Source organism: Singulisphaera rosea, assembly GCF_054877945.1.
Genome location: NZ_JBTYIP020000007.1, coordinates 172,387 through 287,729, shown reverse-complemented (window position 1 = coordinate 287,729; position 115,343 = coordinate 172,387). Strand labels below are relative to the sequence as shown.

85 protein-coding genes and 1 pseudogene (2 of these 86 only partly in view) are annotated in these 115,343 nt (G+C 64.2%); 39 read left to right on the top strand and 47 right to left on the bottom strand.

All coding sequences use genetic code 11. The annotated features are described in order from the left end of the window. Positions 1-911, bottom strand: partial view of a DUF1501 domain-containing protein gene (locus tag ACYOEI_RS15530; protein WP_462850425.1) — the 5' portion only. Its footprint begins 463 nt before the window's first position; only the first 911 of its 1,374 coding nucleotides appear in the window; the start codon lies at positions 909-911; the stop codon falls past the left edge of the window. Positions 912-1,217: 306 nt separating this feature from the next. On the opposite strand from ACYOEI_RS15530, the gene ACYOEI_RS15525 reads away from it, so the two are divergent. The 6 genes from ACYOEI_RS15525 to ACYOEI_RS15500 all read left to right on the top strand — a co-directional run bounded on the left by ACYOEI_RS15525 (position 1,218) and on the right by ACYOEI_RS15500 (position 7,578). After that, positions 1,218-1,601: a hypothetical protein gene (locus ACYOEI_RS15525; protein WP_462850424.1), complete on the top strand. Its 384-nt coding sequence runs from the start codon at positions 1,218-1,220 to the stop codon at positions 1,599-1,601. A 142-nt stretch (positions 1,602-1,743) separates the two neighbouring features. Further along, positions 1,744-3,114 carry an efflux RND transporter periplasmic adaptor subunit gene (locus ACYOEI_RS15520; RefSeq protein ID WP_462850423.1) on the top strand — a complete coding sequence of 457 codons (1,371 nt, stop codon included), beginning with the start codon at positions 1,744-1,746 and terminating at the stop codon, positions 3,112-3,114. Between the two features lie 167 nt (positions 3,115-3,281). Next, on the top strand, positions 3,282-3,605 hold the full coding sequence (locus ACYOEI_RS15515) for a DUF6793 family protein (protein WP_462850422.1): 324 nt from the start codon (positions 3,282-3,284) through the stop codon (positions 3,603-3,605). A gap of 348 nt (positions 3,606-3,953) precedes the next feature. Next, positions 3,954-5,240, top strand: a complete 1,287-nt coding sequence (locus tag ACYOEI_RS15510; protein WP_462850421.1) for a glucose-1-phosphate adenylyltransferase — start codon at positions 3,954-3,956, stop codon at positions 5,238-5,240. Between the two features lie 358 nt (positions 5,241-5,598). Further along, entirely contained in the window at positions 5,599-6,492 is an 894-nt protein-coding gene (locus ACYOEI_RS15505) for a serine/threonine protein kinase (RefSeq protein ID WP_462850420.1), read from the top strand. 75 nt (positions 6,493-6,567) lie between these two features. After that, the gene (locus tag ACYOEI_RS15500) at positions 6,568-7,578 is read left to right on the top strand and encodes an acetyl-CoA carboxylase carboxyltransferase subunit alpha (protein ID WP_462850476.1); all 1,011 of its coding nucleotides are present in this window, start codon (positions 6,568-6,570) and stop codon (positions 7,576-7,578) included. 107 nt (positions 7,579-7,685) lie between these two features. Here ACYOEI_RS15500 and ACYOEI_RS15495 read toward each other — a convergent pair whose 3' ends face one another. From ACYOEI_RS15495 to ACYOEI_RS15485, 3 genes are all read right to left on the bottom strand, one after another. Then, positions 7,686-9,770 (bottom strand): S46 family peptidase, encoded by a 2,085-nt coding sequence (locus tag ACYOEI_RS15495; RefSeq protein WP_462850419.1) that lies wholly within the window; start codon positions 9,768-9,770, stop codon positions 7,686-7,688. A 50-nt stretch (positions 9,771-9,820) separates the two neighbouring features. Then, positions 9,821-12,055 carry an OPT family oligopeptide transporter gene (locus ACYOEI_RS15490; protein ID WP_462850418.1) on the bottom strand — a complete coding sequence of 745 codons (2,235 nt, stop codon included), beginning with the start codon at positions 12,053-12,055 and terminating at the stop codon, positions 9,821-9,823. Between the two features lie 120 nt (positions 12,056-12,175). Further along, on the bottom strand, positions 12,176-12,796 hold the full coding sequence (locus ACYOEI_RS15485; RefSeq protein WP_462850417.1) for an adenylate kinase family protein: 621 nt from the start codon (positions 12,794-12,796) through the stop codon (positions 12,176-12,178). Here ACYOEI_RS15485 and ACYOEI_RS15480 point away from each other — a divergent pair. Then, entirely contained in the window at positions 12,769-13,572 is an 804-nt protein-coding gene (locus tag ACYOEI_RS15480) for a histidine phosphatase family protein (protein ID WP_462850416.1), read from the top strand. The two genes, ACYOEI_RS15485 and ACYOEI_RS15480, sit on opposite strands and share 28 nt — an antisense overlap. Positions 13,573-13,670: 98 nt before the next feature. Here the strand turns inward: ACYOEI_RS15480 and ACYOEI_RS15475 are convergent, their stop codons facing one another. From ACYOEI_RS15475 to aroF, 7 genes are all read right to left on the bottom strand, one after another. Continuing rightward, the gene (locus ACYOEI_RS15475) at positions 13,671-15,959 is read right to left on the bottom strand and encodes an FtsK/SpoIIIE family DNA translocase (protein WP_462850415.1); all 2,289 of its coding nucleotides are present in this window, start codon (positions 15,957-15,959) and stop codon (positions 13,671-13,673) included. A 167-nt stretch (positions 15,960-16,126) separates the two neighbouring features. Next, positions 16,127-16,396, bottom strand: a complete 270-nt coding sequence (locus ACYOEI_RS15470; RefSeq protein WP_462850414.1) for a DNA-directed RNA polymerase subunit omega — start codon at positions 16,394-16,396, stop codon at positions 16,127-16,129. A gap of 7 nt (positions 16,397-16,403) precedes the next feature. After that, the gene (gene gmk, locus ACYOEI_RS15465) at positions 16,404-16,988 is read right to left on the bottom strand and encodes a guanylate kinase (protein WP_462850413.1); all 585 of its coding nucleotides are present in this window, start codon (positions 16,986-16,988) and stop codon (positions 16,404-16,406) included. Between the two features lie 95 nt (positions 16,989-17,083). Further along, the gene (locus ACYOEI_RS15460) at positions 17,084-17,962 is read right to left on the bottom strand and encodes a YicC/YloC family endoribonuclease (protein ID WP_462850412.1); all 879 of its coding nucleotides are present in this window, start codon (positions 17,960-17,962) and stop codon (positions 17,084-17,086) included. A 155-nt stretch (positions 17,963-18,117) separates the two neighbouring features. After that, the gene (gene secG / locus ACYOEI_RS15455; protein ID WP_462850411.1) at positions 18,118-18,573 is read right to left on the bottom strand and encodes a preprotein translocase subunit SecG; all 456 of its coding nucleotides are present in this window, start codon (positions 18,571-18,573) and stop codon (positions 18,118-18,120) included. Positions 18,574-18,670: 97 nt separating this feature from the next. After that, positions 18,671-19,453, bottom strand: a complete 783-nt coding sequence (tpiA, locus tag ACYOEI_RS15450; protein WP_462850410.1) for a triose-phosphate isomerase — start codon at positions 19,451-19,453, stop codon at positions 18,671-18,673. Next, positions 19,453-20,490, bottom strand: coding sequence for a 3-deoxy-7-phosphoheptulonate synthase (aroF, locus tag ACYOEI_RS15445; RefSeq protein ID WP_462850409.1), 1,038 nt, complete (start codon positions 20,488-20,490; stop codon positions 19,453-19,455). Before aroF ends, tpiA begins: the two co-directional genes overlap by 1 nt. Positions 20,491-21,148: 658 nt before the next feature. Between aroF and ACYOEI_RS15440 the strand changes: the two genes are divergently transcribed. Genes ACYOEI_RS15440 through ACYOEI_RS15430 form a run of 3 tightly spaced genes read left to right on the top strand, consistent with a single transcriptional unit; the run spans position 21,149 to position 29,847 of the window. After that, the gene (locus ACYOEI_RS15440) at positions 21,149-22,489 is read left to right on the top strand and encodes an efflux RND transporter periplasmic adaptor subunit (RefSeq protein ID WP_462850408.1); all 1,341 of its coding nucleotides are present in this window, start codon (positions 21,149-21,151) and stop codon (positions 22,487-22,489) included. 15 nt (positions 22,490-22,504) lie between these two features. Beyond that, positions 22,505-26,461: an efflux RND transporter permease subunit gene (locus ACYOEI_RS15435; RefSeq protein WP_462850407.1), complete on the top strand. Its 3,957-nt coding sequence runs from the start codon at positions 22,505-22,507 to the stop codon at positions 26,459-26,461. Between the two features lie 20 nt (positions 26,462-26,481). Next, positions 26,482-29,847, top strand: coding sequence for an efflux RND transporter permease subunit (locus ACYOEI_RS15430; protein WP_462850406.1), 3,366 nt, complete (start codon positions 26,482-26,484; stop codon positions 29,845-29,847). Positions 29,848-30,073: 226 nt separating this feature from the next. On the opposite strand, the gene pheA is transcribed toward ACYOEI_RS15430, so the two are convergent. After that, positions 30,074-31,204: a prephenate dehydratase gene (pheA, locus tag ACYOEI_RS15425; RefSeq protein ID WP_462850404.1), complete on the bottom strand. Its 1,131-nt coding sequence runs from the start codon at positions 31,202-31,204 to the stop codon at positions 30,074-30,076. A 577-nt stretch (positions 31,205-31,781) separates the two neighbouring features. Here pheA and dnaK point away from each other — a divergent pair. The 3 genes from dnaK (at position 31,782) to clpB (ending at position 37,228) form a co-directional block, all read left to right on the top strand. After that, positions 31,782-33,713, top strand: coding sequence for a molecular chaperone DnaK (gene dnaK, locus ACYOEI_RS15420; RefSeq protein ID WP_462850403.1), 1,932 nt, complete (start codon positions 31,782-31,784; stop codon positions 33,711-33,713). Between the two features lie 156 nt (positions 33,714-33,869). Then, the gene (locus tag ACYOEI_RS15415; RefSeq protein WP_462850402.1) at positions 33,870-34,277 is read left to right on the top strand and encodes a hypothetical protein; all 408 of its coding nucleotides are present in this window, start codon (positions 33,870-33,872) and stop codon (positions 34,275-34,277) included. Positions 34,278-34,582: 305 nt separating this feature from the next. Continuing rightward, complete coding sequence (gene clpB / locus ACYOEI_RS15410; RefSeq protein ID WP_462850401.1) at positions 34,583-37,228, top strand: ATP-dependent chaperone ClpB; 2,646 nt, start codon at positions 34,583-34,585, stop codon at positions 37,226-37,228. Positions 37,229-37,380: 152 nt separating this feature from the next. On the opposite strand, the gene ACYOEI_RS15405 is transcribed toward clpB, so the two are convergent. The 5 genes from ACYOEI_RS15405 to ACYOEI_RS15385 all read right to left on the bottom strand — a co-directional run bounded on the left by ACYOEI_RS15405 (position 37,381) and on the right by ACYOEI_RS15385 (position 42,929). Further along, positions 37,381-37,818, bottom strand: coding sequence for a hypothetical protein (locus ACYOEI_RS15405; RefSeq protein WP_462850400.1), 438 nt, complete (start codon positions 37,816-37,818; stop codon positions 37,381-37,383). A 309-nt stretch (positions 37,819-38,127) separates the two neighbouring features. Beyond that, on the bottom strand, positions 38,128-39,876 hold the full coding sequence (locus ACYOEI_RS15400) for a TolB-like translocation protein (protein ID WP_462850399.1): 1,749 nt from the start codon (positions 39,874-39,876) through the stop codon (positions 38,128-38,130). Between the two features lie 333 nt (positions 39,877-40,209). Further along, positions 40,210-41,307, bottom strand: a complete 1,098-nt coding sequence (locus tag ACYOEI_RS15395) for a DUF1559 family PulG-like putative transporter (RefSeq protein ID WP_462850398.1) — start codon at positions 41,305-41,307, stop codon at positions 40,210-40,212. A gap of 68 nt (positions 41,308-41,375) precedes the next feature. Further along, positions 41,376-41,759, bottom strand: coding sequence for a hypothetical protein (locus ACYOEI_RS15390; RefSeq protein WP_462850397.1), 384 nt, complete (start codon positions 41,757-41,759; stop codon positions 41,376-41,378). 228 nt (positions 41,760-41,987) lie between these two features. Continuing rightward, the gene (locus ACYOEI_RS15385) at positions 41,988-42,929 is read right to left on the bottom strand and encodes an alkaline phosphatase family protein (RefSeq protein WP_462850396.1); all 942 of its coding nucleotides are present in this window, start codon (positions 42,927-42,929) and stop codon (positions 41,988-41,990) included. 578 nt (positions 42,930-43,507) lie between these two features. Here ACYOEI_RS15385 and ACYOEI_RS15380 point away from each other — a divergent pair. Continuing rightward, on the top strand, positions 43,508-44,677 hold the full coding sequence (locus ACYOEI_RS15380; protein WP_462850395.1) for a GntR family transcriptional regulator: 1,170 nt from the start codon (positions 43,508-43,510) through the stop codon (positions 44,675-44,677). Positions 44,678-44,701: 24 nt separating this feature from the next. Here ACYOEI_RS15380 and ACYOEI_RS15375 read toward each other — a convergent pair whose 3' ends face one another. Both ACYOEI_RS15375 and ACYOEI_RS15370 read right to left on the bottom strand, forming a co-directional pair. Continuing rightward, positions 44,702-46,132, bottom strand: a complete 1,431-nt coding sequence (locus ACYOEI_RS15375; RefSeq protein ID WP_462850394.1) for a sigma-54-dependent transcriptional regulator — start codon at positions 46,130-46,132, stop codon at positions 44,702-44,704. A 269-nt stretch (positions 46,133-46,401) separates the two neighbouring features. Next, complete coding sequence (locus ACYOEI_RS15370; protein WP_462850393.1) at positions 46,402-47,511, bottom strand: alpha/beta hydrolase; 1,110 nt, start codon at positions 47,509-47,511, stop codon at positions 46,402-46,404. A 437-nt stretch (positions 47,512-47,948) separates the two neighbouring features. On the opposite strand from ACYOEI_RS15370, the gene ACYOEI_RS15365 reads away from it, so the two are divergent. Together ACYOEI_RS15365 and ACYOEI_RS15360 are read left to right on the top strand one after the other, a co-directional pair. Then, positions 47,949-49,922, top strand: a complete 1,974-nt coding sequence (locus ACYOEI_RS15365; protein ID WP_462850392.1) for a redoxin domain-containing protein — start codon at positions 47,949-47,951, stop codon at positions 49,920-49,922. A 238-nt stretch (positions 49,923-50,160) separates the two neighbouring features. Continuing rightward, positions 50,161-51,030 (top strand): aminotransferase class IV, encoded by an 870-nt coding sequence (locus ACYOEI_RS15360; RefSeq protein ID WP_462850391.1) that lies wholly within the window; start codon positions 50,161-50,163, stop codon positions 51,028-51,030. 791 nt (positions 51,031-51,821) lie between these two features. Here the strand turns inward: ACYOEI_RS15360 and ACYOEI_RS15355 are convergent. Together ACYOEI_RS15355 and ACYOEI_RS15350 are read right to left on the bottom strand one after the other, a co-directional pair. Beyond that, complete coding sequence (locus tag ACYOEI_RS15355; protein WP_462850390.1) at positions 51,822-52,895, bottom strand: ABC transporter permease; 1,074 nt, start codon at positions 52,893-52,895, stop codon at positions 51,822-51,824. A 96-nt stretch (positions 52,896-52,991) separates the two neighbouring features. Beyond that, complete coding sequence (locus ACYOEI_RS15350; RefSeq protein WP_462850389.1) at positions 52,992-53,996, bottom strand: ABC transporter ATP-binding protein; 1,005 nt, start codon at positions 53,994-53,996, stop codon at positions 52,992-52,994. 428 nt (positions 53,997-54,424) lie between these two features. Here ACYOEI_RS15350 and ACYOEI_RS15345 point away from each other — a divergent pair, with 428 nt between their 5' ends. Together ACYOEI_RS15345 and ACYOEI_RS15340 are read left to right on the top strand one after the other, a co-directional pair. Further along, positions 54,425-55,684 (top strand): ExeA family protein, encoded by a 1,260-nt coding sequence (locus tag ACYOEI_RS15345; RefSeq protein WP_462850388.1) that lies wholly within the window; start codon positions 54,425-54,427, stop codon positions 55,682-55,684. A 549-nt stretch (positions 55,685-56,233) separates the two neighbouring features. Further along, positions 56,234-57,001: a polyprenol monophosphomannose synthase gene (locus ACYOEI_RS15340; RefSeq protein ID WP_462850387.1), complete on the top strand. Its 768-nt coding sequence runs from the start codon at positions 56,234-56,236 to the stop codon at positions 56,999-57,001. Between the two features lie 217 nt (positions 57,002-57,218). Here the strand turns inward: ACYOEI_RS15340 and ACYOEI_RS15335 are convergent, their stop codons facing one another. The 3 genes from ACYOEI_RS15335 to ACYOEI_RS15325 form a co-directional block, all read right to left on the bottom strand. Next, positions 57,219-57,515, bottom strand: a complete 297-nt coding sequence (locus ACYOEI_RS15335) for a hypothetical protein (protein ID WP_462850386.1) — start codon at positions 57,513-57,515, stop codon at positions 57,219-57,221. Positions 57,516-57,571: 56 nt separating this feature from the next. Beyond that, positions 57,572-57,931 carry a hypothetical protein gene (locus ACYOEI_RS15330; protein ID WP_462850385.1) on the bottom strand — a complete coding sequence of 120 codons (360 nt, stop codon included), beginning with the start codon at positions 57,929-57,931 and terminating at the stop codon, positions 57,572-57,574. Between the two features lie 353 nt (positions 57,932-58,284). Further along, on the bottom strand, positions 58,285-61,428 hold the full coding sequence (locus ACYOEI_RS15325; protein ID WP_462850384.1) for an amidohydrolase family protein: 3,144 nt from the start codon (positions 61,426-61,428) through the stop codon (positions 58,285-58,287). Between the two features lie 478 nt (positions 61,429-61,906). Here ACYOEI_RS15325 and ACYOEI_RS15320 point away from each other — a divergent pair, with 478 nt between their 5' ends. Together ACYOEI_RS15320 and ACYOEI_RS15315 are read left to right on the top strand one after the other, a co-directional pair. Next, positions 61,907-63,610: a GMC oxidoreductase gene (locus tag ACYOEI_RS15320; RefSeq protein WP_462850383.1), complete on the top strand. Its 1,704-nt coding sequence runs from the start codon at positions 61,907-61,909 to the stop codon at positions 63,608-63,610. A 10-nt stretch (positions 63,611-63,620) separates the two neighbouring features. Beyond that, on the top strand, positions 63,621-63,941 hold the full coding sequence (locus ACYOEI_RS15315; protein ID WP_462850382.1) for a Rieske (2Fe-2S) protein: 321 nt from the start codon (positions 63,621-63,623) through the stop codon (positions 63,939-63,941). A 48-nt stretch (positions 63,942-63,989) separates the two neighbouring features. Here ACYOEI_RS15315 and ACYOEI_RS15310 read toward each other — a convergent pair whose 3' ends face one another. The 4 genes from ACYOEI_RS15310 to ACYOEI_RS15295 form a co-directional block, all read right to left on the bottom strand. Next, positions 63,990-66,368 (bottom strand): efflux RND transporter permease subunit, encoded by a 2,379-nt coding sequence (locus tag ACYOEI_RS15310; RefSeq protein ID WP_462850381.1) that lies wholly within the window; start codon positions 66,366-66,368, stop codon positions 63,990-63,992. A gap of 272 nt (positions 66,369-66,640) precedes the next feature. Then, entirely contained in the window at positions 66,641-68,116 is a 1,476-nt protein-coding gene (locus tag ACYOEI_RS15305; protein WP_462850380.1) for an Nramp family divalent metal transporter, read from the bottom strand. A 280-nt stretch (positions 68,117-68,396) separates the two neighbouring features. Beyond that, positions 68,397-69,644, bottom strand: coding sequence for a glycosyltransferase (locus ACYOEI_RS15300; RefSeq protein WP_462850379.1), 1,248 nt, complete (start codon positions 69,642-69,644; stop codon positions 68,397-68,399). Positions 69,645-69,912: 268 nt separating this feature from the next. Continuing rightward, on the bottom strand, positions 69,913-70,578 hold the full coding sequence (locus ACYOEI_RS15295) for an alpha/beta hydrolase family protein (protein WP_462850378.1): 666 nt from the start codon (positions 70,576-70,578) through the stop codon (positions 69,913-69,915). Between the two features lie 201 nt (positions 70,579-70,779). Here ACYOEI_RS15295 and ACYOEI_RS15290 point away from each other — a divergent pair, with 201 nt between their 5' ends. Further along, entirely contained in the window at positions 70,780-71,310 is a 531-nt protein-coding gene (locus tag ACYOEI_RS15290; RefSeq protein ID WP_462850377.1) for an HD domain-containing protein, read from the top strand. 32 nt (positions 71,311-71,342) lie between these two features. Here ACYOEI_RS15290 and ACYOEI_RS15285 read toward each other — a convergent pair whose 3' ends face one another. The 5 genes from ACYOEI_RS15285 to ACYOEI_RS15265 all read right to left on the bottom strand — a co-directional run bounded on the left by ACYOEI_RS15285 (position 71,343) and on the right by ACYOEI_RS15265 (position 77,607). After that, positions 71,343-71,984 (bottom strand): hypothetical protein, encoded by a 642-nt coding sequence (locus ACYOEI_RS15285; protein ID WP_462850376.1) that lies wholly within the window; start codon positions 71,982-71,984, stop codon positions 71,343-71,345. Positions 71,985-72,047: 63 nt separating this feature from the next. Continuing rightward, positions 72,048-72,338 carry a hypothetical protein gene (locus ACYOEI_RS15280; protein ID WP_462850375.1) on the bottom strand — a complete coding sequence of 97 codons (291 nt, stop codon included), beginning with the start codon at positions 72,336-72,338 and terminating at the stop codon, positions 72,048-72,050. Continuing rightward, entirely contained in the window at positions 72,335-73,327 is a 993-nt protein-coding gene (locus tag ACYOEI_RS15275) for a DUF72 domain-containing protein (protein ID WP_462850374.1), read from the bottom strand. The genes ACYOEI_RS15280 and ACYOEI_RS15275 overlap by 4 nt, the downstream gene beginning before the upstream one ends. Before the next feature lie 240 nt (positions 73,328-73,567). Continuing rightward, on the bottom strand, positions 73,568-74,941 hold the full coding sequence (locus ACYOEI_RS15270) for a DUF1501 domain-containing protein (RefSeq protein ID WP_462850373.1): 1,374 nt from the start codon (positions 74,939-74,941) through the stop codon (positions 73,568-73,570). Positions 74,942-75,012: 71 nt separating this feature from the next. Continuing rightward, positions 75,013-77,607: a PSD1 and planctomycete cytochrome C domain-containing protein gene (locus ACYOEI_RS15265; protein WP_462850372.1), complete on the bottom strand. Its 2,595-nt coding sequence runs from the start codon at positions 77,605-77,607 to the stop codon at positions 75,013-75,015. A gap of 418 nt (positions 77,608-78,025) precedes the next feature. Between ACYOEI_RS15265 and ACYOEI_RS15260 the strand changes: the two genes are divergently transcribed. The 9 genes from ACYOEI_RS15260 to ACYOEI_RS15220 all read left to right on the top strand — a co-directional run bounded on the left by ACYOEI_RS15260 (position 78,026) and on the right by ACYOEI_RS15220 (position 88,803). Continuing rightward, positions 78,026-78,292, top strand: coding sequence for a YezD family protein (locus ACYOEI_RS15260; RefSeq protein ID WP_462850371.1), 267 nt, complete (start codon positions 78,026-78,028; stop codon positions 78,290-78,292). 220 nt (positions 78,293-78,512) lie between these two features. Beyond that, complete coding sequence (locus ACYOEI_RS15255; protein WP_462850370.1) at positions 78,513-79,535, top strand: DUF1559 family PulG-like putative transporter; 1,023 nt, start codon at positions 78,513-78,515, stop codon at positions 79,533-79,535. A 193-nt stretch (positions 79,536-79,728) separates the two neighbouring features. Further along, on the top strand, positions 79,729-81,168 hold the full coding sequence (locus ACYOEI_RS15250) for an arylsulfatase B (RefSeq protein ID WP_462850369.1): 1,440 nt from the start codon (positions 79,729-79,731) through the stop codon (positions 81,166-81,168). Between the two features lie 108 nt (positions 81,169-81,276). Further along, entirely contained in the window at positions 81,277-82,449 is a 1,173-nt protein-coding gene (locus tag ACYOEI_RS15245) for a formylglycine-generating enzyme family protein (RefSeq protein WP_462850368.1), read from the top strand. A 153-nt stretch (positions 82,450-82,602) separates the two neighbouring features. Next, a complete protein-coding gene (locus ACYOEI_RS15240; protein WP_462850367.1) occupies positions 82,603-83,022 on the top strand; it encodes a hypothetical protein in 420 nt (139 codons plus the stop codon). Between the two features lie 369 nt (positions 83,023-83,391). Next, the gene (locus ACYOEI_RS15235; protein WP_462850366.1) at positions 83,392-84,852 is read left to right on the top strand and encodes an FAD-binding oxidoreductase; all 1,461 of its coding nucleotides are present in this window, start codon (positions 83,392-83,394) and stop codon (positions 84,850-84,852) included. Between the two features lie 208 nt (positions 84,853-85,060). Next, positions 85,061-86,029: a hypothetical protein gene (locus ACYOEI_RS15230; protein ID WP_462850365.1), complete on the top strand. Its 969-nt coding sequence runs from the start codon at positions 85,061-85,063 to the stop codon at positions 86,027-86,029. Then, positions 86,026-87,279 (top strand): FAD-binding oxidoreductase, encoded by a 1,254-nt coding sequence (locus ACYOEI_RS15225; protein WP_462850364.1) that lies wholly within the window; start codon positions 86,026-86,028, stop codon positions 87,277-87,279. Before ACYOEI_RS15230 ends, ACYOEI_RS15225 begins: the two co-directional genes overlap by 4 nt. 156 nt (positions 87,280-87,435) lie before the next feature. Continuing rightward, complete coding sequence (locus ACYOEI_RS15220; protein WP_462850363.1) at positions 87,436-88,803, top strand: (Fe-S)-binding protein; 1,368 nt, start codon at positions 87,436-87,438, stop codon at positions 88,801-88,803. A 93-nt stretch (positions 88,804-88,896) separates the two neighbouring features. On the opposite strand, the gene ACYOEI_RS15215 is transcribed toward ACYOEI_RS15220, so the two are convergent. From ACYOEI_RS15215 to upp, 4 genes are all read right to left on the bottom strand, one after another. After that, a complete protein-coding gene (locus ACYOEI_RS15215) occupies positions 88,897-89,754 on the bottom strand; it encodes a purine-nucleoside phosphorylase (protein ID WP_462850362.1) in 858 nt (285 codons plus the stop codon). Then, positions 89,751-91,031, bottom strand: coding sequence for a NupC/NupG family nucleoside CNT transporter (locus tag ACYOEI_RS15210; RefSeq protein WP_462850361.1), 1,281 nt, complete (start codon positions 91,029-91,031; stop codon positions 89,751-89,753). The genes ACYOEI_RS15215 and ACYOEI_RS15210 overlap by 4 nt, the downstream gene beginning before the upstream one ends. A gap of 412 nt (positions 91,032-91,443) precedes the next feature. Then, positions 91,444-92,748, bottom strand: a complete 1,305-nt coding sequence (locus tag ACYOEI_RS15205; protein ID WP_462850360.1) for a thymidine phosphorylase — start codon at positions 92,746-92,748, stop codon at positions 91,444-91,446. A 111-nt stretch (positions 92,749-92,859) separates the two neighbouring features. Continuing rightward, complete coding sequence (upp, locus tag ACYOEI_RS15200) at positions 92,860-93,492, bottom strand: uracil phosphoribosyltransferase (protein WP_462850359.1); 633 nt, start codon at positions 93,490-93,492, stop codon at positions 92,860-92,862. A 277-nt stretch (positions 93,493-93,769) separates the two neighbouring features. Here upp and ACYOEI_RS15195 point away from each other — a divergent pair, with 277 nt between their 5' ends. From ACYOEI_RS15195 to ACYOEI_RS15185, 3 genes are all read left to right on the top strand, one after another. Continuing rightward, the gene (locus ACYOEI_RS15195; RefSeq protein ID WP_462850358.1) at positions 93,770-94,648 is read left to right on the top strand and encodes an MBL fold metallo-hydrolase; all 879 of its coding nucleotides are present in this window, start codon (positions 93,770-93,772) and stop codon (positions 94,646-94,648) included. A 27-nt stretch (positions 94,649-94,675) separates the two neighbouring features. After that, positions 94,676-95,380, top strand: coding sequence for a UDP-2,3-diacylglucosamine diphosphatase (locus ACYOEI_RS15190; protein ID WP_462850357.1), 705 nt, complete (start codon positions 94,676-94,678; stop codon positions 95,378-95,380). Between the two features lie 100 nt (positions 95,381-95,480). Continuing rightward, positions 95,481-96,119, top strand: a complete 639-nt coding sequence (locus tag ACYOEI_RS15185) for a PHP-associated domain-containing protein (protein ID WP_462850356.1) — start codon at positions 95,481-95,483, stop codon at positions 96,117-96,119. 25 nt (positions 96,120-96,144) lie between these two features. Here the strand turns inward: ACYOEI_RS15185 and ACYOEI_RS15180 are convergent, their stop codons facing one another. The 9 genes from ACYOEI_RS15180 to fdhD form a co-directional block, all read right to left on the bottom strand. Further along, the gene (locus ACYOEI_RS15180) at positions 96,145-97,359 is read right to left on the bottom strand and encodes a rhomboid family intramembrane serine protease (RefSeq protein ID WP_462850355.1); all 1,215 of its coding nucleotides are present in this window, start codon (positions 97,357-97,359) and stop codon (positions 96,145-96,147) included. Between the two features lie 17 nt (positions 97,360-97,376). Further along, the gene (locus ACYOEI_RS15175) at positions 97,377-97,955 is read right to left on the bottom strand and encodes a DUF1802 family protein (protein ID WP_462850354.1); all 579 of its coding nucleotides are present in this window, start codon (positions 97,953-97,955) and stop codon (positions 97,377-97,379) included. Next, positions 97,952-98,950 carry an NAD(P)H-dependent glycerol-3-phosphate dehydrogenase gene (locus ACYOEI_RS15170; protein ID WP_462850353.1) on the bottom strand — a complete coding sequence of 333 codons (999 nt, stop codon included), beginning with the start codon at positions 98,948-98,950 and terminating at the stop codon, positions 97,952-97,954. The genes ACYOEI_RS15175 and ACYOEI_RS15170 overlap by 4 nt, the downstream gene beginning before the upstream one ends. Positions 98,951-99,230: 280 nt before the next feature. Then, the gene (locus tag ACYOEI_RS15165) at positions 99,231-100,103 is read right to left on the bottom strand and encodes a ThuA domain-containing protein (protein WP_462850352.1); all 873 of its coding nucleotides are present in this window, start codon (positions 100,101-100,103) and stop codon (positions 99,231-99,233) included. 186 nt (positions 100,104-100,289) lie between these two features. After that, positions 100,290-101,465: a glycosyltransferase family 4 protein gene (locus ACYOEI_RS15160; protein ID WP_462850351.1), complete on the bottom strand. Its 1,176-nt coding sequence runs from the start codon at positions 101,463-101,465 to the stop codon at positions 100,290-100,292. Positions 101,466-101,566: 101 nt separating this feature from the next. After that, entirely contained in the window at positions 101,567-102,256 is a 690-nt protein-coding gene (locus ACYOEI_RS15155; RefSeq protein ID WP_462850350.1) for an HAD family hydrolase, read from the bottom strand. Positions 102,257-102,656: 400 nt separating this feature from the next. Next, complete coding sequence (locus ACYOEI_RS15150) at positions 102,657-104,756, bottom strand: hypothetical protein (protein ID WP_462850349.1); 2,100 nt, start codon at positions 104,754-104,756, stop codon at positions 102,657-102,659. 517 nt (positions 104,757-105,273) lie between these two features. Next, entirely contained in the window at positions 105,274-105,654 is a 381-nt protein-coding gene (locus ACYOEI_RS15145) for a DUF7009 family protein (protein WP_462850348.1), read from the bottom strand. 9 nt (positions 105,655-105,663) lie between these two features. After that, the gene (fdhD, locus tag ACYOEI_RS15140) at positions 105,664-106,515 is read right to left on the bottom strand and encodes a formate dehydrogenase accessory sulfurtransferase FdhD (RefSeq protein WP_462850347.1); all 852 of its coding nucleotides are present in this window, start codon (positions 106,513-106,515) and stop codon (positions 105,664-105,666) included. Positions 106,516-107,222: 707 nt separating this feature from the next. On the opposite strand from fdhD, the gene ACYOEI_RS15135 reads away from it, so the two are divergent. From ACYOEI_RS15135 to ACYOEI_RS15120, 4 genes are all read left to right on the top strand, one after another. Beyond that, the gene (locus tag ACYOEI_RS15135; protein ID WP_462850346.1) at positions 107,223-109,085 is read left to right on the top strand and encodes a CRTAC1 family protein; all 1,863 of its coding nucleotides are present in this window, start codon (positions 107,223-107,225) and stop codon (positions 109,083-109,085) included. A 94-nt stretch (positions 109,086-109,179) separates the two neighbouring features. Beyond that, complete coding sequence (locus ACYOEI_RS15130) at positions 109,180-110,400, top strand: tetratricopeptide repeat protein (protein WP_462850345.1); 1,221 nt, start codon at positions 109,180-109,182, stop codon at positions 110,398-110,400. A gap of 167 nt (positions 110,401-110,567) precedes the next feature. Beyond that, the gene (locus ACYOEI_RS15125; protein WP_462850344.1) at positions 110,568-111,494 is read left to right on the top strand and encodes a glycosyltransferase; all 927 of its coding nucleotides are present in this window, start codon (positions 110,568-110,570) and stop codon (positions 111,492-111,494) included. After that, on the top strand, positions 111,487-112,410 hold the full coding sequence (locus ACYOEI_RS15120) for a glycosyltransferase (RefSeq protein WP_462850343.1): 924 nt from the start codon (positions 111,487-111,489) through the stop codon (positions 112,408-112,410). The genes ACYOEI_RS15125 and ACYOEI_RS15120 overlap by 8 nt, the downstream gene beginning before the upstream one ends. 259 nt (positions 112,411-112,669) lie before the next feature. On the opposite strand, the pseudogene ACYOEI_RS15115 reads toward ACYOEI_RS15120, so the two are convergent. Beyond that, positions 112,670-113,062 (bottom strand): annotated as a pseudogene (locus tag ACYOEI_RS15115) (class I SAM-dependent methyltransferase); the annotation flags it as partial. 455 nt (positions 113,063-113,517) lie between these two features. On the opposite strand from ACYOEI_RS15115, the gene ACYOEI_RS15110 reads away from it, so the two are divergent. Together ACYOEI_RS15110 and ACYOEI_RS15105 are read left to right on the top strand one after the other, a co-directional pair. After that, a complete protein-coding gene (locus ACYOEI_RS15110; RefSeq protein ID WP_462850342.1) occupies positions 113,518-114,255 on the top strand; it encodes a hypothetical protein in 738 nt (245 codons plus the stop codon). Between the two features lie 155 nt (positions 114,256-114,410). Next, a protein-coding gene (locus ACYOEI_RS15105) for a PVC-type heme-binding CxxCH protein (protein WP_462850341.1) crosses the window boundary here: on the top strand, positions 114,411-115,343 show its 5' portion. 2,058 nt of this gene lie beyond the right edge of the window; the window shows 933 of its 2,991 coding nt (coding positions 1-933); its start codon is at positions 114,411-114,413; its stop codon lies off the right edge, out of view.

Genomic DNA, 115,343 nt, shown 5'->3' with positions numbered 1-115,343 from the left:
TTCACGGTCACGAAGCGCACGCCACGTTCGATCAGGCGTCGAGCGAGGAGGCAGCTCTGGCCGAATCGGGTCCGGCCGTAACGGTCGCGGAGGGCGTCGGGCTCGGCCTTGAGCTCGAAGGCCTCGCGTGCGGCCGGGCTCGACATCAGCTTGAAAGCGCCCTCGAAGTTCGCGTCCAGGAGCCTGGCGTCGGCCGACTGCTCGAACGCCGCGACCGACCCGTCAATCGCCGCCCGGAGCGAGCGACGACGCGCCTCGCGGACCGAGGTGACGTATTCGGGGGGGAGCAGGTCGGGGATCTTGAACGCCTTGTCGTTCGGGTCGGCGTTCAGGATGAAGGGGTCGTAGGTCTTGCCGAGATAACCGGCCGAGTGGCCGTGCGGCAGGTTGCCCCCGGTCGGGCCGATCGGCTTGGGGAGCAGGACGTTGGGGGGCATGTCGCCCTTCGCCCCTTCGAGTTTCGCCACCGTGCAGCCGTAGTGGGGGTGTTCGATACCCCCGGTAAAGAGTCGACCGGTCTGCATCATTTGATGCCCGGTGTCGTGGACGGCCGCGGCGGTGTGGTAGACCGACCGGACGAGCGCGACGCGATCCATCATCCTTGAAAGTCGAGGGAAGATCTCGCTCACCTGGATCCCCGCGACATTCGTCTCGATCGGGCGGAACGGCCCCCGGATTTCTTCGGGAGCGTCGGGCTTCATGTCCCAGGTATCGAGCTGCGAAGGGCCGCCGACGAGGAAGAGCAGGATGCAGTTCATCTCCCGGCCCTTGGCCACGGCCCCCTGGGCTTCGAGGGCACCCATCGTGGGCAGGCCGAGTCCGAGCGCGGCGAGAGAACCCGCGTGCAGGAAGTCACGACGAGTCAGGCCATCGCAGAAATGGACCGGCTTGGCGGCATCAATGCGAAACATGCGCGTGACCTCGGTAGGGACGTGCCACAGGCGGGTTGAACTTCGTTCACAGCCATGCTAACCGGCACGATTGGCGGGGTCAAATCTCGATCGCAACTCGATTTCTTCCCGTCACAACCTCCTAATTGATACGTCGTTGGAAGGGAAGGACTCGGAGTGCCGTTGTCAAGTGCGGAATCGTATGAGATTCCGAAAATCCGTTTAAGAATTCTCTGCACAAAGGGGTAAGGCATGGCGTACGATAGAGCGGTATCGCCAACCGATGTTGCGTCTTCCCGCACACAGTCAAATCCGGATTGATCGATCGTGGGCCGATTTCCCATCTCGCGCCATCCACTGGCTTACGCACTGGTCATGCTGATGGCATGGCCCTGGGGGCCGTTGCTCCTCGCGTGGGAAGCCTCCGTGGAATCGTCGGCCGAGCAGGGGACTTTTGTCGGAGGCCTGCTGGGTCGCCAGCTCCGTAACACCACCCGGCTGGAACGGATTGGCCCCGCGGCCCTCATCGTCCTCTCGCAGGGCGTCGATGAGGAAGAGGGGGACGACGATGGCTCAGGACTCGTCGAATCGGGCCTGAGTCTGCTGGGTTTCCCGCCTTCGGCGACGGCGATCGTCTTCCATCACGCCTACCCCCCCCGGATCGACGAATTTCCCCCCCCGGTCACGCACCTCTGCCGATTGCGGTGTTGAATAGCACCTCGCGTCTCCCGTCGCATGCGAGACTTTCCGGCCATCGAGCTCGTCGACTCGGCCCGTGAAATGCTATTCATCCGTCATCCATACTCTTGATGTCCTTCGCCGCGAGGCGAAGTTGGAGGGGGAGACTCCGATCATGCTCTGGAAATTGACGCTGGCAATCGTCGCGATCGCGGGGATGGGGGGGGCGGCCTACTTCGGCGGGATCTCGAAAGCCAAGGTCCTGGACGCCGTCCACTACGTGGAGAAGTCGGTCTCTTCGCTCGAACCGCACTCGCCCAACCACGAAGAAGCCCCGGTCCCGGTCCGTGTCAAGGAACAAACCACCTGGGACGGGCTGGTCCACCTGACCGCGGACGAGCAGGCCGCCATCGGCCTCCAGGTCGCCAAGGTCGAGGCGCAGACGAAGCCGATCGTCCTCGAGGTTCAGGGACGCACCGCCTATGACCCCGACACCTTGACGAAAATCCGCCCTCGATTCGACACCCTGGTCGAGAAGGTCTACGCGACCCTCGGGGAGAAGATCAAGAAGGGAGATCCTCTTGTGGAGCTGCACAGCACCGAGCTGGCCTCGGCCAAGAGCGACTTCCAGAGCAAGTACGTCCAGTGGCGGCACGACAAGAATCTGCTCGACGTCCGACAGGGGCTCGTGACCACGGGGGCCATCCCGAAGCAGGTTTGGGTCGACACGCAGAACGACGAGAAGAAGAGCCGACTCGACTACACGCTCGCGATGGACAAGCTGAAGATCTTGAAGGTCCCTGAAGAGGAAATCGCCCCCCTCCTCGAGCCGCTCGGAGACTCGGCCCCCGACTCGGACCACTACGGCAATGTCAACGACAAGGCCAAGATGACCTTGGTGTCGCCCGCGGACGGCATCGTGATCGAGCGTGAGGTCGTCCCGCAGAACTACTATGAGACCTCGAGCGTCTTGATGGTCATCGCCCCGCTCGACCACCTTTGGGTGAACGTCAACGTTTACGAGCTCGACCAGGACAAGGTGAAGGTCGGTCAGACGATGGAAATCCAGTTCCCGTTCCTCCAGGAAAAGGTGCGCGGGACCGTCCAGTTCGTGGCTAGCGAGGTTTCCAAGGACACTCACGCGGTCAAGGTCCGGGCCTCGATCCCGAATCCCGACGGACGCCTCAAATCCGAGATGATCGTGAGGGCGATGCTCGACATCCCACCTTCTCCGGGCCAGACCACAATCCCTCGACAAGCGATGGTTTCCGCAAGCGGCAACGAGTTCGTGTTCGTGAGGAAGCCCGCTCGCCGGAGGAACGAGGCGAACGAGAAGGACGAGAAAGGCGCCAAGGACGAAAAGAGCGATAAGTCGGTCGATCGGTTCGAGAAGCGTCGGATCGTGGTTGCGCAGGAGCGGCACGACCATGTCGTCGTCGCCCGAGGGTTGGCCCCCGGCGAAGAGGTCGTCGCGAAGGGGAGTCTGATCGTGGCACAGCTCTTCGAGGATGCCCAGACCGTGGCCAGCGGGATGGCCGCGGAGTGACACTTCGCCGACCCCGCGCACCCCTGGCGTAAAACCCGGTCGACCACCGACCAGGGATTTGACCAAGGTGTGCGGCGGGTGTACGATCGCGAAGGACTGCCCGCATTCCATGTCGCGGGATACGCATCGGCCCCTGGCTCTCACACATCACAGGAAGGGGTTCGGCTATGCCACTGTACGAGGTGGAAACGACGTCTCATATCATGATCGCGTGCGTCGACGATGAGCAGGCGGCGCGGGGCTTCGCCCAATCCAACTACCCAAGCGAGGAGGTCCTGAGGATCAGCCATCGCCCGCGTGACGCCTGGGTCATCTCGAAGAACCTGCTCGGCCTGACGAACAGCGGTGACCCTTGCGTGACGGCACGCGACTGCCTGGCGAAGGCCCAGGGCGACAAGCTGCACGCCGTCCGGCTCTACATGCAGCAGACCGGCTCCGACCTCGACGGCGCCCGCCGGGTCATCGAGTCCAACATGGCCCTTGGTTGGTGACAGGCCGAGGATCCTTCACCGCGTTCGCACCCACCGGGCCGGGCTTCTGACCGGCCCCTGTCCGCCTGGTCGTAACCCTCGGGGCCGACGCTCGAGACCTCGTCACGCTCGATTGCCGCCCTCCAGGGTGGTCGGGAACGTTCGTTTCCGGCCCGACCCGGCGGGAGGACCTCTCCTCGGCCCGAATTCCTCTGCGCCCCTTCGGGAGCGTGCCCTCCCATCCCGTCGCTCCGTTCGATACTTTCAATGGTATCGCGATTGCGACCGATGAGACTCTGTGCTCGAGTCGGGCGTCGACGCAACCGCCGGATTCGGTGGCCCATTTCCAAAGCGGTCGGGGGAATCTCAATGGTCCGGGTGATCTGTTTAATCCTGGGGGGTGGTCGCGGGACTCGTCTCTACCCTCTCACCAAGTCCAGGAGCAAGCCCGCCGTTCCGATCGCGGGGAAATACCGTCTGATCGACATCCCGATTTCCAACTGCATTCATTCCGGACTCAGCCAGATCTACGTCCTCACGCAGTTCAACTCCGTTAGCCTCCATCGTCATATTACGAACACGTACAAGTTCGACCCGTTTGGCGGGGGATTCGTTGAGATCCTCGCCGCGCAGCAGACGATGCTGCACGAGAGTTGGTATCAGGGGACGGCCGACGCCGTGCGGCGCAACATCCCTTACTTCACGGAAACCCGTTACGACCTCGTCCTGATCCTCTCCGGCGACCAACTCTACCGGATGAACTTCCAGGACATGATCCGGACGCATCTCGAGACCAAGGCCGAAGCGACAATCGCTGCCCTTCCGGTCGCCGAGGAGGAGGCGAAGGCCTGCGGGATCATGAGGATCGACACCACGGGCCGGGTCATCGACTTCGAGGAAAAGCCGAAGACCCCAGAGAAGCTCGCCCGAGTCTGGACGTCGCCCGACTGGATGGAGCGGCTCGGGATCCAGGCGGCGAACCGACCCTATCTCGCCAGCATGGGAATTTACCTGTTCAACCGTGCAACACTTGTCCAGATGCTCTCGGGCGGGAGTGCGGCGGATTTCGGCAAAGAGGTCTTCCCTCAGGTCATCGAAGGGCATCGCGTCCAGGCCCACCTCTTCGACGGCTACTGGGAGGATATCGGGACCATCGGCGCCTTCCATAAGGCCAACATCGACTTGACCCGAGACGAGCCCCCGTTCGACTTCACCTACGGCGACCATCCGATCTTCACCCGGCCCCGTTATCTCCCGTGCTCGAGACTTTCGGGCGTGACCGTCACCAACAGCTTGATCTCGGACGGTTGCGTGATCGGCCGGGGCTCGGTGATCGAGAACTCGGTGATCGGGGTCCGGGCTCAGATCGGCGAGAACGTCACGCTCCGCAACGCCTACATCATGGGCGCCGACAACTACGAACAGCGGAAGCACCTGGAGGAGAACGTCCGACTGAACCGGCCTTCCATCGGGATCGGGGCGGACTCGGTGATCGAGGACGCGATCATCGATAAGAATGCGAGGATCGGTCGAGGGGTGCGGATTTGTAGCGAGTCGCGACGAGGCCCCGACGAGGATGGGCCCAACTATGTCATCCGCGACCAGGTCGTTGTGATCCCGAAATACACGGTCCTGCCGGATCGTTCCGTGATCTGAGTGCCGCCCGGCCGGCTCGAACGCCGCCGAAATCGTGTCGGTCTCGATTGAGAGCCTCTCTTTCGGGGTCGCCGGGTATTTCTCAGTGTCCTTAAAATGGTCCCGAGTTGGCATCAGGCTTGCAAACGTAGGGATTCTCACGCGTCTTCGACGTCACGACGCGATGGTTCGACACGTAGTCAGTTAAGGCAGGTTGCGCCCCGCGCGAGTCTCCGAACGAATGCCGACTTGTCCGACTGCCGACCCAATTTGCCGAGGCGGTCGGCGGTTGGTAAGATGAATGGGTTGGGCGACTCCTTTACGCGGGGCGGCGGGACATCTCCTGCCGACGAAACGGACCCGAGCGGAAGGATGACCAGTGTCGGCAGAAACGAACATCGTTGGTGACGAAAGGATTGGAGGCTTCCGATACGTTCGGACCCTCCATCCCGGCGCCACGTCGGTCGTGATGGAAGTCATCCAGGACTCGACGGGGAAGCGGTTCGCGTTGAAACAACTCCAGTCGAGCCGCTCGGTGGAGGCTTCCGAACGCCGCTTGTTCGAGTTCGAGGCGAAGCTGGGGATGCAACTTCGGCACCCGAACTTGATCCGGGTCCACGAATACTTCCGGCACTCGACCCAGCCGTACTTCGTGATGGACCTGTTCCCGGCCTATCACCTGAAGCTGCCGATCGCCCGGCCGTCGGTCTATCCGATGCCCTATACGCAGTTGCATCGGATCATCACGCAGGCGGCTTCGGCCCTCATGTATATGAACGAGAAAGGCTGGATCCATCGCGACGTCAAGCCCGAGAATATCCTCGTCAACAAGTCGGGCGAGGTCCGGGTCATCGACTACGCGCTCGCGATGAAGCCGTTTTCGGGCCTCAAGAAGCTCCTCGGCGTTAAGTCGCCCCGGCAGGGGACGCCGAGCTACATGTCGCCGGAACAGATCCTCCGGCAACCCCCCGAGCCTTGCTCCGATATTTACAGTTTCGGGATCACCTGCTATGAATTGGCGTGCGGACGGCCGCCGTTCCGCGCCAACTCGACGACCGAGTTGCTTCGCAAGCACCTGAATGAACGGCCGATTCCGCTCGTGGCGCACAACAAGTCGGTCACGCCGGAATACAACGACCTTATCCTGAGCATGCTCCACAAGCGTCCGGCGGATCGTCTGCCGAGTTTTCAGGAGTTCCTGAGCCGATTGGGGCGAACTCGCATCTTCAAGGATGACCCTAGCCCGGTGGCCCATCACGGGGCTGCGTTCTGACATAAGCCGGCTGGCGCCCGCGCCCCGGCCGAATTCGAGCGGATGACAGCAAGGACCCTCCCGCCCATGGCCAGCCTGAGTGAGCCCCCTCTCCCTTTCGAAGAGCCGATTTTCGAGATGGAATCGCGCCTCGGCGAGATGGAGGCGAATTACGCCAAGAACCGCGCCGGTGTCGATTCCACGGCGATCGCCGAGCAGATCCGGAGGCTCCGCCGGGAGCTGGCCAACCTCAAGCGGACGATCTACGCCAACCTCAGCCCCTGGAACACGGTCCAGGTCTCGCGCCGAAAGAGCCGGCCGCAGACCCGCGACTACATCGACCTCATCTTCGACCAGTTCGTCGAGCTCCACGGCGACCGGGCCATGGGCGATGACCATGCGATCGTCACCGGCCTGGCCCACCTCGGCGACGACAAGGTCATGTTCGTCGGCCACCAGAAGGGGAAAGACCTCGCCGAGCGGACCGCCTGCAACTTCGGATGTGCCCATCCGGAGGGCTACCGGAAAGCGCTCATCAAGATGAAGATGGCGGCCAAGTTCGGGCTCCCCATCATCACCTTCATCGATACGCCGGGGGCTTATCCCGGGATCGCCGCCGAGGAGCGTGGACAGGCCGCGATCATCGCCGAAAATCTGATGGCGATGAGCCAGCTCGAGACCCCGATCGTCTGCGTCGTCATCGGAGAAGGGGGATCCGGCGGCGCCCTGGGAATCGGCGTCGGCGACCGCCTTGCCATGCTCGAGCACGCTTATTACTCGGTCATCAGCCCGGAAGGGTGTGCCACGATCCTCTGGAAGTCGAACGACCACGCGGCCCGAGCCGCCGAAGCACTCAAGATGACGAGTCGCGACTTGCTCCGGATGCAGATCATCGATGATGTCATCCCCGAGCCGCTGGCTGGGGCTAACCGCGACCATCGCGAGGCCGCCTCCAACCTCAAGTCGTGGCTGCTCCGCTCGCTCCGAGAGCTGTCTGATCTGCCGAAGGACGAGCTCCTCCAGAGGCGATACGACAAGTTCCGCAAGATCGGCGTCTTCATTGAAGGGGGAGAACCCCTCAACGGGCAGGCCGACGCTCCGCATTGAGTCGTGTCCCTACCGACGCGCTCCTTCGAAGTCGTGACGCCCGCCGAGGATCGTAGGTCCTCGGCGGGCGTTGTCGTCATTTTTCCAAGGGACGGTTTCGAGCCGAATCAGTGGCCGGTGAGTTCCTTCACCAACCCATCGGCGTGGTAGACCGAGCGGAGGGCCTCGACGATCCCCCTCGAGTCGACCGACACGGCGCGGGCGACTCGGTCATCGTAGGCGAAATCGAGGACGAGTGACTCGATGTTGCCGTCGAAGATCAGGCCGACCACTTCATTGTTTCGGTTGACGACAGGACTGCCGGAATTTCCCCCGATGATGTCGGCCGTCGAGACGAAGTTCAGCGGCGTCTTCAGTCGGAGCCGGCCGTCCTTGCGGGCCTCGTGCCAGCTCGTCGGGAGCTCGTAGGGGGGCGTGTTCCCATGAGTCTCGGCGTGCCGGAACGCCCCTTCGATGTGGGTGTAGGGGGGGATCAGCTTGCCCTCGTTCTCGTACCCCTTGACGGTCCCGAATGCCAGACGAAGCGTGAAGGTCGCGTCGGGGTAGACCGACGCCCCTTGCGCCTCGAATGTTGCCTTGGCGATCAGGGCGTACTGGGCGGAGAGGATCCCTTCGACGTCATCCTCGAATCGCTTGCGAACCGCCCGAGCGTCCGCATCGACGACGAGCGCGAGCTTGATCATCGGGTCGTCGAGCTTGGCGAGCTCGTCGACCCCGAGTTCTGCGAGCTTGCGGCGAGTCGAAACGTCGGCAAGCTTACAACCCTTGACCAACGCCTCAGCCGCCGTCTCCGGCGTCCGGCCGCGGAGAACCCGCTCGACGAGGGGGTCGGCGGGATCCGTCTCGGCCTTCCAGAAGGCCAGCGCGTGGGCGAGCTTCGCCGACTCGAAGTCCTCGTAGATGGGCGCCTCGGAGAACAAGGCCAGCTTGAAGGAATCGAGCGCCGAGTCTCTGAATTCTCGGAGCCGCTCGGGGTTGGGCTTCGTCTTCTCTTCGGCGAGTCGGACGAGGCTCCGAGCGACCTGGAAAAGCTCGGAGTCGATCGCAAACCCTCGTTCGAGGAAGTTGTAACGCTTGGAAATCGCCGCGGAGACCTTCTGTGCCTCGGCGATCTTGTCCCAGGCCGCCCCGTACGCGGCCTTCGACTTCGGATCGGCCTGGACTCGGTCGCGAAGCGTTTTCTCCGCCTCGGCCTTGCGGCCCATCAGGTCCTTGTCCTTAAGCCCCTTGAGGCCCCCTTCGCGGGCCTTCCTCGAGTTCTGGTAACCGAAGAGCTCGTCCTTCGCCCTCCTGGCCTGCTCCGGCCCCTTCTTGCTGTATTCGAGAAGGAAGGCTTCACGATCGTGAAGAACCTTGAGGACGAACGGGAACGATGTGTCGCGGAGGTATTCGAGGTGGGCGACCGTATTCAGCCGGCTGGTCCGGCCGGGATGCCCGGCGACGAAGACCAATTCGCCGTCCTTGCTCCCGTCGGCACTCCATTTCAGGTAGTGCTTGGGGCGAGCCGGCTTGTCGTTCTCGTAGGCGCGGAAGAAGCAGACGTCGAGGTCGTAGCGGGGGAATTCGAAGTTGTCGGGATCTCCGCCGAAGAAGGCGATGTCGAACTCGGGGGCGAAGACGAGTCGGACGTCGGTGTATTTCTTGTACGTGTAGAGCGCGTACTGGCCGCCCTGATAGAGGGTGACGACGTCGCTGCGGAGCCCGGTCTTCTCGAACGACTCCTTCTCGATCGTGGACATCGCCTTGCGCTTGGCGATCCCCGCCGCCGCGTCATCGCTGCCCGGCTCGACGGCCCCGAGCACGCGTGCCGAGACGTCCTCGATGCCGACCAGGACGTTCAACTCGAGGTCGGGCGCCTTGATCTCGTCGGCGTAAGACTTCGCGAGGAACCCGTCGTGGTGATAGTCCTTCTGGGATGTGCTGATCTTTTGAAGCATGTCGGCGCCGACGTGGTGGTTGGTCATCACCAGACCGTCCGACGACACGAACGAGCCCGAACCACCGCTATTGAATCGCACCGCCGAGGCCCGCAGTTGCTCGACCCAGGCGTCGGTCGGCTCGAACTGATAGGTCTGCTTGAGATGCGCCTTGGGTAGGTTATTGAAAACCCACATTCCCTCGTCGGCGAGCACAGTCCCTCCCAGCCCGATGAGGGCGAGCACGGCGAACGCGGCGTTCCGTCGGTGTGACATCGTGGAGCAGTCTCCGTATCAGGGCTCGCGTTGATTGATCCGTCGAGTGCTTACAGGTTCTCTTCCTTGGCTTCGACTTGCGTCGCGGCGGCCGGGTCATCGCTCTTGAGAATGACGCCGAGTCCGACCAGGGCGAGGGCCAACGCCATGGATCCGAAGGCCGTCAGGGATGGCCAAACGCTCTCGTTCCAGGACGAGGGAAACCTGGCAGAGAGGTCGAGCAACGTGGGGGCGCCGGGGATGATCTGCACGATCGCGATCAGGATCCCTGCGATGGTCCCGCCCGCAATGTAACCGCTGGAGAGGAGGACGGCCGGGCTCGAGTCGGAATCGGCGTTGGAACCTTTCCTGAGCTTGTCCACAGCGGCGTGCAGCAAACCTCCCAGGAACACCGGCATCGAGGTCGCGAGCGGGAGGTACACCCCAACCGCGAAGGCCAAGGCTGGCACGCCCGCGAGATGCATCAGGATGGCGATGAAGACCCCGATCAGGACCAGATCCCAGGGCAACTTCCGGGTCATGATCCCGTCGATGATCAGTGCCATCAGGGTTGCTTTCGGCGCGTCGTACTTCACGACCGATGAACCGTCGTCTCGCTTATTCACGCGGCCGTTGATGGCGGGATCGACGAGGAACTGCGCCTGGCCGGAATCGTCGACCAGGTACTTGCCGGGCTGGGCGCCCTGGATCGGATTCACGACCCGCCAGACGTGATAGGGCCTGCCTTCATGCGTGGTCGTTTCGGTGAGCGTCGAGACGTCGGCACGGACGGTCGGGAGGTACTCGGCTTTGCTTGTGATGACCGTGCTCGCGTTGTTCAGCACCAGGAGCGTGGCCCCGATGACGATGGCTGAGGTCAAGGCTCCGATCAGGATCGCGAGCTGTTGAAACTTCGGCGTGGCCCCGATGAGGAAGCCCGTCTTGAGATCCTGGGACGTCGTCCCGCCGTTGGACGCGGCGATGCAGACGATCCCGGCGATCGACAACGCGGCGAGCCGGTGTTCCGGCCCAACCCAGCCCATCAAGACGAAGAAGAAACAGGTCAGCAGGAGGGTCGCGACCGTCATCCCCGAGATCGGGTTCGAGGACGACCCGATCTCGCCCGTGAGTCGCGAGCTGACGGTCACGAAGAGGAAGCCAAAGAGGACGATCATGACCGCGCCCGCGATCTGGACCGGCAAGTTGCTCGGCATGAGCTTGGACATCGTGATCGCCGCGACGAGCGCCAGGGAACCGACGCCGACGAACCAGAGCGGGAGGTCGGATTCGGTGCGTCGCGAGGAGTTGCCTCCCCCCGTCGAAGACAGGTCGCGGATGCCGGAGCGGATCGACGATAGGATCAGTGGCAGGGCCTGCAAGAGGCTGATAATGCCCCCCGTCGCGACGGCCCCGGCCCCGATGTAGAGGACGTAGGCGTTCCGGATCTCCGAAGGCGACATCTTCGAGATCAACTTGGTCCCCGGGAACACCGGACTGGTCGCGGCGCCCCCGAAGAAGGCGGTCTCGGGTGTTAGTACGAAGGCCGCCATCAGCCCCCCCGCGACCATCACGCTCGAGATGCGGAAGCCGATGATGTAGCCGACCCCCAGGAGCGCCGGGGATGCGTCGAGCGAGAGGAACGCCCCTTTGAACCCGTGGAGGGCCTTCGTCGGGTATTGCTGCCAGAGCTTCATGGCTTCCATCAGAGACTGATAGAAGAACGCCAGGCCGAATCCGGCGAAGACGGTCTTTGCACTGGAGCCACCCTGCTCGCCGACGATCAGGACCTGGGCGCAGGCGGTCCCTTCTGGATACGGCAGCTCGCCGTGTTGTTTGACGACGAAGGCTCGACGGAGCGGGATCATCATCAGGATGCCGAGGAGGCCGCCGAGGCAGGCGACCAGCATCACGCGAGTTAACTCCATGTCGTAGCCGAGGATCATCAGGGCGGGCATCGTGACGCCGACGCCGAAGGCGATCGATTCTCCGGCCGACCCGGTCGTCTGGACGATGTTGTTCTCGAGGATCGTCGCGTGCCGAGTGCCGAGCATCTTCGACAGCGCGCGGAAGACCGTGATCGAGAGTACGGCCACCGGGATCGAGGCCGACACGGTCAGCCCGACCCGGAGCACGAGGTAGAGCGACGAGGCCCCGAAGATGATCCCGAGGATCACTCCGAGGAGCACCGCCGACCATGTCATCTCGGGAATGTTGCTACCGTCGGGCACGTACGGGGTGAATTCCGACGTCTTCGACGCAGGGCCTCCGCCCGAGCCTTCGGCCAAGGTGGGATGCTGGACCGCCATCTCGATCGTCTCCCTGAGGATGCTGTCGGCGTCAGTTCATGGGTGGAGGAGAGATGAGGATCCACCGCGGCGGGGTGTGTACCTCGGGGCAGACCCGCCCCCGGCGGCCGGCTCGAGGCATCAGCGACGGACGCCCTGCCAGGTCTTTTGGATCTCCGCCATCCGGTTGATGATGTCGCGGAGGACCTCGATGGGCGACTGCCCCGCGTCGACGTCGAACACGACGTCCGGGGGGTAGAAGCTCAAGGTCTTGAACGTCTCATCATGGTACGTGTTCAGCCGGCGGCGGATCACTTCCTCGTTCATATCGTCGAGGCGGTTCTCACGCAATGCGCGGGATTTGAGGCGTTCGCTCGCCTTGACCGCGTCGTTGATCTTCAGGTGGAAGATCTGGATCACGTCGAGGATGCTGTCGAGCCGCTCGGCCTGGGCGTAGTTGCGGGGCAGGCCGTCGAGGATGAGCGTGTGCTGGTTCGGGAGCAGGAACTCCTGCATCTCGAGGATCTTGATATGTCGTTCCCAGATCCGCACGGTGAGGTCGTCCGGGACGAGGTTCCCGGTCGACGTGTAACGCTCGATCTCCTTGCCAAACTGGCCGTACTTGGGGATCTTGCGGAAGACGTCGCCCATGGAGACGTGGACAAGGTCGGGCAACTGGCCGAGCACAGCTCCCTGCGTCCCCTTGCCGCTCCCCGGCATCCCGAAGAGGAGGATTGTCCGATATTTCAACGCGTCGGCCATCAGAACTCCTCAATCAACACCGCCAGGGGGGGAGCCTGGCCGATGGGGCGCCCAGGCGAATTCAGACCACCATCATGGGCGTAGTCGAGCCCATCGGCAATCCGAATTGCCCGGAAACGCGCGAGAACGTGCGCCCCGGTGCGAATGACACTATCAACCTTGAGGGCAAGACATTGCGAGAAACCCGCGTCCTCCTCCTCCGACACGCCGAGACCGCGGCCCCCGACTGCTTCCATGGCGCCGAGTCCGACATCGGCCTGGGCGAGGCCGGATTGGGCCAGGCCTCGGCCGTTGCGCAACGCCTGGCCCCGATCCAACCCGCTGCGGTCTATTCGTCGGGAATGCGACGCGCCAGGCAGACCGCCGAGCCGATCGGGCTCGCCTGCGGGGTCTCGCCCGAGGTGATCGAGACGCTCCACGAGCGGCGGATGGGCCCGCTCAGTGGTGTCCGAAAGGACGAAGGCTGGGACATCTACGTCGAGGCGATGACGCATTGGAAGGCAGGGGATCTCCGATTCACCCACGAGGGGGGCGAATCGTTCGAGGAGATGTCGACTCGCGTGGTCCCGTCGTTTCTCGAGCTGGCGAAACGGCACGAGGGAGAGACGATCGTGGTCGTGGCACACGGCGTGGTCATTCGCGTCCTGCTCACCTCGATCCTCGACGATCTCGGGCCGCACGACTTCGACCGAATCGGGATCGAGTTCGTCGCGGTGAATGACTTGCGGTGGGACGGGACGCATTGGCGATCGGCCGGGGTCCTGCCGGTTTCATGAATCGACGACCGGCCTCGCGAGGGATCCGTGGACCCGCGGCCCCTTGATCTTTGGTCAGGGGCCGCGGGCCTCGTCGAGTGACTTCGTTTGGAGCTCGATCAGGCGACGCTCGCCTTATTGTTGCTGCCGTTCTTCATGGCTTCCCACTCGTCCCACGAGTAGAGGACCTCTCGGGCGGAGCCGCTCTTGAATTCGCCGACGATGCCGTCCTCGGCCATGAAGTCGATGAGACGAGCGGCGCGGCCGTAACCGATCCCGAGGGCGCGCTGGAGGAGGGAGCACGAGCCTCGCCCTTCGCGGACGATGACCTCGATCGCCGGCTCGTAGAGCTCGTCGCGCTCCTTGAGCGCCGCACCGCGATCCTTGCCCGCCGGGCCGCTGCCGACCTGGAGCTGGACGAGCTCCTTGCTGAACTCGGCCGGGTACTGCTCGAGGTAGTGGCAGACGCGGTTGACCTCCATGTCCGAGACATACGTCCCCTGGGCCCGGACGATGTGCGACGTCCCCGGGAAGAGGAAGAGCATGTCGCCGTGGCCGAGGAGCTTGTCGGCACCCATCTCGTCCAGGACGACGCGCGAGTCGCCTCGGCTCGCGACCTGGAACGCGATCCGCGCCGGGAGGTTTCCCTTGATCAGACCCGTGATGACGTCGACGGTCGGCTTCTGGGTCGCGACGATCAGGTGCATCCCGACCGCCCGGGCCTTCTGGGCCAGCCGGACGATGTGCGACTCGACCTCCTTCGCGGCGGTCATCATCAGGTCCGCCATCTCGTCGGCGATGATCACGATGTAGGGCATGTACGTCGGGATCCTCGCCTGTTCCTCCTCGTCCTCGGGTCTCAGTCGCGTGTAGATCTCTTCGGGTGTCAACTGGTTGTACGTCTGGATGTTGCGGACCCCCGCCCGGGCGAGATACCCGTAGCGCTCGTCCATCTTGTCGCACGCCCAGGCGAGCAGCGACTCCGCCTTCTTCATGTCGGTGACGACCGGGTGCATCAGGTGGGGGATGCGCTTGAACTGAGAGAGCTCGACCATCTTGGGGTCGATCAAGATCAGCTTGACCTCGTCGGGCCGCTTGGTCATCAAGATCGAGAGGATCATCGCGTTCAAGCAGACCGACTTACCGGTACCCGTCCGACCGGCGATCAGCAGGTGGGGCATGTCGGCCAGGTCGAAGGTGAGGGGAACGCCCTTGACGTCCTTGCCGAGGAAGAGCGGGATCTTGAGCTTATCCGTACGTCCGTCGTTCGCCCTGGCGACCTCACCCAACTTCACCATGGTCCGACGCTCGTTCGGGACCTCGATCCCGACGGTCGTCTTTCCCGGGATCGGAGCGACGATGCGGACGCTCGGCACGGCCAGGGCACGGGCCAGGTCGTCGGCGAGTCCGACGATCCGCGAGACCCTCAAGCCCGCTTCGAGCTCGATCTCGAACTGGGTGATCACCGGCCCCGTGTCCATCTGGACGACCCGAACCTGGTGACCGAACTCGAGCAAGGTCTGCTCGAGGAGCAAGGCCCGGGAGAGGAGCTTGGCCTCGTGCTCCTGGACCGCGATCTCCGGAGCCGGTTCGAGGAGTTCCAGTGGCGGGAGTTGAAATCCTCCGCCGGCGGGGATCGGCGGGAGTGTGAACGAGGAGGCCGCCGGCTTCGCGGCCGCTTGTGCCGGAGTCAACCCCCGCGGAGCGGCCTCCCCTGTGGACACGCCGAGGGCTGTGCGAACGAGAGCCGGTCGAGGATTGATCGGCGGGGGAAGTCCCGGGGTCGATTCGACGCCGAAGTGCGAGGTCATCAACTGAGTCGATGGGGAGACCTCTCCAAGCCCGGCGGCTGCGCGACGTCCGCCGTTGGGGAGCAAGACGTGCATCAACTCCTGGACGGGCCAGAGCACGAGGGCATCGTAGCAGAGCGAGGCCCCCACGACCCCGGTTGAGAGCAGGATGAGGAGCATGCCCCAGGGTCCGAAGTGGCCCTCGAGGAATGCGATCGTGATCGCGCCGAGATAGCCGCCGGCACCCACCGGGTGCGACGGCTCCAATCCGGGGAGCCCTTTCTGGATCAGGGCGGACGCCACGACGATCAGCAGGAGGAGGCCGATCAGTCGCGTCGACACCTCGGGCACGCGACGACGGCGGAAGGACAGGATGTCGATCGCGACGGCGGCCAGCAAGACGAGGTAGGACGCCCAGCCGGCGGTCGCGAACAGGAGGTGCGCCAACCCCGCACCCACCGGCCCGCACGGGTTGCTGGGCGGGCTGATGGCCGGCTCGGAGGCGAGGCCCGGCGCATCGGCCGGGTTGTAGTGGGCCAGGCTGAGTGCGAGGAAGAGCGACGCGAGCAGGAGAAACGACGCCGGGCCGTTCCGCGCCAGTCGCTGTCGGTCAAGCATAGTAATCCCTCGGCGCGAACTGAAGTCTCAGGCTCGGGCGATTCTGGCCACCCAAGGCCCGGCCGGCGCCCGAAGAGCGCCGGGATCGACAACTTCAGATCGGCCGGGCCGCACCGGCGGCTTTCGCAATCCTGGCCCGTGATCGTGCGGCCCCGGGACGGACCCGACTATTCTGAGGGCTGGGTAAGATCCACGGTCCCGCCCTCTTCCTCCTCCTCGGTCGGCTCGCTGGTCTGGAGGTTGCCCGTCAGATCAAGAAATATTTTGTCTTGCATGATCTCCTGGATGACGATCGTCATCTTGTCGGTGCCTCGGAGGTCGACGAGGGGGCGTGCACCTTGGTTCAGGGCGATCATCCGCTTCTGGATCAGGGTCGAGAGCTTGAAGCGACCGCCGACCTTGTTGACGATCAATTCTTCTTTGAGTTCTTCGAGCATCGAGGGATCATCCTCCGCAGCCATGTCGGTTCAGAAGGGCGACCAGGTCGTCGACGGCCCGGTCGAGGTCGAGGTTCAGGATTTGGTGGTCGTAGAGGCCGGCCTGCTCGAATTCCCAACGTGCGTTGGTCAGCCGCCGGGCGATCGTCGCTTCGTCGTCGGTGGCGCGGGAGCGGAGCCGCGACTCGAGGATCTCGAAACTGGGGACGTTCACGAAGACGAGCACGGCCGACGGGACCCGCTCGCGGACGAGCAAGGCCCCTTGCACGTCGATCTCGAGGAGCACGCACTCGCCGCGTTCCAGCGATTCTCGAACGGGGCCCGCCGGTGTCCCATAGAAGTTGCCATGAACCTCGGCGTCCTCGAGAAACCGGCCGTGGGCACGCTGCTGTTCGAAGGCTTCGCGAGTGAGGAAGAAGTATTCCCGCCCCTCGACCTCGCCCGTTCGCGCCTTACGGGTCGTCGCCGAGATCGAGAGTCGTGCCCGGACCCCAGGATGCTCGAGCGCCCGGCGGACGAGCGTACTCTTGCCCGATCCCGAGGCTCCCGAGACCACCATGAGCCTACCGGCCAAGTCCGCCCAATCGTTCATGGACCTCTCGATCGATCACGCCTCGAAGCCGTCCCGCTCGTACAACACGCACGAACAGATCCACAGTGGTTCCAATTATCACTGTGGTCGAATGTTCATTCAACGTTCTGGATCAGCTCGCGGATCTTCTCGAGCAGGCCCTTGATCTCGACCACGGAGCGGCTGATTTCGACGTCGTTCGCCTTCGAGCCGATCGTGTTGGTCTCGCGGCCCATCTCCTGGACGACGAACTCGAGCTTCCGCCCGGAGCTCTCGACTTCGTGGATGACGTCGATGTACTGGGCGAGGTGGGCACGGAGCCGGACGATCTCCTCGGAGATGTCGGCACGCTCGGCGAGGATGGCGACCTCGCGAAGCAGGTCGGCAGGCTGGATCGTGACTCCCTGGCCCTCGACCAGCGATTGCACTCGTTCGGTGAGTCGCTTCTGATACGAGGCCACCACGTCCGGGCCACGCTCGGCGATCCGGCTCAGGTGCGTCGCGACCCCTTTCCCGAGGACGAGCAGTTCTTCGGCCATGATACGGCCTTCTTCGGCCCGCACGGCCTGGAGCTTACCCAAGGCCTCACTGACGACCCTCGCAAGGGTGGGCCAATCGTCCTTCGGGTCGTCGGTCGAAGGTTTCCTCTCCTCGACCACACCGGGGAGGACCAGGAGCGACCCGACCGCGACGGGGCCCGCCCCCTCGCCTGCGAGGCTCGCAAGCTGATTTCGATAACTTTCTAAGGCGACCAGATTCAGGCGATAGTCCTCGGCACGACGGGGACGATCGACTCGAAGAGCAAGCTGGACGGTGCCACGGCGGACCGACTCGCGGACGATCCGTTCCAGCTCCGGTTCGAGCGCACCGTAGGGCTCGCTAATCTTGGCGTTCAGCTTGAGGTGGCGGTTGTTCACCGTCCTGACCTCGACGCTGACGAGCCAACGCTCTTCCTGGAGCCGGGCTTCACCGAATCCGGTCATGCTCAGCAGCACGGAGACCTCATGGCAGGGGCAAAATCGAGGTGGGAAGGTCAGGCCACTCACACAAGCAGGACGGGCCTCAACCCAAATCGGGAGGCCCGTCCTCAGTTCGAATCCGGCTTCCTCGAGGGAAGACCTCGGGAAGACTCGGTCGGTCTCAATGCCCGTTACTTGGCGGGCGGGATGGCGGGGACATCCGTCGGGGCCGCCGGGCTCGAGCTCGGGATCTTGGCCGCGGGAGCCGGAGTTGTCGACGGGGCGGGGACGACTGGGGGCGGCATGGTGGAGCTGGCGTCCTTGCTCGCCTTGCCACCGACGGTACCCGTGATGTCCTTCGAGACCTTGGTGGTCGCCGGTGACGTGCTATTGTCCCAGGCCGAGTCGGCTCCGCGGTTGGCGATGATGACGAGGATCATGCAGAGGAAGTACCAGAAGCCCGCCACGCACATGGTTACCTTCGTGAAGACGTCGCCGGCCTTCGTCCCGAAGGCGCTCGACCCGCCGACACCACCGAAGGCCCCGGCGAGTCCGCCCCCCTTGCCGCGCTGGATGAGGACCAGGCAGATCAGGAAGAGCGAGGTCAGGACCAACAACGAGCTCAGGATACCACTGAGGATTCCCACGGCCGAAGTCCTTAAGCCTAGTGTTTAGAGTCCGGCGAGGATGGGGTGGCCATCCTCGCGTCTGCCGGGAAAACCCGGCGGTTGCCTTGGGTTTCCGTCAATCCTTGCCCTTGGCCGTGACGTCCACGGCGGCCTTGATGATCCCGAGGAAATCGGCCGCCTTGAGGCTGGCACCGCCGACCAGGGCCCCGTCGATGTCGGGTGCCCCGAGGAGCTGGGCCGCGTTGTCGGGCTTGACGCTCCCCCCGTATTGGACGACGACCCGGGCCGCGGTCGCTTCGCCGAACTTGCTGGTGAGCCAGTCGCGAATGTACTCGTGGACCGCCTGGGCCTGTTCAGGGGTCGCAGTCAAGCCGGTCCCGATCGCCCAGACCGGTTCGTACGCGAGCACGACGCCGGCCATCTGCTCGGGGGAAAGCCCTGCGAGCGAGCCGGTCAACTGCCCGACGACGACGTCATTCGTCTGATCTGCCTGGCGTTCCTCGAGGGTTTCCCCGATGCAAACGATGGGGATGAGGCCGACACCGATGGCGCTGTGAAGCTTGGCGTTGACCTGGGCATCCGTCTCGCCGAGGCCGTGCCTCCGCTCGCTGTGCCCGAGGACGACGTGGGTGCAGCCGGCGTCCTGGAGCATCGCCCCCGAGACGTCGCCGGTGTAAGCCCCGTCCGCCTTCCAGTGCATGTTCTGCGCACCGAGGCCGATCGGCGAGCCCGCGAGGACGGCGTCGACCTGGTAGAGGAAGGGAGCCGGGGGGCAAACGGCGACCCGAACCTCGGTCGTGGTCCCGACGCCCGCCTTGACGGCCTCGGCCAATGCCACGGCCGCTTCGGCCGTGGGGGGATTCATCTTCCAGTTGCCCGCGATGAACAGGGGACGCATCAAACAGTCACTCCACCACAGACGTCGATCGTCTTGCCCAGCACTTCGGCGAGTTGCCGGAGTTGATCCATGAGCTGGGCATATTGCACGGGCAGGAGCGCCTGCGGTCCGTCCGAGAGGGCCTTCTCGGGGCACGAGTGGACCTCGATATGCACGCCGTCGGCCCCCGCGGCAACTCCCGCCCGGGACATCGCCGGGATCAGGTCGGGCCGACCGGTCGCGTGACTCGGGTCGACGATGATCGGCAAGTGGCTGAGACCCTTCGCGTTGGGGACGATCGAGAGGTCGAGAGTGTTCCGCGTCGAGTCCTCGAAGGTCCGCACGCCACGCTCGCAGAGGATCACTTCGCGATTGCCCTGCGCGAGGACGTACTCGGCCGACATCAACAAGTCCTTGACCGTCGCGCTCATCCCCCGCTTGAGCAGGACGGGGGTCTTGGTCTTGCCGACTTCCTTGAGCAGGTCGAAGTTTTGCATGTTCCGCGCACCGATCTGGAAGATGTCGGTGTAGCGGACGACGAGGTCGACCTGGCGCGGGTCCATGACCTCGGTGACCACGGGCATCCCGAATCGTTCGCCGGTTGCCTTGAGCATCTTGAGCCCGTCTTCGCCGAGCCCCTGGAAGCTGTAGGGCGAGGTCCTCGGCTTGAAGGCACCGCCGCGAAGGACATTCGCCCCGGCGTCGCGGACCTTCTCCGCGATCTCGACCAGCCTCTCTTCACTCTCGATGGCACACGGGCCCGCGATCATCATCAGGTGGCCGCCGCCCACCTTGACGCCCTTGATGTCGAAAACCGAGTCGTCAGGATGAAACTCGCGGCTCGCGAGCTTGTACGCCTTGAGGATCGGGACCACCTGCTCGACGCCCGCGATCGCTTGCAAAGGCTCGGCCTGGAGCTTGTCCTCGTCCCCAATCACGCCGATGATCGTCCGGGAGACCCCCTGGCTCAGATGTGGGGTAAATCCCAACGCTTCGATCCGCTCGAGGACGTGCTGGATGACATCCGGGGTCGGATTCGGCTTCAGAACGATGATCATCGTCAGTACTCGGGGTTCCCAAGTCGGCACGCCCGGCCTGACTCCTCCCGAACGTCGGAGGGCGACCGTTCTCCATTGGGCGAACGTAAGAGTGTAATGATCGCGGGATTCCGAGGGAAGTCGAATCCGCCATGGCTCCAAATTTCCCAACCCCGACCCGTGGAGTGCTCCCCAGGTTTACCTAACGTCGCGGCCGAGCACCGAAGTGACTCCATCCAATTTTTTTCGGGAGACTTCAAACCCACGAAATGACGTACACGCCACGTTTTCGGACGATTATCAATAATGTTCTCGAAGATTTAAGAAATTCGTCCATAAGGACTTGGGACTCTGCCTCGGCACTCGCGAATTGCCCGGGGCGGGAGTTCCGCTACAATGGTTAAGGAATTCCATACCTTGCCGGGCGACGTTGCTAGATCGCCCTCCTCGTCGATCGTGCTTTCAAAAAATATCAAGCCGTCCCCCCCCGACGGAATCGCCTAGCTCTAGATGTCGGGAGGGATCGCGACCGGGCCCGAGAGGCCCAATTGTCCGGTATCGTCCCGAGGGCCCTCGCGGGCGATCGAACGTCCGCCGGGTCGGTCCGCGCCCCTTTTTGAGATTCGGTCGGAATCATCCCCACATTGCTTGATCTTTGGTCGGAGGTCCCGGGAACTCGATGCGGACACATCTTCTCTTGACCATGTTCGCCGCGGCGGGGGTCGTCCTTTCGGGCTGTGGCCAAGACGAGCCGGTGATCCCCCCGACGAAACCGCCGACGGTCGTCGTCAGCGCCCCCATCACCGATGAGATCACCGACTTCGAGGAGTTCACGGGCCGGACGGACGCGATCTTCTCGGTCGACGTCCGCGCCCGGGTCACCGGCTACCTCGACAAGGTCCAATTCAAGGACGGCGACGAGGTCAAGGAAGGTGATTTGCTCTTCGAGATCGACCCGAGGCCGTATGCGGCCGACCTCGCCCGCAACGAGTCGAACATCCTCCAGGGCATCGCTCGGCTGAATCGGCTCGACGCCGACCTTCGTCGCGTGAAGAACTTGTACAGCAAGGGGGGCGTGAGCCGCGAGGAATTCGACCGCGTCACCGGCGACCGCGCCGAGGCCGAGGCGGCCGTCGGCATCGCGAAGGCGAACCACGACCTCGCCAAGCTCAACGTCACCTTCACGAGGATCACGGCCCCGATCTCGGGCCGCCTCAGTCGACGACTCATCGACCCCGGGAACCTGGTCAAGGCCGACGATACGATTCTGACGTCGATCGTCTCGCAGGACCCGATCTATGTTTATTTCGACATGGACGAGCGGACGATGCTCAAGATACGCCGACTGATCCGCGAGGGTAAGGTCAAGTCGATCCGCGAGGCCCAGGTCCCCGTCCTGATCGGCCTCTCCGACGAGGATGGCTATCCCCACAAGGGTGAGATCAACTTCAGCGACAACAAGATCGACCCCAACACGGGCACGCTCCGGGTCCGCGGCATCATCGCGAATCCGCTCGCCCGCGAAGGGGCGACCGTCCGGGTGCTCTCGCCGGGCCTCTTCGCCAAGGTCCACCTCCCGATCGGCAGCCCCCACAAGGAGATCCTCGTCCCCGAGGAAGCGATCGGGACCGATCAGGGGCGCAAGTATCTCTTTGTCGTCAAAGACGAGAAGAGGAAGCCCGCCAAGCCCAAGGACGCGAAGTCCGAGAAGGGGGAGACGGGGCACGCGGCGAAGGAGGCCCCCGTCGCTGTGGCGACGAGCGAGAAGGCCGAAAAGGGCGAGCCCAAGAAGGCGGATGACGGGATCGACCACGTCGTCGTCGACCGGACGGTGACGGTGGGGGTCTCGCACAACGGCTATCGCGTCGTCACCAAGGGACTCGACGTCAACGAACTGGTGATCGTCAGCGGACAACAGCGCGTCCGGCCCGGGGCGAAGGTCGAACCTCGCCTGAAGGCGGATCCGTCACAGACCCCCGGCAAGACGGCATCCCTGCCTGGCCAAGTACGCCCCCTCTAACCGGGAGAGTCGGCCTTGATCTCTCGCTTCTTCATCGACCGGCCCATCTTCGCCTCGGTGCTCTCGATCGTCATCACCCTCGCCGGGGGGATCGCGCTGTTCGCCCTGCCGATCGCGCTGTATCCGCCGGTCTCGCCGCCGACCGTCCAGGTCGACTGCACCTACCCGGGTGCCAGCGCCCAGGTCGTCGCCGAGACGGTCGCGGTGCCGATCGAGCAGCAGGTCAACGGCGTCGAGAACATGATGTACATGTCGTCGCAGTGCACGAACGACGGCGCGTACAACCTGACCGTCACGTTCAAGCACGGCGTCAACCTGAACATGGCCCAGGTCCTGGTCCAGAACCGGGTCAGCCTGGCATTGCCGAACTTGCCCGACGTGCTCAAGCAGACCGGCGTGACGACGAGGAAGAAGGCCCCCGACATTCTCCTTGCCATTGCGCTTAACTCGCCGGGCGCGAAGCGTGACCAACTCTATCTGAGCAACTACGCGCTTCTACACATCAAGGATGAGCTGGCCCGGATCCCCGGCGTCAGCGACATCAACATGATGGGCCAGCGCGATTACAGCATGCGCATCTGGGTCGACCCGGATCAGCTCGCGTCGAGGAACATGACGGCGAGCGACGTGGTCGAGGCCCTCCGCTCCCAAAACATGCAGATCGCCACCGGACAGATCGGCCAGCCGCCGACCGCGTCCGGGCAGAAGATCCAGATCACGCTCAGCACGCTCGGTCGCCTCACGGAAGTCGAGCAATTCGAGAACGTGATCGTCCGTGCCACCCCCGAAGGAAGGCTGGTCCGGATCAAGGACGTCGCCAGGGTCGAGCTCGGGGCCAAGAACCAGGACATCTCGGGGCGCGTCAATGGCAACCCGACCGTGAGCCTCGCGATCTTCCAACTCCCCGACGCCAACGCGCTCGACGTCGCCGTCGCGGTCAAGCAGAAGATGAAGGAACTCGCCGCCGACTTCCCCGACGGCGTCGGCTTCGAAATCCGCTACGACACGACGCCGTTCATTCAGGAGTCGATCGACGAGGTCTTGAAGACTCTCTTCGAAGCGGTGGTGCTGGTCGCCATCGTCGTCCTCGTTTTCCTCCAGAGTTGGCGGTCGGCGATCATTCCGCTCGTCGCCGTGCCGGTGGCGATCGTGGGGACCCTCGCCGTCATGGCGGCGATGGGCTTCAGCCTCAATAACCTCACGCTCTTCGGCCTGGTGCTCTCGATCGGGATCGTGGTCGACGACGCGATCGTCGTGGTCGAGGCGGTCGAGCACCATATCGAACACGGGATGTCCCCGAGAGACGCCACGATCAAAGCGATGGACGAGGTCTCGGGCCCCGTCATCGCGATCGGCCTGGTGCTGACAGCGGTATTCGTGCCCTGTGCGTTCATCAGCGGGATCGTCGGTCAGTTCTTCAGACAATTCGCGCTGACGATCGCCACCTCCACGATCATCTCGGCGTTCAACTCGCTGACGCTCAGCCCCGCGCTCGCGGCGAAGCTGTTGAAGCCGAAAACCCAGGGCACTTCCGACGCATTGCCGCGTCCGGCAATCGCCGCGTTTGGAGGTTGGCTAGGCTGGGCCCACTTGACTCCTTGGGTTCTGGCCAAGGTCGGTCGTGGAGACATTCCCACTTGGTGGGCTATTGCGCTCGGCTCGACGATTGTTGGGATCTTTGCGGGATGGCTGGTCTCCCGAATCCTGAACTGGCTACTGTCGGGCTTTTTCTGGCTCTTCAACGCCGGGTTCCGCCACGCGACCAACGCGTATACAAAGCTGGTTGCAGGGATGCTCCGCGTGAGCATGCTGGTGTGCCTCGGGTACGGAGCCCTGCTCTACCTGACCTACTGGGATTTCAATCACACGCCTAAGGGATTCATCCCGTCGCAGGACATGGGATATCTCCTGGTCAACGTCCAGCTTCCCGACTCCGCGTCGCAAGAGCGGACGATGACCGTCATGAACCGGTTGGAGCAGATCGCCCACCAGGTCCCTGGCGTGAAGCATACCCAGGCGACTTCGGGGATGTCGCTCCTCCTGAGTGCGAACGGCTCGAACTTCGGCTCGATGTTCGTGATGCTCGACGGGTTCGAGCATCGTCGGACGCCGGATTTGACCAGTGACAGCATCGCCAAGAAGCTTCGCGAACGGTTCGACAAGGAAGTGCCCGAGGCGATGCTCACCGTGCTCGGTCCCCCGCCAGTCCGCGGCGTCGGCCGCGCGGGCGGGTTCAAATTCATGGTCGAGGACCGGGGCGACAACAAGCCCCAGACCTTGCAGGGACAGACCGAGAACCTCGTCGACCGGGCGAAGGCCATGAAGGTCGAGGCGACCGACGAGACTCCTTGGGACTCCCTGGTCGCGCTCTTCAACAAAGGCCCCAAGAAGGAAACGAAGCCCGGAGGCGGTCAGCGCCCGGCGTTCGTCGGCCTCACGTCGGTCTTTCGGGCGAATGTCCCATCTTTATATGTTGATGTGAATCGTCGTGAATGCATGGCGAAGGACGTCCAGTTGAAGGACTTCTTCGACACCTTGCGGATCTACCTGGGTTCGCTCTACGTCAACGACTTCAACCGGTTCGGCCGGACCTGGCAGGTTGTGGTCCAGGCCGATTCCAAGTTCCGCCACCGGATCGAAGATGCGAAACGGCTCAAGGTGCGCAACGCCCAGGGGACGATGGTGCCGGTGGCGGCACTTGCCGATATCCAGGAGGTCACCGGGCCGCTCGTCCTGACGCGCTATAACATGTATCCGGCCGCACCGATCAACGGGTCGGCCGCGCCGGGGGTCAGCTCGGGTACTGGCATCACGTTGATGGAGAAGCTGTCGAAGACGGAGCTTCTTAAGTCCATGACTTACGAATGGACCGAGCTGGCCTACCTCGAGCTCCAGGCGGGCAACACCGCCATGGTGATCTTCGGCTTCGCCGTCGTCATGGTGTTCCTCGTGCTCGCCGCGCAGTACGAGAGCTGGTCGCTCCCGATGGCGATCATCCTCGTCGTGCCGATGTGCCTCCTGAGCGCGATCATCGGGGTGCGGTACGTCAAGGCTGATATCAACATCTTTACACAGATTGGTTTCGTCGTGCTGGTGGGGCTCGCGAGCAAGAACGCGATCCTCATCGTCGAATTCGCGAAGATGTTGAAGGACAAGGGGGAGACGCCTCGCCAGGCGGCCCTCGACGCCTGCCGTCTCCGGCTCAGGCCGATCATCATGACCTCGTTGGCGTTCATCCTCGGGGTCGTGCCCCTGATGACCTCGACGGGCGCAGGGGCCGAGATGAGGCGGACGCTGGGCCTGACGGTCTTCAGCGGTATGCTTGGGGTCACCCTGTTCGGGATCGTTTTCACCCCGGTGTTTTTCCTCGTCATCGAGACCTTGGGCGAGTCGCACCTGTTCCACTGGCCGCTGCTTCGTCGCACGAGCAACGCGATCCTGTGGGTGCTCTCGTTCCGATTCCTACGGCGCCTGGTCCGTCGGCCGAAGCCCGTCCTGGTGTCGACATCCGCCCCACTGGAAATCCTCCCCGGACAGAAAAGTGCCAAGCCCTTCTTCGAGGAATTGCCCTCCCCGAAGCCCGTTTATTCCAACGGCTCGCACCACGAGAACGGCGTGGATTCGCACGCGAACGGGCTGGCTAACGGCAACGGCCATGCTCATTCCAGCGGCCACTCCTGTGCGAACGGCCATGCCGATTCCGACGAGACCTCGACGCACTCCAACGGCCACACTCCCGCGAACGGCCATTCGTCTCCCGCGAACGGGTTGACGTCCCATGCGAACGAGTCGGCGAAAGTGGCCAATGGGACGACGTCCGCGGAGAACGGCACGGCCCGCGATCCCCTCGAGGTTCACTCAGCCTCGAACGGGTCGCACCCCCTCGGCAACGGCACTCCTTCCGACTCGAACGGCACTCCACCCTCCTCGAATGGTCCCGTGACGCCCACCCTCCCCCCGTCGGGCCACTGACTTGGAGTTGAGCCAAGCTTATGTCGCGATTCTTCATCGACCGACCGATCTTCGCCGCGGTGCTCTCCATCGTGATCACCCTGGCGGGGGGGATCGCCGTCTTCACACTACCGATCGCGCAATACCCGGAGATCACGCCGCCCACGGTGGAGGTCTCCGCGTATTACCCGGGCGCCAATGCCCAGGTCGTCGCCGACACCGTGGCCGCTCCCATCGAGCAGCAGGTCAACGGCGTCGAGAACATGATGTACATGTCGTCGCAATGCACCAACGACGGCAACTACAAGCTGACCATCACGTTCCGGCTCGGCGTCGACCTGAATATGGCCCAGGTCCTGGTGCAGAACCGTGAGTCTTTGGCCGAGCCGATCCTGCCGGATCTGGTCAAGCGCCGAGGGGTGACGGTCAAGAAGAAGTCACCCAGCATCTTGATGATCGTCAACCTGTTCTCGCCGGACGATAGTCGCGACAACCTGTACTTGAGCAACTACGCGACGATTCAGCTCCGCGACGAGCTCGCTCGTTTGCCGGGCGTCGGCGACATCACCTACCTCGGCCAGCGCGACTACAGCATGCGGGTCTGGCTCGACCCCGGGAAGATGTCGTTTCGCGGCCTGACCTCGAGCGACGTCGTCCGGACGATCGAGCAGCAGAACGCCCAGGTCGCCGCAGGCCAGATTGGGCAGCCGCCCGTGCCCACGGGCCAGGTCTTCCAGTACACAATGAGTACCCTGGGCCGGCTCATCGACGCGGACCAGTTCGCGGATATGATCCTCAAGACCGACAACCAGGGGCGAATTGTCCGGCTCAAGGACGTTGCACGCATCGAGCTCGGTGCCCAGGCCTACGACCAGACTTGTACCTTGGATGGCAAGCCATCGGTGGCCCTCTCCATCTACCAACGTCCGGGTTCGAACGCGCTCGAGACCGCCGCCCTCGTCGAACGGAAGATGGACGAGCTCAAGGCCCGGTTCCCGGAAGGCCTCGACTACTCGATCGTCTACGACACCACGCCGTTCATCCGAGAGTCCGTCAGCGAGGTGTTCAACACCCTTCGAGACGCGATCATCCTTGTCGCGATCGTGGTCCTCGTCTTCCTCCAGAACTGGCGGGCGGCGATCATCCCGCTGATCGCGGTCCCCGTGGCGATCATCGGCACCTTCGCGGTGATGGCGGCGATGGGGTTCTCGCTCAATAATCTCTCACTCTTCGGCCTGGTGCTCGCGATCGGGATCGTGGTCGATGACGCGATCGTCGTGGTCGAGGCGGTCGAACATCATATCGAACACGGGATGTCACCGAGAGACGCCACCGTGCAGGCCATGGACGAGGTGTCAGGTCCGGTCATCGCGATCGGCCTGGTGCTGACGGCGGTGTTCGTGCCTTGTGCGTTCATCAGCGGGATCGTCGGCCAGTTCTTTAGACAATTCGCGCTGACGATCGCGACGTCGACGGTCATCTCGGCGTTCAACTCGTTGACGCTCAGCCCGGCCCTCTCGGCCCTCCTCCTCCGCTCACGTTCGCAAGGGGGCGGCGAGGCCTTGCCGAGGCCGGCATTCGCACTCGCCGGGATGTGGGTTGGGTGGGAATACTTGACCCCGTATCTCGCCAAGCTGATGGGCCCTTCGGCCGGGGCTGCGCTCGGGCTTGGCATCGATCCGTCGATGTATCCGGCGATCGCCGCGACTTTGGTCGGTGCGCTCGGCGGCTGGATCGTCGGGTGGCCTATCAATAAGGTGCTAATCGCGTTCTTCCGCCTGTTCAACGCGGGGTTCACGATCGCGACGAACGCGTATACCCGCGTCGTCGGGATGCTCTTGCGAGTCAGCCTGATCGTCCTGGTGGCCTACGGTGGGTTGCTTTACCTCACGTACTACGGGTTTGCCCACACGCCGACGGGCTTCATCCCGACGCAGGATAAGGGGTACCTCCTCGTCAACGTCCAGATGCCCGACTCCACCTCGCTGGAACAGACCCAGAAGGTCATGCGGCGGATCGAGGAGATCTCGAGGAAGGTCAAGGGGGTCAGCCACACCGTCGCGATCGCGGGCCAGTCGATCCTCCTGAATGCCAATGCGCCGAACTTCGGTGCGATGTACGTCATGCTCGAGGAGTTCCACCACCGGAACGCCCCCGGCCTTTCCGGGGATGAGATCGCCGCCAAGCTCAATTCCGCCTATCAGGAAGAGATCGAGGACGGCCTGATCAACATCTTTGGCGCACCTCCCGTCGATGGCCTCGGCACGGCCGGCGGCTTCAAGGCGATCGTCGAGGATCGCGGCGACTCAGGCTCGGAGGTCCTCCAGTCGGTCGCGGATCGCGTCGTGACCAATGGAAACGACACGCGAGGACTCCAGGGACTTTTCACGAGCTTCCGAGCGAACACCCCCTGGCTCTTTCTCGATATCGACCGCACGAAGGTCGAGACTTCGGGAGTGTCGATGGGTGAGGTCTTCAACACGCTCCAGGTCTACCTCGGGTCGCTGTACGTCAACGACTTCAACCGGTTCGGCCGGACTTGGCAGGTCAACGTCCAGGGCGACTCGAACTTCCGGAAGCAGATCGAGGACCTCAAGCAACTGAAGATCCGCAACCGAGCCGGCGGGATGGTTCCGCTCGGGACCATGGCCAGCATCAAAGACCGGAGCGGCCCGGTGCTGCTGATGCGCTACAACATGTACCCGTCTGCGGCGATCAACGGGACGCCCGGCCCGGGCGTCAGCTCCGGCCAGGCGATCGGCCTGATGTCGGGTGTGACCAGGGACGAGCTTCCGAACTCGATGCGATCCGAATGGACGGAGCTCGCGCTCCTGCAACTCGAGACGGGGAACACCGCGATGCTGGTGTTCTTGCTCGCGGTCATCCTCGTGTTCCTGGTGCTCGCGGCACAATACGAGAGCTGGTCCTTGCCGTTCTCGGTCATCCTCGTCGTCCCGATGTGCTTGCTCTGCTCGGTCGCGGGCGTCCTCTACGCGAAGATGGATATCAACATCTTCACGCAGGTCGGTTTCATCGTGCTCGTCGGCCTCGCGTGCAAGAACGCGATCCTCATCGTCGAGTTCGCGAAGGCCCGCCGCGAGGCGGGCGTCCCCCGACGACAGGCGACGCTCGAGGCGTGCCAGCTCCGACTCCGCCCGATCATGATGACCTCACTCGCGTTCATCCTCGGCGTCGTGCCGCTGGTGATCGCGGAAGGGGCCGGTGCCGAGATGCGGCGAACGCTGGGCACCGCCGTCTTCAGCGGCATGCTCGGGGTCACCCTCTTCGGGATTTTCTTGACCCCCGTCTTCTACAGCGTGATCCAGTGGCTCAACGACCGACTCGCGGGCGCGCCTGTCGCCGAGCCCGAGTATGTCGATGAGCCGCACGCCGCTCATGGCCACTGACGTCGCCAGTCTCGGCCACCGAAGCGAACCGCGTCCCCGGCGAAAGACCGCCGGGGACGCGGTCGTTCGTGGGAGCCACGGGGCTGGCCCTTCGGATTCCTCGCCACGGGGCGAACACGGATGAAACACGGATCTACTCAATAGTTTATTGAGTTGATCCGTGTTGGGTTTTAGAATTTAATCTGTGCCGATCCGCGTCATCTGTTGATGGAAACCTCTTCGCTGATCAGGTCTCGATGTACTCTCCCCGGGGATAAGAACCGAGGATTTCGAGCCGTTCGCAGCGTTTCCGGACGGCGTCGAGGGTCTTCTTGACCGCCTCGTCTTCGGCGTGGCCGTCGATGTCGAGGAAGAAGAGGTACGAGGGGTCTCGGTCGTTCGGGTTCGCGCTGTTGGGGAACGACTCGATCCAGGTCATGTTCACCTCGTTCTTGCCGAACGGGGCGATGGCGTCGGGGAGGGCACCCGGCTTGTGCGGGATCCGAAGCAGGAGGGTGGTCTTATCGCGCCCGGTCCTGGCCTCGCTGTGTTCGGAGATGACGGCGAATCGGGTCACGTTGTGGGGCTGGTCCTCGATGTTGGCGGCGAGGAGCTTCAACCCGTAGGCCTCCCCCGCAGACCGGCTGGCGACGGCCGCGGAGAACTCCTCACGGGCGGCGAGCTCGGCGGCGTGGGCGGAGGAGACGACATCGACGACCCGGGCCTGGGGCAGGTTCTTGCCGATCCAGTGGCGGCACTGCGAGAGGGCCTGGGCCTTGGAGTAGATCCGCTGGACCTGGCTCCACTCGCCCTGTCCGAGCAGGCAGTGATGGATCCTGAGTCGAACCTCGGCGCGGATCTTCAAGCCGGGGAGTCGGACGAACATGTCGAGCGTGTCGGCGATCCGTCCGTCCGTCGAGTTCTCGAGCGGGACGATGCCGAACTGGACGTGTCGGCGGTTGACCTCCTCGAACACTGCGGCGATCGATCCGACCGGCACGTGCTCGATCCCCTCGCCGAACTTCGAGACCGAGGCGAGGTGGCTGTAGCTGTGCTTCGGCCCCAGGTAGGCGACTCGGAGGGGCTGCTGGAGGGCCCGAGAGCCGCTCATCAGCTCACGGAAGATCAGGCGGAGGGTCTCGTCCGGCAAGGGCCCCTTGCTGGCCCCGAGGACCTTGGCGAGGACCTCGTCCTCACGCGCGGGGGACCAGATCTCGAGCCCTTGCTTGTGCTTGACCTGGCCGATCTGGATCACGACCTCCGCCCGGCGGTTCAAGAGATGGACCAATTCCTTGTCGATTCGGTCGATCTCGGTCCGCAAGCTCGCCAGCGTAGGGGATCGTTTCGAATCCGGCGAGGAGGACGAAGGAGCGGACATTCCGGACTCGGAGGCGGGTTTGCGGGGCATCGGTCCACTCGGGGCCAGAGACCGGTTTTCACGACGCGGCGGGTTCAACGCAACCTTGGCCGTCACAAGTCGATACAAAAACGTCCGTGGGGATGTCAAGGCGATTCTCGAGCCCGTCGATTTGTCGTCCCGTTTCCCTTTGTCGCCAGGTTTCGTTACACTGGCTCGGGGCCTGCGTCCCGACACGGTCGAGACAACCGTGTGTCGTCCCCGCCTGTCCTTTTGGCAGGCGACTTTTCGTGCTCGCGCGGGCTTCTGCCAGATTGGCAGTGGACAAGATTTTGACGACGATGCCATCCCCCGGTCGGTCGAACGGAACCTCTTGCCAGGCGAGATGTAAGGCGAGAGGAACCGACGAAAATTCGACCATGGCACTGCCCTTGCATATCTTCGTTTTCGAGACGCGAGGCCGGGGAGCAGGGTGGTGCGTCTATGGGCCGCAAAGGCTGGCCCGCTCGCACGTTTGGATTTAGACAAAAGGTACTGAGTCCGGTGAGTCCCGTGGCCCGAACCCTCGCCACCGCTCAACCTGGAAAGGAGATTGGTCGTGGCTGAAGGTGAAAAGATTATCGGTATCGACCTCGGGACGACGAACAGCGTGGTCGCGGTGATGGAAGGTGGCGATGTGACCGTCATCGCCAATCAGGAGGGGAGCCGCCTGACCCCGTCGGTGGTGGCCTTCACCCCGAAAGGCGAGACGCTCGTCGGCGAGCCCGCCAAGCGTCAGGCGGTGACGAATCCCACCGGGACCGTCTACTCGATCAAGCGCTTCATGGGCCGTCGCCACGACGAAGTCCGCGGCGAAGAGAAGATGGTCCCCTATCAGGTCGTCGGGGGATCAAGCGACTACGTCAAGGTCCACGTCGGTGGGAAGGACTACACGCCGCCGGAGATCTCGGCGTTGGTCCTCCGGAAGTTGAAGGAGGCCGCCGAGAGCTATCTCGGTCACAAGATCCGCAAGGCGGTCATCACCGTCCCGGCCTACTTCAACGATAGCCAGCGCCAGGCCACGAAGGACGCTGGCCAGATCGCCGGTCTCGAGGTGGCACGGATCATCAACGAGCCGACCGCGGCTGCGCTGGCGTATGGCCTCGACCGGAAGAAGAACGAGAAGATCGCCGTCTTCGACCTCGGCGGCGGTACCTTCGATATTTCGATCCTCGACGTCGGCGACGGCGTGTTCGAGGTCCTCTCGACCAACGGGGACACCCACCTCGGTGGCGACGACTGGGACGAGGCCTTGATCCACTACATCGCCGGTGAATTCAAGAAGGAGCAGGGGGTCGACCTGCTGAAGGACCAGATGGCCCTCCAGCGGCTCAAGGAGGCCGCCGAGAAGGCCAAGAAGGACCTCTCGTTCCAGTCGACGGGCGAGATCAACCTCCCCTTCATCACGGCCGACCAGAACGGCCCCAAGCACCTGACGATGTCGATCAGTCGCAGCCAATTCGAGCGGCTCACCGACTCGCTCTTCGACCGCTGCAAGGCCCCCGTGCTCAAGGCCCTCGAAGACGCGAAGCTGAAGCCCTCCGACATCGACGAGGTGGTGGTCGTCGGCGGCTCGACCCGGATGCCGCGCGTCCAGCAGATCGTCAAGGAGATCTTCGGCAAGGATCCTCATAAGGGCGTGAACCCCGACGAGGTCGTCGCCATCGGCGCGGCGATCCAGGGGGCGGTGCTCACCGGCGACGTCAAGGACCTCCTCCTGCTCGACGTGACCCCGCTGTCGCTGGGCCTCGAGACCAAGGGGGGCGTGTTCACCAAGCTCGTCGAGCGGAACACCACGATCCCGACCGAGAAGAAGGAGACCTTCACGACCGCCGAGGACAACCAGACGGCCGTGACGATCAAGGTCTATCAGGGCGAACGCCCGATGGCCTCCGATAACCGACTTCTCGGCGAGTTCAACCTGGAAGGCATACCGCCGGCGCGGATGGGGACGCCGCAAGTCGAGGTCGCGTTCAACCTCGACGCCAACGGCATCCTCAACGTTACCGCCCGCGACAAGGGGACCGGCAAGGAGCAGACGATCAAGATCGAGTCGTCCGGGGGGCTCTCCAAGGACGAGATCGATCGGATGCAGCGCGACGCCGAGTCTCACGCCTCGGATGACAAGCGGAAGCGCGACCTGGCCGAGGCCCGCAACAACGCCGATCAGCGTGTTTATCAGCTCGAGAAGCTGATGGACGAGAACAAGGAGAAGCTCAACGACGGCGACAAGACGGCCGTCCGTGCCGCGATCGAACGGGTGAACGAGGCCAGGAAGGGGGAGGACCCCGCCGCGATCAACCAGGCGATCGAGGATCTCCAGCGTGCGAGCCAGGCGATGGCCGAGCACCTCTACGCGGCGAACGCCGCCGGGCCGGGCCCGGGCGCCGGAGCAGGGGCGGCCGCCGGCGGGCCGGCGGGCGGACAGGCCTCCGCCGATGGCGGCAAGGCGGATGACGTCATCGACGTCGAGTTCGAAGAAAAGAAGTAACTCCTCTGGTCCTCCCCAGGAGAGTCGGGCTCGCCCCGACTCTCCTTCGTTATTATCAAGTGATCGATACTTGGATAAAGGCACCGAACGGAACCGGGCCGTTTCCTCCAAGACGTCGCGACCACAGCCGCGTCTTTCCCCCGAGGAGCCGACGCTATGTCTCTGGATGACGCAAGGGCGGTCTACCCGATCCTGGTGCGTTTGGCCCGTGATCTCTCCCTGGCGGCCCGCGAGCGTCGCACCGCCGTCTGGATCTCCTACGACGACTTCTGCGCGCGTTGCAAGGAAGTCGGAGTGAAGGAGACCCCTCGCACGATCGCCACCAAGCTGCTCAAGCCGCTTCAGGCGGTCTGCCTCGAAAACAGCTTCCCCGACCTGAGCGCACTCATCATCCAGAAGCCGAAAGCCCGGAGTGACTTCGGCAACCTCCTGCGGCCGTCCGACGGCTGGTGGGATGCTTACGTCACGCGCGGTGAATCGACGGTGGGCGACGTCCCGTTCTGGTTCAAGCAGTTCCAGACCGCTCGCGACTTCCCCGATTGGCCCGAGGCCCCGTTCTTCTGAGCCCGAGCCGACAGCCCCACGGAGGCCTCGACGTTCGCCGAGATTCGGCGGGCTTCGGGGCCTCGTCTGCCTCTGCGAACGCCGCCTTGAGACGCCTCGAGTCGAATCGCCCGATCAGAAGATCGACAGATCGGAAGACTCTCACAAACTCACGAGCCGTTCTCTCACACATCTCCTCGATCGCCTCCTATTTCCGAGATTCTGGCGAACTGTTGGGATAGGGTTTGCGTATATACGCCTGACACCCTCCCACGCAGGAAATCAAATTCTCTGTACGACGGCACGGGCCGTCGAGAGGTGAAGATATGGCGTTCCGATTCGACCAACTCACGTTGAAGAGCCAAGAGGCCGTCCAGGGGGCCCAAGAGCTGGCGAAGGCCCGAGGGCACCAACGCATCGAGCCGATGCACCTGCTCGCGGCCCTGCTGGACCCCAACCAAACGGTCGTCCGCGCCTTGCTGGCCCAGCTCGGGGTCAACCCCGCCCAGGTGCTCCGTGCGGCCGAAGAAGGCTTGAATTCACTCCCCAAGGTATCCGGGGGCGAGACGACTCTCGGGCCCGACCTGAGTCGAGTCCTCGAGGCCGCCCAGGACGAATCCCAGAAGATGAAGGACCAATACGTCTCGGTCGAGCACCTGCTGCTCGGCCTGACGAAGGTCAAGAGCCGCGTCCAGGATGTCCTCGCGGCCGTCGGGATGACCGAGAAAGACCTCCACCAGGCCCTCCAGAAGGTCCGAGGGGGTCAGCGGGTCACCGACCAGAACCCCGATGACAAGTACCAGGCGCTCGAGAAGTACGGCCGCGACCTCGTCGCCATCGCCCGCGCCGGGAAGATGGATCCGGTCATCGGCCGCGACTCCGAGGTCCGCCGCGTCGTCCAGGTCCTGAGCCGAAGGACGAAGAATAACCCGATCCTGATCGGTGAGCCGGGCGTCGGAAAGACGGCCATCGTCGAAGGGCTGGCGCAGCGGATCGTCTCCGGAGATGTGCCGGAGAGCCTCCAGAACCGCAAAATCTTCGCCCTCGACATGGGAGCACTGGTGGCGGGGACGAAGTTTCGCGGCGAGTTCGAGGAGCGTCTCAAGGCGGTCCTAAAAGACGTGACCCAGTCGGAAGGGCGGATCATCCTCTTCATCGACGAACTCCATCTCGTCGTCGGCGCGGGCAAGGCCGACGGGGCGATGGATGCGGCGAACCTGCTCAAACCGGCCCTGGCCCGCGGCGAGCTCCGTTGTATCGGGGCCACGACGCTGGACGAGTTCCGCGAGCACATCGAGAAGGACGCCGCACTCGAAAGACGCTTCCAGCCGGTGTATGTCGGCGAGCCGACGGTCGAGGATACCGTGGCCATCCTCCGAGGCCTGAAGGAGCGGTACGAGGTCCACCATAAGGTCAAGATCCGCGACTCCGCGCTCGTCTCGGCCGCCAAGCTGGCCTCGCGATATATCACGGATCGGTTCCTCCCCGACAAGGCGATCGACCTCGTCGACGAGGCGTCGAGCCGGCTCGCCATGGAGTTGCAGTCGGTCCCGATGGAGATCGACGTCCTCCAGCGCCGGCTGCTCCAACTCCAGCTCGCGCAGCGAATGCTGGCCAAGGAGGACGAAGATCACGCGCACCAGCGACTCCTCGAGGTCGAGGACGAGATCGCCCGGGTCGAGAAGGAGCTCCAGGATCTGCGAGGGCAGTGGGAGCTGGAGAAGTCCGGGCTCGGTGACGTGCAGAAGGTCCGCGAGCGGCTCGCCGCGTGCCAGCTCGAGTACGGCCGTACCTGGGACGAGATCCGCCTCATGCAGCAGCGAGGCGAAAGGCCCGACGAGAAACAGTTCCAGGCGCTGGCCGCTCTCGATGCCGAACGAAAGACGCTCGACAACAAGATCGCCCAGGCCGAGGCGGCGGGCGACAGCCAGCCCAAGGACGCGAAGAGTCTGCTTAAGCGAGAGGTCGACTCGGAGGAGATCGCCGAGGTCGTGAGCCAGTGGACGGGGATCCCTGTCTCGCGAATGCTCACCACCGAGCGCGAGAAGCTGATCCACCTCGAGGAGCAGATCCACCTCCGGCTGGTCAACCAGTCGGCGGCCGTCCGCGCCGTGGCCGACGCGGTGAGGCGGAGCCGGGCCGGGTTGCAGGATCCGAACCGGCCGATCGGGTCGTTCCTGTTCCTTGGGCCGACCGGCGTGGGCAAGACCGAGTTGGCCAAGGCCCTGGCGGAATTCCTCTTCGATAGCGAGACCGCCATGGTCCGCATCGACATGAGCGAGTTCGGCGAGCGGCACAACGTCGCCCGACTCATCGGGGCCCCTCCCGGCTATGTCGGCTACGAAGAAGGGGGGCGGCTCACGGAGGCGATCCGACGTCGTCCCTACTCGGTCGTGCTCCTTGACGAGGTGGAGAAGGCGCACCGCGACGTCTTCAACGTCTTGCTCCAGGTCCTCGATGACGGGCGCTTGACGGACGGGCAGGGGAGGACGGTCGACTTCCGAAATACCGTCATCATCATGACCTCGAATCTGGGGAGTCAGGAGATCGCCCGGCTCGCCGAGTCGGGGGATGAGAACCGAATCCGCCGGTCCGTGATGGAGGTCTTGAAAGCCGAATTTCTTCCGGAGTTCCTCAACCGCATCGATGAGACGATCATCTTCCACCCGCTCCGGATGGAAGAGCTGACCAAGATCGCCGACATTCAGCTTCGTCGACTCCGGACGCAGCTCGCCGAAGCCGGCCTCGTGATCGAGGTCACCGACGCGGCCAAGCGGCAGCTCGCCGATGAGGGGTTCGATCCCGCTTATGGAGCCCGCCCGCTCAAGCGGGTGATCCAGCAGCGGATTACCAATCCCCTGGCCAGCTCACTCCTCCAGGGGGAGGCCAAGGCCGGGACGGTCATCGAAGTCGGCTGGGACGGGTCGGAGTTCACCTTCAAGCCCGTCGTCCCGGAGCCGGCCAGCACCTGATCGGCGAGACTTCCTCGGGAACTTGGTCGAACGAAGCGAGCCCCCGGTCCCATGCGGACCGGGGGCTCGTTTTTCGAAGTGGGAGTGGCGTGCCCAGATCCCGAACCTCAGATCACGCAGGGTAGGCCGAGGGGGAAGGCCCATTTCCGCGATCAAGGAGCCGTCGACGTCGTTCGGGACTGGCTCGGTGTTGAAGCCCTCGCCTTCGACACCGAGGCCTTCGTCGCCACGCCCTTTCGTTTCTTTTTCTTGGCGACCGGCGGAGTCAGGCTCGTGATGTTGCTGTCCGGGGCGACCTCGGCCTTGTCTTTCTTCTTCTTGGCGGCCTGCTGCATCATCTTCTGATACTGTTGCTGCTGCTTCAGCATCATCTGCTGCTGTTGCATCATCATCTTCTCTTCCATCAGTTGCTGGTAAGTGAAGATGTTGCCGCCGGAGGCTCGCCATTCGGGCGAGTTCATGTTGACCGCGCCGTAGGGTGTGTTCATCAGGCCACTGGATCGGCCATACCATCGCGCCTCGGCGACCGTCGGGGCCATGGCGACCACGGCGAGGACTACCCACAGGCCTTCGCGTCGGATTCTCGTCATCGTCACCTCCCCTCGAAGATTCACGCGACGAACCGGGCCGAGGGTCGACGTCCGGGGCCATCGGCCTGACCGATCCGATCGATCATCGCCCGTATTCATCAGTCTACATCGAATCGAGGAGGGACGCGAGAGGGATCGAGATGTCGAGGGAAATTCGAATCAATAACTGTTGTTGATTCGCCTTGGTCCGCCGTCCTGCGTCCCGTCCGAGGTGGGTTTCCGTGCGATGAGATGCCGGCGAACACTGACTCCATCTCGGCGTGCGCCGCGCGGCGACGCCGACCAATCCGCATCGCCGGCCTCTGGCCCTTACCTCCCGGCGGAGAAGAGACTCAAGCCAGGTTCGTCGGAGCGTTCCTTGACGTCCAGCTTCAAGAATGTGTGCCCCGCATGGCAGCCATTGCAGTAATGGTAGCCGTTGGCGCGGATACCACTGTAATGGTCCCCCGCGTAAGCGAAGTAGGTTCGGGCGGGGCGGTTACCCGACGCCGGGCTGGTCCAACGGGCCACCTTGCCTTGCGCATCCAATCCCACGATCACCGAAGGGCTGAGAGGGTCGCCGGGGATCCAGGCCCGGAGGTCGTCGTCCAGCAGCAGAGGAGCGACCGCTTGTTTCTCCCACGAACCGGGGATGCGGAGCTGATCGGGGTGGTCGAAGCGGTCCCGGCCCGCGGAGTAGACCGCGATCGAGGCCACGTTGGTGGGAGGAGAGACGACCGGGTCGACGCGCGGGTCGATCGGTTTTCCGCTCGAGCGATCATGCCAGGGGATCGGATTGCGAATGGCCAGGCGGACGGCGACGTTCTCCAGCAATCCCATCGGCCCGGAGTACGACTTGCCGGACTCGAGCGCGATCCTCTCGGGTTTGTCGTAGCCCTCGACGGTGGGGGGCACCAACCGTCTCGGACCATTTCCGAACCGGCGAGCATAGACTGCCACAGGCTCGGCGTCGACAAACTCGGGGTCGTCGAAGATTCGCTCCGGCGTCGGCTTGCTCGCGGACCAGTCGTCGGCGACCCGATAAATGCCGAACGAGTTGGCGGGTGCATTCGTCGGGGATGCCGCGAACAGGATCGAGTTGCCTGGAGCGGGCGATGGGCAGGCGACGATCAACTCTCGCCCCTCGGCGTCGCGGTCTGGCCCGAAGAAATGCCCTGCGCCCCCGTGATAGGGGAGTGCCTCCTCTTTGGCAGCGGAGCTTGGAGACGTCTGGATGTATCCCCAATCCGCCTGGGCGAGCTTCAGCGGTCCGTTCGGTGACACAGCCGTCATGTAGACGATACGCCCATTGAAGAGGGGCCGAGGCCTCCAGACCGGCTCGGCGCTCTTGATCCCGTAAGAGAATTGGGCCGCGTTCGTCATGACCACCGCCGCCATCCAGTTGTCGGCCGGGCGGGTGGCAAAGTCACCACGGGTCGACACCGGTTCCACGCCGGAGAGGTCGGCCTTCACCGCTTCCCGGTTGCGGCTCCAGAGGCTGAAAAGGATCTGCTCCCCAGCGATGAGGACGGGCCAACGGTCGTTGTTGCGGTTCGCCGTGACGGGAACCGGAGCTTTCGAGTCCGGCGCCCAGGTCCAGATCTGGGTGGCGCGACGGCTGTGGTCACGCCCCAGGTCCGGCAGCCGGCTCGACGCGAAGGCGAATCCATTCGGTCCGAGGTCCGTGGGGTCGATGTCGTCGTAGTCGCGTACTTTGCGATCCCGGTCGGAAAGCTTCGAGCCGTCGGCGCGGAAACGGAGGGGAGGGACCGCGATGCAGCCGGGGTCCTTCGGTCCACCCGTCAAAGGCCGGAGGCCCGAGCCGTCGACGTGGACTTCGTAGATCCGCCAACGGTCGTTGCGGTCCTTTCGCCCGGCGAAGAGGATCCGCTCTCCGTCCAACGAGACGGACGGGCTCATCACGTCGATCAGGGTCGAGCCGTCGGGCAACGTCCGGCCCCACGTCAGTTCGAAGAGCTCTCCGTCCTGGTCGAGGAGGCGGAGCCGCCCCTCGTGGGCTGCCCAGGGGACCTGCACGGGTTCACGGTAAGGTTCGGCGTCCGGGGACGCGGGGTCCAAGCTCGTTGGTTCGGTTCGAGACGTGAAAACAAGAGCCGTCTTTGGCCTTCGCTCGACGTGCCTGGCTATCTCGCGGGCGGGCGGGACGGTCCTCCTTTGCCGGGTCACGGATCGCAGGCAGGCGGAGCCGACCGCGACGATCAAGACGACCAGGAGGACTGACCCCTTCCGGCGGCGAACCCACATGATCGGCCTCATGGGAGAGTTCACGAGAGGTTTCGTGCGGGAAGACGAAGGCCCCGAGGCGTTCGCCAGGCATTGCCTTGCGAACGGCCTCGGGCGTCTAACGACAACGACTCACTCGCGGCGAATTAGGCGTACGTGAGACCTGGCTTACAGGGCATCGGCGCTGATAATTTCGCCGCCAGCCCTGGTACCGAGGGCGCTGTAGATGCCGGGATTGATCGTCTCCTTGACGAAGCGGACGCTTCCGTCGCCCATCAGGAAGTTGGCCCCACCGGGGTGCATGCTGCCGTAGCTGACGATGTAAGCTTCGAGCTCGGCGCCACTGAAGACGTTCGGGCCGGGCGACTTGAGGTTCATCTTCACGCCCGTGCTGCCCAACGCCTCGTTCAGGCCGTAGTAGCAGTCGATGCTGTCCGAGCCGAACTGCCAGACCGCCTTGCGGCGGCCGACCCCCTGGAGGTCGAGCTCGGCGACGTCATAGCGGGTCTTCAGCATGTAGTTTTCTTCGCCGACGAAGACCGTGTTCGACAGGCCGTCCGTGACACCCGGGATCGTGATGCGGTGTCCGCCGACGTCCTGCTTATTGTCGGTCACCTCGTACTGAAAAGGCCCGTTCGACTGGGGGCTGGGGCCGCCGGTGGCGTTGGTTAGGTCGTAGACGGTGTAGAGCTGCGTGGCCGTGCCCGACGCGACGGCGGCGTAGTTGACCGGCACTCGCTTCTGGACGATCCAGTTCTCGTAGCTGGGGCCGTAGACGTGCTCAGGAAGCGGACTCGAGGGACATCGGAGGATGTTCACCACGGTCTCGCACGCGGCCACGTTGCGCTGGGTCGCCGGGCCCCAAGCGCCCCCGTCCGTCCCCTGGATGGTGACGTCGGCGGTGGGGAAGCCGGGGTCCGGAGCCGCCCAGTCGCCGTTGTTGTCCTGGGTGTACTGGCCCTCGTCGTAGTGGCCCCCTTCCGGCGCGAAGTCCATCGCGACGCTGAGATTGCTCTGCTCGAAGTACGCCGAGAGGTACGCCGACCACATCGGTCCGGCGTCGTTGGCGCCTGGCGGGAAGTTATTATTGACCGTGTAGAAATTGTGCAGCGCGAGGCCAAGCTGCTTCTGGTTGTTGGTGCATTGCGCGCGCCGAGCGGCTTCGCGGGCGCTCTGGACGGCGGGCAGCAGCAGGGCGATCAGGACCGCGATGATCGCGATCACGACCAGCAGCTCGATCAGGGTGAATGCGCGACGTCGCCCCATGGAACTTCTCTCCTCGAGTCGGGGAAAGGGAGGGAAAATGGATCGACCGAAAAAACCATCAATTGGGATTACTTGGAACTCTTGATGTCGAAGGTGAACGATCGGGCCCCGCCGCTGACCGTCGCGGTGACCGGCGTCTTTGCGACGTTGCGGTACTCCTCCGCGACGGCTTCCTTCTCGCCTCGGAGAGTCTCGGACTTCTTGCCGCCCCCACCGCCGAGGATCGGCTTGCCTTTGACCAGGGTCTGCGAGAAAGTGACCTTGTAGTCGCCCGATGGGAGTCCGGTATCCTTGCCGTCCTCTCCGAAGGCGAACTTCCCGCTCTGATCGGTGTTTCCTCCCCCTCCACCGGGACCTCCCCCAGCGGGGATAAACTTGACGATCACGAAGGGGGCAGGCGCTCCATCCATGTTCACGACACCACCCACGGCGTATCGCGTGGGCTCTCCCATCGAGCAACCACCTACGGAAACGAAGAGAGAGATGTTGAAAATAATGATTCGTGCGGAGCGTATCATGGAACGAAGCCTCTCCTGAGCACGTGACTCGAGGCGAGCAGTGGGACTTCGCCAAGGCGCGGACGTCGCGAGATGACCGGGGACGTGGAAATCCGTCACCCGCACCACCTTTAGCCAATCACCTCGAGTGGAGCGTTGACCCGTTTTCGGGCGAGTGGGTCATTACTTCGTCTCGGCGAAGGCCTGGATGACCGGCCGACCGATCCAGCACCGAGGAGGGGTCACCCCCAGGACGTAGGCGATGGTGGCCGCGGTGTCGAAGGTGTTGACCGGCGCCGAGATCTCTCGGCCGTGGGCGACGCCATGCCCGGAGAGGATCCAGGGAATCTCGAGCTCGACCATCGACGCGCCACCATGCCCTTTCCCCTTACCGCCGTGGTCGGAGGTGATGAGAACCACCGACTTGTCAGCGATCCCGGCGTCCTCGAGGGCCGTGAGGACTTCCCCGATCAGGTGGTCGGCCTCGGCGATCGCCTTGTCGTATGCCGGCGTCCCGTGTCCGTGCTCATGGCCGGCATGATCGACGTGGTCGAGGTGAATGAAGAGGAAGTTCGGCTTCTGATCCTTGAGGTACGCGATGGCCTGATTCGTGGTTTCGACGGGTCCCTTGGGATGGACAAGCTTGTCGCAGACGTTGCGCTCGACCAGCCGTCCGAAATCGTCCCAGTCATGGAAGCAAGCGATTTTGCTCGAGGGCTTCTGCTGGCGGAGCTGGCCGAAGATGGTCGGGAAGATGCCGCCGGTTCCAACTTCCGTCGGCTCCACTTGCTTATCCCCCGGCTTCCAATCGTTGGAAAGCACGCCATGCTGCTCCGGCCCGGCTCCCATGATCATCGATGCCCAGTTTGGGCTGCTCGACGTCGGCATCACGCCGCGAGCATGGAGGGTCCACGCTCCCTCGGCCATCATCCTCTGCAGCACCGGCGTCTTGGTGCGCCGAACCCCCTCCGTACTCAGTCCGTCGATCCCGATGACCACGAAGTGCTCGACTCCGGGGACCTGAGCTCGGACGTTCGAAGGAAGGGATCCCCCCAGCAGCATCAACGCGAACAACGCACGGCTCGCACTTCGGGACGTGCAGGGGCGGGCTAGGCTGACGAGCATGCGGACTCCTCATGCGAAAGCGATGTCGCCGCAGTGCGCGAACCGCGGCCGGCCGGAAGAAACATCTGTCATGCGAGAACGATGGAAGGCTTGCGAGTGAGTACATTACAGTTTCAGGCAGTGGTTCTCGCGTGCTCCCAATGAATTTGGTGTGAATTTAAGCGGCTGTAGCCCTGGTTCACCTCGAGATGTTGGCTCCTCCGAATCAGGTTGCGACAAGAGAACTCCTCGTAAACGATTCAAGGATTGGTTGTTAAGAAAGAAGAGTCCTTCTCGAGAGTATCGAGGGTTGAACGAATTTCTTCGTCGATTTTCCTTCCTTAATTCCTGATGTTGATGGAGTCGTTGGCCAGCCAGCTTCTGGCAAGCAAGCCCGATCGTCGTGCGGTCCTGGTGTTGTAAATCCTTCTTTCTTAATGATTTGAGTCGAAATCATGGCTCCTGGGGTGGTCGCCTTTTGAACTGTGCTATACAATCGGCGTTAGGTCAAGGCATTCATCGAAGCAAACACGCACGATTGCCTTCCTTGGCGTGCCTTCAATCGCGAGCAGCTGAACCTTTAGGGTGCGAACAAAATAATGAATGAAAAGTTAAAATATGTTGATATTGCGAAAGACATCGAAGCCGAGATCGTCTCCGGACAGTGGCCCGAGGGGGAGAGGATGCCCGGGGTCCGAGGGATCGCATCGAAGTATGGAGTTTCGACGGTCACCGCCTCGAGGAGTCTTCAGTTATTGCGGGACCGGGGCCTGATTCGCTCGGTGCAGCGGTCGGGTAGCTACCCGGTCGCGTCCAAGGAGGCTCGTGGCCAGCCACTCTGGGCGATCTGCTTTCGGACGACTCCAGGGCCCTGGTATCGCGCCTCATACGCGACGACGATGAGCGGGTTCACCTCCATGGCGCAGGCTGGGGAGGTGTATTTAGATGCGATGACATTTCGAGTGGAGGAGGAGTCGACCGAGGCGCAGATCGTTCGGATGGCCCAAGACGCCGGGGAGCGCGGCGTGTCGGGCCTTTTCCTGATGCCGTCTCGGATTAGCGAAGATTCCATGCGGCAGGACGAGACCGTCCTCGAAGCCTGCCGAGAGACGGGCCTTCCTGTCGTCTTGATCGAACGCAACCTGCGGGGGGCGGGCCGGCCGTTGGAGTATGACCAGGTCGGTCCGGATGACCTTGACGGCGGCTACCGAGGGACCCGACACCTGCATGACTCCGGTCGACGTCGGGTGGCCTTCGTCCTCGGTGGCCCGACCAGCAGCCACCGTGAGCGGCTCGCCGGCTATCTGCTGGCCCGACAGGAGGCGGGCGAGTCCCCGATGCTGATCGACCTGGCGGGAGACCCCCTCGACCGACTGGCCTGCGCACGGGTGGCGGACCGGGTCATTGCCTCAAGAATCGAGGGCGTCGTTTGCTACCACGACGTCGTCGCGATGGGCCTGATCCTCGAGCTCCTGGCCCGGAGAATCCGAGTCCCCGACGGCGTGGCGGTGGTGGGATTCGAGGATTTGCCCATCGGCGACGCCTTCTCGATCGGCCTGACCACCTACGGATCCGACTTCGAAGCGATCGCTCGCCGAGCTTTGCTCGTCATGGCCGCCCGCATCGAGAATCCGAACGCTCCACCGGCTCGGGTCGTCGTCCCCGGTCGAGTGATCGTTCGCCAGAGCGCCCCGTACCGGGTCACTGCCGCTTCCCCCGAGCCGAACTCGATCGCCGGAAAGGGGCCGGGAGAAGCGTCGCAGGAGTGAATTGGCTTCGGAACGCCGGGCCGATCAGACGGTTTCCCCGACCGCGACCTCGGACCTGGCCGCGCCCTTGATCTTGAAGTCGGCCTTATCGATCCGGTAACGCCGGAGCTTCTCGCTGATGCTCCGTCGAGAGAGGCCGCAGTGGGCGGCGCACTTGTCGATCCGCCCTTTGAAGCGTTCGAGGACCCGTTGCAGGTAGGCCCGTTCGACTCTCTCGGTCAACTCCTCCGTGATGTCCTGGAGGTGGCGATGGAGGTCGAAGTCGAGGCTGAACGGTTCTTCCCGAGTCGAGACGACCTGGGGCGGCAAGTTATCCGGCTCGATGACCGCGCCAGGGGTCGTGACGACGGTCTGCTCGATCACATGCTCGAGCTCTCGGACGTTCCCCGGCCAGTCGTATCGGGCCAGCCGAGAGAGTGTCTCGCGGGAGGCCGTCTTGAGGGGGAGCCGGCGTTCCTGGAGCCGTTTGAGGATGTGGTGGACGAGCAGCGGGATATCGTCGAGTCGCTCGCGCAACGGGGGCAGCTCGACGCCGACGACATTGAGGCGATAGTAGAGGTCTTCGCGGAACCGCCCCTCGGCGACCGCATCGTCCAGCTTCAGGTTGGTGGCGGCCAGGATGCGGCAGTCGGCCTTGATCACCTCGGAACCGCCGACGCGCTCGAATGTCCCGTCCTGGAGGACGCGGAGCAACTTGGCCTGCATCCCTAAGGGGAGCTCGCCGATCTCGTCGAGCAAGAGGGTGCCCCCCTTGGCTTGCTCGAACCGTCCCTTCTTCTGGCGATCGGCCCCGGTGAACGCGCCTCGTTCGTGGCCGAAGAGCTCGCTCTCGAGCAAGAGTTCGGGGAGCGCCGCGCAATTGACGGCGACCAGCGGTCCTTGGCGCGTCACGTCGGTATAGTGGATCGCCTGGGCGACCAGCTCCTTGCCGGTGCCCGTCTCGCCGGTGATGAGGACATTGCAGGCGGAGGAGGCTACGCGAGAGACCCTGGAAAAGATCTCGCGCATCCTCGGGCTCTTCCCGAGGATGTTGTGATAGGCGTATCGTTGTTGCAGGCCCTGGCGAAGCGACGCGACCTCGTCGATGAGCTTGCGATCTTCGAGTGCCTGCTCGACCAGAACGCCGAGACGTAGAGGGTCGATCGGCTTGAGCAGGTAGTCGTACGCGCCGAGCTTCATGGCCGAGACGGCCGTGTCGATCGAGGCGTGCCCGGTCATCACAATAGCGGTGACCGGGAGGTCTCGATTGCGGATCTCTCGGATCAGCTCGAGGCCGTTGATCCCGGGGAGGCAGAGGTCCGTGAGGACCACGGAGAAGTTCCGCTCGACCAGCCACTCGAGGGCCGTCGTCCCGTCATGGGCGACCTTGATCCGTCGGTCGGGTGCGGCGAGAAGTTGTGACAGTTGTTGACAGATGAGCTCGCTGTCATCCACCACGAGGATGCGTCGATCCATGGCGCCCTCATCCAAGGTTGAGGTGGGTGGGAGACGGTTCCAGGAGGTGTCCGCGGAAGGTAGGAGGGGAATCCAAACCCTCGAGGACGAGGACCATCCCTCGAAGCGTGTAGCCTACGCGGATTGTAAGGTTTGTCAAGGTGAGATTGACACCTTGCTTCCCATTTTGAGCCGGAAACCGGCCCCGTTGCGAGGGGCCTGCTTCCGATGGTTGACACGCGAAGGATCGCGACCCGACGAATCGCTCGGATCGTGAGGCCTGGTCACCATCAATGTGCGGGCTTCAAGAATACGTCCACGAATTCATACGCCTTGACCCGCACCTCGTCGGGGAAGTCGTGCTCGGCGTCGGGCGTGTCGAGCTCGAGTCGTCCGGGGACATCGAGGAGTTGGTAGACAGGTTTGGCGGCCTCGAAGCAGGCCCGAACGCCATCGACCTCGAAGTTGGCGTCGTGCGTCGGCGAGTTCGAGAAGAATCCTCGAGGGGCCAACCCGGCGATCAACTCGGGGAAGTCGAACGGGACCTTCTTCAGGTCCAGGCCATAAGTCTCCTTGAGCCGGGGCATGTAGCCTTTATGGGACCAACCGGCGATGTTCCCCCGATAATATTTCGGGAAGCTATTGAAGCCGCACGACGAGACGACGACCTTGATCCGGGGGTCGAAAAGGGCGGTGAAGATCGAGTTGTGGCCCCCGAGTGAGTGCCCGATCACCCCGATCCGCTCCGGCTCGACTTCCTCCAGGCTCCTGAGCAAGTCGACCCCGCGGAGGTTGTCCCAGATCGCCTTCATCGACGCGCTTGCATAGCCGAGGGCGTACGGGTCGACCTTGTGCTCGCCGAAGTTCGGATAATCCGGGGCGAGGGTCACGTAACCTCGGGCGGCCAGTTCCCTGGCGTAGCGAAGGTTCTTCTTGCCGCCGAGCCCGGCGGGCTCATCCTTCCCGATCGACGTCGTCTGATGGAGGCAGAGCATCGCGGGGACTTTCCCCGACCCGGGGCGACGCTTCGGGATCAGGAGCCAGGCGGGGACTCGGTCACCGGGCTCGCTGGCGTAAGTCACCTTCTTGCGGACGAAGTCCGGCTCGTCGATCGTCTCGATGACCTTGAAATCAAGGGGAACGCGTCGCTCGCCCCCAGGCAGCGGGCCCATCACCTCTTGGAGAGAGGCGAGGATGTGGGCCCGGCGAACTTCCCAGTCGGCCCGCGTCGTTACGGGCGTCTCGCGTCCGTCGGGACCTCGGGTCACGAGGAGATTGGAATGGTCGTCATACACCGGGAGCTTCGGTGCCTCAGCATTGACGGCCGGGGCCGCGAAGAGCAGCAGGACGGCGATGGGGCCGAGGGGTCGACCGGGGCGAGGGTGTCTGCGAACCTTCATCGGTTTCGTCTCGTTATGGCTGTGGAGGATCGTCCGGGGTCGTGCCCCGAGTTTGCGCCAAGAGGGGCCGACGATCAACCAATGAGCCTCGAGAGGTTCCCGGTGGCACGGTCTTTGCCTTGAAGGATTCGAGACTCACAGCATGGCTTGAATCATCTCGGGTGAATCCGCGGTTTTGGGGCGTCCCGTGTCGAGGCGGGGGTGCGGAAATGCCGATGAGAACGGTTGAGTCGGTTGCGCCCGAAGGTGGCCGGTCCACCGGATTGGCGGAATGACACGATTGTAAGCCCGACTTGGTAATGCTTACAAAGGACCCGCCCGCCCCTCGCGGATGACTCGATTTCGTCGGGTGTCTTTATTCGAGTCGGGCCCTCCGGTCGCGGAGCGATCGGAGGTTATCAGCCGGGGCACTCGCCCCGGCGAGAAAGGAGACACTGATGCGGTCTCTGCGGACTCTGTTGGTCGCGGCCGGTTTAGTGGGGATCGTCCCGGCACTCGCCCGGGCCCAAGGTCTCCCCGCGCCCGAGACCCTTCTCGAAAAATTCCAGCCAAGCCTCAAGGGCGTCGACTACGAGGTCCTGACCAACCCGCAGGCGATCAGCAAGTGCAAGGTCAGGAACGTCACGAACGCCCAGAATAAAGTCATCGGGTACGAGCTCCTCGACGAGAAGGGCAAGCTGCTCCGTCGGCTCCTCAACACGTCGGGCTCGATCAACCTCGACCAGTGGAGCTACTACCTCGACGGCTTCGAGGTCTATCGCGAGAGCGACACGAACGACGATCAACGCCTCGACGAATGTCGATGGTTGAACGCGGGCGGGACCCGGATCGCCAAGGTCGCAAGCATCAAGGTCGGCGACGCCTGGAAGCTCAAGATCGTCGGCTGGAAGCAGATCTCCGCCGAGGAAGCCTCCAAGGTCTTCGTGCAGGGCCTCGTCTCGGGCGACCGCGAGCTGATCGAGACGGTGCTCGCCACGCCCGACGAGCTCAAGACGTTGGGGCTCCCCCAATCGCTCCTCGACAAGGTCGCCGAGGCTTCGGGCAAGCGGATCGAACAGGTCAAGGCCTTGCAGGGGGGCCTGAAGGGCTGGACGAGCCAGACGGTCTGGCAGCGTCTCGACGGCGTGACGATGCCCCACCTGATCCCGAAAGGCCCGGATAACACCCTCACCGAGGACCTCGTCCTCTACGAGAATTGCCTGATCCAGGCCGGCCCTCCGACCGGGCCGACCAACCCCACCGAGACGGCGTTCTTGCAGGCGGCCGAGATCGTCAAAATCGGCGACACCTGGAAGTTCGTCGGCCTGCCCCACGCGATCGACATTCGCAAGCCGATGCTGACGGCCGACGCGGGGATCCGCAACGCGATCTTCGAGCAAGTCCCGGCCAACGGCCCCGGCGGCGGCGAAGATCCCAAGCTCGAGGCCGCCCTCTCCGCACTCGCCAAGTACGACGAGCAGAGCCCGGCCGGAGACGACAAGAAGCAGGTCGCCGAATTCCACGTCGGTCGCATTCGGCTCCTGAACGAAGTCCTCAAGAACATCAAGAGCCCCGACGATCAGCTCACCTACAACAAGTCGGTCGTCGACAGCCTCGCATCCGCCCTCCAGACCGGCCTCTACCCAAGGGCGGAGGAGATCCTCGACAGCCTCATCAAGAAGGGCGACAAGCTCAGCTCCTACGCCGCGTTCCGGAAGATCTACGCGGTCTTCTTCGCCAAGAGCGAGGACGGCGGCAACCTGGTGGCGAATCAGAAGCAGTGGATGGGCGAGATCAAGGCCTTCATCGCCAAGTATCCGGAAGCCGACGAGGTCCCCGAGGCCCTGTTCCAGCTCGGCAGCATCAACGAGTTCAACGTCGAGGAGGAGGAGGCCCGCAAGTTCTACGGGCAGCTCGCTCACGACTTCCCCGCCTCCGACCAGGGCAAGAAAGCGGCCGGAGCGCTCAAGCGACTCGAACTCGAGGGCAAGGCCATCTCCCTCAAGGGGCTCGGCCTGAACAAGGAGTCGGTCGACGTCGCGCAGTATCGCGGCAAGGCGGTCCTGGTCCTCTTCTGGCTCTCCGCCGACGAGCGGTTCCAGCGCGACCTCCCGGACCTCGTGAAGCTCTACGAGAAGAACCGCGAGAAGGGCTTCGAAATCGTCGGCGTCAACCTCGACTCCGAGCCCAAGGACCTCGAGCAGTTCCTCAAGGACAAGCCCCTCCCCTGGCCCGAGATCGTCGAAGGGGGCGGGATGGAGAAGAATCGCCTGGCGCTGGACTTCGGGATCATCACCCTCCCCACGATGTTCCTCGTGGACGGCCAGGGCAAGGTCGTGAACCGCAACATCCGATCCGTCAGCGACCTCGACAAGCAGCTCGAGAAGGTCGTCGGCAGCAAGGGGGCCGGCGTCGCCTTCGGCACGAAGTGATCGTCATTTCCGCAAGCTTTGATTGAACCGTCGAGGCCGGCTCCCTCCAAGGGGGTCGGCCTCGCGCCATTGCCCACCCCCGCCTCGAGCGATTATCCTGGTCCGGGATGGCCGCGGCGATGATAGGGATCCGTCTTTTGAGAACGTGGAACACGTCCGCGAAGGCCGCCGATTCCTGATCCATATCTCGCGAGCCTTCTGTCCGCAACCGATGACCGATCGTCCGGGAGCAACGTCGATGGAGAGTCTGGCCTGCCTCAATGGCGAGCTGATGCCGGTGGACCAGGCCCGAATCCCCATCTGGGACCGCGGCTTCCTCTTCGGCGACGCCGTCTACGAGGTGTTGCGGATCTATCAGGGGCGCTGCTGGCTCGAGGAGCTTCACGCCGTCCGGCTCCGACGAAGCCTCTCCGAGATGATGTTCCCGGCCATCGACGTGGAGCAGGTCTTCGCGAGGGCCGCGCGGACGATCTCCGCGAGCGGCATCGAAGAAGGGACCGTCTACATTCACCTGACGCGTGGTGTCGCCCCCCGCGCCCATGCATTCCCGGATCCTCCCGTGCCTCCGACCGAGTTGATCGTCGTCCGCCCGTTCGACGATGCCCCGGTGGCGGCGATGCGCCGGCGAGGCGTCGCCGTCATGAGCCAGCCCGACGTGCGCTGGGGACGTTGCGATGTGAAGTCGACGAATCTGCTCGGAAACGTGATCGCCCACGAGGCCGCGCATCGAGGGGGGTGTTTTGAAGCCGTGCTCGTGGACCGTGACGGCCTGGTGACGGAAGCGACGCACAGCTCCCTCCTCTGGGTACGAGACGGCCGACTTGAAGCCACGCCCGAGGGGCCGAGCCTCCTGCCGGGGACGACCCGCCGATGGGTCCTCGACCTCGCGGCCGCTCTTGGGATTGCCTACAGCGACACCCGCGTGACACTCGACGAGCTGAAGGCGGCCGACGAGGTGATCCTCGCGGGGACCACGATCGAGGTCCTTCCCGTCATCACGATCGACGGGCAGAACGTGGGGGACGGCCAACCCGGGCCGGTCGCCCGCCGGCTGCTCGAGGCCAATCAAGCCGCCATCGAACGCTGGCTCGCCCCGGCCACGGTCTGACCGACCGACGAATGTGTCAAATTTTGCTATGTTGATGGGGAGGAAGCTTGATTAGGGCCTTATTCGACGAGGTCTTCCGTGGTCCTTCCCTGGTTTCGTGATCGGAACGGTTGCCGTCGAATTCTTCCCTACCGTCGGCGGGAGGCCGAATGTCCACGAGCGACGAGTACGTCGACCCGTTCGAGGCCCATTTTCGACGCGACCCCTTGCCCGGTGCCTCCGTTCAAGTGATCGTCCTCGCCCGAGGGGATTACGATCGAGCCGAGTCGGTCGCCAATGGTCTGGTCGATCTGATCCGAGTCCGGAAGCGCCTCGCGGAAGGCCTGGTCGTCTCGATCGCCGGGCGAGGGCAGGATCAGGTACTCCGAGAGACCCTGGGCCGATCGGGACACCCGCTCGTGCTGGTGACCTCGGCCGAGGAACCCTGGACTTCCGACCACCTCGACCCGCTACTCAAGTCGATCGACGCGTGCGACCACGTCATCGGTCGTCGACGACGAGCGGCGGCGGGCCGGTTGTTCCGTTGGTTTGCCAGGATCCCTTGGAAGTTTCTCTTCGCCGTCCCGGTCTTCGACCCTCACTCGCCGTGCCGACTCCATCGACGGGAGAAGCTGGCGGCGATCCCGCTCCAGTCGTCCACCGACTTCCTCGACGTCGAGATCCTCGCGAAGGCGACGTTCTTCGGCCAGTTGATCGACGAGGTGCCGGTCCCCCCCCTCGCTTCGCCCGAGCTCTGGGCGTTCTGGAACGACTTCCTCGACGTCCTTCGACACCCGATCATGGTCCACCCGTCAGGTCCATCGGAAGATCCGGAGGGCGACCAGAAAGGTGACGACGGTCCAGGCGGCCAGGATGGCGAGGGCCGGGGTGACGTCGAGCCATCCGGCCCCTTCGAGGATCACCCCCCGCAAGGCGCCGATTAGCTGGGTCAAGGGGAGTGCCTGGATGAACGGCTGGGCCACCTGGGGGAATCGCTCGGACGAGAAGAAGACCCCCGAGAACAGCCACATCGGCAGCATGACCAGGTTCATGAGCCCGCTCACGGACTCGGTCGACTGGGCTCGGCTGCCGATCAGCAGGCCGATCCCCGCAAACGCCAAGGCCCCCATCACGTCGACGACGATCACCAGCAGCAGGCTTCCTCGGATCGGCATGCCGAAGACGAGTGTCCCGAGGAGGAGCAGGACCGCAAGGTCGGGGATCAGAAATGTCAGGCGTGACGCGAGCAGGGAAAGCAGGAAGTCACGCCTCGGCATCGGGGTGGCGACGAAGCATTTGAGGAGCTTGGCGATCCGGAAGTTGACGAGCAAGAACCCGATCCCCCAGAGCCCTCCTCCCATCGTGTTCAGACCGATCAGGCCGGGGATGAGGAAGTCGATATACCGCGAGCCGCGTTCCGTGACCGTGACCTCCTCGGTCGAGATCGGGTCTTTCCGCCCCTTGGCGATCTGCAGGATGTCGTCGATCGCCCCCCTGGCGGAGACGGCTTCCGGCCGGGATGGGTCATAGCGGTAGACGATTCGAGACCCGGAGTGATCGACGACGAGCGGGGTCTTGCCGGTGTTGATCCGCCGTGTCGCTTCCTCGGGCGTATCGATCCGGAGGACGAGCCCAGGGACTTGTCGCTTTCGGGCGCCGGCGTCGTAGTCGCGCAAGACTTTCTCGACGTCGGCCGCGACGCTGTCGCCAGGTTTGACCACGAGGTCGACCTGGATGCTCTCCGGCGGTCGGCTGCGAAACGCGAGGCCGAGGCCGATCGCGAGCACCGTCGGGAATCCGTAGACCCAGAAGATCCGGGCCGGCTGGCGGTAAAACTCGCGAAGTCGGGTCAGGTAAAGTTCGCGGAGCGAGTGGGAGCGCGACATGGCGGCCTGTCATCCCAATGGGAAGAGGAACGAGTCGGTCTGGGGCGGATGCCGCCACAAGGTTCGGTGGATCCCAGTCGAGTCGATCGGGCGAGGTTAGCCTCTGCGGGCCCCTCGGCGCTTGCGACCTGGGCGTCCGGTCGGGGATTCCTCGGGTTCATTGTCGCGGAGGTGGCGTCCCGTCAACGTGACGAAGACATCCTCGAGGCTCACCTGCCGGGTCGTCAGCCTCGCCAGCGGGCAGGACTCGGCTTCGAGCCGAGAGAGCAGGGCGGGGATCGCACGATGCGGTTCGCCGACGGTCAAGGCGAAGCCATCGCCTTCGGCACGTGCCTGGAGCACGGTCGGCAGGTCGCCGAAGCTGGAAGGCTCGGGCGCGTTGCCTTCGCCCGCAACGGCGAACTCGACCACGTGCTCCCCGCCGAGCTTGGAGATCAACTCGGCCGGCGACCCCAGGGCGATGACCTTGCCATGATCGATAATGGCGACCCGGTCGCAGAGGCGTTCGGCCTCATCCATGTAGTGGGTCGTCAAGACGGTCGTCCGACCTCGGGCGTGAAGGTCGCGAATCACGTCCCAGAGTTGTCGCCTCGACTGAGGGTCGAGCCCGGTCGTCGGTTCGTCGAGGAAGAGCAGCTCCGGATCGCCTACGAGGGCCACGGCGACGGCGAGACGTTGTTGCTGGCCCCCCGAGAGCTGGTCGACGAACGAGTTCGCCTTCCCTTCGAGCGAGACTCGGCCGAGGACATCCTCAGGCTCGAGGCCTTCGCGATAGAAGCTCCGGAAGAGTCGGACCATCTCCCGCGCGGTCTGTTTTTCGGGGAACCGCGTTTCTTGAAGCGTGACGCCGATCCGCTCGCGCAAGGCCCGCTCGTCATGCTCCCAGCGAAGCCCGAGGATCTCGACATCTCCCGACGTCGGCCGGTTCAACCCCTCGAGGATCTCGACGGTCGTCGTCTTTCCGGCGCCGTTCGGTCCGAGTAGGCCGAAGCATTCGCCGGTGCGGACCTCGAGATCGAGGCCGTTGACCGCATCCACGGGCGAGTCGCGGCCGGGGTATCGCTTGCGAAGGTCCTTGACCCGAATCGCCCAGTCGCCCATCGTCCCGCCTTATCCCGCAGTGGTTGCCACGTCACCTTCTCGGAGACCTTCCCCGAAAAAGCCGGATGATTGTAATCCCCCTCAAGGCGGCCGCCCACCCGGCACCTTCGTTTTTCAAAAATCCTTAATTTGATCACACGATCGAGCGAAGAGACCGTCTCGATGCGTCGAAGTCATGTCGCCCCGCTGTCGGAGACGATTCCGGGGTATTTTCCAGGAATTCTCGGCGATGGACCAAAGGTTGAGCGTTCGACGCTCAGGGGATGTCCGCGCTTCAAGGCGAGGGAACTTGACACCGATACTTCTTTGGACGTCCGCGACGACCGGCGGAAAACGTCCCATCCGGCCACGCTAGGCGGGCGGGGCGGGACTGCTAGGCCACGATCGCGACACGTCGGGCCGGCAACAAGGACGGGAGGGGGACCGCGATGGATCGAAGCAGGAAGACCCCGAGGCTCGAACACCAACGGATCGTCGAGGGACCGTCCGACGAACTCCTCCTGGAAAGCCGACGCGCCGCGATCTCGACCCTGGGGTCCGCGCTCGATTCGAAGGCCGGTCCCGTCCTGCTGACGGGCGAGGCCGGTGTTGGCAAAACCTGGGTCTGGCAACGCTTCTGCTCCACGATGTCGGCGAACCGCCGTTGGATCGCGGTCGATGTCTCACCCGCGAATGATCCGGGGGACCTAGACCGCTTGATCGGACACGCACTCGGAATCGATGTGACAGCGACGGGGTGCGTGACCCGGAACGAGATCGCCGACTTCCTCGAAGAGTGCGCGGCGGATGGCCAGGAGTGGATCCTGGTGATCGACGAGGCGCAGAGCGTGGGTCCTCAGGTTCTCGATGAGATCCGCATCCTGGCGAACCGCCTCGATCGTATCGACGGCTTTTCCGGCCTCATCATCGTCGGGCAGACCTCCCTCGCCCGACGCCTGACGACCCGAGCCCTGGCCCCTCTCGCGATTCGCCTGGCCCAGCATATTCATCTCCGCCCAGTCGATGTCGATGAGGCTGCGGCCCTCCTGGAGCACGAGTGTCCCGAACTGCACAGGAATGTCGACGACGTCGAAGTCCTGCATCGAGACGCCGGGGGAAATCCTCGACGCCTCCTCGGGATGGCACGCATGGCCTCGCGCCGGGTCTCCCGCTCGCCTCTCGAATCGATGCGGCTCGCGAAGCAGCCCAATCCGACGCCGGTCGAGCTCGTCCATCCCATCCCCCTCGCCGATCCCGACCCGATCGCCGATTGGGAGGAAACCATCGACCCACCCGTTCTCGGAACCGCGAAGCCTCCCTTGCGCATGGAGGAGGGGCTCATCGAGGTCGGCTGGGAGCCCGGGGTCGAATCCGAGACGCTGCCCGAACTCGTCAGGAACTCCGCCGAAGACTTGCTGGCGAGAAGCGCCTCGCCTGCTGAAGGTCCCTCGGGCGTCGAGATCATCGATGACCACTACGCGGCCCTCCAGGCCTGGACCGAATGGGCCCAGAATCAAGGTCGGACCCCGTCGCTGGAGGACTCGAACTCCAAGCATGAGGTCCTCGGTGGCGACGAGCTCTCAGAGGACTCCGATGCGGGAGTCTCCACACGCTCCACACCGATCCAGGCGGGCGTCTGGGCTGATCGTCAACAGACCTTCGCCCCCTACAGCCAGTTGTTCACCAGACTCCGCCAGCCGAAAGATTAAGCGTCCTCTGGGTCGTGGCGACGATGCGGGCTGAACGGGCTCCCGGAGACGCAGGCTTGGAAAAGCAATCGGTCGGCACGGTCGAGCGCAAGGGACGTACGCAGAGAGGTCCCGGAATCGGAGGCCGAGGGCGCTTTGCGTTCGCGGCAAGCCGATCCACGCGCCGGACCTTCGGAAAAAAATCGCGGACGCGTCGGGAACGACTGATGAAAGCCCTGGCGGCGGACCGAAGCATCTTTTAGTGGCCCGTGCCCTTCGTGCGAACGAGGGCGAGGGTTGCCGCCGTTCTCCCGAAGCAGGTGTCGCCGGCTGTTGAACTGGTGCTCCCAGGAGCCCCTCTTTCCCGAGGGGGGCACAACGGCGGCTGACCTCGACTCGCCCCTCTCCCGAGGGTCACGGGCCGGGTGCCCCAAAAGGCGGCACCTGCTTCTTTCCTACCACATCGCACGCCCGCCTTGGCGCATCCCTTCCCATTCGCTAAAACCGATCGTGATGCGATCCTCGTGTTACGAGGTCCTTCATTCGTCGACAAACTGGGATGACCCGTCCGTGTCCAACTCGCCCGACCCGTCTTCGGCCGGAAACGCAAGGCTTCTCGTGACCTTGGCCACGTATAATGAGGCGGAGAATCTCCTCCCGCTCATCGAGGAGATTCACCGCTTTGCGCCACACGCCGAGATCCTGGTCATCGACGACAACTCGCCGGACGGGACCGGAGACCTCGCCGAAGGACTACGCGTCAAACAGTCCAACATCCACATCATCCATCGCGCGAGGAAGCTCGGCCTCGGCACGGCGATGCTCGAGGCGATGCAATTCGCGATCGATCACGACTATGAGTACCTCTTGAACCTGGATGCCGACTTCAGTCATCCCCCGCGTTTCATCCCCGCGATCCTCGCGGGGATGAACCAGAACGACGTGATGATCGGCTCGAGGTACATCAAGGGGGGGGGCGTCGAGGGGCAGTTCAACCTCAAGCGGAAGTTCATGAGTACCGGCATCAATCTGTACGCCAGGCTCCTCCTCGGCCTCAAGACGAAGGACAACAGCGGCTCCTTCCGCTGCTACCGCGTCTCCAAGCTCCGCAAGATCAAGTTCGACCGGGTCCGGTCGCGGGGATACTCCTTCCAGGAAGAGATCCTCTTTTGGTGCCGCGTCGTCGGCTGCAAGATGGGTGAGACCCCAATTCTCTTCGAGAACCGTCGCGCCGGCGTCTCGAAGATCAACCAGGCCGAGGCTCTCGAGGCCCTGAAGATCATCCTCGAGCTCGGTATCGCTCGCGTGCTTGGTCAAACTCGCGTCGAAACCGTTTGATTCGAGTCTCGTCCCAACGCGGATGCCGTGCCTTCGTACGGAGCCCGCGCAGGGACGCTTCTGATCCGAACCAAGCAGCACGCTGGGGGAAGCCGGCCTGATCAGGCCAAAGGAGGGAAGGCGCAACAGACCCGCATGAGCCGATCCGGCTCGACGGAGTTGCGCCCGCAGTCCGCATCGAAACGTCGCGCGGCGAATGTGTTCGCACGTGCAGTCGTCAGAGGACGTCGTATTCGCGGACGGTAACGTAAACTTCCTGGCAGGTCTCGGCGATCTTATCCCCGAGTCCCTGGTGCTTGCTCTCGAGCTGGCTGGAGTACATGCCGAGCACCTTGCAGAGGAAGGCGCCGTGGCACGAGTCGGACTCCTGGGAGAGTTGCTCCAACGACTCCTCGATCTGGTCGGCCAGATAGAGGAGGAACTGGGCCTGGCCTTTCACATCGGCCAGCGATCGGATCAGTTCCGGCGAGACCGGCCCTGGCTTGGCGGGGCCGGTGGAGGATTCGAGCGACATCTCCGAGTCTCGTCCGCGCATGAGGGTTCCCCCGAACGAACCGCGTGAGGCCTGGCTCATTCGGATTCTCCGTTCTGATGGTGGTGGCCGTGATCCTGGTGGTGATGGTCGTGATCGTGCTCATGCTCGTGGAAAGCATTCGGCGGACCGTTCACCACCGCCTCGAGCGAGCTGCAAAGCTCGCCGACCAGCCGCATATTCTCGGACTCGACGGTCAGGTTGGCGGCGTGCATCTCGATCAATTGACGGATGAAGATGCGAGTCCCCGCGTCCGACTCGTCCTGAAACCGGTCGACGTCCGCCACGGCCGCACGCACGAGGTAGTCCATGAACTGGAGCTTGCCTCGGATCGTGGCGCAAAGCTTCGCGAGTTGGGCTTGTTCCGATGCTTCGTGCGTAACCGTCGATTGTGACATCCGTATCAACTCTCCCCAACCTGTGCGGTCGGATTCGCGATGGGGTCGTCCGTGACAGGGTGTACTCCGCGCACAACTCAGGTAAGTCGAACCGGGCGAGTCGCCACCTCCGTGTTGCCCCGCCCGCGGTTTGGCATTAGGTTACCGCGTGCTTTCCCACTCTGCAAGCTGGAACCGACCTCAGAACCGCCCACACCATCATGACCGGAATCTCCGGTTCGAGGGCCTCCTCGCCTCGATTCGACGCAGTCGGCGGTAAACGCGATCGAGGTCTTTCGACCCTCTAATCCTCGGCCCCAAAATGAATTCGACTGCCGCGATCCGGCGCCGAAGGTGGGCTGAGATTCCGGTTCTCAGCGGTCCGACGTTTCGTAAACGATTTCGCCATCGAGGACCGTCATGACGACCCTCGCCTTGAGGACCTCGATGGGCTTGGCCTTGAAGAGGTCTCGGTCCACGATCGTCAGGTCGGCTCTCATCCCGGGTTTGAGGATGCCGAGCCGATCCTCCTCGAATGCGGCGTAGGCCGCCCCCGAAGTGAATCCGCGGAGCGTCTCCTCGATCGAGAGCTTCTGATCGGGGTGCCAACCGCCCGCCGGATTCCCCGACTCATCCTCTCGGGCCAGCCCGGCGTAGATCCCGTAGAACGGGTTGACGATCTCGACGGGAAAGTCGCTCCCGAAGGCGACGGAGATCTGGTTGTCGAGGAACCAACGCCAGGCGTAGGCCCCGTCGACGCGTCCCGGTCCGAGCCGGGCATCCGCCCACCGCATGTCGTCGATCGCGTGCGACGGCTGCATCGACGCGATGACCCCGAGTCGGGCGAAGCGTTCGAGATCGACGCGTCGGACAACTTGAGCGTGCTCGATTCTCAAGCGGGGGCTCTTGGCCTCGGGGACGGCCTTGAGGGCCGCTTCGTACGCATCGAGGACGAGGGCGTTGCCTCGATCGCCGATGGCGTGGGTTGCCACCTGCCAACCGTGCTTGAGCGCCTCGACGGTGATGGCCTCCAGGTCCTTGGGCTCGATCAGGAGTAGGCCTTTGTTGCCGGGGTCGTCGCTGTAAGGCTCGAAGAGGAGCCCACCTCGCGACCCCATCGCGCCGTCGATGAAGAGCTTGATCGCACGCAACTCGAACCGAGATGTCGGCTTTGCCGGGATCGGGCGGTGGGAGACCCGCTTCAAGGCACCTTCGGAACCCGAGGCCATGCCATAGACGCGGAGCTTGAGCCGGCCTTCTCGGTCGAGCTGACGATACGCCTCGGCCTCGAGCGAGGAGACACCCGCGTCATGGACTCCCGTCAGCCCCTCTTTTAGCAAGAGGGTTTGCCCGGCGAGGATCTGGCGGGCGAAGTCCGCCTGAGAAGGGGCCGGGATCTTCCCACCGACCAGGTTCATCGCCCCATCGATGAATACCCCGGTGGGGATGCCCTCCTTGTCTTTGAGAATCTGTCCGTCCGATGGAGCCTTGGTCTCTCGGTCGACGTGCCCTCGGCGCATCGCCTCGGAATTGGCCCAGCCGGCGTGCCCGTCGACCCGAGTCAGCCAGACCGGCCGACTCGGTGCCACGGCGTCGAGGACCGATGCGTTCGAGAACTCCCCGCCCGGCCAGAGGCTCTGGTCCCAGTTCTGGCCGGTGACCCAGGCCTCGCCCGGGTGCGACTCGATCCACGCTTTGACCCGCGCGGCGACCGCGTCGGGTGACTTGACACCCCGCAGGTCGATCTCCTCGAGCCCGGATGCGAGGTCGGTGAGGTGCCCATGGGCATCGACCAGGCCTGGAGTGGCGAAAGCGTTGGGCCGCTCGATGACTCGAGTGGACGGGCCTCGGTAACGGCGCACATCCTCGCGCGAGCCGACCGCGACGATCTCACCCGCTCGCGAGGCGAGCGCCTCGGCCCAAGGCTTTTCGGGATCCCCCGTCCAGATCTTCCCGAGTTCCAGGATAAGGTCGGCGGGGCCGTCTTTCGTGAGGCGGAGGGCCTTGCCGGGGAGCACCTTCTTTGGCTTACCCTGGGCGATGACGGCGACGCCGTTGACGTAGAGATACTCGACGCCTCGCGCGTAGCGCGTCGGTCGGTCGAAGGTCGCGGTGTCTCGGAATGTCTTCGGGTCGAACACGACGAGGTCGGCGAACGCGCCGGGTCGGATTGTCCCGCGGTCCGGAAGGTGCAGGATCTCGGCCGGGAGGCCCGTACAGGAACGCACGGCCTGTTCGAGAGTCAGGACCTTGTCGTCGAGGGCGTAGCGGAACTTCCGGGGGAAGGTGCCGTAGCCTCGGGGGTGGGGACGGTCTTCGCCGCCGGGGTTGTGGGCCGAGCCGTCGGACGCGGTCGCGACGAAGTCGTGCTTCATGACGGAGCGGACGTCGTCCTCGCTCATCCCGAAGCTGATGGCCTGGGCGCCGCCGTGGCGCTGGATGTCGAGGATGACTTCGAGGGGCGTCGTCCCTTCCTGGCGAGCGATGGACTCGAGATCACGGCCAACTCGGTCGGGGCGAGGGGCGTAGCGTGCGATCCGGATCGACTTGCCGCCGTCCCGACCGGCGAGCTCGACCTCGATCTCTCGGCGGAGTCGAGGACCTTGTTCCGGGTCGGCGGCGATCCGCGCGAAGTCGTCGGCCGTCCCCTGGATCGCCCAGTGGGGGATGACCATCGCGGCGAGCTGGGTGCTCGAGGCGACGTAAGGATACTGGTCGGCCGTGACGGCCCGCCCCTCTTTCCTCGCCTCGATGATCCGCTCGCACGCGGCCGTCGTCAGGCCCCAGTTCGCCTTGCCCGTCGCCTTGAGGTGCGAGATGTGGACGGGGATCCCCGCCCCTTTACCGATCGCGAGCGCCTCGTCGATCGAGCCGAGCAGGCCCGACCCCTCATCGCGAATGTGGCTCGCGTAGAACCCTCCAAGCTTCGCCACGACCTTCGAGAGCGAGACCAACTCGTCGACGTCGGCATACCGGCTCGGGACGTAGATCAGGCCCGACGAGATCCCCCAGGCCCCGGCGCGCATCCCGCGTTCCACGATCGATCTCATCCGAGCGAGCTCCCCCTCGCTCGGGGCCCGCTCGTCGTTGCCGAGGACGGAGGACCGGACCCTCCCATGTGGGATCAAATGGATGACGTTGGTGCCGGCTCCGTGTTCGCCGATCGCCCGGAAGTACGCTTCGACGTCGAGGGCTCCCCCGCCGCAGTTGCCGGTGACGACGGTCGTCACCCCTTGCGTTTGGTAGTTGAGATTCGACCGGGTCTTCGGCTTGAGGATATTCTCATCCGAATGCGAATGCAGGTCGATGAACCCGGGCGCGACGACCCACTCCGCGGCATCGATGATGGTCGCACCAGGGCCGGGCTCGAGCTCTCCGACGTCGACGATCCGCTCTCCCTTGATCGCGACGTCGGCCCGACGTCCCGGCGCACCGGTCCCGTCGACGACCAGTCCCCCCCGAAGCACGAGGTCGGCCGTGACCGGGCGCTTCTCCGCAGCCGGAGCCTCCGCGCCCATTAAACCCAGGATCCCTACCCACGCGACTATGGCCCGTCCCGGTGTTCGCATCCCGCCGTCCCTCGGTTTCCTGAGCCTCGGACGATTTCCCGTCTCCCCAAATGGGAACCCCAGTGGCTCGGGCCTGTCAAGGAGTGGCCGCGTCGCAACCCAGGACCACCATCGATAAACGGGGCCCCCTCGAATTTCTCGCGAGGATGTCTGACGGCCGTTCGAGGTCGGTGCTATGGTAACCGATGTGAGTGCGGACCGACCGAGCCTTGCGGGGATCGCTCCCGACGCGACTGATGGAATTGACAGAAAATCACGTGTTTTTTTCGAGGGTCGATTGCGTTGCAGACAACCGATCGGCCGACCGCCGTGCGATTCGGGGCGATCGAACGTTTGGGCCGACCCTCCGCGGGCAACTTCGGTCGGAGACATCGGTCGCGTCGTTTTCGCTCGAGTACGTTGAGGCGAGAGAGGGGAGCGGGCCACGATGAGCGCATCGGACGGATTCGACTACGATGTCTTGATCATCGGTTCGGGGTTCGGCGGATCGGTCGGCGCCATGCGGCTGACGGAAAAGGGCTATCGCGTGGCCGTGCTCGAAGCCGGTCGGCGATGGCCCGACGAGGCGTTGCCGAAAACCTCGTGGGATGTCGGCAAGTTCCTCTGGGCTCCCGAGCTCGGGATGTACGGCATTCAACGACTGGAGTTCCTCAACGACGTCACGATCATGTGCGGCGCGGGGGTCGGCGGCGGCTCCAACGTCTATGCGAACACGCTCTACATCCCCCCCAGCCCGTTCTTTGAGGCCAAGGAGTGGTCGGGAATCACCGACTGGGAGGACGAGCTCGCCCCCTATTACGACCAGGCGGTGCGGATGCTCGGCGTCGTACGCGTCCCCTACATGGACACCGACGCCGACCGTTTCCTGCGCGAGGTCGCCAACGAGATGGGGCGGGGCGAGACTTATAATAAGGCCCCGGTCGGAGTCTACTTCGGAACTCCGGGCGTCGAGGCTGACGATCCTTACTTCGGCGGCGAGGGCCCTCGACGGACCGGTTGCATCTCCTGCGGCGAGTGCATGATCGGTTGTCGCCACGGCGCCAAGAACAAGCTCAGCAAGAACTATCTCTACCTGGCCGAGAAATACGGGGCCGTCGTCCGAGACTTGCAACAGGTGACCGACGTTCGGCCCCTCGATCATGGCGGGTACGAGGTCGTGGCCCGACACCCCGGGCTCGAGGGACGGTTCGGGTCCCCCACGCGATACACGGCGGAACAGGTCATCTTCTCAGCCCATGCCTATGGCACGGCCAAGCTCCTCCACCGGATGCGACACGAAGGAAACCTCGGTCACCTCTCGGATCGGCTCGGCAAGCTCGCCCGGACCAACTCCGAGGCGCTCCTCGGCAGCGTCATTCCCTATGGGGCGTGGAAGAAGCATCCGGACCGGTTCATCGCCTCGCCGGGATCGGTCGCAATTACCTCGGGCATCTGGCCGGACGACACTACGAGCATCGAACCTGTCTATTACGGCGTCGGCAGTAACGTCATGGCCTTCCTGTCCACGTACCACACGCAAGGGACGGAAGAGCATCGATCACTCGCCTGGCTGGCCGAGCTGATGCGTCACCCGGTCAAGGTCCTGGGACTCGACGACCCGAGGCACTGGTCGGAGCGGAGCGTCATTCTCCTCTGCATGCAGACGCGCGACGAGTCGATCGAGCTCTATTGGGGAAACGGGGCACTGCACAGCCGTCTCGACGAGGAGACACCCCCGCCGGCCTATATTCCTTCGGCCAACGAGGTCCTTCGACGTCTTGCCGACAAGATGGGCGGACGGGAAGGGGGATCCTGGTTCGAGGTCGTCAATCGCAACGCCACGGCCCATTTCATCGGCGGAATCGGGATCGGCGAGACCGCCGACCGGGGCGTGGTCGACCCCTACCAGCGGCTCTTCGGCCATCCCGGCCTGCACGTCGTGGACGGCTCGGTCATGCCGGCGAACCCCGGAGTCAACCCGTCCCTGTCCATCACCGCGCTGGCCGAGCGGGCCCTCTCCTTCTGGCCGAACAAAGGCGACACCGACCTCCGACCGCCGCTCGGCTCGGGCTACCATCGCCTCAAGCCAGTCCGGCCGAATCGACCGATCGTGCCCGCGGGTGCCCCGGGCTCGCTGCGACTCCCTTATTGAGAGGAAACCGATGAGCGACCAGGGTTTTCACTCCGTCGGCCGGAGCGAGCAACTCCCCGACAACGACGTTACCCCGCACTACTTCGCCGAGCGGAAACTTCGCGTGAATGTTGCACGCGTCGACGGCCGCCTCTTCGCCTTCGACGGTCTATGCACGCATGAGCATTGCCCACTCTCAGGTGGTCTGCTCGACGGCACGACCATCATGTGCCAGTGCCATGGGTCGAGGTTCGACCTCCAGTCCGGGGCCGTCCTCCGCGGTCCGGCGACTGAGGGCCTCGTCGTTTACGAAGTCCGCGAGCGCGACGGTGAGCTCCAGGTGAAACTCTGAGGGAGGATCGCTGCTCCTGTCGATCCTCCCTCTTCGGGAACTGCGTCGTCAGGACTCGGCTTGAACGGGCGACTCGTGCTTCATTGAGTTTTTGAGCCGTTCGCCGAGCGTCAGACAGGCGGGCAGGAGGATCAGGTTGCCCAGGGTGCTGCCGGCGGTGGCGATCCCGACCATCGTCCCGAAGTTGGCGAAGGGGGCGAACTCGCTGAACCAGAGTGCGGCGAATCCGACGGCGACCGCGATGCTGGACAGGAGCACGCCCGGCCCCGTGACGGCGTAGCTGTCGAAGAGGCTCTTGTCGAACGGCTGCGTCGCCCGTTCGCGGTGGAACTGGAGCAGGCAATGGAACGTGTCGTCGACCGAGAGGCCGAGGGCGACGCTCGCCACGAGTGCGGTGGCCATGTCGAGCTTGATCCCGAGCCACCCCATCAGGCCGAGCACGAGGGCGACGGCCAGGAGCGTCGGCAAGAGGGCGAGGGCGGCCAGGACCGGGCCTCGCAGCGCGATCGTCAACATCAGGAGGATGCCCAGCACCGACCAAAGGAACGTGGACCACTGGGTGACGATGATCGATTCCGTCGTCTTGGTCATCAGGTACGAGAGACCGGTCAAGCTCGTGGCTCGTCCGAACCGTTCCTGGGCCTCGCCGAGCGCGTGCTGGAAGATTGAGACCTTCCTCGTCGCCGGCTGCTGCTCGAGGAGTCGGAGGAGGATCCGTGCTTGCCCCTTCTCGGGGTTCCAGAAACCTTTCAACAACTCGGCCTGGGGTGAGGCGGCGATCAAGTCGAGCTTGGCGGCGAGTGTCCGGTTGGCGGCGTCGGCGGGGAGCTTCGAGATCCTCCCGTCCGGGTCGAGGACCGTTTCGAGCGAGACGACTTGCGAGATTCCTGGATCAGACTTTGCCCGATCGACCGCGATCGCGCCGGAGAAGTCTCGAAGCTTCGACAGGGTTTCGCGATCGATGGTCTTGCCCACGGGGACGATCAACTCGACGAGCCCGATCCCGCCGAGGCGTGACTCGACCGTGTGATAGTCCTGAACCACGCGAGTATTTTGGCGGAATAAATTAATATAGTTTGACTCGTAATTCAGCCGGAACAGCCCCGAGGCCAGCGGGATCACGACGAGGATCACGCCGATCACGATCCGCGCCGGGTGTTGATGAACCCACCCGATCCCCCGATTCAGCGTCGTGGAGAGCCGGGATTTCGAGCCGTATCGGACGGGGACTTCGAGGCGGAACGGCGGGAGCATCGCGACCGGCGAGAGGATCATGACGAGGACGGCGGAAAGCAACGTGCACGTCCCCAGGATCGTCCCGAACTGCCGAATCGGCACGACGTTGCTGGTCACGAGGGCCCCATAGCCGATCGCGCCGGTGATCGCGCACCAGAAGATTGGTGTCGAGACGTTCGCGAGCGTCTTCCTGGCCGCCGTTCGTGGGTCGGCCTCACGCCGGCGTTCGTCGCGGAAATGGATCGCCAGGTGGCTCGCGGCGGGCATGGTCAGGACGATGATCTGGGCCACGAGCGGACCGCCGGACATGGCCAGCTTCAGGTCGAAGCCCGACATCACCGCCTCGGTGGCCAGCCAGACGGCCCAGCCCGACATCAGGGGCACGATCGCCCACCAGAGGCTCCGCACCGCCGAGAGTGTCACCAGGCCGATCAGGAGCATCCCGACGACCGCGAGCCGACGCCCGTCGATCTCGATGCTCGTGAACCCGTCGGCGAGCAGCACGGGGGGCCCTACGACCGCGGGCCGAGTGAGGTGATGCCGGGTGGCAAACTCATCGGCCGCCTTCCGAAGCGAGGCGACCGTTCGCATCACGTCGTGCTCGGCGGTCTTCGTCAGCCGCACGACCACCGCGTTGGTCGTCCCCGACCCGTCGATCAAGGTGCCCAGGAAGAGCGGATGGTGCGTCAGTCGCTCCTTGAGGTCGGCGCGTCCGGCGTCATCGGCGGCGCGGATCGCTCCGCCGACGGCGAACGCATTCCCTTTCAGGTCCAGCGTCTTCAGGTTCCTTCGAGCCGTGTTGAGGGCTGCATTCCTCAGGAGCGTCGGGAGCTTGTCGAGTGCGAGCAGCGCGTCGTCGATTCTCCAGAGGAGCGGCATCGCGTCGAGGGACTCGACCCGCAAGACGCCTCGGATCCGGTCGGGGCCGACCTCGCGTGCTAACTCGGCGACGCGGTCCATCCCTCCAGCCGTCAGCAACTCCGGGTCGTCGTACGCGATGAAGATGAAGTTGTCGTCGCCGAAGACCTTCGCCGCCTCCTGATACGCATTCATGACCGGGTCGTCTTCGGCGAAGAACGACTTGATCGACTGCTCGTAGCTGACGCGACCGCCGAAGAGGACCAGGACGACGAGCAATGTCACCACCGCGAAGAAGGCGAGGTAACGGGCCTTGAGCAGGATTCGAATCACGGTGTTTCTCTCGAGGTCGTCGGGCGATCGGCCGCGGACCCGAGGCGAGGGCGAGGGCGAGCCTCGTCACCCTCGGTGTCCACGACGCGCTCCAGGGCCGATCCGGGCCGAGTTGACGGGAGTCTTGCTTCGGCCGGGATCGTGTCTGGAGAGGCTCCCGAGGTCCGACGCCTTTCGGCTCGGCCCGTCGGGCTTCAAAGCCCGGTTGTTGCCGGTTCCTGCGGCCGATTTCCGACCGGAGGACGAGAAATCCGGCCTTGGGCCAGGAAAACTCAGGCGCTCGTGGAAGCCAGCGCCTTCCGGATGAGGTCCACGATGCTGTAGAACGCGACTCCACTAATCGCGAAGAACGCGACCCAGGTCAAGATGTCGCTGAGGAGAGAAGGCGCCACGCGCCGGTCGAGATCGCGTCGTTTGAGGTACAGCGTGGCACCGGCGATCAGCGGAAGCATGAGCCCCTGCGCGATCCCGCCGACCTTGATGAGCGCCTGGGGCTCGCGCCAGGCGAAGTAGAGGCCCAGGGCGACGACCGGGTAGATGACGCAGAACGCCCGAGTCGTCCTCTCCCTGGCCGCCGGCCCATCCTGGTGCCAGATTCCGGAGAGGTTGAGGAAGTCGGCCGTCAGCCGGCTATTGGCGGCCGTGGCCACGTACAGGGTCTTGAAGAGGACCGCCCAGGCCCCGACGAGGAACCCGACGTAGGTCCAGGGCCTGAGGCCCGCGAGCGACGTCCCCTGGAGCGGCTGGATGTACATCCGCGACAGGGTCGGGATCATGTCGGGCCCTTTCGGGTCGAGCCCCTGCGGGTGCAGGACGGCCGCACCGAGCAGGTAGAACGCGACCGTCGCGACCGTGAACACGACCATGCTGAACCAGGCGTCGAGCTGCATGACGCGGATCCATCCCCTTGCCCGATGGGCCCACCCCTCATCCTCCGACTGCGGTCCCGTCGCCCTGGCGTATCCTTTCTCGATGCACCAGTACGGATAGGCAAAGAGCTCCGACGCTCCGACCCCCGTGATCCCGAATGCCGAGAACGCCAGCGCCACCGCCGCGGGCGGGATGGCGAGCGTGAATCCGCTTTGCAGGTTGGCGGCCGTGATCTCGAACGACGTCCATTGGAGGATGACGACGCTGACCACCGTGAACAACGTGACGAGCCCGACCAGGATCGTCGTGATGCGTTCCAGCCGCTTATAGCCGCCGGACAGAAGGAGCATGATCGCGGCGATCGTCGTCAACGTGGCCCAGAAATACTCCTGCCGCGCGAGGAGGAACGGCTCCCACGTGGGGACGATCTGCCCGGCAAACCTCGCCACGGCCGCCGACCCGTTGGGGAAGGCCATGTGGGCCGCCTGGCCGACGGTCCCTTCCATGGCGGCGATCTGGGCCTGCGTCGCCAGGGTCATGATCAGCCAGAGCCAGCAGATCCACGAAGCCCCAACCCGAGGACCCGGCAGGCTGTTGAGCGCCGCCAGGGTCGTCTTCCCATGCGTGATCGCATAACGGCCGAGCTCGATCTGGACGAAGACTTTGATGAGACAACTCAGCAGGATGAGCCAGAGCAGGCTGAACCCCGCCTTCGCCCCCAGGCTCGTCGTGTTGATGAGCTCACCGGTCCCGACGATCGACGCCGCCAGGATCAGGCCCGGCCCAATCTGCTTGAGCGCGTTGAAGAGGGTCTTGGGAGGTTCCTGAATCGCGTCCTTGGGAAGCGCGTAGGAATCGGCCTGAGTCGGGTCGTTCATGCGTCGTGCCAGCTCGCTTGGAGGAGAGGAGTCGTCCGCCTGTGGCTCGTCCCGCGGTCCGCATGAACCGACCGTCGCGGCCGATTCAGGAACGCTCACCCCGACGAAATCCCACGCGAAGTCCCGACATGGTACGACCCGGGACCCTCGGATTCAAACACCGAGCGGCGACGATCTCCCGGCCTTGCCGGGAGATCGTCGCCGCTCAGGTAGGCGTTCAACGGACACGGACAGCGATGACCCGTTGGATCCCGGGCAAGGGTCTCCGGCGCGAGGGTCTTTACCCCGACCGACGTTCGAGGTCGGCGATCCCCTGGCCCTGGGAGAGTGGGAGATGCGGGGCGGGTGGAAATTGCACGGAATGGGAACCGGCGACGGCTTCGGCGAGGAAGCCGAGAAGTCGTTCGCGGAACAGTGGCAGGGACAGTTCTTCCGCACGACGTCGAGCGAGGCCGGGATCGTGGCGGCTTCCGCCCTCCTCCCAATCGCGGATGGCGACGGTCAGGCCCTCGGTCGTCGGGTCATCGTAGGTGCGACCTACCAGGTTGTCGACGGTCTCGGCGACTCCCCCCAGGCCCAGCGCGATGACGGGGGTGCCGCATGCAAGGGCCTCGATCGGGACGATGCCGAAGTCCTCCTCGCCCGGGAAGAGCAAGGCTCGACAGCTTCGGTAGTGGTCGCGAATCACGTCGTCGGACTGCCAGCCCAGGAATTTCACGTTCGGCCCGGCGAGGGCTTCGAGACGCGACCGCTCGGGCCCAGATCCGATGATAATCAACCGACGCCCCAGTCGGGTGCAGGCCGCGATGGCCTGGTCGATCCGCTTGTAGGGCACGAGGGCCGACACGTAGAGGTAGAAATCCTCGCGAGGCGTCACGGCGGGGGTATAGAACTCGGTGTCGACGGGCGGGGCGATGACCCGGCTCTCGCGCTGGTAAAACTGCGAGATCCGACCCCGAACGGTCTCCGAGATCGCCACGAAGTGGGAGACGCCGTCCGCCTTGGCCCGATCCCAGTCGCGGAGCCGATCGAGCATCTTCCCGGCGAGGAATCGTCGGACCGGGCGTTCCGTCCAGCTCTCCAGATACGCATCCCGCCCTTGCCAGGCGTAACGCATCGGCGTGAAGCAATACGAGACGTGTGGGACCCCTCGGGGGACGCGCACCGCCTTGGCCACGCAATGGCTCAAGCTTACGACCAGGTCGACCTCGCCGACGTCCCACGACCGGGCCGCCAGGGGCATGACCGGCAAGAGTTTGCGGTAGTGGTTGAAGATCCCCGGGACGCGCTGGAGGGGCGACGTCCGGATCTTCATCGCATCGATCGCCGAGCTGGTTGCCCCTCGCCGATGGATCAGCGTATGCACCGTCGCATCGGGGAAGACTCGACAGAGCACGTCCAGGCACTTTTCCCCACCGCGCATCCCCGTGAGCCAGTCATGCACAAGGGCCACGCGAAGCCCGGCAGGCAGGGACGTCGACGCACTACGCGCGGGGCGCGTCGCAAGACCTCGGACGCTGGCTTCCATGCCGGCCTTCCTTAATTCAGGTCGTGTCGCCAAGATCCCGGGAGTCGGCTTGCACGCTCCGGAGATTCGGCTTCGATCGGGTGCGAGAAGGCAAAGGTGGGAATTCGGGAGGTGTTCGGGCGAAACCTACCGCAGATCGACGAACCCTACAAGAGGGCCTTTCCTCGAAACCGGACGGTATCGACTCCTTTCGAAGGCCCGTCCGGCGCGATGCGTTTCGGTCTTCGCGACCGAAGGGCGAGTTTTCACGTGGCCCAAGACATCGTCACTATTCGAGGAGCATCGCCCATTCCTTGACCACACGCGCCATCTCCGCAAAAACGTCTTCCTCGCTCTTGCGCGTCTTCTTCAAGACCTTGTACCCATGATCGGCCGTATCCATCAGATGGAGTGTCGCACGATCCAACCCTTCGCAGACCGGGCGAAGCAAATCCAACCCGGCGAGATCGTCGCGCGTGCCACTGAGGAAGAGCATCGGGACGGTCACATCCGCGAGGTGTTCGGCTCGCGTTGCGGCCGGCTTGCCCGCCAGGTGCAAGGGGAACGAGAAAAATACCAATCCCTTTACACCCTCGATCGGGGATTCGGCGGCCGCCATCGAAGTCATCCGGCCACCGAACGAATGCCCACCCGCGAGCAGAGCCAGGTCGGGAGCCATCTCCCGTGCGGCCGCGACGGCGGCCCGGACGGTCGCCATGCAGACGGCCGGGGAATCTCGACCCTTGCCGTTCTCCGAGTAGGGAAAGTTGTACCTCAGCGTCGCGATCTTGCACTCGGCGAGGCGTTCGGAGATCGACGCGAGTGTCGCGTGCGCCATGTTGGTGCTGGCGCCGTGGCCGAGGACGAGCAGGTGGGTGGCTAGCTCGGGTCGTGTGAGCCTTGCAGAGACTTCGCCCTTCTCCGCGGTCGCCGTGAACTTGAACTCGCTCGTCACGTCGAAGAACCTCGAACGAAGAGTTATCGAAAGAAGCCTTGAGTCTTCCGCAACAGCACACGCACGAGGCTTGTGAAAGGATCCATCGCAAAGTCATGAAGCCCGTCGTGGCTCGGCTCGAACTTTGAAGACGCGGACTTGTCTGGATCCTAATGGCATCGATCTCGATGCTCAAGACAAGAGAAGTCCGAGGGCAATCTCATGGGTGTCGATGACCAGGCGATCCTCAAGGTGATCCTCAGCAGCCACGCCCTGGAGCTCGACAGCATCCATGGCGTCGCCCACTGGGCGAGGGTCCTGGAGAATGGGCTGCGTTTGGCGACGGAAACCGGTGCGGATGTCGAGGTCCTGCGGCTGTTCGCCCTGCTGCACGACTCCCGGAGGATGAACGACGGCTCGGATCCAGAACACGGCCCGAGGGCCGCCGAGTTTGCCCGGACTCTTCGCGGGCGCGCGTTCGAGATCACATCCCCTCAGTTCAACCAGCTCTACGAGGCCTGCGCGGGGCACACCGGGGGACGGACACATCCCGACGTCACCGTCCGGACCTGCTGGGATTCCGACCGTCTCGACCTGGGCCGGATCGGCATCAGGCCTCGACCGAAGCTGTTATGCACCGAGGTCGCCCGGAGGGACGAGACGATCCAGTGGGCCCAGGCGAGGGCCGAGGCAAACCTGATCCCGGATTTCGTCCGCAAGGCGTGGGGGATCTCGCTCGCGATTCCTCACTAAGCCAAGACCACAGCTCCGTCTGCCATTGTCGTTCAACTCAATGGGGTGACCTTCAGCCGAGTCTTTTGACGGACCTCCTCCGGGTCGGAAATTGATGAGGAGCCGAGCATGATCCCCTCATTGCCATGCGCCAGAATTAACAGATCGACATTTTTTATCGCAAAGACGTTGTGCGTTGGCCCTTCGAAGACGTATTTCCCGTCGAGCCATAAAGGTTCGAGTCCCGGAACCCGGTCCAGCGTGGCGCCGGGTTCGGCCGAAAAGATGTGGGGGCAGCCGAGGACGGCTTCCTGCAGGCAGAACGTCGAGAGGAAGTGGTCCAGCGAGTCGCAGACCTCGACGAATCCCTCCTCCTCATCGGAGTCGAGGTCGGGTGCGTCCGAAAAGACGGGCGGGTCGCCCTTCCCGGTCCTGCACCGGCAGCTCCAGTTCCCTTGATTCTCCCAGAGAAACGTGATCATGCCGTCATCCACCTCGAGCTGGCTCAACGGGACCAGGCTGTCCTGGGTGGCGAACGCGGGACGTTCGACCGACCGGGATTCGAGCAAAGCACCGAATTCGCGGTAGAGAAGGGCCAGGCCGTCGGGGAGGTCGTCGCGAACCTCCGCGAGGCCGGGAGAAGTCGGATAGAATCGCTTCAAATAAACGACGACGTCGCTCAGGTTGGAGAGCATTGTCGGCCCTCGATTTGTGAATCACTCGGCGTTTGTGTCTTGCGTGATGGGTTTCTCTGCCCGTCAAACGGGTTCATCCTCCGGGTGGGATCGGCCTGCGGATTCGTCGAATGCCGGGTCGTGAAACGGTCGCAAGCTTGAGGGATGACGGCCGGTAGATTCGACGACGCGTTGCCATCGGGCGATGATCGTTTCGAGGTCGTATTCCTCGATGGCTTCGGGAGGCAGGGCCTCGGTCAGGTCGTCCAGGATGCGGCGACGAACCTCGGCGTCGTCGAGGCCCTCGGCGCGATAGCGGTCGAACAGGGCTCGGACGACCGCCAGGGTCGTCGAGTCGGGGGCGAGCGGGTTCATGGGGTCCCCCTCGGGCCGCCTTCGATGAGACCGGCGACCGATTCGATGGTCGTCGGAGAATGCCCTTCCAGGCGGTTGTTCACGAACAGGAACGCGGGTTTCCTGAGTGTCAGGGCGCGTTCGGCGATCCGTCTCAGGCCGGATCGTGCGCCCTCGTCGGGTTCTTGGATGGTGCGATAGGGTTCGAAGGCCTTGACCGCCTGCTCATACGCCCGCCCTTTGGCGAGCAAGGCGCGGGCAACCGAAAAGTCGGCGGTGAAGGCGCCGGGGAGCTCGAGCTGATCCTCGAGGGTCGGCATCCGCGTCCAGGCGTTGAGCACATGCGCCACGTTGTGCGAGGCGAGCAGGTCGAAGTAGCTCGGTCTGAGATACTCCGGATTGCGGATCTCGACGCTGTACCGGAATCCTTCGGGGAGGGCGGCGAGGAATGGGTCGAGGCGATCCAGGAAGTCCGTCGACTTCGGGAATACCGACTTGTTGAAGGTGCCGAACTCGAAGATCAGGGTCGCCACGCGATCCTGATAAGGCGCGAGTCGACCGGCGAAGAATCGCCGGAACGCCCCCGCGTCGAGGAAATGTTCATTGCCGCGACCCGCTCTCGTTCCGTAGCGCGCGTGGGACGGCCAGGTCGCGACGGTGATGTCTTCGGGGACCTTGAACGCAAAGAGGAACCGGGCCGGAGCCTGACGGAACAGTCGTTCCCACGACTCGGCCGAGGGGAACTGGTAGAACGCGAAATCGCCGCAGACGCAGGGGAAGACCCCGGCGTATTCGGCGAGGCACTCTTCGTCGAACTTGGCCTGGGAGAACCTCCCCCGGGTTTCGTATCGCCGCGTCGAGTAGATCGATCCCAGCCAGCCCGGATACTTCCAGGAGGACGTCCCGAAGTAGACGCCCCTCTCGGCAAATTCCTTCAGACGTGGGGCGAGCCGCTCGGCCTGGGGTGGCCGGTCGTCTTCATCACGATCGAATAGCGAGAGTTGCGCCATGCATTCGATGCTACCAGAACCCCGCCCTCCATCAGATCTGTTCGCATGATCATCATGGGGATGGTTCCACGCGGAGCACGCTCTGCTATGGCAAACGGGAGAGGGTCCCGGAGGAGTGAACGCCTCCGAGGCCCTCCCCCGAGCTTTGGTGCCGATTCCGATGCATTGCCTACCGAATCACCCGGAAGTCCGGAGTGATGCAGGAAATGGCGGCAAGATCATCATTCATGAGGATTTTGCTCATGCAAAGACATCATTGACAACAGTCCCGGCCACATCGGTGAGGCGGAATTGGCGGCCGGCGTATTGGTAGGTCAACTTCTCGTGGTCGAGGCCGAGGAGGGAAAGTAGTGTAGCGTGGAGGTCATTCGTGTGCATCCGGCCTTCCACCGCTTTGATGCCGTACTCGTCGGTCGCCCCGTAGCTATAGCCCTGCTTGACACCCGCGCCGGCGAGGAACATGGAGTAACCGGTGATGTTGTGGTCGCGCCCGTCCTGACCCTGGGCGGTCGGCAAGCGTCCGAATTCGCTGCCGAAGAGGACGAGTGTCTCGTCAAGCAAGCCTCGGCGTTCGAGGTCGGCGAGCAGGGCGGAGGTGGGCTGGTCGATCGAGCCGCAACGGTCGAGCAACCCCTTGTGGAGGTTGTTGTGGTGATCCCAACCGGGTTGGCAGATCTCCACGAACCGGACCCCCGCCTCGCTCAGGCGGCGAGCGATCAAGCACTGCCTCGCGAAGGAGCCCGTCGGCCCGGAGTTGACCCCGTATTCGTCGAGGATCCTCTGCGGTTCCTTGGAGATGTCGAGCAATTCGGGCACCTCACCTTGCATGCGGAACGCCAGCTCGAACGACTCGATCACGCCGTCGAGCGAGTCCGGCGTGCCGGGGGCTGAGGCCAGGTCGCGGTTCATCCCCTGGATGAGGTCGAGCTGGATGCGCTGGAGCTGGGCCTCGGACGAGGGGCGAAGGTTCGGCAGATATCCCTTGTCGTCGATGCGGGTCCCCTGGAAATGGGCCGGCAGGAAGGCGCTGCCGTAGTTCACGGCCCCGCCGAAATTCGGCGGCGGGTTGACCGTGACGTACCCCGGAAGGTCCTGATTCTCGCTCCCGAGGCCGTACAACAGCCAGGCGCCCAGGCTCGGCCTCGTGAGGGCGGCGTTGGCGCTACCGGTGTGGAGCTGCACCACCGCTTGCGGGTGGGCCGGGGTGTCGGTGTGCAGGCCTCGCAGCCAGCAGAGCTTGTCCGCATGGCCCGCGAGGTTCGGCAAGAGTTCCGAGAACCACGTTCCGCTCTCGCCGTACTGGCGGAACTTGAAATTCGAGGACGTGAGCGTACCGCCGCCCGGTCCGGCTTTCCCGCCGTCCTTCTGCAACCGGGGCTTGTACTCGAAGGTGTCGTGCTGCGACATCGCCCCGTTCATATGAACGAAGATGAGTCGTTTGGCCTTCGGCGTGAAATGCGGGGCCTTCGGCGCGAGGGGTTGTCCCGCTCGGCGGCTGGCGGCCCTGGCCTGCTCCTGGCCGAGGAGACCGGCCAGTGCGAGATATCCGAAGCCCGCTCCGGCGGAACGGAGCACCTGACGGCGGGAGGGGAGCAAACGTTGATTCGGGAGCACGGTGGATCCTCTCGTGATCGATAGACGCCCCGCCGCTCGGGTGTGGCGGGGCGGGGTGTGTTGGGTTGGGTTCAGCGCACGAAGCGGAATTCGGCCGAGGCGTAGATGGCCTGGGAGAGCGCGAGCCAGGCGGCGGTGCGGGCGTCCTTCGGTCGGACGGCCTCCTCCACGATCGCGACGCCGGTCTGGTCGGCTTGATCCGGGTCGGGGGGCGGCTCGGCCGGGCCTTTCTTCTTCGCATCGGCCACGTGCTTGACGTCTCCCTCGGAGGTGGGCGGGGGGACGTACGACGCCTCGTAGCGGCTCAAGAACGCGACCACTCGTTCGACCTCGCCCTCTCCCGGCTCTCGTCCCAGCGTTTGTCGATAAAGCGAGCGAATCCGGCCCGAATCGGTGGACTCCGGATCGGCGAGTACCCGCTCCGCGAGGGCCAGCGACTGCTTCCGGATGAACGACGAGTTGAGCACGAAGAGCGCCTGGGCGGGCACGGTCGTCTCTTCGCGACGCCCCGTCACCAGCGTCTGCTCGACCGGGTCGAATACCTCGAGGGCGCGGGGCGTCAGGCCGCGCAGCAGGGGCAGATAGACGCTCCGGACGAGCAACCTGTCCGAGGCCTCGTGGATCGTCTTGGCCTCCGGTCCGTTGTCCCGGATCTCGACCATCTTCATGTGCCGGGTCGAGGAGTCCTTCGGGCGTTCCTTCGAGACGGTCCCCGAGACAGCCAACACCGCGTCGCGGTACTCTTCCGCCGCGAGCCGGCGAGGGGCATGACGCCAGACCAGTCGGTTGGCCGGGTCGATCGACACGTGGCTCGCCGTCGATTCGGCCGAGAGGCGGTAGGCCCGGGTCAGCACGAGGGCACGCACCAGTCGTTTCAGGCTCCAGCCATCTCGGATGAATCGGTTGGCCAGGTGGTCCAGCAACTCGGGGTGCGACGGGGTGTCGCCGGTGACCCCGAAATTGTCGACCGTGGACACGAGCCCGGTGCCGAAAAGGTGTTGCCAGGCGCGATTGACGGCGACCCGTGGCGTCAGCGGGTTGGCGGGGTTGGTCAGCCACCGGGCGAGCTCGAGCCGACCACTCTGCTTGTCGGAGACCGGCGTCGTCCCGGGCACCTCGAACGCGGTGATGAACCCCCGGGGGACAGTCGGCCCGAGCTTCTCGGCTTCGCCGCGGACTCGGACCTCCGTGTCAGCGATGATCTTGGCGTCGCGGACACCGTGCACGGCGAGCCCGTGTTGGGCCGGGTCGGTCAGGGCCAGCAGGTCCGCCTGGAGCGACTCGTATTTCAATCGGATAGGACGCTGGACCGGTTGGCCGTTCGGCGCTCGCTTCAAACCCTCAGGAGTTCCTCGGATCGTGTCCCAGGCCTCCTTCGCCTTCGCCACCTCGGCCTTGAGCCGTTCCACCTTCTTCGGGTCGGCCGGGGCCAGCTCACCGCTCAGGCGTAAGAGCGACTCCGGGACGTAGTACGCCAGCCCGGCCCCTCCCATCTGGCTCCGCAGCCCCGAGCCGTTCTCCGTGCTGGTGAAAATCCCGGCCAGGGCGTAGTAGTCGGACGTGGGGATCGGGTCGAACTTGTGGTCGTGGCAGCGGGCGCAGCTCACCGTCAGCCCGAGGGTGGATCGGGACACGACGTCGATCTGTTCGTCGACGTTGTCCATCACGAAACGCACCTTGAACCGCTGGTTGACGTCCTTCGGCCCGAGGGCGAGGAAGCCCGTGGCGGTCAGAAGGCGATCGCGCTCGGCGTCGCCAGCCGCGGGGAGCAGGTCCCCGGCGACCTGCTCGCGGATGAACCGATCGAACGGGACGTCGGCGTTGACGCTGTCGATGACGTAATCACGGTATCGCCATGCGTGAGGGTAGGGGATGTTGCGGCTCGGGCCGGTGGACTCCCCGTAACGCGCGACGTCCAGCCAATGCCGGCCCCACCGTTCGCCGAAGGCCGGCGACGCGAGCAGGCGGTCGACGAGGTTCGGGAACGCATTCGGATCGGTGTCGTTGACGAACGTGTCGATCTCCTGCGGGGTCGGCGGCAACCCGGTCAGGTCGAACGTCACCCGACGGACGAGCGAGACACGGTCCGCGTCCGCCACGGGGCTGAGGCCCTTCGCTTCTAGAGTCGCCAGGAGGAAGCGGTCGATGTCGTCCGCCGGCCAGCCGGAGTCGCGGACCTTGGGCGGCCCGACATCGGAGAGCGGGCGAAAGGCCCAGTGCTCGCGCTTGAGCTTCTCGTACTTCGGCTTCGGCTTGCCGAAGGAGGCCGGCATCTTCAGGGTTGGCCACGCGACGCCCTCCTTGATCCAGGTCGTCAGGTCGGCCACTTCCTGGGCGGAAAGGTATTCGCCTTCCAGCGGCATCCGGCGCTTCCCTTCCTGCGTCACTCGGGTCAGCAGGAGACTCTCCTCCGGCTTGCCCGGGACGACCGCCGGGCCTTTGTTCCCGCCACCGATCATCCCGTTTCGGTCATCAACCCTCAGGCCGCCGGCCGGTTTGGTGTCCGCGGAGTGACAGGCGTAGCAGTGACCGGCGAGGATCGGTCTGACCTTCTTCTCGAAGAATTCGACCTTGTCCCGATCCGACTGCTCTGCCCGGGCCGTCACGGCCGAGGTCAAGAGCATCAGACCCACCAACCACTGTTCCCGTTTTCCCAACCATCTCATGGCATTCACCCCATTGCCCGGCTAAGCCTTCTGCAGAGTCGCCCCTGACGCCCGATCAAGGAATCTGCGCAAGGGCGAGTCGGCCCAGTTTTGAGAGCTTCAATCCTCGACTTGGATCACTTCGAGGATAGTACAGTAATTCGATCGACAATATCAATAACGAGATCTTGGGTTTTTCAAGATTTCGGTCAGGAAGGACTCATTTGGGGCTGCCTGGGCATTTGCGATTGAGCGTTGAAAGCTCACCCCGGGTCGAACCGCCGGTGGGAAAATCGCCCTAAGTTCTCTTTGTTGACGAGGTTGCTAAAAGGCTTTCGCGCCCGTTCTTAAATATCGGTAGTTCAGAGAGGCTAATTTCCACTAACTTGATCGGAATAGGCGATAAACCTATTGACCCTGTCCCCAACTTCCGCGAATAATGGGGCTCGACGCCCAAAACTGCGTAGTTACTTGTTTGAGCGTCGGAGTCGGCTTCGCTCTACTCGTTTGCTCAGAGGTACCTATGTCGAATGGGATCGTTTCCCCGAGGGATGAAGAGCGAAAGGTCCCCCTCCACGACGAGGAGTCCGACCTGGATCAGGTGCGTCGGGCCGTCAAGGGCATACGCTTCGGCGAAGTGCGCATCATCATCCAGGATCGCAGGATCGTTCAGATCGATCGCCTCGAGAAACAGCGACTGCGTTGAATATCCCCCCACCGTGAAGGGCCCACTCGTCATCGAGAGGATTCCGGGATCGATCGATCCTCCGGCCGCCGACTGATCGACTCGGAGGCGGCGGGGGAACTGTCGGAATTGTTTTATGACTATGCGTTCGAATGATTGTCAGGTGTTTGCGTCTCATGCTCACGGCTCGACGGAAGGGGGGGGTGCTCGCAGTGGATCCGCGAGGGTTTCCCGGCGACGCGTGAATGCCAACGGCTTTACCCTGATCGAGTTGCTGGTGGTGATCGCGATCATCGCCGTCCTGATCGCGTTGCTTTTGCCCGCCGTGCAGGCGGCGCGCGAGGCCGCCCGGCGCACCCAATGTGTCAACAATCTCAAGCAGATCGGCCTCGCGCTTCACAACTATCACACGTCCTTCGACTCATTCCCCATGGGGTCCTCCAAGAATCTTCAGGATCCCAAAGTCTACGCCGCCGAGCATGGCATCAGCGCCCACGGACAACTCCTTGGACTTCTGGGCGAGATGCCTCTCTACAATGCGATCAACTTCACCTGGGGGATGAATCAGAGCACGACGAGCGGTCCGATTCAGATCACCGTTTACACGACGCGTGTGAAGGAGTTCCTCTGCCCGTCCGACTCGAATGCAGGCCCGGTCAATTTGAACAGTTACTTCGATTCCTCGGGTACGACCACGGTTTCCGCTCCGAATCAGCCGACGACCGGAAGTAGTGGCCTGTTCACCTTCTGGCGATCCTATGGTGTCCGGGACTGCTCCGACGGCCTGTCGAACACCGTCGCCTTCTCGGAAGGACTGGTGGGTGACGGATCGACGAACTGGACGCGGGCGGCAGGCGTCGCACAGCTCAAGGCTGCACTACCGACGTCGTCGCAAATCCTCGACGCCTCGGCGAATTGGCCGGCGGTCCAGGTCGGTCTCCAGGCGTGTGCGACGTCCTGGAATGCCCGCTCCGGCAAGCTCAACACGGGGCGGGGCAATTTTTGGTTCCACGGGACCAGCGCCCAGACGTTGTTCAACACGGTGGTGACTCCCAATTCCAAGACCTATCCGTTCTCCTTCTGCTCCGACGCGGCCATTGGTGACGCCGAGTTCGTGGTGGCCAACAGCAATCACCCCGGGGGCGTGAACGTCCTCTTCGGTGATGGGAGCGTCAAGTTCATCAAGGACTCGATCAACCAATCGACCTGGTGGGCGCTCGGGACTCGCGCGGGCGGAGAAGTGATCAGTAGTGACAGTTACTAAATCCGTGGTTGGCGATTGCCGTTTGCAGGCCCTGGCGGGATCCTGTCCCGGATGCCGCACCTCGCGAGCGATCGTTATCGCATGAGGGAGGGCCTGGGACGGCTTGCCCCGCCGACCGCGGAGCCGTCGTCCGCGTGGCGGTGTCCGGGACGTCCCCATTTTACTTCAACCATCGCACAAATCTGGATCGAGCATGACAACGAACGATCGCCAACGATTCCGCAGGGGGTTGCTCAGCTTCGCAGCCCTCGTGGTCGTCTCTGCTCTAGGTGACGGGAACGCCGCGGACGCGGCGCCGGAACGGCCGAACATCGTCTACTTGCTGGCGGACGACCTGGGGTGGGGCGACGTCGGCTGGCATGGGAGCGAGATCAAGACTCCGAACCTCGACAAGCTGGCCGCGGCCGGCGTGAGGCTGGAGCAGTTCTACGTGCAGCCGGTCTGCTCGCCCACTCGAGCCGCCCTGTTGACGGGCCGCTATCCGATGCGGCATGGGCTCCAGGTCGGCGTGGTCCGCCCCTGGGCCCAGTATGGATTGCCGCTCGAGGAACGCACTCTCCCCCAGGCGCTCAAGCAAGCGGGTTACGAGACCGCCATCGTCGGCAAATGGCACCTGGGGCACGTCCGCCGCGATTTCCTCCCGACCCGTCGGGGGTTCGACCACCAGTATGGTCATTACAACGGCGCCTTGGACTACTTCACTCACATCCGCGACGAGGGCTTCGACTGGCATCGCGACGATCGCGTCAACCGCGACGAAGGGTATAGCACCCACCTGATCGCCCGCGAGGCGGCGAAGATCGTCGAGCAGCACGACGCCTCGGGGCCTTTGTTCCTCTACGTCCCGTTCAACGCGGTCCACGCCCCCCACCAGGTCCCCGATTCGTACAAAGCGCCTTACGGGCACCTCAAGGAACCGCGTCGGACTTACGCCGGGATGCTCTCCGCGCTGGACGAGGCCGTGGGCCAAATCGTGGCGGCCGTCGACAAGAAGGGGATTCGAAAAGACACGTTGTTCGTCTTCTCCAGCGACAATGGAGGCCCCGCACCCGGGAAGGTCACCAGCAACGGTCCGCTCCGCGGGGCCAAGGCCACCCTCTATGAGGGGGGCGTGAGGGTCCCGGCCTTCGCCACCTGGGAGGGCCACATTAAGCCCGGGTCGGTCGCGAACGCACCGCTGCACGTCGTGGATTGGTATCCGACGTTGCTGAAGCTTACGGGGATCTCGCTCGACCAACCGCTCGCCCTCGACGGCCGGGACGCCTGGGGGGCGATTGCCCAGGGTGGTCCGTCACCCCACGACGAAATCCTCCTCAACACGACGCCGCAAGCGGGTGCGATCCGCGTGGGCGGCTGGAAACTGATCGTCAGGGCGGCCGGCTCGGGGACCGAGGACGACGTTCATCCGGTCGAAGGCGCCGAACATCCCGCCTCGACCGGGGCGAGCAAGGTCGAGCTGTTCGACATCGCGAACGACCCCTACGAGAAGGAAGACCTGGCGACCTCCAATCCCGAGAAGGTTTCCGAGCTTCGTCGCCGCTACGACACCTTGGCCCGGCAGGCTCGACCTCCCCTGTCGGCTCCGAAACCGCCTGGGTTCCAGTCCCCCCGGGTCTGGGGAGAATCCGATTGATCGGGATGGGCCGAAGGTTGGAAGTCGGAGTGGACTGACCGAGGCGATTGTCGAGAGCCGGCCCGCACCGACCGGTGCCGGCTCCCATCTTGAAACGGCAGCATGTTTATGACGATCAGACTCTCGAAGCGACATGGCTGGCTCTTGATCATCGGGGCGGCGATCACCGGGGGCACGGTCGTCTCATCGACTCTGTGGCGGCGCCCGTCCTCCCCCTGGCCGCAGGTCACCAAGGGAGAGCCGAAGGGAATTACCCCGGAGCCGAGCGTGTCCGGGAAGGCCGAAGGGATGGAGTGGATCCCGGCCGGGACGTTCTGGCGAGGGTCGACCGAGAGTCCCGATGCCCAGCCCGTCCATGAGGTTGAGCTCGACGGATTCTGGTTGGATCGCACGGAGGTCACGAACGCCCAGTTCGCCGCCTTCGTGAAGGCCACCGGATACCTGACCGTGGCCGAGCGTGCTCCGGCCTCGGCCCAGTATCCCGGCGCGCCTCCGGAGCTCCTGGTTCCGGGGTCCATCGTGTTCACGCCCCGGGGAGGCGAGACCGATCTGGGCCGTCCGCTTTCCTGGTGGAGTTACGTCCCCGGGGCTGACTGGCGGCATCCGGAAGGCCCGCAGAGCTCGATCGAATCGCGGGCCGATCATCCCGTCGTCCACGTGTGCTGGGAAGATGCGTCCGCTTATGCACGCTGGGCCGGCAAGCGGCTGCCCACGGAAGCGGAATGGGAGTATGCGGCCCGAGGCGGGCTGGACCGCAAGCGCTACGCTTGGGGAGACGAACTCCTGCCGGGAGGACGTTGGCGAGCCAATATTTGGCAGGGCCACTTTCCCTCGCAGAACTCCCGAGAGGATGGGTTTGCGGCGACGTCCCCGGTCGGCACGTTCTCGCCGAATGGGTTCGGGCTCCACGACATGGCAGGAAACGTCTGGGAATGGTGCGAGGATTGGTATCGTACGGACACCTACCGTTCCTCCCCCGCGAAGAGTCCGAAGGGCCCTGAGTCGAGCTTAGACCCGATGGAACCGGGGATCGCGAAGCGGGTCCAACGCGGCGGCTCGTTCCTCTGCAGCGATACCTACTGCGTCCGCTATGAGGTCGGGGCTCGCGGGAAAGGAGCTCCTGATAGCGCGGCCAATCACGTCGGATTCCGTTGCGCTCGGAGTGGGTCGCAAGCCCCTCCAACACCTCGAGGGAAACCCGCCGTATCAGGATTTCACCCCTCCCCGCGCGGAGCCTCTCTGCCCGAAGCGTGCTGCGTCTCCTCACGCGATAGATCCTGAAAGGCGTGAGGACCGGATCCGCTACGGGCGGTCCAGGCCACACTGACTATCGAGACCTGCGAGGACATCACGACTTGGTCTCCCTGACGAGCGTCCCCCCCTTCGACGTGGAGATTCCTCGGGGTGGTTTGAATCAAGAAAGGACGCGTCGGCATGAACAAGCGTTCGCTCGAGTGGGCCATCCTCTTTACCCTTATGGTGGGCGGATGCACGAAGGATGAGGGAAAGTTTCCCGGAGCTTCGGCGACGGAAGTGGATCGGTCGTTGCCTGCGGAGGCTCAGCAGAGACAAGGCATTATCCGAGGGGCGTTGATGAGTCTCCAGGAGGGGTATCCGATCGAGCGACTGAAAGGCTTTCTCCCTCGTGTGAAATTCGTCGAGTCCGGATCGCGATTCCTGGACGGGGCGAAATACTTCGAAAGTTGGCGGTTCAACGGTCGACCCTCGGGCGATGAAGTCCCCGTCTCCCTCTTCTTCACCTTCGAGGATCCCGCGAACGCGGGTCCAAAGAGGGTCGATCGCGTCTACCTGGTCAAGGGCACGTCGGGGCGGTTTACCGTGACACGAAAATGAATATTGATGCTCGCAAAATTGAAGGAGATCCTGGCCGGAACCTGGTCGACTGTCTCATGGCGAGAGATCGTGGCGGTAAAGGAGGTCGAGGCACCCAATGTCGACCCTCGTTTCAGCGCATTGTCACTCGATGGTACGGGATGGCTCGCGGCGTCGGTGATCCGTTCGGCCTCACGGCCCTTCCTGGGATCCTGCCGGCAGTTCCACGACCCGCGGCCGTTCGACGCTCGTCGTCTCCGTCCTCACGAACGAACCCGAGCATTCGGCCTCGTGTTCGGTTCTCGACGTGGCACGATGGCGATCATGCTGTTAGTCTATCCCCTGGCGTAGGGACCGAATCCAAGCCGACCAGGGGAAGCTCTTCGAACGATGGCCGCCTCTCCTCCCTCCTCGATTTCGAAACGGTTCCTGGACGACCTGACGACGGCGCTCGGGGCGGAAAACGTCCTCTATAAGCACGACGAGCTCGTCGTCTACGAGTGCGACGGCTACGTCATCAACAAGAACGTGCCCGATGTCGTCGTCTTCCCGACGTCGACCGAGCAGGTCGTCGAGGTCGTCAAGCTCTGCAACCGGCACGACGTCCAATTCGTCCCCCGAGGGGCGGGGACGAGCCTGGCCGGGGGGACGTTGGCGATCGGCGGCGGGGTGATGATCTGCCTCACCCGCATGAAGCGGATCCTGGAGATCAATACGAGGGATCGCTACGCGATCGTCGAGCCCGGGGTTGTGAATGTCTGGCTGACGCGGGCCCTCGGCGGGACGGGGTTCCATTATGCCCCCGACCCGTCGAGCCAGAGCGCCTGCACGATCGGCGGCAACTTGGCGACCAACTCGGGAGGCCCCCACACGCTCAAATACGGCGTGACGGTCAATCACGTCCGGGGGGTCGAGCTGGTTTTGCCCGACGGGTCCCTCATCCACGCTGGTGGAGTTACCGAGGAGAATCCTGGCTACGACCTCACCGGGCTGATCGTCGGGAACGAGGGCACATTCGGCGTCGCCACTAAGGTCACCGTCGGATTGACTCGGGATCCTGAGGCTGGGCGGACCTTGCTCGGGGTGTTCGACAGCGTCGACCAAGCGACCGAGACCGTCAGCGGGATCATCGCGGCCGGGATCGTCCCGGCGGCCCTCGAGATGCTCGATACCCTGATGATCCAGGCGATCGAGCAGGCCTTCCACTTCGGGTTCCCGACCGACGCCGGCGCCGTCTTGATCATCGAAGTCGACGGTTTGGACGCCGGGCTCGACCGCGAGGCGCAGGCGATTTCCGAGATCGTCCAGGCCCACGGCGGCTCGGTTCAGAAGTCGATCACGTGGCGGACGCGCAAGGAACCCGAATACGTCGCCATCTGGAAGAGTCGCAAGTCGGCCTTCGGGGCGATCGGGCGACTCAGCCCCACCTTCTGCACCCAGGACGGCGTCGTCCCCCGCACCAAACTGCCCCACATCCTCCGCCACATCACTCGCGTCGGCGAGCGGTATAACCTTAGAATTGCCAACGTCTTCCACGCCGGTGACGGCAACATTCACCCGATCCTCCTCTTCGACGAGCGCGACGCCGAACAGGTGAAGCGTGTTCTCCAGGCGAGCCACGAGATTCTCGACGAATGCATCGCCGTCGGCGGGAGCGTGACGGGAGAGCACGGGATCGGCGTCGAGAAGATGGAGTTCATGCCCAAGCTCTTCACGCCGGAGGACCTCGCGACGATGATCGCCCTCCGGAACACGTTCAATCCCGAAGGCCGATGCAGCCCCGACAAAATGATCCCCGGCGGCGCGGGCTGCATCGAGCGGAAGAGCCCGGGGCATCGCGCCTCGGCTTGATCGGTGAGCGAAGGGCATCCGCCTCGATCGAGCGATCGAGCGGAGAGGGTACCCGATCCGGGTGGCGACACGGCTGGCCTCCTCTTCGCTTCTCGGGTACACTCGTCCGGGCCCTGGGCGAGGGTAGGGGTATTGAGATTCCCATTCAAATTGGTGCGACTGCGTTAAGGTTGCACAGGTTTGATTGTAACGAGAGGCCAGGGACGCCGTGGCCAAGCGACGGAATTTCTCGAGGTGGCGACGACTTCCCGAAGTCTTCCGCACCGGCGAACACAAGATGCCCGACCCCGGGGATCAGCCGCAACGGATCTCGCTCTACGTCGTGGGGAACCTCCTCGACGTGGCCGAGGTGCAGGCCAGGAACTCGGAATTCAGCACCCTCCAGGAATACTGCGCCGACTTGCTCTCCAAGGCGATCGAGGCGCAGCGGATCCGCGAGCAAGTCGCCGACGTCGAGGCGAAACGCGGGGCCTTGGGAGGGCTCCACGAGATCGCCAATGACCCCGCCTACCTCGCGGAGTGGAGCGCGCAGGCGATTCCGAGTCATCGAGACTGGGCGATCATCAGCCCCGAGGAATCGGAAACCGGGTCGGAGGAATCGGCGACACCCAGTGGTCCCCGACCGATCGTGATCGGCCGGAGGGAGGACGAAGGCGAGTACGAGGACGAAGTCGAAGTCGAAGTCGAAGACGAAGACGTGCACGACGAGGTGAAGACTTCGAGGGTGGAGCAGGGTCCTGGGCTCACGATCAGCCTGGGAATAACGGCGGCTCCCGAGCCGAGGCGTCCCGAAAGTGTCGCGACTCCTCCCGGGTTGAGCCCGGCAGCCCGGTCGATCCTGAGACATGCAGGGAAGGGGGAGGATCCCAACACGTTCCTCCCCTGTCTGCGGCGTGGAGCCTCGCTCGAGATTGCCGAAGTCGCCGAATTGGCGAAGGCCCTCCAGGATCTCGAACGGGAGTATCGTTCTGAGCGGATCCTCGACAGGCAGGTCGTTTTCGCGCTCCATCGACTCGCCTATGAAGGGCAGGTCTTGCTCACCGACGCCTGGCCCAACCACTTCGACGAGTGGACCGTGGATACGCTTCGAGCCGTGCAGGAGGCCGTCGAGCGGATCCTCTCCGGGAGGGACATCCGCTACTTCTCCGACGCCCCTCGACCGGAGGACCTTCATTGAGCTGGCCCGACCTCCCGAATCACGACGGTCTCGGCGACGGCCGATCGGCGACGCTGACCGACAGACCAGAGACCGTCGAAGCCCTCCAGAACACGGTCACTTCACGAGTGGCCGAGGGGCATGCCATCTATCCCAGGGGAGGGGGGACCGCCCTCGACTATGGTGGCACTCCCAGGCTCCCCGGCGTTGCGATCGACCTTCGGGGGCTGAATCGGGTCGTCGATTACCCGTCGGCCGACATGACGATCACCATCGAGGCAGGGGTCACGCTCGGTCAATTACGGGCGACCCTCGCCGAGAAGCAGCAACGCCTCCTCCTCGACGCGCCTTACCCGGATCGGGCGACGTTGGGGGGCATCTACGCGACCAATACCAACGCCTCCCGGCGCTTCGGCGCGGGGAATCCGCGCGATCAGATCATCGGCGTGAGCTTCGTGACCCACGACGGGGCCCTCGTCAAAGGGGGGGGCCGGGTCGTCAAGAATGTCGCTGGGTACGACCTCCCCAAGCTCATGACCGGCTCGATGGGGACGTTAGGCGTCCTCACCCAGATGACCTTGAAAGTTCGCCCGATCCCCGAGGCGAGCGAACTGGTCTGCATCCCCTACGCGAGTATCGAAAGCCTCACGCTGGCGCTCGAGCGGCTCAATACCTCGGGCACGCGCCCCATCGCGGTCGACGTTTTCAATCGGTCGGGTGCCCAACATGCCGGGGAATCGCTAGGAATACCGAGCGCGGACTGGGTCCTCGTGATCGGCTTCGAAGACAACCTGAGCTCGGTGACCTGGCAGGTCGACCGGTTGATGCTCGAGGTTGGGAAGACCGACGTGGTGATCCACGAGGGGGATCACGCCGAGCCTCTCTGGGCGGCCTTGACGCAGTTCCAGGCGTCGGAGCTCGGGGCCGTCAGCTTCGTCGCGAATCTCCGACCCTCCACGGTCGCTCCGTTCCTCAAGGAGATCGATCCCACCCTTTGGGCAGTCCAGGCGCATGCGGGAAATGGCGCGGTCCGGGGCCATGCCGTCGGTCTCGAAGGGTTGGAGCCGATCAAGTCCGAGATCACCAGGCTCCGCGCCCTGGCGGTCGCCGACGGGGGCAACTTGATCCTCTCGCGGTGCCCGACGGATTGGAAAACCGACCTGCGCATCTGGGGAGAGCCCCGGCCCGACTGGGTCTTCGCCGAACGGGTGAAACGGGCCCTCGACCCTCGAGGCGTGATGAATCCAGGTCGATTCGTCGGTACAATTTGAAATTCGGGACGTCGGTCGATTTCGAACCCGAAGGGTCGAAACCACGACGACCTCATCCCCGGGGTCACGCAACGCGGCCTGCCATCGTCGAAAAATGAATCCCTCCGACCCCGGTCGGTCGCGCCCTTCGGCGCTCGAGCAAGGATCCACCGCTTCATGGTTACCGCGACTCCCGACTCCTCGTCGCAGACCGCTTCGGCCGGGACGACCTCGACTTCTTCGAATCCTTCGGGGGCGGGAGTCGACCTCGACTGGCTCTCGAGCCGGATCGACTATCGCCGATATCAGGACTGCGTCCACTGCGGCCTCTGCACGGCCAGTTGCCCGACCTACATCGAGACGAGCGACGAGAACGACAGTCCCCGCGGGCGGATCTATCTGATGCGCGCCGTGGCCGACGGGCGGATGGGCCTGAGCCGGGAGGTCCGGAAGCACCTGGATCTCTGCCTCGACTGCCGGGCTTGCGAATCGGCCTGCCCGTCAGGAGTCCGGTACGGCCAGATCATCGAGCCCTTCAAGGTCGCGATCCAGCAGTCGGCGCCCGCTGGCCAAGGGACGAGTTGGCTCCAGAAGGTCATCCTCCACCATTTGTTCCCCTACCCGGGCCGGGTGCGCGCCGCTTTGTTACCGGCTCGACTCTTCCAAAAACTCGGGGTGCTCGACCTCGCCGAGTCCCTCGGCCTGACCCGACTCCTGCCCACCACGCTCCGCCGACTCCAGGCTATGCTGCCGAAGTTGGAGCGGAAGAGTGGACCCCTTCCGGAGGTCCTACCCGCGATCGGGCCGAAACGGGCTCGAGTCGGCCTTTTCCTCGGCTGCGTCGCCGACGCGATGTTCCCGGATACGAATGCCGCGACGGCTCGCGTCCTTCAGGAGAACGGCTGCGAGGTCGTGATCCCTCGATCCCAGGTCTGCTGCGGCGCGATCCACTATCACTCGGGCGTCGAAGAACCGGCTCAGGCGTTTGCGCGTACGAACATGGCGGTCTTCGACCCCAACGAATTCGACGCGATCATCGTCAACGCCGCCGGCTGCGGTGCGATGCTCAAGGACTACACCCACCTGCTCCCGAAGGACGAACATACCAAGGCGGAGCGGTTCGTTTCGAAGGTTCGTGATATCTCCGAATTCCTCGTCCAGCTCGGCCCGATACCGCCCAAGAATCCCTTGCCGATGAAGGTGACGTACCACGACGCGTGCCACCTCTGCCATGCGCAGCAGGTCCGCTCCCAGCCTCGACAGTTGCTGGAAATGATCCCCGGCGTGGAGCTCCTCCCGCTCGAAGAGAGCGAGATCTGCTGCGGCGCGGCGGGGACTTACAATCTCACCCAGCCGGAGATGTCCGAGCGGCTGGGGCGTCGGAAGATGGATCACATCGAGGCGACGGGCGCCGAGACCGTGGCCACGGGTAATGTCGGCTGCATCCTCCAGATCGCCCGCAAGGTCAAGGAACGTGGCAGCGCGATGGAGGTTGCCCACCCGGTCGACCTTCTCGATCGGGCTTACCGGGGGCAATCGAACTGAGAGGCCGAACGGACGAATCGCGTCGGGTGGACTTCGCCCACCGAGCCTTCTGAAAACCCGGCGGGCGGTGCCCACCCTAAAGATGCTTAAGAATCAAGTCTGATGAATCGATTGGTCGTTGATGCGGCCGACGACGGCCTCGATCAGGGCCCCGAGGCGAGGGGTCGCCTCGCGCCCGGCCTCGAGGACTTCCTCGTGGGTAATCGCCGCGCCGGTGACGCCGGCCGCGGCATTCGTGACGAGGGCGAACGCGAGGACATCCATGCCGCCGTGGCGTGCGACGATCGCTTCGGGCACGGTCGACATGCCGACCACGTCGGCACCGAGGGCGCGGAGCATCCGGATCTCGGCGGGGGTTTCATAACTCGGACCCGGCAAGCACGCATAGACGCCTAAAGATAGCTCGATGCCTAGTCGTTCCGCCTCGTCCGCTGCGGCCCGGCGGAGCCCTGGCGAATAGACGGTCGTCATGTCGGGGAACCGGACGCCGAACCTCTCGTCGTTCGGGCCTCGGAGCGGATTCTTACCGATGAGGTTGAGGTGATCCGACAGGCAGAGGAGGGCGCCTGGCCTCAACCCTTCGGCGATCCCGCCGGTGGCGGCCGTCAGGATCAGGGTCGTGATCCCCAGGAGCTGGAGGGCCCGGACGGGCAGGGTCACCTCGTCCAGCGAGTGGCCTTCGTAGTAGTGGAAGCGGCCTTGGAGGAGGACGACGCGAGCTTCCCCGAGCGTGCCGACGAGGAGGTTGCCGTGATGTCCGATGACGGTCGGCTTCGGGAAATGCGGGATCTGAGCGTAAGGGAGGGTCGTGCGATCGGTGAGCCGCTCGGCCAGCACCCCGAGGCCCGAACCGAGCACGACGGCAATCCTCGGCGGCTCGGGGACAAGTTCTCGGATCGCGAGTGCGGCCTCGTTCGCGCGTTCGAAGGTGTCGGTGTCGGTCTCGGTCATAGGAGGATCCCCGCGATGCAGGCCGACAGGAAGTTGGCGAGCGTCCCGGCGAGGAGCGCCCGGAACCCGAGGCGGGCAAGGTCCGCGCGACGCTCGGGGGCGAGGGCACCGATCCCCCCCAGTTGAATCCCGATCGAACTGAGATTGGCGAATCCGCAGAGGGCGAAGGTCGCGATCGTGAACGACCTGGGGTTCAACGTCGGCTTCAAGGTCCCGAGCTGGCCGAAGGCGATCAACTCGTTGAGCACGGTCCGGGTGCCCAGCAGACTACCAATCGTCCGGGAGTCGGTCCAAGGGACGCCGAGCATGTACGCGACGGGAGCCAGCACGAAACCGAGGAGCGACTCGAGCGACTCCCCGAAGATGCCCAGGATCAGGTTGACCAGGGCGATGAGACCGAGGAAGGCGATCAGCATTGCCGCGATGTTCAACGCGAGCTGGAGCCCTTCACGGGTCCCTCGTGAGGCGGCGTCGAGGACGTTGGCATCGTTCCAGTCGCCCGACGTCTGGATCGTTCCCACCGTCTCGGGCGTCTCCTTCTCGGGTATCAGGATCTTCGACAGGAGGATCGTGCCGGGGGCCGTCATGATGACGGCCGTCAAGACATGCCTCGCCTCGATCCCGCTGGCGAAGTACGCGGCCATCGTCCCGCCGGAGACGTGGGCCATGCCGGAGGTCATCACGGTCAGGAGCTCGGATCGCGTGAGCTTCGGGAGGTAAGGACGAATCGTGAGGGGTGCTTCGGTCTGGCCGAGGAACAACGACGCCGCCACGTTCAGCGACTCGGCACCGCTCGTCCCCATCGTATGGACCATGACCCAGCCGAACATCCGGACGACGATCTGCATCACCCGGAGATGATAAAGGACCGCGAACAAGGCGGAGACGAAAATGACGATCGGGAGCACCCGGAATGCGAAGACGAATCCCGCTGGCCCGCCCGCGTCGACGAGCTTCGGCCCGAAGACGAACTCCGACCCTTTCAGCCCGCAGGCCAGGACCTCTTTGACGACGTCGCCGGCCTTGGCCAACACCTCCTCCCCGGCGGGAACTTTAAGGACGATCAGGGCGAACGCCCATTGGAGGAAGAGACCCCAGAACAGGATCCTCCACGAGACGGCGCGTCGATCCTCCGACAGGGCATACGCCAGACCGAGCACGCAGAGAATGCCCACGAAGCCTCGGACGCGGTCGAACGTGAGCTGAGATTGCGGATCCTTGGGCATCCGGATGGCAATGTTCCACGGCCCGACGTTGACCTGGAACCATTCCTCCACGACCCCATCCTTCGAAGTTGCCTCGGCGGAGTCTGTGTTCCCTTCGTGCTCCTCATCCTTCGGAGAGGCCTCGGCCTTGGTCGTCGCTTTCGGCTCGGCTCGGGCCGGCGTCGCCGCGGTGTCTTTTGCCTGGATTCGTGGCGGGGCCGCAAGACGCGGGTCGCGATTCCCTGGCTTCGAGGGGACTTCGGTCGAGGCCGTTTTCTCTTCGCTAGCGCGCTTGACCCCGACGGCTTTCTCTGTCGGAGCCTGGGCCCTTGCGGACAGGCCGCATCCGAAGACGAGGACGCAGACGAGCGTCGAAAGGGTTGTTGAACTTAAAGAATGCGTCATTGGAAAACAGTTTTAAGGTGAGCCATTTTGGTCATGAGCCCTTCTGCCGTTCGTCGATGGATCAGGGATACTTGGTTGATCACGAAAGCCTCTCGACGATCAGCGAGTGATCTTCCGGCGGATGGTCACCGAGTACGTAGGCGCTCCCGATCATGCTGAGGGCCCGTTCGCGATCCGACGGATCGTTGATCGAGACCGTGCAGAGCGGTTCGCCCGCATCGACAGAGTCTCCGAGCTTCTTGTGGAGGAGGACGCCGACGGCCGGATCGATGCTCGAGTCCACGCGATGTCTGCCGGCACCCAGGAGCATGGTCGCCTGTCCGATCGGCCGGGCGGCGAGCGAGGTGACGAAGCCGGAGCGGTCTGCCTTGATCTCGACCTGGGTGGTGGCGGTCGGCAGCCGTGCGGGGTCGTCGATGGCCCGGACGTCGCCCCCTTGGGCCCTCACGACGGCTCGGAGGCGATCCAGGGCCGAACCGTCTTCGATGGCTCGACGACAATGCACGCGAGCTTCGTCGAGCGTCGAGGCCCGATTCCCCATCAAGACCATCTCGGCGGCGAGCTCGACCGACAGGTCGACGAGGTCGGTCGGGCCTTTCCCCTGGAGGCATTCGATGCTCTCGACGACCTCGAGAGCATTCCCCACCGCGCGGCCGAGCGGCTGCTCCATGCGGGTGATCAGGGCCTTCATCCGGATCCCCAGGTCTCGCCCGATATTACACATGGTCTGTGCGAGGATCCGCGAGTCCTCGAGCTTTTCGATGTAGGCCCCGTTGCCGGTCTTGACGTCGAGCACGAGGCCATCGATCCCCTCGGCCAACTTCTTCGACATGATCGAGGCGGAGATCAGCGGGATCGACTCGACGGTCGACGTCGCGTCGCGGAGAGCATAGAGGTGTTTATCCGCCGGCGCGATCTCTGCCGTCTGTCCGATGAGGACTAAACCGCATTCGTTGAGGACGGCCTTGTATCCGTCGAGGTCGAGGTTGACCCGGAAGCCCGGGATCGACTCGAGCTTGTCGAGCGTCCCCCCCGCGTGTCCCAAGCCTCGGCCCGAGACCATCGGCACGGGGACCCCGACCGCAGCCGCGATCGGTGCCAGGATCAGCGAGGTCTTGTCGCCGACCCCGCCGGTGCTGTGTTTGTCGACCTTCAGGCCGGGCGTCGCGGAGAGGTCGACGACGGTCCCGGATCGCATCATCGCCTCGGTCAAGGCGACCGTCTCGGGCTCGTCCATGCCCCGCCAGATGATGGCCATCAGCAGGGCCGACCACTGGTAGTCGGCGACCATCCCCGTGGCGAGGCCTTGGACCATCCAGCCGATCTCGGCCGCATCCAACGACCCGCCGTCGCGTTTCTTGCGGATGATGTCCACAGCTCGCATGGCATGCGTCTCCGGCCGGCGACGACCGATGCTCGGGGCGGTCGAACCGCCCGGGAAGCGAAGGATAACCGGAATCCTTCGTCGAAGGGATGCCGGAATCCGCGAAGTCGATCAGGATCCGAGCGTCGCGAACTGGCGGTCGCCGGCGTCTCCAAGCCCGGGGACGATGTATCCGACCTCGTTCAAGTGCGAGTCGACCGCACCGATGTGGATCGGGATGTCGGGATGCGCCTCCGACATCTTGGCGATCCCCTCCGGGGCGGCGATCAGGCTGAGGAGTTTGAGTCGAGTCACCCCCGCAGCCTTGAGAATCGTACAGGCGTGGACTGCCGAACCGCCGGTCGCCAGCATCGGGTCGACCACGAGGGCGAGCGTGATCTTCGGCCGTTTGGGGAGTTTGCAATAGTATTGTCGGGGGAGCAGAGTCTGCTCGTCCCGGTAGAGCCCGACGTGCCAGACCTCGGCTTCGGGGATAAGCTCGAGGACGCCTTCGGCCATGCCCAGGCCTGCGCGGAGGATCGGGACGATGCCGATCGTCTCGGCGATCGTCCGGCACGAGGCCGGGCCGAGCGGGGTCGTGACCTGGACGTCCTGCAGGGCGAGATCCGCGGTGGCCTCGCCCGCGAGCAGGCCCGCGAGTCCGCGCACGAGGCGACGGAACTCGGGGGGATTTGTCCGAGAATCACGCAAGAGGGCCGTCTGGTGATGGACCAGAGGATGCTTCGAAGGGAAGACCAGGGACACGCTCGGCTCCTCGAACTCGGTCGAAGTCTTACCCAATCCGACGGGTCGCGACCATCGCGTCTCGGCATGATTCCGCGTCGGCTTTGGAATCGCAGCGTCCCTCGATCCTAACACGAACGAACCCGCGAACGCGGAACCTTCCTCGACGCGAAATCCTTCGATGGGCAGGTCCGGTGAATTCGGGCTCGCCTTGCTGCTATCTCTCGACTGGCGTACACTCAAGTTAGGATTCGAATCGGAATCGAACCCATCCCGCGGTCGAGGATGTCCCGGCGCAATGTCTGTCCAGTTCGCCGTCTTAGCGAGTGGTTCTCAGGGGAATTCGACCCTGGTCCAATCGGGTGGCGTCGGGACGCTGATCGATTTCGGGATCGGCCCCAGGGCGCTGGGTCGCAGGCTCGAGAGCGTCGGGTCGTCCTGGAGTCGGGTCTCGGCCGCCTTCTTGACGCATACGCACGGCGATCACGTCAACAACGCGACCCTGCACATGATGGCCCGCCATCGCATCGCGCTCTACTGCCACGAGACGCATCGGCCGGCGCTCAGGCGGCACTCCGGATTCCTCGAGCTCGATGAAATGGGGCTGGTCCGTCACTACGACGACGAACCGTTCCTGACCCCCACCGGGCTCCGTGTCGAGGCCCTCGAACTTCGACACGACGGACCGACCTTCGGCTTTCGCTTCGAGCTGAAGCCGGCAAGGAGCCGGCGATCGGTCTCGCTCGGTTATCTCGCCGACACCGGGAGCTGGTCGATGCGGGTCGTCGAGGCGTTGGTCGAGGTCGACCTCCTCGGAATCGAGTTCAACCACGACGTCGAAATGCAGTTGCGGGCGCCGAGACATGTTTCGCTCATCGCGAGGAATTTGAGCGACCACGGGCATCTCTCCAACGCTCAGGGGGCTGCGCTGGTGTCGGAGGTGTTGGGGCGGTCGGGGGTGGGGAGCATTCGCCACCTCGTCCTCCTTCACCTGAGTCAGCAGTGCAATCACCCGAAGCTGGCCCTCGGCACCGCCCGGGAGGCCGTCCGGGCCCAGGGGCACAAGACGAAGATTCACGCCGCGAGCCAATCCGTGGCCCATCCGAACCTGCGGATTGATCCGAAGGGGCGACGAACTTCGGCCCGCCGACTGGAAATCGATACCCTCCCGTTTTGAATGCAACGCCAAGGGGAATCAGAGCTCGTGCCGGCTTACTTCGCAAGCGACGTCCATCTGCGGCTCGACCGCCCCGAACGTGGTCGACGGTTCGCCCGTTGGGTCGATCGACTCGGCCCGCAGGACTCGCTCACGATCGTCGGGGACCTCTGCGACTTCTGGCTCGTCTCGAGGCAGTTGTCGAACGCCGCGGCCGAGTGCCCCGGCCTGATCGCCGCCGCCGAATTTCGCCGACGAGGGGGGACGCTGACGATCCTCGCCGGGAACCACGACCTCTGGCTCGGGGAGTTCTACCGGGAAACGCTCGATGCCACGTTCGTGGAAGAGCCGTATGTCGTCGAAGCTCACGGAAAGCGGCTACTCCTCGTCCACGGCCACCACTCCTGCGGCCGAAGCGCCTGGAAGGCCTGGATGGAAGGGACCACGTTCCTTAGGGCGTTCCGGAATTGTCCCAAGCCCGCGGCTTCGGCCCTGGACTACCTCCTCGAGAGGTCCAACGATCGAGGACGCTCGGCCGACGACGCCCGACAACTCGCGGCGTTCCGCGAATTCGCCCTGGGCCGCGAGAAGACGATCGACCTGGTCGTCATGGGGCACGTCCACCTGGCTGTGGATGAGTCTCGGTCCCCGACTCGTCTGGTCGTCCTCGGTGGCTGGCATCGGCAGTCGAGCTATCTGAGGGTTGACGACTCCGGAACGACCTTGGTCGTCGAAGCGGACCCGGGATCTTAGCTCTGCGCCTGGCCACGGCCCCCGCCCGCAAAACCGGAGTTCATACTCAAGCCGTTGTTGGATTGTGACTCGATCGGCCTCGTGCTGAAAGATGTTTTTTATGTCAAAGTTCGATCATCATTTGCATACGAATCGCCACTCGCCCGACAGCGTCATCGACCCGCTGGATTTGGTCGAGACCGCCCGTGAAGTCGGTCTCGACGGGGTGGTCATCACCGAGCACGACTACCAGTGGCACCGTGAGGAACTCGAGGAGCTGTCGGCCCAGGCGAATGGCCTCCGCGTCCTCTCTGGGGCGGAGATCTCGGCACGAGAGGGGCACTTCCTCGTCTACGGGCTCCCGAACCTCGACGAGACCCCTCCCGGGATCCGGGTGGCCGATCTCGTGGCGGTCGTCCGCCGCCATGGCGCCGCGATCGTCGCCGCGCACCCGTATCGTTGGGACCAGCCCTTCGACGCGATCATCGCCGAACTGGGGCCCGTCTTCGACTCGCTCGAGCTGGTCAGCAACAACGTGACGCCCGATACGCGATCGAAGACGGCGCAGCTCCTAGGAAAATTCCCGATGGGGGCGACCGGCTCGAGCGATGGCCACGAGGTCGGCGCCATCGGTTGCTACTACACCGAGTTCCCGGGCAATGTCGTCACGATGTCCGACTTCGTCGCCGCCATCCGTGCCAAGCAAGGCCGACCAAGGCACCGAGCCGGGGCCTGGCAGACCAGCGGCCCGATGGATTGAACGGGACAGGCCAGGGCGTCGGGCCTCATTGAGATCGGAGAACCCGGGCCAGGGCGTCACGTTCGTTGCGGGTCGCGTTGTTCTTTTGCCGGACTTGCTGGGATAACGAAGTCCAGCGCGTTCGGAACTCTCTCTGGGCAACAGGCGACGGAGGCCGGTCGAAGGCATGCGACAAGATGCCCCGAAGTCTCTGGATGTCCGTGGACGACGAGGGCGTCGCCAGGTCCTTTTCCAAGCGGTCGAGGACATTGAGCTGACGCTTGAGCTCGGCGCGAAGCGTCGGCTCGCGAACTCCTCGCATCAAAAACGAGTCGCTCCGACGATCCAGTGGGGTGGGGCTCCCCGAGGCAGGGATCAATTCCGGGATGAACGACGCCGGATCGAAACGGGCGTGCAACTGGGCCTGGCGGAAAAAGCGATCGACGCCGATGAGTTCGAGGTGCAATTGATCCGAGGCGTTGACCTGTTTCGTGAGGAGGGCGATCCTCTCGCCGAAGATCCGGTCCTCGGCGCGGTTGGCGCGGACCTGGGCCGCTCCACTGGCGACCATCAACAGCAACCCCAATGCGCCCGCCCAGATACCTACCGGCCGCTCCGCGGTCCGGATTAATCGCCGGTGCGCGAAGCCAATCAGGGCGCCGACGATCGCACCGCCGGCATGCCCCCAATTGTCCACGATGGGCAGGATTTGCCCGAGCACCGCGGTGAAGATAAGGATTCCGACCATCTGACTCTTCAGATAGTCGCCCATCCGTGTCCTCGATCTCCACCCGACCACGGCGCAGAGGGCGACGAGTCCGAGCACGATCGTCGATCCGCCACCAGCATGAGACGCGGGATTCGAGCCGACGAGATACCTCATCAATCCCGAGACGAGGTTCCCGCCGCCGCCGATCAGGGCATAGATCGCCAGGGTCTGGCCGGCACCATACCAGGACTCGATCACGCACCCTAGTTGGTAGAGGCCGAAAACATTGAGTCCGATGTGCATGACATTGTAATGCACGAACGTGCATGTCATGGCTCGCCAGACCTCGCCTCTGAAGAGCTCATCGAGCGTGAGGTCCCCAAAGCGGTGGGCGGCCGTGAAGTTACCGAGGATGACTTGGCCGGCGGAGGGGAGCGGGGGCTCGTTGAATCGGCAAGAGAGCATCAAGAGGAAGACTGCGACCCACGCGGTCGCAAGCGACATCGTCGCCGGGAAATCCTTGAACTCGACGTACAGGAAACGGAGCATCATCCTCGCTCGCTCGGGGATCATCGTTCGGTCGGTTCGAGGATCGTCCGGATGCGGTCCATCCGCCTGGCGAACTCCTCGTCTTCGAGCGCTGGGGCAAGACTTCCGGTCGATAGCGGTGGATCCAACGGGACCCACGACTTGCACCCGAGTTGCTCCTGGGTGACGCGAATCGAGTGCGCCGAGGGTCGCCGATAAACCCGAACGCCCAGGACCCAGAGCCCCGGGGATCGATAGTGGAATCGCTTGCGGATCGTCTCCTGCGTCCAGACGTGGAATTCGTGAAGCCCCGCCAACGTCGATTCCTGGTCGACGAAGGCGATCGACCGGACCTGAGCGAGGGCATCGATCTCCACGAGATTCAGCGCATCGCCCTGGGGGCTGGTCGGCGGCACGCGAAGGCCTTGCTGACCCTCGTGCAAGTGCGTCGGATAAAGCCAGAATTCGGAGTGTTCGGGCCGAAAGCCGTCGGGCCCCTCCGAGATCCCTCCCTTGCGGAGGATCAACGTCTGGACCCCGGAGCCGAGAGCCTCGCAGACCCCGGCCCACTCCTTGAACGCGACCCCACAGGGGTCGGCGAGACCCGATCCGTCGCTCATGGTTGCCACTCGACCTTGGGTTGTCGGATCATCAGGTCGGTCACCGCGGCCAGGGGCGATTTCTGTTCGAATAGGATCTGATAGAGCTCGTCGGTGATCGGCATCGAGATCCCTCGCTCGGCGGCCTGATCATGGACGCTGCGGGTGGTGGGCACCCCCTCGGCTACGTTGACCATGGCCGCAAGCACGTCGTCGAGGGAGGATCCTCGCCCGATCGCCTCGCCGAGCGAACGATTTCGGCCGAACGGGCTGTAACAGGTCGTGACCACGTCGCCGACGCCGGCAAGGCCGAAGAAGGTCGACTCGGTGGCCCCGAGGGCCACACCGAATCGGGCGATTTCGACGAGACCCCGGGTCAACAGGGCGGCCTTGGCATTGTCGCCGAACCCAAGCCCGTCGCAGACTCCCGCCGCGATGCCGAGGATGTTCTTCAAGGCCCCGGCGAGTTCGACCCCGAGCGCGTCGGGGTTCGTGTAGACGCGGAACGACTCCTGGTTGAGGGCGTCGCGGACCCGGTTGCAGAGCCGCTCGTCCTCGCCCGCGATGACGACCGACGCCGGGAGACCCTTCGCGAGCTCTTCGGCGTGGCTCGGCCCGCTGAGGATGGCGACGGGGCGAGGACCGAGCGTTTGCTGAATGATCTGACTCGGTCGAGCGAACGTCTCATTCTCGATCCCCTTGACCACGCTCAGGACGGGGATCGATGCCGGGACTCTTTCCGTCAGCCCTTCGAGGGTGGTCCGAAGATAAGCGGACGGGATCGCCGCAACGATCACGTCGGCGCCTCCCGTCGCGTCGCAGGCGTTCGGCGTGACCTCGACGTTGGCGGGCAAAGCCACTCCGGGGAGGTGCCTGGCATTCTCCCGAGTCCGGCCGATCTCCGCGGCCTGCGAAGGATCTCGGGACCACATGTGAACCGACCGAGCGGAGCGGGAGAATAACAGCGCAAGCGCCGTCCCCATCCCCCCCGATCCCAAGATCGCGACCCGTTTCATATGCCGACGCGTACCAAAAGACAACCGCCTTCATGGGTCGGCGAGTGTGAATTCATCCCCGAGTTTCCCCACCGACGATCAAGCGTCGATTTTCCACGATCGCACGACACGATGCCAGAGCAACGCCCGGAGGTCTCGAGCCAGAATCGATGCGGAACCGTCGAGACTCGCTCTTGCGTTGGAACGCGTCCCCGACGCTTTGACCCGGTCCTTCTGGATCGACCGGGCCAAACCATCGAGTGATACCTGCGAAAACAGCGTCAGTCGGCTCGCTTCGAGGTCACTTGCCGAGCGTCTTATAGCCCGGGGTGGCCTTGGAAACATTGGGCTCGACGCTGACCTGGGCCTTCCCCGTGACCCAGGTCAACGCCCCGATCAACAGCCCCTGGTAGAGCGGGCTTTCCCAGACGTCCTCGCGGTGTCCCATCGACGAGTAGAACACTCGCCCCATGCCGTGCATGCGAGCCCAGGTCTCGGGGAAGTTCGGCCGCTGGTACATCGGCCCGGTCATCCCGCTTGTGTCGTGGGCGATGAGGACGTGGAGGTCGTCGGCGAGATTCTTCTGAGCGTACCATTCGTCGTTGATCTTGAAGCTGCTGCCGAAGGCCTCGACGCCGGGGAACTGTGGGGTGATGACGTCGAGCTTGGCGAGTTGTTGATCCCCGTGGATGATGAACTCGCCGCCGATCATCTCGATGTATGGGTCGACCGTGTCGCCCTGGCTGTGGAACGTGTCGGTGGCGCAATGCATCCCGATGAAGCCCTTGCCCCCTCGGATGGCGTCGAGGAATGCCTTCTTCCCGTCTTTCGACATCGGGGGAGTCTTGTCGGTTCCCGCCTCGGTCAGGTCTCCGGTCGTCTGGAAGGCGAAGGCATCCCACTCACCGATCTTGTCGGGGTCGAAGAGGCGGCCGTCCTTGGACGCGACGACCTCGAATCCGTGCTCTTTCCCGGCTTCGGTCAAAATCCGCTCGGCCAGGCTGAGTTTGCCCTCTTTCCGGGCAATGACCGAGTGTTCGAAGCCGGCACTCTTGGTGAAGAACAGGACCTTCTTCGGGGCTTGCTTCGGCGCCGCGATCGCCTGGCTGAGGACCCCGTGTCCGAGGAGGCCGGCACCCGTGGCGAAGAGCATCTGACGACGATTCAGGTTCATGTGACGACACTCCAGGCTGATCGGAACCGACCCCGTCGAGGGGTCGGAGGACCGAAAGCGTTGCATCGCCCCGCATCCTAACCGTCAAACTTACGCCGGACCATAGAGAAGGCCTGACGTGGGCGGAGACAGTCGAGAGCCTCGTGAAACTTCCGAGTCGATGAAACGAGACGTGTCGCGGCCTCGTCAACGACCCGAGAGCATGTGCTCGTAGAGACGCTCGACCCCTTCGAGCGTCGGAGTGGGCCCGCAATGGGACTCGATGAGGGCGCGTGCGGCGTGTCGCCGCCGGTTCTGCATCGCCGGATCGCGAAGGAGGGAGACGGTCCGCTCGATCAGGCCCGCGTCGTCTTCGCAAACGCCGGCGTGGACGCCGTCCTGGGCGGGCAGCCCTTCGACGCCTTCACTCGTCGTGACCACCGGGACCCCGTAGGCCATCGCCTCCTGAATCTTGATCTTCATCCCGCTACCCCGGCTCGGGGGGTACAGCAGGACGCTGGCCCGCTCGAAATACGGCCGGATCTCGGGGACGTCCTCGTCGATCGAGACGTCGGGGAACCCGATGTATTCCCCGAGCTTCTCGCGGGCCGACCACCCGACGATCTGGAGCCGGGCTTCCGGCATCCGACGTTTGATCTCGGGCCAGAGGCGAGTCATCAGGCGAACCGCGGCCGAGTAACTCGGCGCCCATCCCATCGAGCCGATCAGCGTCAGGATCGGAGTCGAGGACCTCCGGTCGTCGGGGATGAACGGATAAAGGGACGTATCCAGGCCGAGTGGGACCGTGTGGAGATCCGCCCTGGGGTTCATCTCCCGGATCGGCGGCTCGAGTCTCTCGGAAACCGTTCGAATATGCTTGTAAGTGCGCAGCAGCCGACGCTCGGTCCGGAAGATCAGGCGGCGTTCGAGCGCCTGGAAGAACGACTTCGGCTGCCGCTCGGCCAGGTCGATGCACGCCAGATAATGGACGTTCACCAGCGTCCGGTCGACGTGGTCGAGTCCGACCCAGCCGCTCCAGAGCTGCTCGAGGTGGAGGACGTCGTATCCCTCCGCCAGGGCCGAATTCAGATCGTACCGGAATTCGTCGCCGAACATATAAGAGAACGGGCGAGTCGCCGTGTCCCACTTGGCCCGCAGGCCCGCGCGCTTCGGGAACGGGTAGAGCCGGAGGTCGTAGCGGGATTCCGGGAAAAGCTCTCGGGCCTTGGTGATGTCCTCCGACTTCCCGCACGCGGCGAAGGCGGTGACCCGGTGGCCACGCTCGACCAGGCCCTTGAACAGAACGTAAAACCAGCGCGCCGCCGCGTTCCCGAACGGGAGGGGAGGCTCGATCATCACGAGAACGATTCGGAGCGGCCGCATGCGACGTCTACGTCCTCGAAAAGAGGGGACTGAAGCCGGGGTGAACGAACCTCTCGCCAACCAACACGATGACTGGAACGACTGCGGATGCGTCGACGTGATCAGGAATTGGCCTGTGACGAGGTGAGCCGGCGGGCGAGGCCCTCGACGTCGTAGCCGCAGAGGGTTTCCACCACTTCATCGGCGCCGGCGTCCCAGAGCATCCGCGCGGAGTGGCTCGAGGTGTAGCCCACGGCACGCATGCCCGCGGCCTTGGCCGCTCGGATGCCGACCGGTGCGTCTTCGAAGACCACCGCACGTGACGGGTCGACACCGGCCTTCTTCGCGGCGACGAGGAAGACCTGCGGGTCGGGCTTGCCCCTCTCGATGTCCTCGAGCGAGGCGATCGAGATGAACCGGCCCGACAGGTCGCACGAGTCCACCGTCATGTCGAGGTTCGGCCGCACCGCGCTCGAGCCGATCGCGAGCAGAAACCCGGTCGAGGAAAGCCCGTCGAGCAGCTCGCGAACGCCGTCGATGAGGGTGATCTGGCCCCGGGCGAGCTCCCGGTAACATTCCTCCTTGAGGTCGGAGTATCGGCGTGCCTCCTCGGCCTTGAGCGAGTCGCCCAGGAGCTTCTCGAAGATGCTCGGGTTGGTCATCCCGAACGTCTCGTGGATGAACTCGGGGGTGATGGCCAGGCCGGTGCGTCGCCCAAGCTCGACCCAGGCATCCTGGTGAAACGCAAGAGAGTCGACCATCACGCCGTCGTGGTCGAAGATCGCGAGGAGCGGTGCATCAGCCTCGGGCACGGGAAAAGTCCTCATCGACGTAAGTTGCTGGAGCTCGGACCACAGTCCGTCGCAACGGCATTCATGAAGATTTTAAAGGTAATGAGGTGATCAAGAATAGGGTCTGAACATCCCGTGAAGTTGGATGGGACGATTTGCTAACCTCAAGCCGTCGCGGGCCCTTGGGTTCGTCGCGTACCGGGCGATGAGCCGGCATCGACCGAATTTAGTGGACTTTTGTCATGGGTTCAAGAGGCCGGAGGATGCTCGGGCCGCCCTTCGTGAATGTTCGTGGTCGAAGCGAACAGACGGAGACTTGTGAGGGGCGAGTCCTGGGCTGGAACAAACAACGACGCCGTCCCATCGCTGATGAGACGGCGCCGGAAGGTTGATTAGCCCAGGACTCGCGAGATTCCGGGAATTACTGGATGCCGGCGGCCGGGCTGTTGGAGGTGCGCTCGAGGTTGACGCGAATCCAACCGGACGGATCCAGGGAGGAGACCTGTCGGATCGCGAAGCCCCTCAGTTGCAGGTTGCTGAGGGGGACGTCGATCGGCTGGCCCTGGAGCTTGGTCTTGAAGAAGTTGAGGACGAACGTGCCGGCGAAAGCGGTCAGCGGCTGGGCCTTGGCCTCATCCTCGTTCACCGAGACGACTCGGGCGTTCGGACCGGGGTCGAAGGACTCGATCCGACCCGAGAGCCGGACGGGCGACGTCTGGGTATCGGGCGTGACCTTGAACGAGATCACGAACTCAGCGCGGGGGGCCTCGATCCGGTAGACCTGCGACGGCGGTCCGAAGAGCCCGCCTTTGGCGGCCTGCGGCGGGGCAGGGACTTCGATCTGGAAGTCGTGGACGAGTGCCACGAGGTGCCCGTTGGCGTCGGCGGCGAATTCGGGCGAGTGGCCCGGTCGTTTGACCCGGACCGCCAGGACCTTGGGGTCGTTGGCGGCACGGGCATCGCCCACGGCCTTCAAATAGGTCGGATAGTCGGCATTCTTCGAGACGATGATCCCATCGCGCGGGGGCGTGTTCGGGGGGACTTTCTTGGTGACGATCATCAAGTTGTGCAAATCTTTGACGGCGTCACTCTGGAGGTAGCCCCGAGTCAAGCTCGTCATGATCGAGCTGAGGTGGAGGTCGGCGGAGACGCCCGACGCGGGCGTACCGAAACGCGAAGGCTGGGGTTCATAGGCACCGATCTGGTCGAGAGCACCACGCCACTGGATCGTCCCGCCGATCAGGGCGTTCTCGGGGCGCGACCTCAGGCTCAGCCCGGTGATGAGCAGGTTCCCAAGGGAGAGCGCGTTGTTGCCGATCAAGAACCTCGCGATCTTCGCGTTCTGTTCCGCGGCCGCCTCGGCGATCTTCTCGCCGCCGAGCTCCGCCGCCTCCTGAACGACGTTCTCGCGAATCTTGCCGATTGCCCCCTCGTACACCTTCTGGGTGATCTTCTGCTGGTTGAAGCCGACGATCGAGGCGATGAAACGGCCCAGGCCTTTTCCGCTCTGCTTCATCGACCCGATGAAGGCGTCGGTGCTGTGGGTATACTGCGGGCCGAGCTGCAACCCGTTGGGCCCGAGCACGGCGACGACGGTCGTCTCGCTGACGTCCTGGGAGGTCGCGGAGAAGTAGTAGAGCTTGGCCGCACGACGACCCTTCGGGTCGTTCATGATCTGGTTCTGGAAGTCGGTGATCGGCGTCACGCTGGTCGCGATCTGCTTGTTGTAGAACGCGATCCCTTGGTCGCTCCAGAGCAATCCAAATCCCGTCTTCGGGCCCGCGGTGACCTGGGAGACATACCCCTTGCGATAGATCGGCCCCGACTGGATGAGGTCGTTGGACAGCACGGGGCTGAGCGTCGCCACGTCAGCCGAGATGTCGAGATTGGGCAGGTTGTACAGGTCATTCAACGCCCGCTCGAGCTCGATCGACGGGACCCACGGCCGCGACTGGTTTCCCGACTGGAGGGACGCGAGCGACCCGTAGATCCCCTTGAGCCCTTCGAGCCGTTTCGCGACCGTATCCGCGGCGTCGTAACGACGCATCGACGCCCCGAGGTCGTTTTCGACGAACCGGATCCAGCGCTCGCGATTGCTATTGATATTCGAATCGTTCGTGCTCGTGAGCGCGTTGATCGAGTCGGTGAGCCTCCGCGAGGCCCACGCAAGCCGGACGCGAGGCCGGAGCCAGATTCGGAGATTTTCCCGAAGCTCCTGCGCCGGCGGCCAGGCGACCCCCTCGAGGGCCGTCGACATCTTGTAGATGCTGTTCAGCGAGACGAGTTGTTTGTTGGCGTCGGAGACGGTCGAGTACGTCTGAAGCTCTTTCTTTAGGGCGTCGAAGAAGGCGTTCCAGCCCGGCGCGTTCGGGTCCGAAGATCCGGGGACGGCCCAGGCGGTACGGACCCGCCCGATCGTCCGGTCCACCTCCTGATAACTCGGCGCCGCGGGGGCGGCACCGAGGCCAGCCCCAATCATGCTGAGGGCGAAGGCCCAATTCCCGATCCCGCGATATCGCATGCGTCCTCCCAGTTGTCGCAGACGCCCAAAGTGGGGCCATTCCGCCTAATGTACTAGCCTATCGCCCCGAAATCGATCATGTCTTGACCGCAAATCCTCACCAGTCAACCAAAGCCCATGGTGAAAACCGTTTATTCGATATCATGGCGAGGACTGGTCGCTAACATCCGTTGTGCACGTCAAGGGTTCACATCACGGACGTCAGGCCGCACATTCGGCAAAGTCGGTGCCAAGCCTCGAGAATACCAAGGTTGCGATCTCAGAAGGAGATGGCACTTGTTCTCTTTTACGCTTTCTGCGAAATCTGCCTAATTTGAAATGAGTATCCGTTTGAACCAGTGCAACTCATTTGGTTCCGGAATTTCGTGGGGCGGCCGGCCGAGAATAATCGGTCGATTGACCTTGTTTAAGTTTGGATCCGGAGAGGGAGGGTGACACGGACTCGGCGTCATCGCGGACGACGAAGTGGCATCCGCAAATTTCCTTGGGAGAGGCGCAGGCCAGGACGAGTCTCGCATCAACAGGTAAGCGACGGGTTGGGGAACGCGAATGCGTCGTCGTCTTCCTCACCGGCGGGTCGATCGATGCATGCGAAGTCTTTTTCGAGCAGGACACGAATGGACCCGCCGTTCACGGCCTGCTTGTGATCGAAGCCGACGCGGTCGCCCTCGAGCCACTCGATTGCGTCGGCGGGGTCGATTCGGAGGGTTATCCTCCCCTCGCCGTAAGCGACCTCGGGCCGTTCTCGTGGGGTCGGGGCGACCTCGACGGAGTAGGAGAACTCCAGACCCGGCCCGAAGTTGATGGCGTCGACGACGCGGCTTTCTCGAACGAGCCGCTCGATGTCCCTCCGATCCAGTCGGATTCGGATCGAATTGCCTTTGATACGCAATTTCATAGGTGTCTCCTAAACGGAGTGTGCGTCCGTGCTCGATGGGGCGATCCGCCCAGCGTCGGCGTAGACGTTGAATCGCGAGTCGCGCACGAAGCCGAGGAGAGTCATCCCACATTCCTTGGCAAGCTCCACCGCGAGGCTCGAAGGGGCCCCGACGGCGCCGAGTACCGGCACGCCCGCGAGTGCGGCCTTCTGCACCAATTCGAAGCTCACTCGGCCGCTGACCAGCACGATTCGTTCCGAGAGCGGAAGGTGTCCCTCGAGCAGCTCGGCGCCAATGAGCTTGTCCAGGGCGTTGTGCCGGCCCACATCCTCACGAAGGGCGAGGAGCCGGCCCTCGGTGTCGAAGAGGCCGGAGGCGTGGATCCCCCCCGTTCGGGCGAACCCCGATTGTCCCGTCCGCAAGGCCTCGGGGAGTTCGTGGACGACCTCGGGTGCGAGCCGCGGCACCCCCGGCGCGATCGCGTGACGAATCGCCACGCGGACCGCCGCGATCGTCCGCTTACCGCACGCGCCGCAACTCGACGAGATGAAGGAGTGCCGGTCGAGCCCGGCCGAGTCGAGGATCACGCCGGGCCGCAGTCGGACCTCGACTGCATTCGACCCTCGCCGTCGCACGCCTTCGATCTCGTCGCGATTCGTAACGATCCCTTCGGTGAGCAGGAAGCCGACGGCGAGATACTCGTCGTCGCCGGGCGTCCGCATCGTCACCGCCAGGGGCTTGAGCTGGCCCTGGCCGTCGACGACCCGGATCTCCAGCGGTTCCTCGACGGACAGTTCGTCGTCCCTCTGGGTGGAATGCGAACCCGTGACACATTCGACCGCGACGCTCGCAATGCCCGACCGCTGACACGCGCGACTCATGTTTGTGTCCTCGACCGGACGATCTCGACGTTCGCGTGCATCAAGGGCGGTAGTTCATCTTGAACACGGCCCGGGCCGATCGGGCGGAGGACGTTCGATCCGGGCAGGATGTGACACGCGGGATTGCCGGTTGGATTGTCGTGTTTCCACTCGAAGCGCACCGAGTCGTCCCTGATGGAGCCGGGGTGGCGGTCGAGGCCGGACGTCGATAGCTCTCGCTCTCGCATGTCTTCATTCTTCGAGAGGACGAACAGTCAAACGATTTCAGTTCGTGATCCCGGTCCTCATCGCCAAATTCCTCGGCCGTCAGGGTCGGCTCCCCATGACTTGGTATTTTACCACGATCCCGGTCGTGAAGTCTCTCGACGTGGAGGAACCCCAGAAAGTCCGTGGTTCCGGACGTAGACCAGTCTCGACCTAACCTCCTTGAGAAGAAAGGCCGACGACCTGTTTAGCCGTAATCCTAAGGATTTGGACGAGCTTCGGGTCGGCCCGCTCGGGAGTTGTCGGCAAGGTTGCTCGGGCGACGAACCGAGTCGGCAGGCGGGGAACCACCTGAATCCGGTGACCCCACGCGTGGTAGAATCGCTCCCTGTCATGCGAGCCGAGGTCCCCTCGAGGTCTCGGTTCTTCCATCCATCGTCGTCGAGTTGAATCGATTTCGAGCCGCGCCTGCAGGCGGGTCTTCCCGTCGGAGATCTTGCTCAATGCTTTCGTCCTGGAGCCGCCCCCTGTCAAGTGTCGTCGTCGCGATGGCCTCGACGCTCGTCCTCGGATGCCAAGGATCGACCACCCCGAGTGCCAATTCGACTCCTCCCTCCAAGGGAGCCTCGACGAAGACCAACGCCGCGACCATCGAGTCGCTCAGCAAGGTGACGACGGTCCAGGGTGATCGCATGGCGAACGCAAGCGACACACCCGTGACCCTCTCGAAGCAGACCGAGCCGAGCCCGTTCCGATTCGAGGAGGTCGCCAAGGCGAGCGGCATCGACTTCGTCCATTTCTCGGGGATGTCGAAGGACAAACACTTCCCGACCGCGAACGGCTCGGGCATCGGGATGTTCGACTACGACGGCGACGGGAATCTCGACCTGTACTTCGCCAGTGCCACCGTCCTCCCCCTGGGGAGCGGAACCTCCGGACCGAATCGGCTCTACAAGAACCTTGGGAACGGCAAGTTCCAGGACGTGACCGAAGGTTCGGGGCTGGGTTTCCAGGGCTTCTGTCACGGGATCGTCGTCGGCGACGTCGACAATGACGGCGACCAGGACGTCTTCCTGTGCAACTACGGCTCGAACGCGTTGTACCTGAACGACGGGCACGGGAAGTTCACCGATATCAGCAAAACGGCCGGGATCGACGCGCCGAACTGGTCGTCCGGAGGGGTGTTCTTCGACTACGATAACGACGGCGACCTCGACCTCTACGTCGCGAACTACGGCGAGTGGCGATATCCCGAGGATGACCTCTTCTGCGGCGACCGCGAGAAGCACGTCCGGCTCTACTGCTCGCCCCGGTCGATCAAGACGGTCAAGCACATCCTCTATCGAAACAACGGGAATGCCACGTTCACGGACGTGACCGATGCCGCGGGGGTCGGCCGCTCCGACGGGCACGGTTTCGCGGCCGTCGCCGCGGATCTCAACGAGGATGGCAAGATCGACCTGTACGTCACCAACGACATGAACCCGAATTTCCTGTACCTGAACAAGGGAGACGGGACGTTCGAGGATGCCACGGAAGGGTCCGGGGCCGCCTACGACGAGAAGGGTCAGGCGCAGTCGGGCATGGGAGTCGACGCCGAGGACGTCAACGGGGACGGCCGCCCCGAGCTGTTCGTCACCAACTTCGCCAACGAGTACAACACCCTGTATCAGAACCTGGGGAAGGGGAGTTTCATGGACATGACGCCCTACTTCGGGCTCGCGTCCGACACCTTGCCCTGGGTCGGGTGGGGCACCGCGCTCGCCGACTTCGACAACGACGGCTGGCCGGACAACTTCGTCGCCAACGGCCAGGTCGACGACAATCGCCGACTCATCGGCCAGAACGTCGAGTACGAGGAACTCGCACTCCTGTTCCACAATAAGAAGGGCGAACGCTTCCGCCTCGCGACCCTCTCGGCCGGCGCGTATTTCGACCAGAAGCACGTCGGCCGAGGCGCGGCCTTCGGCGATTTCGACGACGATGGGGACATCGACATCGTCGTCAACCACAAGGATGCCCCGGCCGCCCTTCTGCGAAACGACTCCCAGACGAGCAACCATTGGATCCGGCTCGACCTGCGGGGAACCCGCAGCAATCGCGACGCGATCGGCACCCAGATCGAGGTGGTCGCGGGGGCCCTCACCATCAAGCGTCAGCGCAAGAGTGGATATAGCCTGATGTCTTCGAACGACCCGAGGGTCCTGGTCGGGATCGGGGCCGCGACCCAGGTCTCGAAGCTCACCCTCCGTTGGCCTTCGGGGGAAGTGACCACTCAGGAGAACCTCAAGGCCGACCAGAGTTACTCGTTCGTCGAGCCCGCGGGGGACTCGAAGGCGACCGCCGTCCCAAAGCCCAACCCTTGACGGGAATTCGGCGGGTGGAGGACGTCGGTTCCAGGTGGCGGAGACTCGCTCGATAGCACTTTGGGCTTGGACCCTCGGAGGAAGCAGAATCGAGATGAGCGCCTTCGATCGCCGTTACCTCGCTTGGCTGGCCCCACTGATCCTGCTCGGCTCGGCCGTGGGAACCTGGGCCTTCGTGATCCGCAAACCCGTCGATCCCGACCAGATCTGGAGGAAGGCGGAGGAGGATTTCCGCGCGGGCGCGTATGACCGAGCGGAGCAGGCAGTCACGACTCTGGCCCGGCTTCGCACTCCCACCGCGCACGACTGGATGCTTCGGTCGCAGATCGCCATGCAACGTGGCCAGGCCGACGAGGCGATCGTGGACCTCGCGAAGATCCCCGATCAGGATCCCCTCGGGGGACAAGCACGCCTGATGGCCGGGCAGCTCGACCTGCGGCGGCATCGAACCCGGCCGGCGGAGCAGGCGTTCTTCGAGGCCTTGAAGATTGACCCGAAACTCGTCCAGGCCCGACGCGAGCTGATCTACCTCTACGGGGTCCAGGTCCGCCGCAAGGCGCTCGGGGAACAGTTCCTCAAGCTCTCGGAAACCGTCCCCCTGACGTTCGACAATGTCTTCCACTGGTGCTTGACCCGAAACACGGTCTGGGAGCCTCTCGAGCTCACCCAGATCATGGGGAAGTTCGTCGACGCCGACCCCGGAGACCGTTGGTCCCGGCTCACCCTGGCCGAAGCCCAGCGCCAACTCGGACACAAAGATCAGGCCGAGGCGACTTTGAAACCTCTCGAGGCGTGCGACCCGGACGCTCGGGCGATCCGGGTCCGCCTCGCATTTGACCGGGGTGATGAGGCCGGCGCCGAGGCCCTGCTTGCCGAAGGGCCCGAGGACCATCCCGAATTGGCCAGGCTCCGGGGCCGGCTCGCGTTGACCCGTCGAGACGGCAAGGCCGCCCTGAAGCACTTCCGCGCCGCCTACGCCGCGGAGCCGGACAACCGCGATACCCTCTTCGGCCTCAGCAGCGCCCTGAACATGGTCGGCGACAAGTCCGAGGCCGAGGACTTCGCCAACCGTTCGAAAAACCACGACATCCTCGGCTCGCTCATGCAACGCGTCTCCGTCGAGCGGAACCGCCAGGACACGAAGCTCCTTCACCAACTTGGTGCCGCGTTCGAGTCCATCAACCGTCTCCACGAAGCCAGGGCCTGGTACAACCTCGCGATTTCGCGCGATCCACTCGACCGAGAGGCTCAGGAGGCGATCGCGCGTCTCAACGCCGCCATCGCTGCGGCAAATCAAGGGAAACCAGCCGCCTGATCCAGGTTCGAACGGAGTCGACTCGGGTGGTTGACGCGGTCGTCACGTAGCCGGGGCCGGCGGACTTCCGATTGCCCGATCCGGGGGCAACCGTTACCATCCCGGCCGATTGCCGGCTTCAAGGATGAAGGCGGCGCATCGCGAACTCGAAGGGAAAGGAATCCTCCGTGTCTACCCTCGCACCGACGGCCGAGCGGAAGAGCGCCGGGGTTGCCGACTTGTCGGTCGTCATCGCCTCGGTCAACGGGTGGGACGTGCTCGAGCCGACGCTCGAAGCCCTCGACGCCCAACCCGAGCGAGGGCGGATGGAGGTCATCGTCGTCGAGGCCATCGGCGGCGAGGTCCGCGAGCGACTCCGGGCCCATCGCCCGAGTGTGGTCGTGATCGAAGCCGAACGCCAGCCGATCCCGAAGCTGCGGCACCTCGGCGTCTGTCAGGCCAATGGCCGCCTCGTCGCGATCCTCGAAGATCACGGCCAGGTGTCCGAGGATTGGGCCGCTTCCATCTTCGAGGCTCACGAGGGCCCCTGGGCCGCGGTGGGTGGCGCGGTCGAGAACGGCAAGCGCGGGCTCGTCAACTGGGCGGTCTTCTTCTGCGAATACACCCCTTACATGAAGCCGGTCGCGGAAGGGGCCTCGAACGACCTCCCGGGCAATAACATCGCCTACAAGCGGCCCCACCTGATGAAGCACGCCCACGTCCTCGCCGACGGGAAGTGGGAGTCGTGGATCAACGACCGCCTCCGCGCCGACGGCGTCCCGATCGCTTCGACCAACGCGATGGTTGTTCAGCATATCAAGACGTTCAAGCTCGGGTACTTCCTCGTCCAGCGCTTCCACTTCGCGCGTTCTTACGCGGGGATGAGACGGGTCGACCAGTCCTGGCCGCAGCGATTCGTCTACGGCTTCGGCTCACTCGCCCTCCCGGCGATGCTGATGGCGCGCGTGACCCGCACGGTCCTTCGCAAGGGGCGGCATCTCGACAAGTTCGCAATGGCGGCCCCTCTCGTGGCCACGTTCCTGAGCGTCGGAGCCTTCGGGGAGATGATCGGCTACCTCATCGGGCCGGGCTCGAGCCTGGAAAAGGTTGAGTGACCAACCCGCGCTGAGTGTTGTGATCGCGGCGAGCGACTCAGCTTCGGCGGTCGCTCGCACCCTCGCGAGCCTCTCCCGAAATGGGAATACGGATCGCGTCGAGATCATCGTCGTCGCGGGTTGCGACCTTCCACTCCCGGCCTGTCCCACCAGGGGAGTGCGCTGGATCGAGGCGCCGGCGAAGACCGGCGTCCCTGGGTTGCGGGGACTTGGGGTTGAAGCGGCACGAGCCCCGGTCGTCGCCTTTACCGAGGACTCGTGCACGTTCGCAGTCGGTTGGTGCGACTCCTGGATCCGGGCCTTCGAAGACCCTCGCCTCCACGCGGCGACCGGTCCTGTGGAGCCTGCCATGGGGAATTCCCCGGTCGAATGGGCTGTCTTCTTCTGCGAGTACGCGCCTTTCCTCGGAGGGCAGGGGGAGCACCCTCGCCGGTTGGCCGGGAATAACTTCGCCATCCGCGTCGAGCCCGGGATCGCTCCCGATGGCGAGGTCCACGAATCGGAAGTCCACCTCGAGGCTTCCGCTCGGGGCGCACTGACTCGCGACCTCGAGGAAGCGATCGCCTACCACGTCCGGCGGTACGGCTTCGTGCGGTCGTTTGCCGAGCGACTCGCGTTCGGACTCGACTTCGGACGGCTCCGGGCCGCTCGGCAACACCCGGCGACCCGGATCCCGGCCGTCTTCGCGGCCCCGGCAATCGCCGCGGTCCAAATCGCCCGACTGGTGACCGTCGTATTATCACGGGGTCGTTACGTCGGACGACTCGTTACGAGCCTACCCCTGATCGTTGGGCTGCTCTCGGCGTGGAGCCTCGGAGAGTCAATCGGATGGGCCTGGGGGCCGCGTAGGCATCCCCCTTCCGGCAAACCACGTGGAAGAGCGGACCAACCCCCCTCGCACACGCCTGACCGATAATCGTGCCGATGACCGCGTTATAAGCCTTGGCAACCCGCCGCTTCAGCGGGCTGAAGGCGGCGACCTCGGCCTTGGGCAGTCCTGGAGCTCGGACCACGCCCTGGCCGAATGGGCTACGCTTCAACAGACGCCACCATCCCACATAGCCAAGCGTCCGGATCGCCCGGAAGTCGACACCACGCGTCCAGCGGACGTAAGGCTCCATCCAGCGACGCGGGAGGAAACCGACGCCCCAGACCTGGACGTGCGGCTCGGGGGCGAGGCTGAAGCGGTTGGGCGACGCCAGGAAGAGGCCGCCTCCCTGGACGAGCACCCGGTGGGCTTCGGCCAGGGTCGCGGACTGATCGGTGACGTGTTCGATCACGTCCCCGGCGATGATCGTCGAGAAGCGGGCGTCCTGGAACGGGAGGCGCTCCGCGCACCCGCAGACGAGTTGGACGTGCGCCAGCCCTTCTTCGTCGAGCCGTTTCCGGGCCACGAGCAGCCAACGGAGCGCGATGTCGATCCCCCAGGTTTCCCGCTTGCTGGTGCCGAGCGTCGCGAGGAACGACCCAGTTCCGCAGCCGAGGTCGAGGAGTGGTCCTAGTCCGGTCGGCCCGACGGCGTCCAACCAATGCCTCGCCCGCTCGGGGGCCGAGAGGATGTGCGCCATCTGTCGACGCCGGAGATCGGCCGGGATCTCGGGCGAAAGGTCGTAGTACTGTTCGAGCAACTCCCGGAAGGTCACGCTATCGAAACGCTCGTCGAGCCGGCGTGCGAACACCCAGTCGGCCGAGTTCGCGAGGTAGATGTCATTCGACGTGCGGAGGTCGGGAATGCCTCGGAGCCCCCGATAGTTCGACCGGCAGCCCTGGCAGGACCATGAGTTCCCCCCGCCGGACAGGGCCCCTCGGCAACGCGGACAGACGAGCCGAATGCTTCCGTTCATCGAAAAATGCTCCTCCCTACCGGTCGATGCCCTCCGAACTGGCCCGCCGGGTGCGCCGGGATGGTATCTTGGTCCCTCTCATCGGGGAACCCGAAAATCGTTGTCCGATTTCGGCGAACACCCTGTAGGGTTCCTCTGTCCGGCGAAAGCCCTCGGAGTTTTGGGTAAACGACATGAGCATGTTCGACGACGAATTCGACCGCAACGCGTACGGGTCGCAGCGAAGGGCCGTCGTGCGGTTCGGCGCCATCAGCGAGGCCTGGACCCTCTTCACCCAGCGATGGGGCACCTGGGTACTCACGGTCCTCGTCGTGCTCGTCTGCTACTCGATGGTCGGGAGCATGGTCTTCGCCGTCTTCGGCGCCCCGAAGCTGAAGGGGGTCGAGGCGTTCCGGTTTCCGTTCACGCAGGGGACCCACGCCATCCCGGCCGTCTTGACCATGATCCTCGTCGGATTCCTCGTGGGCGGGATGATCCGGTTGGCCTGCCTCCAGGTCCGTGGGCTCAAATTCGACGTGGGGACGTTGTTCAGCGTGACCAACGTCGCCGGCGATTTGATAGTCGGATCGCTCCTCTACGGCCTGGCCACCTCGGTCGGCTTTTTCCTGCTCTTCTTCCCGGGGCTCGTCATCTTCGGCGTCCTCATGTTCACCATTCCCTTGATCGTCGATGGCGGGGTCCCGCCCGTGGAGGCTGTCCGGAAGAGCTGGCACGCGCTCAAGAGCCAGTGGCTCTCGGCGACGCTCTTTCACATCTCCATCTGGTTCCTCTCCGGCCTGGGGGCCTGCTTCTGCGTCGTAGGGCTCCTCGCGACGGCCCCGCTCTACAGCCTCTCCATCGCCGTGCTCTACCGCGACTTTTTCCTGCACAAGGGGGGATGGTCCGTCGAGAAGCCGCAGCCGTACACGGATTTCTGACATCGTTCGGACTCACTTGGACTGACGTCGATCCTGTGTGAGTCTCTGCACATGAGAGTGGGTTTCGCGCGATCGCCGTGTTACAACCGTGTTGACGGGCGAGGGCCGCGCCTCGCCCGGACTTCGAGGCTGTCCCAGAAAGGTTCGGCGAGTCCATGCGCAGCGCAACACCCGCGACCGCTGGTCGGTCGACGATCGCGAGAACCCTGCTTCTGATGTCCTGGGTGCTCGGGATGGCCGGGCCGGCGGCCTTGGGAGGCGGATACACGCCCGACGAGGCCGCGGCCCGGATGGTCGTGCCGCCGGGGTTCCACGTCGAGGTCGTCGCCAGCGAGCCGATGATTCGCCAACCCGTGGCCGCCACCTTCGATGAACGCGGCAGGCTCTGGGTCATCGAGTATCTTCAATATCCCAACCCCGCCGGCCTCAAGCCGGTCACGGTCGACCAGTATCTCCGCACCAAGTACGACCGCGTCCCCGAGCCCCCGCCCAAAGGCCCGAGGGGCGCCGATCGCATCAAGATCCTCGAGGACACCGACGGCGACGGCCGGGCGGACAAGGCCACGACGTTCCTCGAAGGCCTGAACCTGGCCTCCGCCGTCGCGGTCGGCGATGGTGGAGTGTACGTCGGACAGGCGCCCTACCTCCTCTTCTATCCCGACAAGGATCGCGACGATCGACCCGACGGCGACCCCGAGGTCCTCATCAGCGGCTTCGGGCTCGAGGACGCGCACGCGACCGTGAACTCGATGCAGTGGGGGCCCGATGGCTGGCTCTACGGGGCGCAGGGGAGCACCGTAACCGCCAAGATTCGCGGCCTCGAGTTCCAGCAAGGGATCTGGCGCTACCACCCGAAGACCAAGCAGTTCGAGCTCTTCGCCGAGGGGGGAGGCAACACCTGGGGCCTCGACTTCGATGCGGGAGGCAACGCCTTCGGTAGCAGCAACGGCCACTACTTCACTTTCCACATGGTGCAGGGGGGGAACTACGTCAAGGGCTTCGCGAAGCATGGCCCCCTCCATAACCCCAATTCCTTCGGCTATTTCAACGCGCTCGAGTATCGCGGCACGAAGCCCGGCGGCCACGTG

What these genes read in the sequence shown, in the direction of transcription:
- ACYOEI_RS15520 (WP_462850423.1), top strand. Translation starts at nt 1,744, where the DNA reads ATGCTCTGGAAATTGACGCTGGCAATCGTCGCGATCGCGGGGATGGGG.
- ACYOEI_RS15515 (WP_462850422.1), top strand. Translation starts at nt 3,282, where the DNA reads ATGCCACTGTACGAGGTGGAAACGACGTCTCATATCATGATCGCGTGC.
- ACYOEI_RS15510 (WP_462850421.1), top strand. Translation starts at nt 3,954, where the DNA reads ATGGTCCGGGTGATCTGTTTAATCCTGGGGGGTGGTCGCGGGACTCGT.
- ACYOEI_RS15495 (WP_462850419.1), bottom strand. Translation starts at nt 9,770, where the DNA reads ATGTCACACCGACGGAACGCCGCGTTCGCCGTGCTCGCCCTCATCGGG.
- ACYOEI_RS15490 (WP_462850418.1), bottom strand. Translation starts at nt 12,055, where the DNA reads ATGGCGGTCCAGCATCCCACCTTGGCCGAAGGCTCGGGCGGAGGCCCT.
- ACYOEI_RS15485 (WP_462850417.1), bottom strand. Translation starts at nt 12,796, where the DNA reads ATGGCCGACGCGTTGAAATATCGGACAATCCTCCTCTTCGGGATGCCG.
- ACYOEI_RS15475 (WP_462850415.1), bottom strand. Translation starts at nt 15,959, where the DNA reads ATGCTTGACCGACAGCGACTGGCGCGGAACGGCCCGGCGTCGTTTCTC.
- ACYOEI_RS15470 (WP_462850414.1), bottom strand. Translation starts at nt 16,396, where the DNA reads ATGCTCGAAGAACTCAAAGAAGAATTGATCGTCAACAAGGTCGGCGGT.
- gmk (WP_462850413.1), bottom strand. Translation starts at nt 16,988, where the DNA reads ATGAACGATTGGGCGGACTTGGCCGGTAGGCTCATGGTGGTCTCGGGA.
- tpiA (WP_462850410.1), bottom strand. Translation starts at nt 19,453, where the DNA reads ATGCGTCCCCTGTTCATCGCGGGCAACTGGAAGATGAATCCCCCCACG.
- aroF (WP_462850409.1), bottom strand. Translation starts at nt 20,490, where the DNA reads ATGATCATCGTTCTGAAGCCGAATCCGACCCCGGATGTCATCCAGCAC.
- ACYOEI_RS15440 (WP_462850408.1), top strand. Translation starts at nt 21,149, where the DNA reads ATGCGGACACATCTTCTCTTGACCATGTTCGCCGCGGCGGGGGTCGTC.
- ACYOEI_RS15430 (WP_462850406.1), top strand. Translation starts at nt 26,482, where the DNA reads ATGTCGCGATTCTTCATCGACCGACCGATCTTCGCCGCGGTGCTCTCC.
- pheA (WP_462850404.1), bottom strand. Translation starts at nt 31,204, where the DNA reads ATGTCCGCTCCTTCGTCCTCCTCGCCGGATTCGAAACGATCCCCTACG.
- ACYOEI_RS15415 (WP_462850402.1), top strand. Translation starts at nt 33,870, where the DNA reads ATGTCTCTGGATGACGCAAGGGCGGTCTACCCGATCCTGGTGCGTTTG.
- clpB (WP_462850401.1), top strand. Translation starts at nt 34,583, where the DNA reads ATGGCGTTCCGATTCGACCAACTCACGTTGAAGAGCCAAGAGGCCGTC.
- ACYOEI_RS15405 (WP_462850400.1), bottom strand. Translation starts at nt 37,818, where the DNA reads ATGACGAGAATCCGACGCGAAGGCCTGTGGGTAGTCCTCGCCGTGGTC.
- ACYOEI_RS15395 (WP_462850398.1), bottom strand. Translation starts at nt 41,307, where the DNA reads ATGGGGCGACGTCGCGCATTCACCCTGATCGAGCTGCTGGTCGTGATC.
- ACYOEI_RS15390 (WP_462850397.1), bottom strand. Translation starts at nt 41,759, where the DNA reads ATGGGAGAGCCCACGCGATACGCCGTGGGTGGTGTCGTGAACATGGAT.
- ACYOEI_RS15385 (WP_462850396.1), bottom strand. Translation starts at nt 42,929, where the DNA reads ATGCTCGTCAGCCTAGCCCGCCCCTGCACGTCCCGAAGTGCGAGCCGT.
- ACYOEI_RS15380 (WP_462850395.1), top strand. Translation starts at nt 43,508, where the DNA reads ATGAATGAAAAGTTAAAATATGTTGATATTGCGAAAGACATCGAAGCC.
- ACYOEI_RS15375 (WP_462850394.1), bottom strand. Translation starts at nt 46,132, where the DNA reads ATGGATCGACGCATCCTCGTGGTGGATGACAGCGAGCTCATCTGTCAA.
- ACYOEI_RS15370 (WP_462850393.1), bottom strand. Translation starts at nt 47,511, where the DNA reads ATGAAGGTTCGCAGACACCCTCGCCCCGGTCGACCCCTCGGCCCCATC.
- ACYOEI_RS15365 (WP_462850392.1), top strand. Translation starts at nt 47,949, where the DNA reads ATGCGGTCTCTGCGGACTCTGTTGGTCGCGGCCGGTTTAGTGGGGATC.
- ACYOEI_RS15360 (WP_462850391.1), top strand. Translation starts at nt 50,161, where the DNA reads ATGGAGAGTCTGGCCTGCCTCAATGGCGAGCTGATGCCGGTGGACCAG.
- ACYOEI_RS15355 (WP_462850390.1), bottom strand. Translation starts at nt 52,895, where the DNA reads ATGTCGCGCTCCCACTCGCTCCGCGAACTTTACCTGACCCGACTTCGC.
- ACYOEI_RS15350 (WP_462850389.1), bottom strand. Translation starts at nt 53,996, where the DNA reads ATGGGCGACTGGGCGATTCGGGTCAAGGACCTTCGCAAGCGATACCCC.
- ACYOEI_RS15345 (WP_462850388.1), top strand. Translation starts at nt 54,425, where the DNA reads ATGGATCGAAGCAGGAAGACCCCGAGGCTCGAACACCAACGGATCGTC.
- ACYOEI_RS15335 (WP_462850386.1), bottom strand. Translation starts at nt 57,515, where the DNA reads ATGTCGCTCGAATCCTCCACCGGCCCCGCCAAGCCAGGGCCGGTCTCG.
- ACYOEI_RS15330 (WP_462850385.1), bottom strand. Translation starts at nt 57,931, where the DNA reads ATGTCACAATCGACGGTTACGCACGAAGCATCGGAACAAGCCCAACTC.
- ACYOEI_RS15325 (WP_462850384.1), bottom strand. Translation starts at nt 61,428, where the DNA reads ATGGGCGCGGAGGCTCCGGCTGCGGAGAAGCGCCCGGTCACGGCCGAC.
- ACYOEI_RS15320 (WP_462850383.1), top strand. Translation starts at nt 61,907, where the DNA reads ATGAGCGCATCGGACGGATTCGACTACGATGTCTTGATCATCGGTTCG.
- ACYOEI_RS15315 (WP_462850382.1), top strand. Translation starts at nt 63,621, where the DNA reads ATGAGCGACCAGGGTTTTCACTCCGTCGGCCGGAGCGAGCAACTCCCC.
- ACYOEI_RS15305 (WP_462850380.1), bottom strand. Translation starts at nt 68,116, where the DNA reads ATGAACGACCCGACTCAGGCCGATTCCTACGCGCTTCCCAAGGACGCG.
- ACYOEI_RS15300 (WP_462850379.1), bottom strand. Translation starts at nt 69,644, where the DNA reads ATGGAAGCCAGCGTCCGAGGTCTTGCGACGCGCCCCGCGCGTAGTGCG.
- ACYOEI_RS15290 (WP_462850377.1), top strand. Translation starts at nt 70,780, where the DNA reads ATGGGTGTCGATGACCAGGCGATCCTCAAGGTGATCCTCAGCAGCCAC.
- ACYOEI_RS15285 (WP_462850376.1), bottom strand. Translation starts at nt 71,984, where the DNA reads ATGCTCTCCAACCTGAGCGACGTCGTCGTTTATTTGAAGCGATTCTAT.
- ACYOEI_RS15280 (WP_462850375.1), bottom strand. Translation starts at nt 72,338, where the DNA reads ATGAACCCGCTCGCCCCCGACTCGACGACCCTGGCGGTCGTCCGAGCC.
- ACYOEI_RS15275 (WP_462850374.1), bottom strand. Translation starts at nt 73,327, where the DNA reads ATGGCGCAACTCTCGCTATTCGATCGTGATGAAGACGACCGGCCACCC.
- ACYOEI_RS15265 (WP_462850372.1), bottom strand. Translation starts at nt 77,607, where the DNA reads ATGAGATGGTTGGGAAAACGGGAACAGTGGTTGGTGGGTCTGATGCTC.
- ACYOEI_RS15260 (WP_462850371.1), top strand. Translation starts at nt 78,026, where the DNA reads ATGGGGCTCGACGCCCAAAACTGCGTAGTTACTTGTTTGAGCGTCGGA.
- ACYOEI_RS15250 (WP_462850369.1), top strand. Translation starts at nt 79,729, where the DNA reads ATGACAACGAACGATCGCCAACGATTCCGCAGGGGGTTGCTCAGCTTC.
- ACYOEI_RS15245 (WP_462850368.1), top strand. Translation starts at nt 81,277, where the DNA reads ATGACGATCAGACTCTCGAAGCGACATGGCTGGCTCTTGATCATCGGG.
- ACYOEI_RS15240 (WP_462850367.1), top strand. Translation starts at nt 82,603, where the DNA reads ATGAACAAGCGTTCGCTCGAGTGGGCCATCCTCTTTACCCTTATGGTG.
- ACYOEI_RS15235 (WP_462850366.1), top strand. Translation starts at nt 83,392, where the DNA reads ATGGCCGCCTCTCCTCCCTCCTCGATTTCGAAACGGTTCCTGGACGAC.
- ACYOEI_RS15220 (WP_462850363.1), top strand. Translation starts at nt 87,436, where the DNA reads ATGGTTACCGCGACTCCCGACTCCTCGTCGCAGACCGCTTCGGCCGGG.
- ACYOEI_RS15215 (WP_462850362.1), bottom strand. Translation starts at nt 89,754, where the DNA reads ATGACCGAGACCGACACCGACACCTTCGAACGCGCGAACGAGGCCGCA.
- ACYOEI_RS15205 (WP_462850360.1), bottom strand. Translation starts at nt 92,748, where the DNA reads ATGCGAGCTGTGGACATCATCCGCAAGAAACGCGACGGCGGGTCGTTG.
- ACYOEI_RS15195 (WP_462850358.1), top strand. Translation starts at nt 93,770, where the DNA reads ATGTCTGTCCAGTTCGCCGTCTTAGCGAGTGGTTCTCAGGGGAATTCG.
- ACYOEI_RS15185 (WP_462850356.1), top strand. Translation starts at nt 95,481, where the DNA reads ATGTCAAAGTTCGATCATCATTTGCATACGAATCGCCACTCGCCCGAC.
- ACYOEI_RS15180 (WP_462850355.1), bottom strand. Translation starts at nt 97,359, where the DNA reads ATGATGCTCCGTTTCCTGTACGTCGAGTTCAAGGATTTCCCGGCGACG.
- ACYOEI_RS15175 (WP_462850354.1), bottom strand. Translation starts at nt 97,955, where the DNA reads ATGAGCGACGGATCGGGTCTCGCCGACCCCTGTGGGGTCGCGTTCAAG.
- ACYOEI_RS15170 (WP_462850353.1), bottom strand. Translation starts at nt 98,950, where the DNA reads ATGAAACGGGTCGCGATCTTGGGATCGGGGGGGATGGGGACGGCGCTT.
- ACYOEI_RS15165 (WP_462850352.1), bottom strand. Translation starts at nt 100,103, where the DNA reads ATGAACCTGAATCGTCGTCAGATGCTCTTCGCCACGGGTGCCGGCCTC.
- ACYOEI_RS15160 (WP_462850351.1), bottom strand. Translation starts at nt 101,465, where the DNA reads ATGCGGCCGCTCCGAATCGTTCTCGTGATGATCGAGCCTCCCCTCCCG.
- ACYOEI_RS15150 (WP_462850349.1), bottom strand. Translation starts at nt 104,756, where the DNA reads ATGCGATATCGCGGGATCGGGAATTGGGCCTTCGCCCTCAGCATGATT.
- ACYOEI_RS15145 (WP_462850348.1), bottom strand. Translation starts at nt 105,654, where the DNA reads ATGAAATTGCGTATCAAAGGCAATTCGATCCGAATCCGACTGGATCGG.
- fdhD (WP_462850347.1), bottom strand. Translation starts at nt 106,515, where the DNA reads ATGAGTCGCGCGTGTCAGCGGTCGGGCATTGCGAGCGTCGCGGTCGAA.
- ACYOEI_RS15135 (WP_462850346.1), top strand. Translation starts at nt 107,223, where the DNA reads ATGCTTTCGTCCTGGAGCCGCCCCCTGTCAAGTGTCGTCGTCGCGATG.
- ACYOEI_RS15130 (WP_462850345.1), top strand. Translation starts at nt 109,180, where the DNA reads ATGAGCGCCTTCGATCGCCGTTACCTCGCTTGGCTGGCCCCACTGATC.
- ACYOEI_RS15110 (WP_462850342.1), top strand. Translation starts at nt 113,518, where the DNA reads ATGTTCGACGACGAATTCGACCGCAACGCGTACGGGTCGCAGCGAAGG.